This is a genomic window from Kosakonia sp. SMBL-WEM22, assembly GCF_014490785.1.
GTDB lineage: Bacteria > Pseudomonadota > Gammaproteobacteria > Enterobacterales > Enterobacteriaceae > Kosakonia.
This window is the reverse complement of the sequence record NZ_CP051488.1, coordinates 4,876,976-4,992,318: the sequence shown is the minus strand read 5'-3', so window position 1 is coordinate 4,992,318 and position 115,343 is coordinate 4,876,976. Positions and strand designations below refer to the sequence as shown.

At 55.8% G+C, this 115,343-nt stretch carries 100 protein-coding genes, 5 tRNA genes, 6 rRNA genes and 1 riboswitch (2 of these 112 running past the window's edge); of the genes, 56 read left to right on the top strand and 55 right to left on the bottom strand.

Annotated features, from left to right (window positions below):
• The 3 genes from rbsB to rbsR all read left to right on the top strand — a co-directional run.
• Positions 1 to 144, top strand: the final stretch of a protein-coding gene (gene rbsB / locus HF650_RS24075) for a ribose ABC transporter substrate-binding protein RbsB (RefSeq protein WP_187800651.1). It extends 747 nt beyond the left edge of the window; only the last 144 of its 891 coding nucleotides appear in the window; its start codon lies off the left edge, out of view; its stop codon occupies positions 142 to 144.
• 111 nt (positions 145 to 255) lie between these two features.
• Positions 256 to 1,185, top strand: a complete 930-nt coding sequence (rbsK, locus tag HF650_RS24070) for a ribokinase (protein WP_187802806.1) — start codon at positions 256 to 258, stop codon at positions 1,183 to 1,185.
• Between the two features lie 3 nt (positions 1,186 to 1,188).
• Positions 1,189 to 2,181 carry a ribose operon transcriptional repressor RbsR gene (gene rbsR, locus HF650_RS24065; RefSeq protein WP_187800650.1) on the top strand — a complete coding sequence of 331 codons (993 nt, stop codon included), beginning with the start codon at positions 1,189 to 1,191 and terminating at the stop codon, positions 2,179 to 2,181.
• Here the strand turns inward: rbsR and mdtD are convergent.
• Both mdtD and HF650_RS24055 read right to left on the bottom strand, forming a co-directional pair.
• Positions 2,173 to 3,576, bottom strand: coding sequence for a multidrug transporter subunit MdtD (gene mdtD, locus HF650_RS24060; RefSeq protein ID WP_187800649.1), 1,404 nt, complete (start codon positions 3,574 to 3,576; stop codon positions 2,173 to 2,175). The two genes, rbsR and mdtD, sit on opposite strands and share 9 nt — an antisense overlap.
• A gap of 10 nt (positions 3,577 to 3,586) precedes the next feature.
• Entirely contained in the window at positions 3,587 to 4,276 is a 690-nt protein-coding gene (locus tag HF650_RS24055) for a FadR/GntR family transcriptional regulator (protein WP_187800648.1), read from the bottom strand.
• Between the two features lie 454 nt (positions 4,277 to 4,730).
• Between HF650_RS24055 and HF650_RS24050 the strand changes: the two genes are divergently transcribed.
• The 4 genes from HF650_RS24050 (at position 4,731) to rrf (HF650_RS24035) (ending at position 9,855) form a co-directional block, all read left to right on the top strand.
• Positions 4,731 to 6,272, top strand: a 16S ribosomal RNA gene (locus HF650_RS24050).
• A gap of 84 nt (positions 6,273 to 6,356) precedes the next feature.
• Positions 6,357 to 6,432 (top strand) — tRNA-Glu (locus HF650_RS24045).
• 200 nt (positions 6,433 to 6,632) lie between these two features.
• A 23S ribosomal RNA gene (locus HF650_RS24040) occupies positions 6,633 to 9,538 on the top strand.
• A gap of 201 nt (positions 9,539 to 9,739) precedes the next feature.
• A 5S ribosomal RNA gene (gene rrf / locus HF650_RS24035) occupies positions 9,740 to 9,855 on the top strand.
• The 16S, 23S and 5S rRNA genes sit together here with 1 tRNA gene alongside, the layout of an rRNA operon.
• Positions 9,856 to 9,940: 85 nt before the next feature.
• On the opposite strand, the gene mobB is transcribed toward rrf (HF650_RS24035), so the two are convergent.
• A complete protein-coding gene (gene mobB / locus HF650_RS24030; protein ID WP_187800647.1) occupies positions 9,941 to 10,456 on the bottom strand; it encodes a molybdopterin-guanine dinucleotide biosynthesis protein MobB in 516 nt (171 codons plus the stop codon).
• Positions 10,453 to 11,040 (bottom strand): molybdenum cofactor guanylyltransferase MobA, encoded by a 588-nt coding sequence (gene mobA / locus HF650_RS24025; RefSeq protein ID WP_187800646.1) that lies wholly within the window; start codon positions 11,038 to 11,040, stop codon positions 10,453 to 10,455. Before mobA ends, mobB begins: the two co-directional genes overlap by 4 nt.
• Positions 11,041 to 11,106: 66 nt before the next feature.
• Between mobA and HF650_RS24020 the strand changes: the two genes are divergently transcribed.
• The 3 genes from HF650_RS24020 to dsbA all read left to right on the top strand — a co-directional run bounded on the left by HF650_RS24020 (position 11,107) and on the right by dsbA (position 13,078).
• On the top strand, positions 11,107 to 11,376 hold the full coding sequence (locus HF650_RS24020) for a YihD family protein (protein ID WP_187800645.1): 270 nt from the start codon (positions 11,107 to 11,109) through the stop codon (positions 11,374 to 11,376).
• A 75-nt stretch (positions 11,377 to 11,451) separates the two neighbouring features.
• Positions 11,452 to 12,438 (top strand): serine/threonine protein kinase, encoded by a 987-nt coding sequence (locus HF650_RS24015; protein ID WP_187800644.1) that lies wholly within the window; start codon positions 11,452 to 11,454, stop codon positions 12,436 to 12,438.
• Between the two features lie 16 nt (positions 12,439 to 12,454).
• Positions 12,455 to 13,078 carry a thiol:disulfide interchange protein DsbA gene (gene dsbA / locus HF650_RS24010; RefSeq protein ID WP_187800643.1) on the top strand — a complete coding sequence of 208 codons (624 nt, stop codon included), beginning with the start codon at positions 12,455 to 12,457 and terminating at the stop codon, positions 13,076 to 13,078.
• Between the two features lie 12 nt (positions 13,079 to 13,090).
• On the opposite strand, the gene HF650_RS24005 is transcribed toward dsbA, so the two are convergent.
• Positions 13,091 to 13,999, bottom strand: coding sequence for an acyltransferase (locus HF650_RS24005; protein WP_187800642.1), 909 nt, complete (start codon positions 13,997 to 13,999; stop codon positions 13,091 to 13,093).
• Between HF650_RS24005 and HF650_RS24000 the strand changes: the two genes are divergently transcribed.
• Positions 13,914 to 14,159: a hypothetical protein gene (locus tag HF650_RS24000; RefSeq protein WP_187802812.1), complete on the top strand. Its 246-nt coding sequence runs from the start codon at positions 13,914 to 13,916 to the stop codon at positions 14,157 to 14,159. The two genes, HF650_RS24005 and HF650_RS24000, sit on opposite strands and share 86 nt — an antisense overlap.
• A 262-nt stretch (positions 14,160 to 14,421) precedes the next feature.
• A complete protein-coding gene (gene polA, locus HF650_RS23995; protein ID WP_187800641.1) occupies positions 14,422 to 17,208 on the top strand; it encodes a DNA polymerase I in 2,787 nt (928 codons plus the stop codon).
• 302 nt (positions 17,209 to 17,510) lie between these two features.
• On the opposite strand, the gene yihA is transcribed toward polA, so the two are convergent.
• The gene (yihA, locus tag HF650_RS23990) at positions 17,511 to 18,140 is read right to left on the bottom strand and encodes a ribosome biogenesis GTP-binding protein YihA/YsxC (RefSeq protein WP_187802805.1); all 630 of its coding nucleotides are present in this window, start codon (positions 18,138 to 18,140) and stop codon (positions 17,511 to 17,513) included.
• Positions 18,141 to 18,711: 571 nt separating this feature from the next.
• On the opposite strand from yihA, the gene yihI reads away from it, so the two are divergent.
• Entirely contained in the window at positions 18,712 to 19,215 is a 504-nt protein-coding gene (gene yihI, locus HF650_RS23985) for a Der GTPase-activating protein YihI (protein WP_023479295.1), read from the top strand.
• 186 nt (positions 19,216 to 19,401) lie between these two features.
• Positions 19,402 to 20,775, top strand: a complete 1,374-nt coding sequence (gene hemN / locus HF650_RS23980; RefSeq protein ID WP_187800640.1) for an oxygen-independent coproporphyrinogen III oxidase — start codon at positions 19,402 to 19,404, stop codon at positions 20,773 to 20,775.
• A 33-nt stretch (positions 20,776 to 20,808) separates the two neighbouring features.
• On the opposite strand, the gene HF650_RS23975 is transcribed toward hemN, so the two are convergent.
• The 4 genes from HF650_RS23975 to glnA all read right to left on the bottom strand — a co-directional run bounded on the left by HF650_RS23975 (position 20,809) and on the right by glnA (position 25,094).
• Positions 20,809 to 20,919: a YshB family small membrane protein gene (locus tag HF650_RS23975; protein WP_094192975.1), complete on the bottom strand. Its 111-nt coding sequence runs from the start codon at positions 20,917 to 20,919 to the stop codon at positions 20,809 to 20,811.
• A gap of 96 nt (positions 20,920 to 21,015) precedes the next feature.
• Positions 21,016 to 22,425, bottom strand: a complete 1,410-nt coding sequence (gene glnG, locus HF650_RS23970; RefSeq protein ID WP_023479374.1) for a nitrogen regulation protein NR(I) — start codon at positions 22,423 to 22,425, stop codon at positions 21,016 to 21,018.
• Between the two features lie 8 nt (positions 22,426 to 22,433).
• The gene (gene glnL / locus HF650_RS23965; protein ID WP_187800639.1) at positions 22,434 to 23,483 is read right to left on the bottom strand and encodes a nitrogen regulation protein NR(II); all 1,050 of its coding nucleotides are present in this window, start codon (positions 23,481 to 23,483) and stop codon (positions 22,434 to 22,436) included.
• A 201-nt stretch (positions 23,484 to 23,684) separates the two neighbouring features.
• The gene (gene glnA, locus HF650_RS23960; RefSeq protein ID WP_187800638.1) at positions 23,685 to 25,094 is read right to left on the bottom strand and encodes a glutamate--ammonia ligase; all 1,410 of its coding nucleotides are present in this window, start codon (positions 25,092 to 25,094) and stop codon (positions 23,685 to 23,687) included.
• 380 nt (positions 25,095 to 25,474) lie between these two features.
• On the opposite strand from glnA, the gene typA reads away from it, so the two are divergent.
• The 5 genes from typA (at position 25,475) to fabY (ending at position 30,322) form a co-directional block, all read left to right on the top strand.
• On the top strand, positions 25,475 to 27,298 hold the full coding sequence (gene typA, locus HF650_RS23955; protein ID WP_187800637.1) for a ribosome-dependent GTPase TypA: 1,824 nt from the start codon (positions 25,475 to 25,477) through the stop codon (positions 27,296 to 27,298).
• A 141-nt stretch (positions 27,299 to 27,439) separates the two neighbouring features.
• On the top strand, positions 27,440 to 28,036 hold the full coding sequence (gene yihX, locus HF650_RS23950) for a glucose-1-phosphatase (RefSeq protein WP_187800636.1): 597 nt from the start codon (positions 27,440 to 27,442) through the stop codon (positions 28,034 to 28,036).
• Positions 28,033 to 28,905, top strand: coding sequence for a virulence factor BrkB family protein (locus HF650_RS23945; protein ID WP_187800635.1), 873 nt, complete (start codon positions 28,033 to 28,035; stop codon positions 28,903 to 28,905). Before yihX ends, HF650_RS23945 begins: the two co-directional genes overlap by 4 nt.
• Positions 28,902 to 29,336, top strand: coding sequence for a D-aminoacyl-tRNA deacylase (gene dtd, locus HF650_RS23940; protein WP_023479361.1), 435 nt, complete (start codon positions 28,902 to 28,904; stop codon positions 29,334 to 29,336). Before HF650_RS23945 ends, dtd begins: the two co-directional genes overlap by 4 nt.
• A gap of 44 nt (positions 29,337 to 29,380) precedes the next feature.
• Positions 29,381 to 30,322: a fatty acid biosynthesis protein FabY gene (gene fabY / locus HF650_RS23935; protein WP_023479318.1), complete on the top strand. Its 942-nt coding sequence runs from the start codon at positions 29,381 to 29,383 to the stop codon at positions 30,320 to 30,322.
• A 52-nt stretch (positions 30,323 to 30,374) separates the two neighbouring features.
• Here fabY and HF650_RS23930 read toward each other — a convergent pair whose 3' ends face one another.
• The 5 genes from HF650_RS23930 to fdnG form a co-directional block, all read right to left on the bottom strand.
• Positions 30,375 to 31,286: an alpha/beta hydrolase gene (locus tag HF650_RS23930; RefSeq protein WP_187800634.1), complete on the bottom strand. Its 912-nt coding sequence runs from the start codon at positions 31,284 to 31,286 to the stop codon at positions 30,375 to 30,377.
• 257 nt (positions 31,287 to 31,543) lie between these two features.
• Positions 31,544 to 32,473, bottom strand: coding sequence for a formate dehydrogenase accessory protein FdhE (gene fdhE / locus HF650_RS23925; protein WP_023479362.1), 930 nt, complete (start codon positions 32,471 to 32,473; stop codon positions 31,544 to 31,546).
• Positions 32,470 to 33,108 (bottom strand): formate dehydrogenase cytochrome b556 subunit, encoded by a 639-nt coding sequence (gene fdoI, locus HF650_RS23920; protein ID WP_023479367.1) that lies wholly within the window; start codon positions 33,106 to 33,108, stop codon positions 32,470 to 32,472. The genes fdhE and fdoI overlap by 4 nt, the downstream gene beginning before the upstream one ends.
• On the bottom strand, positions 33,105 to 34,007 hold the full coding sequence (gene fdxH / locus HF650_RS23915; protein WP_023479333.1) for a formate dehydrogenase subunit beta: 903 nt from the start codon (positions 34,005 to 34,007) through the stop codon (positions 33,105 to 33,107). The genes fdoI and fdxH overlap by 4 nt, the downstream gene beginning before the upstream one ends.
• A 12-nt stretch (positions 34,008 to 34,019) precedes the next feature.
• Positions 34,020 to 37,070 (bottom strand): formate dehydrogenase-N subunit alpha, encoded by a 3,051-nt coding sequence (gene fdnG, locus HF650_RS23910; RefSeq protein WP_187800633.1) that lies wholly within the window; start codon positions 37,068 to 37,070, stop codon positions 34,020 to 34,022.
• Positions 37,071 to 37,224: 154 nt separating this feature from the next.
• Between fdnG and fdhD the strand changes: the two genes are divergently transcribed.
• Complete coding sequence (gene fdhD, locus HF650_RS23905) at positions 37,225 to 38,064, top strand: formate dehydrogenase accessory sulfurtransferase FdhD (RefSeq protein WP_187800632.1); 840 nt, start codon at positions 37,225 to 37,227, stop codon at positions 38,062 to 38,064.
• Positions 38,065 to 38,188: 124 nt separating this feature from the next.
• Entirely contained in the window at positions 38,189 to 38,401 is a 213-nt protein-coding gene (locus HF650_RS23900; protein WP_187800631.1) for a DUF1471 domain-containing protein, read from the top strand.
• Between the two features lie 46 nt (positions 38,402 to 38,447).
• Here the strand turns inward: HF650_RS23900 and HF650_RS23895 are convergent, their stop codons facing one another.
• Both HF650_RS23895 and HF650_RS23890 read right to left on the bottom strand, forming a co-directional pair.
• Positions 38,448 to 38,771, bottom strand: a complete 324-nt coding sequence (locus HF650_RS23895; RefSeq protein ID WP_187800630.1) for an AzlD domain-containing protein — start codon at positions 38,769 to 38,771, stop codon at positions 38,448 to 38,450.
• Positions 38,771 to 39,433, bottom strand: coding sequence for an AzlC family ABC transporter permease (locus HF650_RS23890; protein WP_187800629.1), 663 nt, complete (start codon positions 39,431 to 39,433; stop codon positions 38,771 to 38,773). The genes HF650_RS23895 and HF650_RS23890 overlap by 1 nt, the downstream gene beginning before the upstream one ends.
• Before the next feature lie 101 nt (positions 39,434 to 39,534).
• Here HF650_RS23890 and HF650_RS23885 point away from each other — a divergent pair, with 101 nt between their 5' ends.
• Entirely contained in the window at positions 39,535 to 40,083 is a 549-nt protein-coding gene (locus HF650_RS23885; RefSeq protein WP_187800628.1) for an XRE family transcriptional regulator, read from the top strand.
• Between the two features lie 40 nt (positions 40,084 to 40,123).
• On the opposite strand, the gene rhaM is transcribed toward HF650_RS23885, so the two are convergent.
• From rhaM to rhaB, 9 genes are all read right to left on the bottom strand, one after another.
• Complete coding sequence (gene rhaM / locus HF650_RS23880; RefSeq protein WP_187800627.1) at positions 40,124 to 40,438, bottom strand: L-rhamnose mutarotase; 315 nt, start codon at positions 40,436 to 40,438, stop codon at positions 40,124 to 40,126.
• A complete protein-coding gene (gene fucO / locus HF650_RS23875; protein ID WP_187802804.1) occupies positions 40,435 to 41,583 on the bottom strand; it encodes a lactaldehyde reductase in 1,149 nt (382 codons plus the stop codon). The genes rhaM and fucO overlap by 4 nt, the downstream gene beginning before the upstream one ends.
• Before the next feature lie 117 nt (positions 41,584 to 41,700).
• Positions 41,701 to 42,705 (bottom strand): ABC transporter permease, encoded by a 1,005-nt coding sequence (locus tag HF650_RS23870; protein WP_187800626.1) that lies wholly within the window; start codon positions 42,703 to 42,705, stop codon positions 41,701 to 41,703.
• Complete coding sequence (locus HF650_RS23865; protein WP_187800625.1) at positions 42,702 to 43,706, bottom strand: ABC transporter permease; 1,005 nt, start codon at positions 43,704 to 43,706, stop codon at positions 42,702 to 42,704. Before HF650_RS23865 ends, HF650_RS23870 begins: the two co-directional genes overlap by 4 nt.
• The gene (locus HF650_RS23860; protein WP_187800624.1) at positions 43,703 to 45,214 is read right to left on the bottom strand and encodes a sugar ABC transporter ATP-binding protein; all 1,512 of its coding nucleotides are present in this window, start codon (positions 45,212 to 45,214) and stop codon (positions 43,703 to 43,705) included. Before HF650_RS23860 ends, HF650_RS23865 begins: the two co-directional genes overlap by 4 nt.
• Before the next feature lie 46 nt (positions 45,215 to 45,260).
• Positions 45,261 to 46,247: a rhamnose ABC transporter substrate-binding protein gene (gene rhaS / locus HF650_RS23855; protein ID WP_023479368.1), complete on the bottom strand. Its 987-nt coding sequence runs from the start codon at positions 46,245 to 46,247 to the stop codon at positions 45,261 to 45,263.
• Positions 46,248 to 46,363: 116 nt separating this feature from the next.
• Positions 46,364 to 47,194 carry a rhamnulose-1-phosphate aldolase gene (gene rhaD, locus HF650_RS23850; RefSeq protein WP_023479304.1) on the bottom strand — a complete coding sequence of 277 codons (831 nt, stop codon included), beginning with the start codon at positions 47,192 to 47,194 and terminating at the stop codon, positions 46,364 to 46,366.
• A 236-nt stretch (positions 47,195 to 47,430) separates the two neighbouring features.
• Positions 47,431 to 48,690: an L-rhamnose isomerase gene (locus tag HF650_RS23845; RefSeq protein ID WP_187800623.1), complete on the bottom strand. Its 1,260-nt coding sequence runs from the start codon at positions 48,688 to 48,690 to the stop codon at positions 47,431 to 47,433.
• Positions 48,687 to 50,156, bottom strand: a complete 1,470-nt coding sequence (gene rhaB, locus HF650_RS23840; protein ID WP_187800622.1) for a rhamnulokinase — start codon at positions 50,154 to 50,156, stop codon at positions 48,687 to 48,689. The genes HF650_RS23845 and rhaB overlap by 4 nt, the downstream gene beginning before the upstream one ends.
• A 301-nt stretch (positions 50,157 to 50,457) precedes the next feature.
• Here rhaB and rhaS (HF650_RS23835) point away from each other — a divergent pair, with 301 nt between their 5' ends.
• On the top strand, positions 50,458 to 51,294 hold the full coding sequence (rhaS, locus tag HF650_RS23835; RefSeq protein WP_139567504.1) for an HTH-type transcriptional activator RhaS: 837 nt from the start codon (positions 50,458 to 50,460) through the stop codon (positions 51,292 to 51,294).
• A 73-nt stretch (positions 51,295 to 51,367) separates the two neighbouring features.
• Positions 51,368 to 52,216, top strand: coding sequence for an HTH-type transcriptional activator RhaR (gene rhaR, locus HF650_RS23830; protein WP_187800621.1), 849 nt, complete (start codon positions 51,368 to 51,370; stop codon positions 52,214 to 52,216).
• On the opposite strand, the gene rhaT is transcribed toward rhaR, so the two are convergent.
• Positions 52,217 to 53,251: an L-rhamnose/proton symporter RhaT gene (gene rhaT, locus HF650_RS23825; RefSeq protein WP_187800620.1), complete on the bottom strand. Its 1,035-nt coding sequence runs from the start codon at positions 53,249 to 53,251 to the stop codon at positions 52,217 to 52,219.
• A 288-nt stretch (positions 53,252 to 53,539) separates the two neighbouring features.
• Here rhaT and sodA point away from each other — a divergent pair, with 288 nt between their 5' ends.
• Complete coding sequence (gene sodA, locus HF650_RS23820) at positions 53,540 to 54,160, top strand: superoxide dismutase [Mn] (RefSeq protein WP_023479369.1); 621 nt, start codon at positions 53,540 to 53,542, stop codon at positions 54,158 to 54,160.
• Between the two features lie 78 nt (positions 54,161 to 54,238).
• Here sodA and HF650_RS23815 read toward each other — a convergent pair whose 3' ends face one another.
• The gene (locus HF650_RS23815; RefSeq protein ID WP_249118879.1) at positions 54,239 to 55,090 is read right to left on the bottom strand and encodes a dihydrodipicolinate synthase family protein; all 852 of its coding nucleotides are present in this window, start codon (positions 55,088 to 55,090) and stop codon (positions 54,239 to 54,241) included.
• 213 nt (positions 55,091 to 55,303) lie between these two features.
• Here HF650_RS23815 and yiiM point away from each other — a divergent pair, with 213 nt between their 5' ends.
• Positions 55,304 to 55,975, top strand: coding sequence for a 6-hydroxyaminopurine reductase (gene yiiM / locus HF650_RS23810; RefSeq protein ID WP_187800618.1), 672 nt, complete (start codon positions 55,304 to 55,306; stop codon positions 55,973 to 55,975).
• 33 nt (positions 55,976 to 56,008) lie between these two features.
• Here the strand turns inward: yiiM and cpxA are convergent, their stop codons facing one another.
• Positions 56,009 to 57,382 (bottom strand): envelope stress sensor histidine kinase CpxA, encoded by a 1,374-nt coding sequence (cpxA, locus tag HF650_RS23805; protein WP_023479308.1) that lies wholly within the window; start codon positions 57,380 to 57,382, stop codon positions 56,009 to 56,011.
• Complete coding sequence (gene cpxR / locus HF650_RS23800; protein WP_034812606.1) at positions 57,379 to 58,077, bottom strand: envelope stress response regulator transcription factor CpxR; 699 nt, start codon at positions 58,075 to 58,077, stop codon at positions 57,379 to 57,381. The genes cpxA and cpxR overlap by 4 nt, the downstream gene beginning before the upstream one ends.
• A gap of 151 nt (positions 58,078 to 58,228) precedes the next feature.
• Here cpxR and cpxP point away from each other — a divergent pair, with 151 nt between their 5' ends.
• Positions 58,229 to 58,723, top strand: coding sequence for a cell-envelope stress modulator CpxP (gene cpxP, locus HF650_RS23795; protein WP_187802803.1), 495 nt, complete (start codon positions 58,229 to 58,231; stop codon positions 58,721 to 58,723).
• 167 nt (positions 58,724 to 58,890) lie between these two features.
• Here the strand turns inward: cpxP and HF650_RS23790 are convergent, their stop codons facing one another.
• Positions 58,891 to 59,292 carry a putative T6SS immunity periplasmic lipoprotein gene (locus HF650_RS23790; RefSeq protein ID WP_187800617.1) on the bottom strand — a complete coding sequence of 134 codons (402 nt, stop codon included), beginning with the start codon at positions 59,290 to 59,292 and terminating at the stop codon, positions 58,891 to 58,893.
• The gene (locus HF650_RS23785) at positions 59,289 to 59,831 is read right to left on the bottom strand and encodes a hypothetical protein (RefSeq protein WP_223284235.1); all 543 of its coding nucleotides are present in this window, start codon (positions 59,829 to 59,831) and stop codon (positions 59,289 to 59,291) included. The genes HF650_RS23790 and HF650_RS23785 overlap by 4 nt, the downstream gene beginning before the upstream one ends.
• A 216-nt stretch (positions 59,832 to 60,047) precedes the next feature.
• Between HF650_RS23785 and fieF the strand changes: the two genes are divergently transcribed.
• From fieF to HF650_RS23760, 5 genes are all read left to right on the top strand, one after another.
• A complete protein-coding gene (gene fieF / locus HF650_RS23780) occupies positions 60,048 to 60,932 on the top strand; it encodes a CDF family cation-efflux transporter FieF (RefSeq protein ID WP_187800616.1) in 885 nt (294 codons plus the stop codon).
• Between the two features lie 201 nt (positions 60,933 to 61,133).
• A complete protein-coding gene (gene pfkA / locus HF650_RS23775) occupies positions 61,134 to 62,096 on the top strand; it encodes a 6-phosphofructokinase (RefSeq protein WP_187800615.1) in 963 nt (320 codons plus the stop codon).
• Positions 62,097 to 62,242: 146 nt separating this feature from the next.
• The gene (locus HF650_RS23770) at positions 62,243 to 63,232 is read left to right on the top strand and encodes a sulfate ABC transporter substrate-binding protein (protein WP_124970974.1); all 990 of its coding nucleotides are present in this window, start codon (positions 62,243 to 62,245) and stop codon (positions 63,230 to 63,232) included.
• 112 nt (positions 63,233 to 63,344) lie between these two features.
• Positions 63,345 to 64,103 (top strand): CDP-diacylglycerol diphosphatase, encoded by a 759-nt coding sequence (locus HF650_RS23765; protein ID WP_187800614.1) that lies wholly within the window; start codon positions 63,345 to 63,347, stop codon positions 64,101 to 64,103.
• Between the two features lie 73 nt (positions 64,104 to 64,176).
• Positions 64,177 to 65,481 (top strand): SLC13 family permease, encoded by a 1,305-nt coding sequence (locus HF650_RS23760; protein ID WP_187800613.1) that lies wholly within the window; start codon positions 64,177 to 64,179, stop codon positions 65,479 to 65,481.
• A 39-nt stretch (positions 65,482 to 65,520) separates the two neighbouring features.
• Here HF650_RS23760 and tpiA read toward each other — a convergent pair whose 3' ends face one another.
• Together tpiA and HF650_RS23750 are read right to left on the bottom strand one after the other, a co-directional pair.
• Positions 65,521 to 66,288: a triose-phosphate isomerase gene (tpiA, locus tag HF650_RS23755; RefSeq protein ID WP_023479339.1), complete on the bottom strand. Its 768-nt coding sequence runs from the start codon at positions 66,286 to 66,288 to the stop codon at positions 65,521 to 65,523.
• Positions 66,289 to 66,395: 107 nt separating this feature from the next.
• On the bottom strand, positions 66,396 to 66,995 hold the full coding sequence (locus tag HF650_RS23750) for a DUF1454 family protein (protein WP_187800612.1): 600 nt from the start codon (positions 66,993 to 66,995) through the stop codon (positions 66,396 to 66,398).
• A gap of 113 nt (positions 66,996 to 67,108) precedes the next feature.
• Between HF650_RS23750 and HF650_RS23745 the strand changes: the two genes are divergently transcribed.
• Entirely contained in the window at positions 67,109 to 67,528 is a 420-nt protein-coding gene (locus HF650_RS23745; RefSeq protein WP_187800611.1) for a DUF805 domain-containing protein, read from the top strand.
• Here the strand turns inward: HF650_RS23745 and fpr are convergent, their stop codons facing one another.
• From fpr to HF650_RS23725, 4 genes are all read right to left on the bottom strand, one after another.
• Positions 67,529 to 68,275 (bottom strand): ferredoxin--NADP(+) reductase, encoded by a 747-nt coding sequence (fpr, locus tag HF650_RS23740; protein WP_187800610.1) that lies wholly within the window; start codon positions 68,273 to 68,275, stop codon positions 67,529 to 67,531.
• Positions 68,276 to 68,371: 96 nt separating this feature from the next.
• Positions 68,372 to 69,382, bottom strand: coding sequence for a class II fructose-bisphosphatase (glpX, locus tag HF650_RS23735; RefSeq protein ID WP_042717041.1), 1,011 nt, complete (start codon positions 69,380 to 69,382; stop codon positions 68,372 to 68,374).
• 108 nt (positions 69,383 to 69,490) lie between these two features.
• Positions 69,491 to 70,999: a glycerol kinase GlpK gene (glpK, locus tag HF650_RS23730; RefSeq protein WP_187800609.1), complete on the bottom strand. Its 1,509-nt coding sequence runs from the start codon at positions 70,997 to 70,999 to the stop codon at positions 69,491 to 69,493.
• A 21-nt stretch (positions 71,000 to 71,020) separates the two neighbouring features.
• Complete coding sequence (locus HF650_RS23725) at positions 71,021 to 71,872, bottom strand: MIP/aquaporin family protein (RefSeq protein WP_023479322.1); 852 nt, start codon at positions 71,870 to 71,872, stop codon at positions 71,021 to 71,023.
• Positions 71,873 to 72,364: 492 nt separating this feature from the next.
• Here HF650_RS23725 and zapB point away from each other — a divergent pair, with 492 nt between their 5' ends.
• Positions 72,365 to 72,610, top strand: coding sequence for a septal ring assembly protein ZapB (gene zapB, locus HF650_RS23720; protein WP_023479321.1), 246 nt, complete (start codon positions 72,365 to 72,367; stop codon positions 72,608 to 72,610).
• An 81-nt stretch (positions 72,611 to 72,691) separates the two neighbouring features.
• Here zapB and rraA read toward each other — a convergent pair whose 3' ends face one another.
• From rraA to priA, 7 genes are all read right to left on the bottom strand, one after another.
• Entirely contained in the window at positions 72,692 to 73,177 is a 486-nt protein-coding gene (rraA, locus tag HF650_RS23715; protein ID WP_187800608.1) for a ribonuclease E activity regulator RraA, read from the bottom strand.
• 92 nt (positions 73,178 to 73,269) lie between these two features.
• A complete protein-coding gene (gene menA / locus HF650_RS23710) occupies positions 73,270 to 74,199 on the bottom strand; it encodes a 1,4-dihydroxy-2-naphthoate polyprenyltransferase (RefSeq protein WP_187800607.1) in 930 nt (309 codons plus the stop codon).
• A gap of 66 nt (positions 74,200 to 74,265) precedes the next feature.
• Positions 74,266 to 75,600, bottom strand: coding sequence for an HslU--HslV peptidase ATPase subunit (gene hslU, locus HF650_RS23705; protein WP_187800606.1), 1,335 nt, complete (start codon positions 75,598 to 75,600; stop codon positions 74,266 to 74,268).
• Between the two features lie 9 nt (positions 75,601 to 75,609).
• On the bottom strand, positions 75,610 to 76,140 hold the full coding sequence (hslV, locus tag HF650_RS23700; protein WP_023479345.1) for an ATP-dependent protease subunit HslV: 531 nt from the start codon (positions 76,138 to 76,140) through the stop codon (positions 75,610 to 75,612).
• 91 nt (positions 76,141 to 76,231) lie between these two features.
• Entirely contained in the window at positions 76,232 to 77,218 is a 987-nt protein-coding gene (gene ftsN / locus HF650_RS23695) for a cell division protein FtsN (protein WP_187800605.1), read from the bottom strand.
• Positions 77,219 to 77,313: 95 nt separating this feature from the next.
• On the bottom strand, positions 77,314 to 78,339 hold the full coding sequence (gene cytR / locus HF650_RS23690) for a DNA-binding transcriptional regulator CytR (protein ID WP_187800604.1): 1,026 nt from the start codon (positions 78,337 to 78,339) through the stop codon (positions 77,314 to 77,316).
• A 123-nt stretch (positions 78,340 to 78,462) separates the two neighbouring features.
• A complete protein-coding gene (gene priA / locus HF650_RS23685; RefSeq protein WP_187800603.1) occupies positions 78,463 to 80,655 on the bottom strand; it encodes a primosomal protein N' in 2,193 nt (730 codons plus the stop codon).
• Between the two features lie 206 nt (positions 80,656 to 80,861).
• Here priA and rpmE point away from each other — a divergent pair, with 206 nt between their 5' ends.
• Complete coding sequence (gene rpmE, locus HF650_RS23680; protein WP_023479344.1) at positions 80,862 to 81,074, top strand: 50S ribosomal protein L31; 213 nt, start codon at positions 80,862 to 80,864, stop codon at positions 81,072 to 81,074.
• A gap of 307 nt (positions 81,075 to 81,381) precedes the next feature.
• Here rpmE and metJ read toward each other — a convergent pair whose 3' ends face one another.
• A complete protein-coding gene (metJ, locus tag HF650_RS23675; protein ID WP_023479337.1) occupies positions 81,382 to 81,699 on the bottom strand; it encodes a met regulon transcriptional regulator MetJ in 318 nt (105 codons plus the stop codon).
• A 262-nt stretch (positions 81,700 to 81,961) separates the two neighbouring features.
• Between metJ and metB the strand changes: the two genes are divergently transcribed.
• The 3 genes from metB (at position 81,962) to metF (ending at position 86,665) form a co-directional block, all read left to right on the top strand.
• Complete coding sequence (gene metB / locus HF650_RS23670; RefSeq protein ID WP_187800602.1) at positions 81,962 to 83,122, top strand: cystathionine gamma-synthase; 1,161 nt, start codon at positions 81,962 to 81,964, stop codon at positions 83,120 to 83,122.
• Between the two features lie 2 nt (positions 83,123 to 83,124).
• Entirely contained in the window at positions 83,125 to 85,557 is a 2,433-nt protein-coding gene (locus HF650_RS23665) for a bifunctional aspartate kinase/homoserine dehydrogenase II (protein ID WP_187800601.1), read from the top strand.
• Between the two features lie 205 nt (positions 85,558 to 85,762).
• Positions 85,763 to 86,665 carry a methylenetetrahydrofolate reductase gene (metF, locus tag HF650_RS23660; RefSeq protein ID WP_187800600.1) on the top strand — a complete coding sequence of 301 codons (903 nt, stop codon included), beginning with the start codon at positions 85,763 to 85,765 and terminating at the stop codon, positions 86,663 to 86,665.
• An 11-nt stretch (positions 86,666 to 86,676) separates the two neighbouring features.
• Here the strand turns inward: metF and fsa are convergent, their stop codons facing one another.
• The 5 genes from fsa to argE form a co-directional block, all read right to left on the bottom strand.
• Complete coding sequence (gene fsa, locus HF650_RS23655) at positions 86,677 to 87,339, bottom strand: fructose-6-phosphate aldolase (RefSeq protein WP_187800599.1); 663 nt, start codon at positions 87,337 to 87,339, stop codon at positions 86,677 to 86,679.
• Positions 87,340 to 87,553: 214 nt separating this feature from the next.
• Entirely contained in the window at positions 87,554 to 88,399 is an 846-nt protein-coding gene (locus tag HF650_RS23650; protein ID WP_187800598.1) for an AraC family transcriptional regulator, read from the bottom strand.
• Positions 88,400 to 88,481: 82 nt separating this feature from the next.
• On the bottom strand, positions 88,482 to 90,215 hold the full coding sequence (locus HF650_RS23645; RefSeq protein WP_187800597.1) for a phosphoethanolamine transferase CptA: 1,734 nt from the start codon (positions 90,213 to 90,215) through the stop codon (positions 88,482 to 88,484).
• A 226-nt stretch (positions 90,216 to 90,441) separates the two neighbouring features.
• Positions 90,442 to 93,093: a phosphoenolpyruvate carboxylase gene (gene ppc / locus HF650_RS23640; protein ID WP_187800596.1), complete on the bottom strand. Its 2,652-nt coding sequence runs from the start codon at positions 93,091 to 93,093 to the stop codon at positions 90,442 to 90,444.
• Positions 93,094 to 93,346: 253 nt separating this feature from the next.
• Positions 93,347 to 94,498, bottom strand: coding sequence for an acetylornithine deacetylase (argE, locus tag HF650_RS23635; protein ID WP_187800595.1), 1,152 nt, complete (start codon positions 94,496 to 94,498; stop codon positions 93,347 to 93,349).
• Positions 94,499 to 94,668: 170 nt separating this feature from the next.
• Between argE and argC the strand changes: the two genes are divergently transcribed.
• The 4 genes from argC (at position 94,669) to oxyR (ending at position 99,091) form a co-directional block, all read left to right on the top strand.
• On the top strand, positions 94,669 to 95,673 hold the full coding sequence (argC, locus tag HF650_RS23630) for an N-acetyl-gamma-glutamyl-phosphate reductase (RefSeq protein WP_187800594.1): 1,005 nt from the start codon (positions 94,669 to 94,671) through the stop codon (positions 95,671 to 95,673).
• A gap of 13 nt (positions 95,674 to 95,686) precedes the next feature.
• Positions 95,687 to 96,463 (top strand): acetylglutamate kinase, encoded by a 777-nt coding sequence (gene argB, locus HF650_RS23625; RefSeq protein ID WP_187800593.1) that lies wholly within the window; start codon positions 95,687 to 95,689, stop codon positions 96,461 to 96,463.
• 75 nt (positions 96,464 to 96,538) lie between these two features.
• Positions 96,539 to 97,912, top strand: a complete 1,374-nt coding sequence (gene argH / locus HF650_RS23620; protein ID WP_187800592.1) for an argininosuccinate lyase — start codon at positions 96,539 to 96,541, stop codon at positions 97,910 to 97,912.
• Between the two features lie 261 nt (positions 97,913 to 98,173).
• The gene (oxyR, locus tag HF650_RS23615) at positions 98,174 to 99,091 is read left to right on the top strand and encodes a DNA-binding transcriptional regulator OxyR (RefSeq protein WP_187800591.1); all 918 of its coding nucleotides are present in this window, start codon (positions 98,174 to 98,176) and stop codon (positions 99,089 to 99,091) included.
• Here the strand turns inward: oxyR and sthA are convergent.
• Positions 99,074 to 100,474: a Si-specific NAD(P)(+) transhydrogenase gene (sthA, locus tag HF650_RS23610; protein WP_187800590.1), complete on the bottom strand. Its 1,401-nt coding sequence runs from the start codon at positions 100,472 to 100,474 to the stop codon at positions 99,074 to 99,076. The two genes, oxyR and sthA, sit on opposite strands and share 18 nt — an antisense overlap.
• Before the next feature lie 196 nt (positions 100,475 to 100,670).
• On the opposite strand from sthA, the gene fabR reads away from it, so the two are divergent.
• Both fabR and HF650_RS23600 read left to right on the top strand, forming a co-directional pair.
• Positions 100,671 to 101,315, top strand: a complete 645-nt coding sequence (gene fabR / locus HF650_RS23605) for an HTH-type transcriptional repressor FabR (protein WP_034812619.1) — start codon at positions 100,671 to 100,673, stop codon at positions 101,313 to 101,315.
• A gap of 3 nt (positions 101,316 to 101,318) precedes the next feature.
• A complete protein-coding gene (locus tag HF650_RS23600; protein WP_187802801.1) occupies positions 101,319 to 101,690 on the top strand; it encodes a YijD family membrane protein in 372 nt (123 codons plus the stop codon).
• A 41-nt stretch (positions 101,691 to 101,731) separates the two neighbouring features.
• Here the strand turns inward: HF650_RS23600 and trmA are convergent, their stop codons facing one another.
• Complete coding sequence (trmA, locus tag HF650_RS23595) at positions 101,732 to 102,832, bottom strand: tRNA (uridine(54)-C5)-methyltransferase TrmA (RefSeq protein ID WP_187800589.1); 1,101 nt, start codon at positions 102,830 to 102,832, stop codon at positions 101,732 to 101,734.
• Between the two features lie 116 nt (positions 102,833 to 102,948).
• A riboswitch (cobalamin riboswitch) is annotated at positions 102,949 to 103,119 on the top strand.
• 65 nt (positions 103,120 to 103,184) lie between these two features.
• Here trmA and btuB point away from each other — a divergent pair.
• The 9 genes from btuB (at position 103,185) to HF650_RS23550 (ending at position 111,556) form a co-directional block, all read left to right on the top strand.
• Positions 103,185 to 105,023: a TonB-dependent vitamin B12 receptor BtuB gene (btuB, locus tag HF650_RS23590; protein ID WP_187800588.1), complete on the top strand. Its 1,839-nt coding sequence runs from the start codon at positions 103,185 to 103,187 to the stop codon at positions 105,021 to 105,023.
• On the top strand, positions 104,968 to 105,819 hold the full coding sequence (gene murI / locus HF650_RS23585) for a glutamate racemase (RefSeq protein WP_187800587.1): 852 nt from the start codon (positions 104,968 to 104,970) through the stop codon (positions 105,817 to 105,819). The genes btuB and murI overlap by 56 nt, the downstream gene beginning before the upstream one ends.
• 355 nt (positions 105,820 to 106,174) lie before the next feature.
• Positions 106,175 to 107,716 (top strand): 16S ribosomal RNA (locus tag HF650_RS23580).
• A gap of 73 nt (positions 107,717 to 107,789) precedes the next feature.
• Positions 107,790 to 107,866, top strand: a tRNA-Ile gene (locus HF650_RS23575).
• A 108-nt stretch (positions 107,867 to 107,974) separates the two neighbouring features.
• Positions 107,975 to 108,050: transfer RNA gene (locus tag HF650_RS23570), tRNA-Ala, on the top strand.
• 177 nt (positions 108,051 to 108,227) lie between these two features.
• Positions 108,228 to 111,133: ribosomal RNA gene (locus tag HF650_RS23565) — 23S ribosomal RNA — on the top strand.
• A 91-nt stretch (positions 111,134 to 111,224) separates the two neighbouring features.
• Positions 111,225 to 111,340, top strand: a 5S ribosomal RNA gene (gene rrf / locus HF650_RS23560).
• Positions 111,341 to 111,395: 55 nt separating this feature from the next.
• Positions 111,396 to 111,472 (top strand) — tRNA-Asp (locus tag HF650_RS23555).
• An 8-nt stretch (positions 111,473 to 111,480) separates the two neighbouring features.
• Positions 111,481 to 111,556, top strand: a tRNA-Trp gene (locus tag HF650_RS23550).
• A 123-nt stretch (positions 111,557 to 111,679) separates the two neighbouring features.
• Here HF650_RS23550 and hdfR read toward each other — a convergent pair.
• Positions 111,680 to 112,501 carry an HTH-type transcriptional regulator HdfR gene (hdfR, locus tag HF650_RS23545; protein ID WP_187800586.1) on the bottom strand — a complete coding sequence of 274 codons (822 nt, stop codon included), beginning with the start codon at positions 112,499 to 112,501 and terminating at the stop codon, positions 111,680 to 111,682.
• Between the two features lie 118 nt (positions 112,502 to 112,619).
• On the opposite strand from hdfR, the gene HF650_RS23540 reads away from it, so the two are divergent.
• Positions 112,620 to 112,958: a DUF413 domain-containing protein gene (locus HF650_RS23540; RefSeq protein WP_187800585.1), complete on the top strand. Its 339-nt coding sequence runs from the start codon at positions 112,620 to 112,622 to the stop codon at positions 112,956 to 112,958.
• Positions 112,959 to 112,984: 26 nt separating this feature from the next.
• On the opposite strand, the gene HF650_RS23535 is transcribed toward HF650_RS23540, so the two are convergent.
• Positions 112,985 to 114,505: a YifB family Mg chelatase-like AAA ATPase gene (locus tag HF650_RS23535; RefSeq protein ID WP_187800584.1), complete on the bottom strand. Its 1,521-nt coding sequence runs from the start codon at positions 114,503 to 114,505 to the stop codon at positions 112,985 to 112,987.
• Positions 114,506 to 114,824: 319 nt separating this feature from the next.
• On the opposite strand from HF650_RS23535, the gene ilvL reads away from it, so the two are divergent.
• Together ilvL and ilvG are read left to right on the top strand one after the other, a co-directional pair.
• Positions 114,825 to 114,923, top strand: a complete 99-nt coding sequence (gene ilvL, locus HF650_RS23530; protein ID WP_187800583.1) for an ilv operon leader peptide — start codon at positions 114,825 to 114,827, stop codon at positions 114,921 to 114,923.
• 138 nt (positions 114,924 to 115,061) lie between these two features.
• Positions 115,062 to 115,343, top strand: the start of a protein-coding gene (gene ilvG, locus HF650_RS23525) for an acetolactate synthase 2 catalytic subunit (protein WP_187800582.1). It continues 1,365 nt past the right edge of the window; the window shows 282 of its 1,647 coding nt (coding positions 1-282); the start codon lies at positions 115,062 to 115,064; its stop codon lies beyond the right edge, outside the window.

The window sequence follows — 115,343 nt, the reverse complement described above, 5'->3', positions numbered from 1 at the left end:
AACGACGGCAAACTGGCCGCTACTGTTGCCCAGTTGCCGGAGCAGATTGGCGCGAAAGGCGTTGATACCGCAGACAAAGTGTTGAAAGGCGAAAAAGTTTACGCTAAAAATCCGGTTGACCTGAAACTGGTCATCAAGCAGTAACAGAACGTTCAGGCTCGATGTACGTTCTGTCAGCCTGAGGGACAAGGTAATAAAAGAAAAGCATGGCACGCGCCACCGTTCGCGGTGGCGCACTTTATGGACACGCTCATCATGAAAACCGCAGGCAAACTCGTCGTTCTTGGCAGTATCAATGCCGATCACATTCTTAACCTTGAATCTTTCCCGACTCCCGGCGAAACCGTAACCGGCAATCACTACCAGGTGGCATTCGGCGGCAAAGGGGCCAATCAGGCCGTCGCGGCCGGACGCAGCGGCGCGGATATCGCGTTTATTGCCTGCACCGGCGATGACGATACCGGTGCGCGTGTGCGTAAGCAGCTCGCCAGCGACAATATTGATGTGGCGCCTGTGAGCGTGGTTGCGGGTGAGTCGACCGGCGTAGCGCTGATTTTCGTTAACGGCGAAGGGGAGAATGTCATCGGTATTCATGCCGGTGCGAATGCGGCGCTCACCACCGAACGCGTGGCTGAACAGCAGACGTTAATTGCCGAGGCGTCGGCGCTGTTAATGCAGCTGGAGTCACCGGTTGAGAGCGTGCTGTCGGCCGCCCGTATTGCACAGCAAAACCAGACTACGGTCGCGCTAAACCCTGCTCCGGCACGGCAACTCTCTGATGAGCTACTGGCGCTGGTGGACATCATTACCCCTAATGAGACCGAAGCGGAAAAACTCACCGGCATCGCGGTTTCCAGTGATGAAGATGCGGCGCGTGCCGCACGGGTCCTGCATGATAAAGGCATCCGGACGGTCATCATTACTCTCGGCAGCCGCGGTGTATGGGCCAGTGTAAACGGCGAAGGCAAGCGGGTACCGGGTTTCAAGGTAAAAGCCATTGATACTATCGCTGCGGGCGACACCTTTAACGGTGCGCTGATGACCGCGCTGCTGGAAGAGAAGCCGCTGGATGAGGCGATCCGCTTTGCCCATGCGGCGGCGGCTATCGCCGTGACGCGCAAAGGCGCGCAGCCTTCGGTTCCTTGGCGTAATGAGATTGATGATTTTCTCGCTCAGCAGGGGTGACGCGTGGCCACCATGAAGGATGTTGCCCGCCTGGCGGGCGTTTCTACCTCTACCGTCTCCCACGTCATTAATAATGATCGTTTTGTCAGTGACGCAATTCGCGAGAAGGTGGATGCTGCGATCGCCTCACTGAACTATGCGCCTTCCGCGGTGGCACGCAGCCTGAAGCTTAAGCAGACACGCACGATCGGGATGCTGATCACTGCCAGTACCAACCCTTTTTACTCTGAGCTGGTGCGCGGGGTAGAGCGCAGCTGCTTTGAGCGGGGTTATAGCCTGGTGTTATGCAACACCGAAGGCGACGAACAGCGGATGAACCGCAATCTGGAAACGCTGATGCAAAAGCGCGTCGACGGCCTGCTTCTGCTCTGTACCGAAACGCATCAGCCTTCGCAAGTCATCATGAGCCGTTACCCTTCGATTCCCACCGTGATGATGGATTGGGCACCGTTCGATGGCGACAGCGATCTGATCCAAGATAACTCGCTGTTGGGCGGCATGATGGCGACGGAGTATCTCATCCATAAAGGGATGACGCGTATCGCCTGTATTACCGGCCCGCTGGATAAAACGCCTTCCCGGCTGCGGCTGGAGGGGTATCGTGAGGCGATGGCGCGCGCCGGGTTAACGATTCGCGACGGCGACGAGATCGAGAGTGATTTCGAGTTTGGCGGTGGCCTGACGGCGATGCAGCGTCTGCTGGCGATGGATGAGCGCCCGCAGGCGGTATTTATCGGCAATGATGCGATGGCGGTCGGCGCTTATCAGGCGCTCTACCAGGCGGGGCTGTCGATCCCGCAGGATATGGCGATTGTCGGATACGACGATATTGAGCTGGCGCGCTATATGACGCCGCCGCTCACCACTATCCATCAGCCAAAGGATGAACTGGGTGAGCTGGCGATTGATGTGCTGATCCACCGTATTGCCGACCCGAGCCTGCAGCAACAGCGCCTACAGCTGACGCCTGTCTTAATGGAGCGCGGTTCAGCCTGATTTTTTGTGGCGCTCCTTGATCAGGTTGCGGCCATCTTTCGCCTTCAACAGCATAAAGGTTAACGCGGAGACTACCGTTACTGCGCCCATCGTCATAAAGGTGTAGTGGAACTGTTCAACGGTATTGGTGCCATCGAACCCTTCATAAAAACGCAGCACCGCTGCGCTCACCGCCACACCGAGGCTTATCGACAGCTGCTGCGTTACCGCAAGCACGCTATTGCCGCTGCTGGCGTTTTCATCCGTTAAGTCGGCAAGGGAGATGGTATTCATGGCGGTAAACTGCGTCGACATCGCCATCCCTAATATGAACAGCGGCAGCACCAGCATCCAGATTGCCATCGCCTGGGTTTGCAGGGCGAACTGCGCAATCATCACACCAATAAAGAGCGTGACGCCAACCAGTGTTTTGCGATAGCCAAACCAGCGCAGGATCTGCGTGACGGTCGATTTCGCCAGAATGGAGCCCAGAGCCGTGGGGGCCATCATGCAACCAGCGATCAGCGCCGGATAGCCAAAGCCAACCTGCAACATCAGTGGCATTAAGAAAGGAACGCAGCCGGTGCCGAGGCGCGAAGCGATATTCCCGGCGATGCCGACGGAGAAGGTGCGCGTCTTGAAGAGATTGAGCGAGATAAGCGGCGTCGGGTGGCGGCGGGCGTGGCGAATATAGAGCAGCAATAGGGCAATGCCGCTGAAGATAATGCTTAGGGCAAGCCAGGTTTCAACCACTTTCTCGCCGAACAGTTCCATGCCGCTTGAGAAGAGCACCAGGCTTAAGCCGAACAGCAGGAAGCCCCACATATCAAAACTGCGGCGCGGCGTGGTGAAGTTCGGCATATATTTACGCGCATAGAGCAACCCGGCGACACCAATGGGAATATTAATTAGAAAGATCCAGTGCCAGCTTGCCCAGGTAACCAGCACGCCGCCCATCACCGGCCCAAGAATCGGCCCGACCAGCCCCGGCATGGTGACAAAGTTAAGTACCGGCAGCAATTCACTGCGCGGATAGGCGCGCAGCAGGGCAAGGCGCGCCACCGGCATCATCATCGCCCCGCCAATCCCCTGAATCACGCGGAAGACAACCAGCATGGCCAGAGAGTTGGAGAGGGCGCAGGCCAGCGAGCCGAGGGTGAAAAGGCTGACGGCTAACATAAAGATGCGTCGCGTGCCGAAGCGGTCGGCCAGCCAGCCGCTGACCGGAATAAGCATAGCAACGGTCAGGGTGTAACTGATAATGGCGGACTGCATCGCCAGCGGTGAACGGTTAAGACTTTGCGCAATGGCGGGTAGGGCGGTGTTAAGGATGGTGGCGTCGAGCGCCTGCATAAAAAAGGCCATCGCGGCGATCCACGGCAGCCCGGCCATACTGCGCCCTTTCTTCTTTGTCATACTCATTCCTTTAATTAGGCGAATTCAACAATCTCTGGCACGCCTGACACGCACTCTCACCGTCGCTTTCCTGAATCGCGTCGACGATAGCCTGGTGAAGATCCAGCTTAATCACTTCGTTCTCAGTAATAGAGGTGAAGTAAGTATGGTAAACCGAGTGGAAAAGTGTGGCGAAAGAGATAAGGAAAGGATTACCGCTCATGGTGTAGATATGCTCATGCCACGCCATGTCCACCTCTATCCAGCGTTCACGGTTGAACGTCTTTTTCAGGCACACCATCTCTTCCATTAATGTATTGAGATAAGCCTTTTGCTCGGCGCTTGCCAGTGTGGCGGCCAGGAGACAGGCCTGCGGCTCGAGGCTGGCGCGCATAACGAGAAAGTGTTGGATCACTTCCTGGAAGTTGTCTTCGCTCATCCACCATGAGAGAAGCTCGGTATCAAGGAAGTTCCAGTTCCCCTTCGGCATCACGCGTGTGCCGATGCGCGGGCGGGGTAAGACCATGCCCTTCGCGGTTAATGTCTTTATTGCCTCTCTCACTGCGGTACGGCTTACGCCAAACTTCTCGCCGAGCTCCATCTCGCCGGGCAAGATGGTTCCCGGCACATACTCTCCTCTGAGGATCTGCTGCGCCAGTTTCTCGGCTAAGACCCAGGAGATGTTTTTCTGTGCGGCAAGCTGCTGTGCGTTTAAAGGCATTTCTCACTTCCTTCTTCTTTATTTCATTCGGTAGTATGCCATTCGATATCTACAAGTGGTGGTAAAAACAGCAAAACCCGCTATTTATGCCGCTTTTAACCGCACTTTGTTGAAAAAAAACACGGTTGAAAAGTTTTTTCAAATTAGGGGTTGTCAGCAGGAATTAACTGCCTATAATGCGCCTCCACTGACACGGCACAACGGCAAACACACCGGTCTGTCAGGTGAAGAAATCTGAAAATAATCAGTTGACTTCACAGCGGGAAAGCGTAATATGCACACCCCGCGCCGCAGCGAAAAGCGAAGCGGCACTGCTCTTTAACAATTTATCAGACAATCTGTGTGGGCACTCAGGTGACATGGATTCTTAATGTCCTCGGACACTAAATGAATACCAAGTCTCACGGGTGAACACGTAATTCATTACGGTTTAATTCGATGAGCATCAAACTTTAAATTGAAGAGTTTGATCATGGCTCAGATTGAACGCTGGCGGCAGGCCTAACACATGCAAGTCGAACGGTAACAGGAAGCAGCTTGCTGCTTTGCTGACGAGTGGCGGACGGGTGAGTAATGTCTGGGAAACTGCCTGATGGAGGGGGATAACTACTGGAAACGGTAGCTAATACCGCATAACGTCGCAAGACCAAAGAGGGGGACCTTCGGGCCTCTTGCCATCAGATGTGCCCAGATGGGATTAGCTAGTAGGTGGGGTAACGGCTCACCTAGGCGACGATCCCTAGCTGGTCTGAGAGGATGACCAGCCACACTGGAACTGAGACACGGTCCAGACTCCTACGGGAGGCAGCAGTGGGGAATATTGCACAATGGGCGCAAGCCTGATGCAGCCATGCCGCGTGTATGAAGAAGGCCTTCGGGTTGTAAAGTACTTTCAGCGGGGAGGAAGGCGATGCGGTTAATAACCGCGTCGATTGACGTTACCCGCAGAAGAAGCACCGGCTAACTCCGTGCCAGCAGCCGCGGTAATACGGAGGGTGCAAGCGTTAATCGGAATTACTGGGCGTAAAGCGCACGCAGGCGGTCTGTCAAGTCGGATGTGAAATCCCCGGGCTCAACCTGGGAACTGCATCCGAAACTGGCAGGCTTGAGTCTCGTAGAGGGGGGTAGAATTCCAGGTGTAGCGGTGAAATGCGTAGAGATCTGGAGGAATACCGGTGGCGAAGGCGGCCCCCTGGACGAAGACTGACGCTCAGGTGCGAAAGCGTGGGGAGCAAACAGGATTAGATACCCTGGTAGTCCACGCCGTAAACGATGTCGACTTGGAGGTTGTGCCCTTGAGGCGTGGCTTCCGGAGCTAACGCGTTAAGTCGACCGCCTGGGGAGTACGGCCGCAAGGTTAAAACTCAAATGAATTGACGGGGGCCCGCACAAGCGGTGGAGCATGTGGTTTAATTCGATGCAACGCGAAGAACCTTACCTGGTCTTGACATCCACAGAACTTTCCAGAGATGGATTGGTGCCTTCGGGAACTGTGAGACAGGTGCTGCATGGCTGTCGTCAGCTCGTGTTGTGAAATGTTGGGTTAAGTCCCGCAACGAGCGCAACCCTTATCCTTTGTTGCCAGCGGTTAGGCCGGGAACTCAAAGGAGACTGCCAGTGATAAACTGGAGGAAGGTGGGGATGACGTCAAGTCATCATGGCCCTTACGACCAGGGCTACACACGTGCTACAATGGCGCATACAAAGAGAAGCGACCTCGCGAGAGCAAGCGGACCTCATAAAGTGCGTCGTAGTCCGGATTGGAGTCTGCAACTCGACTCCATGAAGTCGGAATCGCTAGTAATCGTGAATCAGAATGTCACGGTGAATACGTTCCCGGGCCTTGTACACACCGCCCGTCACACCATGGGAGTGGGTTGCAAAAGAAGTAGGTAGCTTAACCTTCGGGAGGGCGCTTACCACTTTGTGATTCATGACTGGGGTGAAGTCGTAACAAGGTAACCGTAGGGGAACCTGCGGTTGGATCACCTCCTTACCTTAAAGAACCTTTCCCTGTAGTGCTCACACAGATTGTCTGATGAAAAGTAAATAGCAAGGCGTCTTGCGAGTGAGACTTTGTGTCCCCTTCGTCTAGAGGCCCAGGACACCGCCCTTTCACGGCGGTAACAGGGGTTCGAATCCCCTAGGGGACGCCACTTGCTGGTCTGTGAGTGAAAGTCACCTGCCGATGTATCTCAAACCTGATTCCTGTGTGAACAGCGAGTCATGTCTGAGATATTTGCTCTTTAAAAATCTGGATCAAGCTGAAAATTGAAACACTGAACAATGCGAATTGTTCGTGAGTCTCTCAAATTTTCGCAACTTAAGGTGTTCTCGAAACATCTTCGGGTTGTGAGGTTAAGCGACTAAGCGTACACGGTGGATGCCCTGGCAGTCAGAGGCGATGAAGGACGTGCTAATCTGCGAAAAGCGCCGGTAAGGTGATATGAACCGTTACAGCCGGCGATGTCCGAATGGGGAAACCCAGTGCAATCCGTTGCACTATCGTTAACTGAATACATAGGTTAACGAGGCGAACCGGGGGAACTGAAACATCTAAGTACCCCGAGGAAAAGAAATCAACCGAGATTCCCCCAGTAGCGGCGAGCGAACGGGGAACAGCCCAGAGCCTGAATCAGCCTGAGTGTTAGTGGAAGCGTCTGGAAAGTCGCGCGATACAGGGTGACAGCCCCGTACACAAAAGCACTCTGGCTGTGAGCTCGATGAGTAGGGCGGGACACGTGGTATCCTGTCTGAATATGGGGGGACCATCCTCCAAGGCTAAATACTCCTGACTGACCGATAGTGAACCAGTACCGTGAGGGAAAGGCGAAAAGAACCCCGGCGAGGGGAGTGAAAAAGAACCTGAAACCGTGTACGTACAAGCAGTGGGAGCCTCTTTATGGGGTGACTGCGTACCTTTTGTATAATGGGTCAGCGACTTATATTCTGTAGCAAGGTTAACCGTATAGGGGAGCCGAAGGGAAACCGAGTCTTAACTGGGCGTTAAGTTGCAGGGTATAGACCCGAAACCCGGTGATCTAGCCATGGGCAGGTTGAAGGTTGGGTAACACTAACTGGAGGACCGAACCGACTAATGTTGAAAAATTAGCGGATGACCTGTGGCTGGGGGTGAAAGGCCAATCAAACCGGGAGATAGCTGGTTCTCCCCGAAAGCTATTTAGGTAGCGCCTCGTGAATTCATCTCCGGGGGTAGAGCACTGTTTCGGCTAGGGGGCCATCCCGGCTTACCAACCCGATGCAAACTACGAATACCGGAGAATGTTATCACGGGAGACACACGGCGGGTGCTAACGTCCGTCGTGAAGAGGGAAACAACCCAGACCGCCAGCTAAGGTCCCAAAGTCATGGTTAAGTGGGAAACGATGTGGGAAGGCCCAGACAGCCAGGATGTTGGCTTAGAAGCAGCCATCATTTAAAGAAAGCGTAATAGCTCACTGGTCGAGTCGGCCTGCGCGGAAGATGTAACGGGGCTAAACCATGCACCGAAGCTGCGGCAGCGACACTATGTGTTGTTGGGTAGGGGAGCGTTCTGTAAGCCTGCGAAGGTGTGCTGTGAGGCATGCTGGAGGTATCAGAAGTGCGAATGCTGACATAAGTAACGATAAAGCGGGTGAAAAGCCCGCTCGCCGGAAGACCAAGGGTTCCTGTCCAACGTTAATCGGGGCAGGGTGAGTCGACCCCTAAGGCGAGGCCGAAAGGCGTAGTCGATGGGAAACAGGTTAATATTCCTGTACTTGGTGTTACTGCGAAGGGGGGACGGAGAAGGCTATGTCGGCCGGGCGACGGTTGTCCCGGTTTAAGCGTGTAGGTGTGTGTTCCAGGTAAATCCGGTTCACTCTAACACTGAGGCGTGATGACGAGGCACTACGGTGCTGAAGTGACAAATGCCCTGCTTCCAGGAAAAGCCTCTAAGCATCAGGTAACACGAAATCGTACCCCAAACCGACACAGGTGGTCAGGTAGAGAATACCAAGGCGCTTGAGAGAACTCGGGTGAAGGAACTAGGCAAAATGGTGCCGTAACTTCGGGAGAAGGCACGCTGGTGCGTAGGTGAAGTGACTTGCTCACGGAGCTGAAACCAGTCGAAGATACCAGCTGGCTGCAACTGTTTATTAAAAACACAGCACTGTGCAAACACGAAAGTGGACGTATACGGTGTGACGCCTGCCCGGTGCCGGAAGGTTAATTGATGGGGTCAACCGCAAGGTGAAGCTCTTGATCGAAGCCCCGGTAAACGGCGGCCGTAACTATAACGGTCCTAAGGTAGCGAAATTCCTTGTCGGGTAAGTTCCGACCTGCACGAATGGCGTAATGATGGCCAGGCTGTCTCCACCCGAGACTCAGTGAAATTGAACTCGCTGTGAAGATGCAGTGTACCCGCGGCAAGACGGAAAGACCCCGTGAACCTTTACTATAGCTTGACACTGAACATTGAGCCTTGATGTGTAGGATAGGTGGGAGGCTTTGAAGCGTGGACGCCAGTCTGCGTGGAGCCAACCTTGAAATACCACCCTTTAATGTTTGATGTTCTAACGTGGACCCGTGATCCGGGTTGCGGACAGTGTCTGGTGGGTAGTTTGACTGGGGCGGTCTCCTCCTAAAGCGTAACGGAGGAGCACGAAGGTCAGCTAATCCTGGTCGGACATCAGGAGGTTAGTGCAATGGCATAAGCTGGCTTGACTGCGAGCGTGACGGCGCGAGCAGGTGCGAAAGCAGGTCATAGTGATCCGGTGGTTCTGAATGGAAGGGCCATCGCTCAACGGATAAAAGGTACTCCGGGGATAACAGGCTGATACCGCCCAAGAGTTCATATCGACGGCGGTGTTTGGCACCTCGATGTCGGCTCATCACATCCTGGGGCTGAAGTAGGTCCCAAGGGTATGGCTGTTCGCCATTTAAAGTGGTACGCGAGCTGGGTTTAGAACGTCGTGAGACAGTTCGGTCCCTATCTGCCGTGGGCGCTGGAGAATTGAGGGGGGCTGCTCCTAGTACGAGAGGACCGGAGTGGACGCATCACTGGTGTTCGGGTTGTCATGCCAATGGCACTGCCCGGTAGCTAAATGCGGAAGAGATAAGTGCTGAAAGCATCTAAGCACGAAACTTGCCCCGAGATGAGTTCTCCCTGAGACTTTAAGTCTCCTGAAGGAACGTTGAAGACGACGACGTTGATAGGCCGGGTGTGTAAGCGCAGCGATGCGTTGAGCTAACCGGTACTAATGAACCGTGAGGCTTAACCTTACAACGCCGAAGATGTTTTGGCGTGAGAGAAGATTTTCAGCTGATACCAGATTAGATGTTAAGTCCGAAGGATTTTACGCAGCAGCAAGGCGGCAACTGAGACGAGACAACAGGAGCATACTGAAGTATGTGACTGTTGCGAGCGAAGGCAGCCAACGCAGAAGCGGCGTAAAAGACACAGGACGGAGCACAAAGAATTTGCCTGGCGGCAACAGCGCGGTGGTCCCACCTGACCCCATGCCGAACTCAGAAGTGAAACGCCGTAGCGCCGATGGTAGTGTGGGGTCTCCCCATGCGAGAGTAGGGAACTGCCAGGCATCAAATAAGAAGAACCCCAGCCTCACGGCTGGGGTTTTTTGCTTTTTGCGCCAAAGAGCGGCAAATAAAATAGCCGTAGAGCACTCAAACAGCCTCTTTCTGCGCTAACCAGTGCAGAACAAACTCTGCCACTCCCTCAATATCATTAAGATCCAACACCGGTATCTTCAGCGTTAAAGCAACGTCGCTCGCTACCGCGATGACATGTTCATCTATCGTTAATTCAGTAACGTCGTGTCCGCAATCTTCGCGCCAGAGCAGGATCTTCGGCACTGGTTCATGTTTAAAGCCTTCGACTAACACCAGATCCAGCCTTGTCTCATCCATCCTACTAACCAGCCAGCCAAGATCTAGCTCCGTTTCATCAGGCGTTTCCGTCATTAATGCCCAGCGCTGGCTGCTGGCGACCAGCGTCTGCGCTGCGCCTGCCTTGCGTAGCTCATAACTATCCTTGCCCGGCGTATCAACATCCATATCATGATGGGTATGCTTGATTAAGCCTGGACGAACTCCTCGCGCGCAAAGAGCAGGAATCAGCTTTTTCAATAGCGTGGTCTTACCCGTTCCGCTCCAGGCCGCCACCGCAAGTAATGGGATCATGATTTCTCCTGCCAGCGTGCGAGATCCTCAGGCGTATTCACATTGGCGAATGTCGCGCGGCAATCACTGAAATCAACCGCATGCCCGCCTGCTTCATACATAAACTTCATCACCCTGCGTTCTCCCTGTGCCAGCCACGCTTCCAGTCGCGGTAAAAGGTCCCGATGAAGCAGAGCGATGACCGGATGATCGCGTTCGCCATCATGCACCCACACTGCCGGAGCCTGCCCGCGGCCTGCCACTAAACACGATAAGAGATCGCCTGGAATATAGGGCGTGTCACAGGGGCAAAAGAGAAACCATTCGCTTTCGCACTGTTGTAACGCAGCGAGCATACCCGCCAGCGGACCCGGGAAGTCACCTAGCGTATCCTCAATGACCGGCAGGCCACTAAGGCGATAGGCATCAAGGTTACGATTGGCGCTGATCACCACACTCTCTACCTGCGGCGCTAATCTTTCAGCGACATGTTGCCAGAGCGGTTTATCGTTAAGCACCAGTAAGCCTTTGTCTTTACCTGCCATGCGCGAGGCTTTGCCGCCAGCCAGCACGACGCCGATTACTGCACTGCTATCCTTCACCAATAACGCCTCTTTTAATGTGGGTTTGACCTTGATAACGTGTCGGAACACAAAATAAGGAGCAGATACATGAAATGTAAACGCCTCAACGAAGTTATCGAACTTCTTCAGCCAGCGTGGCAGAAAGAACCCGAACTCAATTTAATGCAATTTTTGCAGAAACTGGCGCAAGAGTCAGGTTACGAGGGCGGACTGGCAGATTTAAGTGATGACATCCTGATCTATCACCTGAAAATGCGCGACTCGGCAAAGGACGCAGCGATCCCGGGCATTCAAAAAGATTACGAAGAGGATTTCAAAACCGCGTTACTGCGCGCCCGCGGCGTGATTAAAGAGTAAAACCTTGTAAGAGGAGCCACCGAAAACGGCCCAAAATGATATCCTGAATCATTCGTCGTATTTTCGGATCCCAGGATGACCTGTAACGCTTTTACTTTCCAGACGCTTCACCCGGATACCATCATGGATGCGCTCTTCGCGCAGGGGATCCGGGTCGATTCCGGCCTCACTCCGCTTAATAGCTACGAAAACCGTGTTTATCAATTTCAGGACGAAGATCGCCGCCGCTATGTCGTGAAGTTCTACCGTCCGCAGCGCTGGTCAGCGGAACAGATACGTGAAGAGCATCAATTTGCGCTCGACTTGCAAGAGAATGATGTGCCGGTCGCCGCACCACTCGCGTTTAACCATCAAACATTGCTCACCCATGAGGATTTTCTCTTCGCCGTTTTCCCGAGCGTTGGCGGCCGCCAGTTCGAAGCGGATAATCTTGATCAAATGGAGTGGGTTGGCCGCTACCTCGGGCGCTTGCACCAAACCGGCCGTCAACAGCGCTTTACCCATCGTCCTGACATGGGCGTTAACGAATACTTGATCGAGCCGCGCCAGCTTTTTGAGACTACAGCGCTGATCCCCGCAAGCTTAAAAGAGGCGTTTCTGAGCGCAGTTGATAAGCTTATCGATGCTGTTATGGCGCAGTGGCATAATCGCGCCAATGTGCTGCGTCTGCATGGAGATTGCCATGCCGGGAATATTCTCTGGCGCGATGGCCCAATGTTTGTCGATTTAGACGATGCGCGTAATGGCCCGGCGGTGCAAGATTTATGGATGTTGCTGCACGGTGACAAAGCCGAGCAGCGCATGCAGCTGGAGATGATCGTTGAAGCCTACGAAGAGTTTTGTGAGTTTGATACCGCGGAGCTTGCCCTGATTGAACCGCTGCGCGCCATGCGTCTGGTCTACTATCTGGCGTGGCTTATCCGCCGCTGGGACGATCCTGCGTTTCCTAAAAATTTCCCCTGGTTGAACAGCGAAGATCATTGGCGCAATCAGACGCATATTTTTCTTGAACAGGTGAAGGTTCTGCAAGAACCCCCTTTAGCATTAACCCCCATGTATTAAACGGAGAGAGTTGACCATGAAGAAGATTTGGCTGGCGCTGGCAGGAATGATTCTGGCATTTAGCGCTTCGGCAGCAGACATTACCGAAGGTAAGCAGTACAACACGCTGGATAAACCGGTCGCCGGCGAACCGCAGGTGCTGGAATTCTTCTCATTCTACTGCCCGCACTGCTACGACTTTGAGCAGGTGTGGCACGTCTCTGAAGCAGTGAAGAAGAAGCTGCCTGAAGGGACAAAAATGACCAAATACCACGTCGAGTTCCTCGGGCCGCTGGGCAAAGAGATGACGCAGGCTTGGGCCGTAGCGATGGCGCTGGGCGTGGAAGATAAAATCAGCTCTCCGATGTTCGAAGCGGTACAAAAAACGCAGACTGTTCAAACCGTTGCTGACATTCGTAACGTATTCATCAAAGCTGGCGTTAAGGGCGAAGAGTATGACGCCGCCTGGAACAGTTTCGTAGTGAAATCTCTGGTTGCTCAGCAAGAGAAAGCCGCGGCCGATCTGCAGTTGCAGGGTGTACCGGCGATGTTCGTCAATGGTAAATACCAGATCGATCAACGCGGTATGGACGGCAGCAGCCTTGATGCGTTTGTGAAAAGCTACGCTGATACGGTGAAGTTCCTGGTTGAGAAGAAGTAAAGATAACGCCGGTCAGTGACCGGCGTTTTTACAGGTGGCTTTGATGGCGCTAATGCGTTCATCTTTCGCGAGCCACAACCCATTCAGCCACTGCTGAAAGCTGCGCTTAAAATTCTTGTCATTAATATAATCGCCGTGCAACCCTTCATGAACCGGCAGCAAATCAATGCGCACAACGATACGGGTCAATTTGCCGCTGAGCATGTCGAAAAAGGGAGTGCGATCGTTTTCCGGGTAGCACAGCGTCACATCCAATAACTTGTCGAACTGTTTACCCAGAACATTTAGTGCCATCGCGATACCCGCTGCTTTTGGCGGCAACAGATGCTTAAACGAAGAGCGTGTCTGGCGCCGTTTCTCCTCTGTAAAACGCGATCCTTCGACAAAATTCACCATCGTTGTCGGATGCAGGCGAAACTTCTCACACGAACGGCGCGTTGTCTCAACATCCTTACCCCGCTTTTCGGGATGGCGCAGGAGATAGCCTCTTGAGTAGCGGCGCATGAAAGGCATATCGAGCGCCCAGCATGCCAGGCCAATAAAGGGCACCCAGGCGAGTTGCTGTTTCAGGAAATATTTGTTCATCGGGATCTGTTTGCGAAACAGCACGCACAGCACCACGATATCCGCCCAGCTGTGATGGTTACAAATAAGCAGATACCAGTTTCTCTTATTCAATCCCTCCAGCCCCTGGATATCCCATTCCAGCTGGGGATTGAGGCGCAGCAGCCAGTAGAGGCCTTCGCACCAGCAAGACATCATAAAATTACAGAATGCTGAGATCGCTCGCCAAAAACGTGGGATCGGAATAAGCAGCTTTAGCAGGCCGGCGAAAATGATCGGCAAAGAGCAAACAATCGTAAGCAAAATGGTTAACAGAACGCTAAAAAAGAGCGTCGTAACCGCGGGTAGTCTCGACATGATTAAATATTTCAAAAAGTTAGCAGCAAAACGCTCGCTAAAAGGTGTGCAAGGCACTGATTTTATCAGAAAAGCGAGGGTAGCAAGGTGGAAACCTTATGCTGTGCCTTTGTTGGAAAACATCAAAGAAAGCAACTTCTTTTTTCTTCTATCCACATAGAGCAGATTATCGCCAAAAAGCAATAGAGATCCTTTTTATCTATTTAACCTTTTGTTTTTAAATAGCTTGTATAATTTTACGATCCTCGTAAAGCCACAAAAATCCAGCCAATTAAAAACTGTGCACAAACTTATCCACAGGATGTTTCTGCGAAGGATCCCGCCGATCGCGAAATCTTTTCCCTCATTTACCGCGAAAAATTCATGTTTTCACCCTGTCTGTGGCATCCTTTAGCGTAAATTTAAAAACAGGCATGGATATCATGGTTCAGATCCCCGAAAACCCACTCATTCTTGTTGACGGCTCCTCTTACCTCTATCGCGCGTATCATGCGTTTCCGCCTCTGACTAATAGCGTCGGGGAACCCACTGGCGCAATGTATGGCGTGTTGAATATGCTGCGCAGCCTGTTGCTACAGTATCAGCCGACGCATGTCGCCGTGGTGTTTGATGCGAAGGGTAAGACGTTCCGTGATGAGCTGTTCGAACATTATAAATCTCACCGCCCGCCAATGCCGGACGATCTGCGAGCGCAGATTGAGCCACTGCATGCGATGGTGAAAGCGATGGGTCTGCCGCTGCTGGCGGTATCGGGTGTTGAAGCGGATGACGTCATCGGCACGCTGGCATGTGAAGCGGACAAAAAAGGGCGTCCGGTGCTGATCAGTACTGGCGACAAAGATATGGCGCAGCTGGTGACACCGAATGTCACACTGATCAACACCATGTCCAACACCATTTTGGGGCCGGAAGAGGTCGTCACCAAATATGGCGTGCCGCCAGAGCTGATTATCGACTTCCTCGCGCTGATGGGCGACTCCTCCGATAACATCCCGGGCGTACCTGGCGTGGGCGAAAAAACCGCGCAGGCGCTGTTACAAGGGCTGGGCGGCCTGGATTCTCTGTACGCCGCGCCGGAGAAGATTGCCGAACTGAGCTTCCGTGGTGCGAAAACCATGGCGGCGAAGCTGGAGCAGAATAAAGAGGTGGCTTACCTCTCTTACCAACTGGCGACCATCAAAACCGACGTTCCGCTGGAGCTGACGAGCGAACAGCTTGAAGTTCAGCAGCCGGCCACCGAAGAGCTGGTGGAGCTCTTTAAGCGTTACGAATTCAAACGCTGGACTGCGGATGTCGAAGCCGGTAAATGGCTACAGGCGAGAGGCAGCAAGCCAGCCGCCAAGCCGCAGGAAACGATCGTAGTGGAAGCGGAGCCCGATATCCCGACCGCCACACTTTCGGCAGAAAACTACGTCACTATCCTTGATGAAGAGACGTTGCAGAGCTGGATCGGCAAACTGAAAAGCGCGGCGCTGTTTGCCTTCGATACGGAAACGGACAGCCTGGATAACATCAGCGCTAATCTGGTCGGCATCTCCTTTGCCATCGAACCGGGCGTAGCGGCCTATGTGCCGGTTGCCCATGACTACCTTGATGCACCGGAGCAGATCCCACGCGACCGCGCACTGGAGCTGCTGAAGCCGCTGCTGGAAGATGAAAAGCTTCTCAAAGTGGGTCAGAACCTGAAATACGATCGCGGCGTGCTGGAAAATTACGGCATCGAGCTGCGCGGCATCGCCTTTGATACCATGCTTGAGTCCTACGTGCTGAACAGCGTTGTTGGCCGTCACGATATGGATAGCCTCTCTCAACGCTGGTTGAAGCACAAAACCGTGACTTTCGAAGAGATCGCCGGAAAAGGCAAAAATCAGCTGACCTTCAACCAGATCGCGCTGGAAGAGGCCGGACATTACGCGGCAGAAGATGCCGATGTCACGCTGCAACTTCATCTGGCGATGTGGCCGGAGCTGCAACAGCACGCTGGCCCGCTGAATGTCTTGCAGAATATTGAAATGCCGCTGGTGCCGGTCATTTCGCGTATCGAACGTAACGGCGTCAATATCGATCCAGCAGTGCTGCACAAGCACTCTGAAGAGCTAACCCTGCGTCTGGCGGAGCTGGAGCAAAAAGCACATGAGATCGCGGGCGAAGCATTTAACCTCTCGTCGACCAAGCAGCTGCAAACCATTCTATTTGAAAAGCAGGGCATTAAACCGCTGAAGAAAACGCCGGGCGGCGCGCCGTCGACTTCAGAAGAGGTGCTGGAGGAGCTGGCGCTCGATTACCCGCTGCCGAAGGTGATCCTGCAATATCGCGGCCTGGCGAAGCTTAAATCGACCTATACCGATAAGCTGCCGCTGATGATCAATCCGAAAACCGGAAGAGTACATACCTCTTATCACCAGGCGGTGACCGCGACCGGGCGCTTGTCCTCTACCGATCCCAACCTGCAAAACATTCCTGTGCGTAATGAAGAGGGACGTCGTATTCGTCAGGCCTTTATCGCGCCGAAGGATTACGTCATCGTCTCTGCGGACTATTCGCAGATCGAGCTGCGCATCATGGCGCACCTCTCGCGGGATAAGGGCTTGTTGAAAGCGTTTGCTGAAGGTCAGGATATTCACCGCGCAACGGCGGCGGAGGTCTTTGGTCTGCCGCTGGAGAGCGTAAGCAATGAGCAGCGCCGCAGCGCGAAAGCGATCAACTTCGGTTTGATCTACGGCATGAGCGCCTTTGGTCTGTCGCGCCAGCTCAATATTCCGCGCAAAGAGTCGCAGAAGTATATGGATCTCTACTTCGAGCGCTACCCTGGCGTGCTGGAGTATATGGAGCGCACCCGGGCACAGGCGAAAGAGAGCGGGTACGTTGAAACACTTGATGGCCGCCGTCTCTATCTGCCGGACATCAAATCGAGCAACGCTGCCCGCCGTGCGGGTGCCGAGCGCGCGGCGATCAACGCCCCGATGCAGGGCACCGCGGCAGATATCATCAAACGCGCGATGATCGCCGTCGATGCGTGGTTACAGCAAGAGAAGCCGCGCGTGCGAATGATCATGCAGGTACACGATGAACTGGTGTTCGAAGTGCACAAAGAGGATATCGAGGCGGTCACGAAGAAGATCCATGAACTGATGGAGAGCAGTACCCAACTCGATGTGCCGCTGCTGGTGGAAGTGGGAAGCGGACCAAACTGGGATCAAGCGCACTAAGCTTGTGGCAGGAAAGGGACTTTTCTGTAACTAAGCAACATAACGCGGCGTTTTTGTGACAATCATTAGAATTCCGTATGTAAAAATTGAAAAGAAATTACAAAAAGTCCTTTTTCCAGATCCAAAAAGGGAGTAGAGTTATTCGCGTAGGGTACAGAGGTAAGATGTTCTATCTTTCAGACCTTTTACTTCACGTAATCGGATTTGGCTGAATATTTAGCCGCCCCAGTCAGTAATGACTGGGGCGTTTTTTATTGCGCGAAAGAAAGCAATAAAGCGCAGCGGACGCCGCGCCAGAAGGGTTATTCGCCCGCCTCTTCTGTTGCTGGCGCAATAGATGAGAACCAGCTATCCAGCTTCTCGCGCAGTTTATCCACGCCCTGTTTTTTCAGCGACGAAAACGCTTCTACCTGCACATCTCCGTTAAAGGCGATCGCCGCTTCCCGCACCATCGTAACCTGCGCTTTACGCGCGCCACTGGCGAGCTTGTCCGCTTTGGTCAACAACACCAGCACCGGGATCTCGCTTGCCACTGCCCAGTGGATCATCTGCTGATCGAGATCTTTTAACGGATGGCGGATATCCATCAGCACCACCAGTCCTTTCAGGCACTGACGCTTCTCGAGATATTCACCCAGCGCGCGCTGCCATTTGATCTTCATCTCTTCCGGCACTTCGGCATAACCGTAGCCGGGCAGATCGACAAGACGTTTACCCTCTGCGACCTGGAACAGGTTGATTAACTGCGTACGACCCGGCGTTTTAGAGGTGCGTGCCAGGCTTTTTTGATTGGTTAGCGTGTTGAGTGCGCTCGATTTTCCGGCGTTGGAGCGGCCAGCGAATGCCACTTCGATGCCGGTATCGGCGGGTAAGTGGCGAATATCAGGCGCACTGGTGACAAAGTGCGTCTGTTGGTAATTCAGGTTAGTCAAAACGGTCGTCTCCATCGTTAAAGCATGCGGGGATTATACCTGAACCCACGTAAAAGGCTGTTTTTCTCGCATCATTGCTGTTTGTGCGTGATTGCCGCGCGCTTTGTAGGATATCAGCCCTTTATTGGTTGCGAACTTTCGGAGTAATTGCAGGTTGAATAATAGTCAAAATTAGAAAAATCAATAGCTTATTTTTATGGAATTCTCTTAATTTACTGTTTGTAAGGGTATTCATACTTGTCTCTTTCTTTGAGACAGGTAAAGTAACGCCCTGTAGCAGGACGCTTTACAGGAAAGGATAACTCACGGAACGAGGGGGCGGGAGCGCCAGGAGGCGAAGACCAGAGGAACACGTCAGGAGACGTTTACAAGGAGAGGGACCGCAACACGGAGTGTTGATGCTAATGGAAAAACAGGGCACGTTGACAGCAAACAGGGAACGTAGAGCCCTTTATGGGGCAGGGTCAAGAAAAAAGGCGACAGTTTACACTGCCGCCTTTTTTCTTTGCTTGCTTTCTGCTAGATTCCGCCGCAATTCTATACTGATGAAAAACCACCTAAGACCCCTATGATGAAAAAACCGTCTACCCAACCGCGCGGCAAAGTGCGCCGTAAAACCCGTGAAGAGTTGAACCAGGAAGGCCGCGAACGTAAGCGTGAGAAACGGCATCGCGGCAACGCTTCAGGCAGCCGCGCGAACGGTGGCGATAACGCTTCAGGCTCCGGCAAGGGCAAAGCGCAAAAAGATCCGCGTATTGGCAGTAAAACACCGATTCCGCTGGGTGTTACCGACACGCCAGTCACTAAGCAGCACAAACCGAAGAGTGAGAAACCTATGCTTTCACCGCAGGCTGAATTAGAGATGCTGGAAACGGATGAGCGCCTGGATGCGCTACTTGAACGCCTTGAAGAGGGCGAAACCCTGAGCGCCGACGAGCAGAAATGGGTTGATGCCAAACTGGATCGTATTGATGAGCTGATGCAGAAGCTGGGCCTCTCTTACGATGATGACGAAGAAGAAGAGGAAGAGGAGCGTAAGGAAGATATGATGCGTCTGCTTAAGGGCGGCAACTAATCCTTTCTTATGGGGCTTCCCGTCCTGCTTATAACCCTTCCGGTTATATGTTATCTGGTGTGGTTATTCGTTAAACTACAGCGGTTGTCGCGGCGCAAACAGTGGCTGCGCAACCGGCTGATTACCCGAAACGGGATCGGCCCAGGCCGCCGGTATCGCCAGCGGCGTCATCGGAAGGAGTAAGCAATGTCTGAGCACGTCATCGACTGGGATCTGGCCCTGATCCAGAAATATAACTATTCCGGGCCGCGTTATACGTCCTATCCCACCGCGCTTGAGTTTTCTGACGCCTTCGGCGAAGCGGATTTTCACCGCGCCGTGGCGCGTTATCCTGAACGTCCGCTTTCGCTCTACGTTCATATCCCGTTTTGCCATAAGCTCTGCTACTTCTGCGGCTGCAATAAAATCGTTACCCGCCAGCAGCATAAAGCCGATCAGTATCTTGATGCGCTGGAGCAAGAGATTTTACACCGCGCGCCGCTGTTTAAAGGCCGCCACGTCAGCCAGCTGCACTGGGGCGGCGGTACACCAACCTATCTCAACAAGGCGCAAATTAGCCGCCTGATGGCGCTGCTGCGCGGCAACTTCGCCTTTGATAGCGATGCGGAGATCTCCATTGAGGTCGATCCGCGCGAAATCGAGCTGGATGTGATCGACCATCTGCGCGGGGAAGGGTTTAACCGCCTCAGCATGGGCGTGCAAGATTTTAATAAAGAGGTACAGCGGCTGGTTAACCGTGAACAGGATGAATCGTTTATCTTTGCTCTGCTTAACCACGCGCGCGACATCGGCTTTACTTCGACCAATATCGACCTGATTTACGGCCTGCCTAAACAGACGCCGGAGAGTTTCGCCTATACGCTGCAACGCGTCTCCGAGCTCAGCCCGGACCGCCTAAGTGTCTTCAACTATGCGCATCTGCCGACGCTCTTTGCTGCCCAACGTAAAATTAAAGATGCCGATCTGCCTTCGGCGCAGCAGAAGCTCGATATCCTGCAGCAGACCATCTCATCGCTGACCGCATCCGGGTATCAGTTTATCGGCATGGATCACTTTGCCCGCCCGGATGACGAGCTGGCGATTGCCCAGCGCAACGGCGTGCTGCACCGCAACTTCCAGGGGTACACCACCCAGGGCGACAGCGACCTGCTGGGCCTCGGCGTTTCCGCCATCAGCATGATTGGCGACAGCTACGCGCAAAACCAGAAAGAGCTCAAACACTACTATCAGCAGGTTGATGAGCAGGGAGATGCGCTGTGGCGCGGCATTGCATTAACGCGCGATGACTGCATTCGCCGGGATGTGATCAAAGGGCTTATTTGTAATTTCCGCCTGGCATTCAGCGATATTGAGCGCGCATGGGATCTCGATTTCCACGACTACTTTGCTGAAGATCTGCAGCTACTCGCGCCACTGATTAAAGATGGGCTGGTGGAGAGGGATGAACAGGGGCTTCAGGTAACGGCGAAAGGGCGTCTGTTGATTCGCAACATCTGCATGTGCTTCGATGTCTATCTGCGCCAGAAAGCGCGGCTGCAGCAGTTCTCGCGGGTGATTTAACAGGCCTGCAAAAGCACCAGGCCTGTTAAACCGCTAGCTAAACAGCCCAACCAGCGTTGCGCAAAGCAGCGCTGCGACAGCCGTTTGTGGCGTATGGCTGGCAGAGGCGCCAGCCGTAACCAGATGAATGAACGATTCCAGCATGATAACCCCCCCTGAACGCGCAAGATCATACTGCACTGCGACGAACAGTAAAGCACAAAATAGCAGCACTTTTCGCGGGCGGATCGCGCTTTACGTTTACTCCATTCCCAGCTCTTTTAACTTACGTGTAAGGGTGTTACGCCCCCAGCCGAGCAGGCGAGCTGCTTCCTGTTTATGCCCTTGAGTGTGGCGCAGCGCGGTGGTCAGTAGGGTGCGCTCCATCTCCGGTTGCGCTTCAGAGAGCAGATTTTGATGACCGGAACGCAGCGCGCGGTCGGCCCACTGCGCGAGCAGCGTCGCCCAGCTGTCCGGCAAACTCTGCGACGGGCTATCCGGCACTGTAGCTTCAAACAGCTCACTGGGCAGATCCTGAATCAGCACTTCCTGGCCTGCCGCCATCACCGTTAACCAGCGGCAGGTGTTCTCCAGCTGGCGCACGTTGCCCGGCCATGCCAGACGGGTCAATGCCGCCTCGGTTTCCGGATGCAGCAGCTTCGCTTCCACACCCAGTTCGCGGGCAGCGTCCTGTAAAAAGTGGCGCGCCAGACGCGGAATATCTTCCCGGCGTTCGCGCAGCGGCGGCAGATGCACACGGATAACATTCAGGCGGTGGAACAGATCCTCCCTGAATTTCCCCTCCTGCACGCGCAGCTCCAGGTTCTGGTGCGTCGCCGCAATAATACGCACATCAACTTTCACCGGCGCATAGCCGCCCACGCGGTAAAACTGTCCATCGGCGAGCACACGCAGCAAACGGGTCTGCACATCGAGCGGCATATCGCCAATCTCATCTAAGAAGAGCGTGCCGCCATCGGCCTGCTCAAAACGCCCCTGACGAATGGTGTTCGCGCCGGTAAAAGCCCCTTTCTCGTGACCAAATAGCTCCGATTCAATCAAATCTTTCGGGATTGCCGCCATATTGAGGGCGATAAACGGCGCTTTGACGCGCGGGCTGTGGCGATGCAGGGCATGGGCAACCAGCTCTTTCCCGGTGCCGGACTCGCCGTTAATCAATACGCTGATCGATGAGCGCGAGAGACGACCAATAATGCGAAACACATCCTGCATCGCTGGCGCTTCACCGATGATATCGGTGGTCGGGCCGAGGGCCTGCACATTACGCGGCTGCTGCTGCTCCTGGTAGTGGCTGATAGCGCGTTCAACCAGCGCCACCGCTTCATCAATATCGAACGGTTTAGGCAGGTAGTCGAATGCCCCCTGCTGATAAGCGCTTACCGCTGCATCCAGATCCGAGTGCGCAGTCATAATGATGACCGGAAGCATCGGATGGCGCTGCTTAATCTGTTTTAACAGTGCCAGCCCGTCCATACCGGGCATACGAATATCCGAAAGCAGAACATCCGGCGTTTTGGTGGTCAGCGCATCAAGCACTTCATTGGCACTTTCAAACGTTGTACAACTCAAGCCTGCCCCGGTGAGCGCGCGTTCAAGCACCCAACGAATGGAGCTATCGTCATCCACGATCCAGACTATCCCTCGTTGCATAAACACCTCTACTTCCGAATAGGCAGGAATACCGAGAACTCGGTATGGCCTGGCCAACTGGTAAATTCAATTTTGCCTGAGTGTTGATCAATCAGGCTGCGTGCGATCGATAAGCCAAGCCCGGTGCCACCTTCGCGGCCGCTGACCATCGGGTAAAACAGCGTGTCCTGCAGATGCTGCGGTATACCCGGGCCGTTATCCTGCACATCGATTCTGGCTGCCAGGCGATAACGCACGCCGTGCAGTGTTAACTGGAACGCGGTGCGCGTACGCAGAATAATTTCGCCGCCTTCCGGCCCTAACGCCTGAAGGGCATTACGCACGATATTCAGCAAAACCTGCTCGATTTGGTCAGGATCGTGCGCCAGCTCCGGCAAACTGGGATCGTAATCGCGGGTTAAAGTGACGTTAGCTGGCAGCTCCATCGACACCAGGTTCACCACGCGCTCGGCCACTTTATGGATACTTTCAGTAACGTGCATACCCGGCTGCTGCGGCCCTAACAGGCGATCGACCAGATTGCGCAAGCGGTCGGCCTGCTCAATGATCACTTTGGTATATTCCAGCAGTGAAGGATCGGGCAGCGCTTTGCTTAAAAGCTGTGCCGCGCCGCGCAGGCCGCCCAGCGGGTTTTTAATCTCATGAGCCAGGCCGCGCACCAGATCGCGCGCTGCCACCTGTTGAGCATGCTGAAGCTGCTCCTGGCTTAAACGGCGCTGGTTATCCATCGGCGCCATTTCCAGCAGCACCAAGCCGTCCGGCAGGCGTTGCGCCGTCAGGGAGAGAATATGTGAGCGCCCGTCGATGACCAGTGTCACTTCGTTATCGGTAAATCCCTGGCCTGCATGCAGACTTTCGCGCATCAGGTCGATATTGAGGGAGAAGTAGCTCAGCAGTTCCGGCAGCGGGGTGCCAAAGAGTTTGCGCGAGCTTTGCGCCAGCAGCTGTTGTGCTGCGGGGTTGGCGTAATGTACCGCCAGGTCGTCATCAACCAGCAGGATGCTGTTGATCAAAGAGTTGAGGATCTGCCCAGCATCGGGCAGCGCGCCGCTTGCCATGTAGCAGTCTCCCGGAGATATGCACCAATTTTGTGCAGTATAGCGTTATAGAAAGAAAAAGCGCGTGAGATCAGGTTGTTGTCGGCGAAAAAAGCCCATCGTGTGATGGGCCAAAGTTTCCACGGCAACTAAAAATTCTCTGGCCTTTTTCTCGCCATCAGCTGGCTGTGACGAGAAATCGGCCGAGTATTAATGACGTAATTAAACGCTGTAATAGAGTTCAAACTCTACCGGGTGCGGCGTCATGCGAACACGGTCGTTCTCTTCCATACGCAGCGCGATATAAGCATCGATAGCGTCGTCGGTGAATACGCCGCCGGCAGTCAGGAACTCGCGGTCAGCATCCAGCGCGTTAAGCGCTTCTTCCAGGGAGCCTGCAACCTGCGGGATCTCTTTCGCCTCTTCCGGCGGCAGATCGTACAGGTTTTTGTCCATTGCTTCGCCCGGGTGGATTTTGTTCTTAATACCATCCAGACCCGCCATCAGCAGCGCGGCGAAGCACAGGTACGGGTTTGCAGCCGGGTCCGGGAAGCGCACTTCAATACGACGCGCTTTCGGAGAAGCAACAACCGGAATACGGATTGATGCGGAACGGTTACGCGCAGAGTAAGCCAGCATAACCGGTGCTTCGTAACCCGGGACCAGACGCTTGTAGGAGTTGGTGGTCGGGTTAGAGAGGGCGTTGATCGCTTTAGCGTGTTTGATTACGCCGCCGATGTAGTACAGCGCCATTTCAGACAGGCCCGCGTATTTGTCGCCAGAGAACAGGTTGGTACCGTTCTTGGAGAGGGACATGTGGCAGTGCATACCGGAACCGTTATCACCGAACATCGGTTTCGGCATAAAGGTCGCGGTTTTACCGAAGCGGTGCGCAACGTTATGTACCACATATTTGTAAATCTGAATTTCGTCCGCTTTTTTGGTCATGGTGTTGAAGCGGGTTGCCACTTCGTTCTGACCCGCAGTCGCCACTTCGTGGTGATGCGCTTCAACCACCAGGCCCATCTCTTCCATCACCAGACACATGGTGGAGCGCAGATCCTGAGAGGAGTCTACCGGCGGAACCGGGAAGTAACCGCCTTTCACAGCCGGACGGTGACCTTTGTTACCACCTTCATATTTGGTGGTGGTGTTCCATGCGCCTTCGATATCGTCGATAGCAACGCTGGAACCGGAAATGGAGCTGCCGAAACGTACGTCGTCAAACAGGAAGAACTCCGGCTCTGGCCCGAACAGCACGGTGTCTGCCAAACCGGTGGAGCGCAGGTACTCTTCAGCGCGTTTGGCGATGGAGCGCGGATCGCGATCGTAGCCCTGCATGGTGCCTGGCTCGAGGATATCGCAGCGAATAATCAGCGTAGACTCTTCGTAGAACGGGTCAATGACAGCGGTAGTGGCGTCCGGCATCAGCACCATGTCGGATTCGTTGATGCCTTTCCAGCCGCCAATCGAAGAACCATCAAACATTTTGCCTTCTTCGAAGAAGTCAGCGTTGACCTGATGGGCTGGGATCGTGACGTGCTGTTCTTTACCTTTGGTATCTGTGAAGCGCAGATCGACAAACTTCACTTCGTGCTCATTCAGCATCGTCAAAACGTGTTCAGCGGACATACTTAAACTCTCCCGGGATTGTCATTGTCGTCGTGGTAACGAAGTCTTCTAATAACTACGTAAATCTGGCGTAGTTGCCGTACAATGGATAAGCGAAATCTATGCCAACTTTTAAATCCTCCTAAAAAGGCGTTATCATGCTCGGCATAGTGCAAAAGGGCTGCACCATGATGGTTACCTTGCACCAATATAGTGCTTTTATGGAAACATAGAGCACCATATTGGTGCAATTTTCGTTATTTGCCCCTTTTAACGCTCCGTGAAAGCGATCACAAAGCAACTCTGCAATACTTGTTTGCAGGGTATGTTTGTGATCCTGTTTAGTCCTTCGATTAATACGTGTACAATAACGCGCTATTTCTAATGCCTGAGGCAAAGTTGTGATCGAAAATCTGCGTAACATCGCCATCATTGCTCACGTTGACCATGGTAAAACGACCCTGGTTGACAAGCTGCTGCAGCAATCCGGTACGTTCGACGAACGTGCTGAAACTCAAGAGCGTGTGATGGACTCCAACGATTTGGAGAAAGAGCGTGGGATTACCATCCTCGCTAAAAACACCGCTATCAAATGGAATGATTATCGTATCAACATCGTTGATACCCCAGGGCACGCCGACTTCGGTGGTGAAGTTGAGCGTGTAATGTCCATGGTCGATTCCGTGCTGCTGGTGGTTGACGCATTTGACGGCCCGATGCCGCAAACGCGCTTCGTGACCAAAAAAGCATTTGCCCATGGTCTGAAACCTATTGTGGTAATCAACAAAGTTGACCGTCCTGGCGCGCGTCCGGACTGGGTTGTTGATCAGGTCTTCGACCTGTTCGTTAACCTCGACGCGACCGACGAGCAGCTGGACTTCCCGATCGTTTACGCTTCTGCGCTGAACGGTATCGCGGGTCTGGACCACGAAAACATGGCTGAAGACATGACCCCGCTGTACCAGGCGATTGTTGAACATGTACCGGCACCGAATGTCGATCTCGACGGCACGCTGCAGATGCAGGTTTCCCAGCTCGATTACAACAACTACGTTGGCGTAATCGGCATCGGCCGTATCAAGCGCGGTAAAGTGAAGCCGAACCAGCAGGTCACTATCATCGATAGCGAAGGCAAAACCCGTAACGGTAAAGTGGGCAAAGTGCTGACTCACCTGGGCCTGGAGCGTATTGAGAGCGACATCGCGGAAGCGGGCGACATCATTGCGATTACCGGTCTGGGCGAGCTGAACATCTCCGACACCATCTGCGATCCGCAGAATGTCGAAGCGCTGCCGGCGCTCTCCGTTGATGAGCCGACCGTAACCATGTTCTTCAACGTCAACACCTCTCCGTTCTGTGGCAAAGAGGGTAAATATGTTACCTCTCGTCAGATCCTTGACCGCCTGAACAAAGAGCTGGTGCACAACGTTGCGCTGCGCGTTGAAGAGACCGAAGACGCTGATGCATTCCGCGTATCCGGTCGTGGTGAGCTGCACCTCTCTGTTCTGATCGAAAACATGCGTCGTGAAGGTTTCGAAATGGCGGTTTCCCGTCCGAAAGTTATCTTCCGCGAAATCGACGGCCGTAAACAAGAGCCGTTCGAGAACGTAACGCTGGACGTTGAAGAGCAGCACCAGGGTTCTGTTATGCAGGCACTGGGCGAGCGTAAAGGCGATCTGAAAAACATGAATCCGGACGGCAAAGGCCGCGTACGTCTCGACTACGTGATCCCAAGCCGCGGTCTGATCGGCTTCCGTTCAGAGTTCATGACCATGACATCTGGTACCGGTCTGCTTTACTCCACCTTCAGCCACTACGACGATATTCGTCCGGGCGAAGTGGGCCAGCGTAATAACGGCGTACTGATCTCCAACGGTCAGGGTAAAGCGGTTGCGTTTGCGCTGTTCGGTCTGCAGGATCGCGGTAAGCTGTTCCTCGGTCACGGTGCGGAAGTGTATGAAGGCCAGATCATCGGTATTCACAGCCGCTCGAACGACCTGACGGTAAACTGCCTGACCGGTAAGAAACTGACCAACATGCGTGCGTCCGGTACGGATGAAGCAACGGTTCTGGTTCCGCCGATCAAGATGACCCTGGAGCAGGCGCTTGAGTTCATCGATGACGACGAACTGGTAGAGGTAACGCCTCAGTCCATTCGTATCCGTAAACGTCATCTGACTGAGAACGACCGTAAACGCGCAATGCGCGGTGCAAAAGAAGAGTAATTCTCCTCTTTTAGCCCAACAAAAGCCGCTGATGATCAGCGGCTTTTTTTTATCCCGCGATCGCGGGCGTGAAAGGGCCCGCTATTCAAGCGGAAACTTTCCCGCTACAGTTAACTCTCCATGGCAGGCAAGGAGAGGCAAATGCTCTATATCTTTGATTTAGGTAATGTGATTGTCGATATCGACTTCAACCGGGTGCTCGGAGCCTGGAGCGATTTCAGCCGCGTACCGCTGGCAACCCTGAAGCAGAACTTTGTCATGGGGGAGGCCTTCCACCGTCATGAACGCGGGGAGATCAGCGATGAGGAGTTCGCCAAAGCGCTGTGCGAAGAGATGGCGCTGCCGCTAAGCTATGAGCAATTCTCCACCGGCTGGCAGGCGGTCTTCGTCGCGCTACGCCCGGAAGTCATCGACATCATGCATAAGCTGCGCGAGCAGGGACACCGTGTGGTGGTGCTGTCGAACACCAACCGTCTGCACACAACATTCTGGCCGGAACAGTATCCGGAGATTCGCGCCGCTGCCGATCATATCTATCTCTCGCAAGAGATGGGCATGCGTAAGCCCGAAGCCGCAATTTACCAGCAAGTTCTTACGCAAGAGGGGTTTTCTGCCGACGATGCCGTCTTTTTCGACGACAATGCTGAAAATATCGCTGGCGCTGAACGCGTGGGGATTACCTCGATCCTGGTCACTGATAAGGCTATCATTCCGGACTATTTTTCAAAAACGCTATGAAAGATGCCGTAAAACAGCGCGCGAAGAGAAGTGCGCTGTCGCTGCAGGCCTGGTTCAAACTGCTGTGGCGACGTATCAACGATGACAATATGACGACGCTGGCGGGAAACCTCGCCTACGTCTCACTGCTCTCACTGGTGCCGCTGGTGGCGGTGGTCTTCGCGCTGTTCGCCGCTTTCCCGATGTTTTCTGACATCAGCATCCAGCTGCGTCACTTCATTTTTGCCAATTTCATTCCCACAACCGGCGACGTTATCCAGAACTATATTGAGCAGTTCGTCGCAAACTCGACGAAGATGACCGCAGTCGGGGCTTGTGGGCTGGTAGTGACCTCGCTGCTGCTGATGTACTCCATCGACAGCGCGCTGAATACCATTTGGCGCAGCACCCGCGTGCGTCCGCACGTCTACTCTTTTGCCGTCTACTGGATGATCCTGACTCTCGGCCCGCTGCTGGCCGGGGCGAGCCTGGCGATCAGCTCCTATCTGCTCTCGCTGCGTTGGGCGAGTGAGCTTAATAGCGTGATTGATGATGTGCTGCGTATTTTTCCGCTGATCCTCTCCTGGCTCTCGTTCTGGCTGCTCTACAGCATTGTTCCGACTACGCGCGTACCGAACCGCGATGCGGTGTTGGGCGCGTTTGTTGCGGCAGTGCTGTTTGAACTGGGTAAGAAAGGTTTTGGTTTATATATCACCATGTTCCCCTCCTACCAGCTGATTTATGGCGTGCTGGCTGTTATCCCGATCATGTTTCTTTGGGTTTACTGGACCTGGTGTATCGTCTTGCTTGGCGCTGAAATTACTGTCACTCTCGGGGAATACCGCGAACTTAAAAAAGCAGCACAACGAGAAGAAGCAGACCAACCATGATTGCATTAATTCAACGCGTTTCCCGTGCGAGCGTTAGCGTGGCGGGAGAGGTGACGGGTGAAATCGGCCCGGGTCTTCTGGTATTACTGGGCGTCGAGAGAGAGGACGACGAGCAGAAAGCCAATCGCCTGTGTGAACGGGTGTTGGGATACCGCATTTTTAGCGATGCCGACGGGAAAATGAATCTCAATGTTCAGCAGGCTGGCGGCAGCGTGCTGGTGGTATCGCAGTTCACGCTGGCGGCCGATACGGAGCGCGGCATGCGTCCTGGCTTTTCGCGCGGTGCCGCGCCGGAAAAAGCCGAGGCGCTCTACAACCACTTTGTTGCACACTGCGGTCAGCAAATCGCCACGCAAACCGGGCGTTTCGCGGCCGATATGCAGGTGTCGCTGGTCAATGACGGTCCCGTCACATTCTGGCTACAGATATGAGCCAGCTTGCGGCGTGGCCCCGGGTCACAAGAGAGAATGCAGCTATGTATCATCTTCGCGTACCGCAAACTGAAGAAGAGTTAGAACGTTACTACCAGTTCCGCTGGGAAATGCTACGCAAGCCGTTGCACCAGCCGCAGGGCTCCGAGCGCGATGCCTGGGACGCTATGGCGCATCACCAGATGGTGGTTGATGAAGAGGGCAATATCGTCGCTTCCGGGCGGCTCTATATCAATGCCGATAACGAAGGCTCGATCCGCTTTATGGCGGTGCACCCCTCGGTGCAGGATAAGGGCCTCGGCACGCTGATGGCGATGACCCTGGAGTCCGTCGCCCGCCAGGAGGGCGTAAAGCGCGTAACCTGTAGCGCCCGCGAAGATGCGGTACCCTTTTTCGCCAAGCTTGGGTTTATCAACGAGGGTGAAATCACCGCGCCGCAAACCACCCCCATCCGCCATTTCTTGATGATCAAGCCCATCGCCTCGCTGGATGATATTCTTCATCGCGGCGACTGGTGCGGTCAGCTGCAACAAGCCTGGTACCAGCATATTCCGCTCAGCGAAAAGATGGGCGTGCGTATCCAGCAGTACACCGGGCAGAAATTTATCACCACCATGCCGGAGATCGGCAATCAAAATCCGCACCATACGCTGTTTGCCGGCAGCCTTTTCTCGCTGGCAACGCTCACCGGCTGGGGCCTTATCTGGCTGATGCTGCGTGAGCGCCACCTTGGCGGCACAATTATTCTCGCCGACGCCCATATCCGCTACAGCTCGCCTATCAGCGGGAAACCGAGCGCCATTGCCGATCTCGGCTCGTTAAGCGGCGATCTCGACCGCCTGGCACGCGGGAAAAAAGCGCGCGTACAGATGCAGGTAGAGCTGTTCGGCGATGATAAGCAGGGCGCGATTTTCGAAGGCATCTACATCGTCCTGCCCGCAAAACCGTTCGGCTCGTTCGAAGAGGGTGGCAACGAAGAGGAGTAGGTGCTGGGCCTGCCGATGGCGCGTGCGATGCCACCCTTTCCCGTGCAGCCCGTTACACTCTGGCGATGCGCGCCGCCACATCGTAAATCACATCCACTGCCGTGCGGCTGATGCCGGCAAGCTGGAAGAATCCGTGTATCACACCGAGATAACGCGAACAGGAGCATGCCACGCCCTGTTCGGTCATTCGCTGATAGAGCGACTCCCCTTCATCGCACAGCGGGTCAAACTCAGCGGTGACGATATGCGTCGGCGGCAGGCCGTTGAAATCATCGCGCCACAGCGGGCTGACATCCGGCAGCAGGCGATCGGTCTCGCCAAGATAGTGTGTATAGCCGGAGAGCAGCGCCTCGCGGGTGATCACATAATCCGAGCCGTTAAGGGTATAGCTGTCGAACCAGGCGGTTGCATCAAGCATCGGATAAATAAGGATCAACAGAGCAGGCTGCCACTCGCCTGCGGCTTTTAAGCGCAATGCCGTCACCAGCGCCAGATGCCCGCCCGCGCTATCGCCCGCCAGCGTGATGCGCTGAGGATCGATGCCAAGCTGCTGCGCGTGTTCCCGGATCAGTTCAGCGCCCCTCAGTGCATCATCATGGGCCGCTGGCCAGCGGTGCTCTGGCGCAAGCCGGTACTGCACGGCAATGACCCGACAGCCGCTGTAAAAGGCGAGCTGGCGCAGTTGTTTATCGTGGGTATCGAAGCTGCCGCTAACAAAACAGCCCCCGTGATAGTAGATAAGCGCGGGCAGATTACCGTTGGCATCTTGCGGTGAGTAGCAGCGAAAGCGAATGCTCTCCAGCGTGAACTCATTTACCTCAACACGGTGTTCCGTCTCGCCTGCCAGCGCTGTGCTGGCGAGATACCCTGCGCGCCGGTCATCAATACTCTGCTCGCCGGCGGAAGGCCGTCCTGCAGCAATAAAGTCGCTTACCAGCTGGCTAATACCCTGTTCCAGTGCCATTTCGCATTCCTTTGTCTGTATAAATACCCAGGATTTATAGCCTGTTTTTTGCGAAATGAAAACGGGGGTTTTGGGCTGAAAATGAAAAGTGGAACCCAGCTCGAAAGAACGTTTTTTTCTTTCAGGAATGCATCGGAAGGGAGGCTGACGCCTTATTAGACGGGGGGAAGCGATAATAAACTTGAAAAAGGAGGGGGTGAGTGTGTCACCCCGTATCAGTAACAGGCCGGGCAAAAAGTTACCGCGACCTGCTGATTTTACTCCCCTTCGCCGGGGAATAAGAACGGGTTGATGGAGCTACGGGCGAACCCTTCCTGCTCCATGCGGGCATCGAGGATCAGCGACGCCAGATCGTCGGCCACTGCTTCGACATTCTGGTCTTTTTCCTGATAAAGAATTTTCAGGTAAGTGCCGCAGTCGCCGCAGCTCTCCGCTTTGATTGCCGCCTGCTCGTTATCCAGCGACCAGTAGTGCAGATCGCGGGTTTGCTCGCAGTTGCTGCACTTGACGCGCACCACGTGCCACTCTGTTTCGCACAGGTTGCAGTGCAGGTAGCGCAGCCCCTGGCTGCTGCCAATGTGCACCGTACTGGAAACCGGCATCGATCCGCACACCGGGCAGAACTGGCGCTGTTCGCCATATTCCGCGCGGGCTTTCCCCGGAATGAGGCTTGCCATCTGCGCCCAGTAGAGCGACAGTGCGGCCCAGATAAAGGGCGCTTTATCGCTGCTGACAGAGGCGAAGTCGGCGGCAAAGAGCGCGCTAGCCATCGCTTCCAGCTCCTGTGCGGAGGCCTTTTCCAGGTTCTCGATTACCGCCAGCGCCGGGCCGCTCATCTCCGGCTTCAGCTCGGCAATCAGCGAATGCAGCAGCTTGTGCCAGTGCGTATCGCGCGGCAGGACATGAATATCAAGCGGCGGCTTGCCCTGCGCGGCAGCTTCTTTAAGACGCGCCGTCAGATCGAGTTGTAACGGGTGGTCATACAGCACCACCTCCTGGGCATGGGCGATCAGCGCGGCAAAACGCAGATAATCACCCAGCGGATTACTCTCTGCCAGCGTGCGCAGACGTTCCGCACGGCGGTTATAGAGGTTTTTGAGTCTGGGGAATAACAACGGCGGAATCACTTCCGCCGTGCGTTTTTCGCTCTTCTCCAGCTCATCTTGCGGGATTATGCGAATACTCATTCAGTTGGTTTTTCCGTTGTCTTGCTGCGAACTTCCCGGTACCAGCGCGGGTGATGTTTCTTCGCCCAAGTGCTGGTAACCCAGCCTTCCACCATTGCGGTTATGGTGCCTTTAACCCACAAGGCGGCATAAATGTGCACCATGATAACCACAATCAACGCGACTGCTGCAAATGAATGCACCATCAGCGCTAAGCGGATCACCGGGATGGGAAACGCGGGTGCAAAGTAAGGGCGCCAGATAACCACGCCGCTTGCCAGTAGCAACACCAGGAAGATAATCGCCGCCCAGAACACACACTTCTGACCGAAATTATAGCGCCCGGTGTCACCCACTTCCTCATTGACGACGATCTTACGAATATTCTTCGCCCAAAAGATATCATCCCTATTGATGAGGTTATGGTGCCAATAGCGGAAAAACATGATTATAAACGAGGCAAACATCACCACGCCGACAAACGGATGAAGAATACGCGCCAGCTGCGGCGTCCCAAGAATGTTCATCAACCAGTTGAAGGAGGGGAAGAAAAACCCCAGCCCGCTCACCGACGCCAGCACGAAGCAGAAGGCGGTGATCCAGTGGTTGATGCGCTCGGGTGCCGAATAGCGCACGATGGTGTCACGTTTTCTCATTTGCGCACCTCGTCTTTCTCTTCATGCAGGTTGTCCTCTTCCTCTTCTGCGCGGTTCGGACCGACACCGACATAGTGGAAGATGCTGGCCGCGAAGGTGGCAGCAAAGCCGACCGCCGCAAGTGGTTTCCAGATCCCTTTCCAGAACTTCACGGTTGCGCTGATTTCCGGGTTCTCCGGCAGGCCATGGTAGAGATTCGGGTTATTGGCATGGTGCAGCACATACATCACGTGCGTACCGCCAACACCGGCCGGATCGTACAGACCTGCGTTATCGTAACCGCGAGTTTTCAGCTCTGCCACGCGCTCGCCGGCGAGGTTTTTCATATCCTCTTTGGAGCCAAAGTGGATAGCGCCGGTCGGGCAGGTTTTCACGCAAGCCGGTTCCTGGCCTACCGTCACACGGTCAACACACAGCGTACATTTGTAGACGCGGTTGTCTTCCGGGTTCAGGCGCGGCACATCGAACGGGCAGCCAGCGATGCAGTAACCGCAGCCAATGCACTGCTCAGACTGGAAGTCGACAATGCCGTTAGCATACTGAATGATAGCCCCTTCTGACGGACATGCTTTCAGACAGCCAGGATCGGCGCAGTGCATGCAGCCATCTTTACGAATCAGCCACTCCAGTTTGTCGTTCTGCTCCACTTCCGAGAAACGCATCACCGTCCATGATTTGGCGGTCAGATCCGCCGGGTTGTCATACACCCCGACGTTGTGCCCCACCTCATCACGCAGGTCGTTCCATTCGGAACACGCCACCTGGCAGGCTTTACAGCCGATACAGGTGGTGACGTCGATAAGCTTCGCCACTTCCTGCTGGTGATCCCGCGCCTGAGGCGCGGGCGTGAAACCGTTAGTCGCGGAACGACGGATGATGTCTTGCGATTGATAAGCCATAAGTCGTCTCCGTTACACCTTTTCCACATTCACCAGGAACGCCTTGAACTCCGGCGTTTGGGTATTCGCATCACCGACAAACGGCGTCAGCGTGTTGGCGATAAAGCCTTTCTTCGCCACGCCCTCGTAACCCCAGTGAATCGGAATACCGATGGTGTCGATATCTTTGCCGTCCACTTTCAGAGTACGAATACGCTTAGTCACCACCGCTTTGGCTTTGATATAGCCACGGTTAGAGGAGACGCGCACGGTATCGCCCTGCGAAATGCCCAGCTTGCCCGCCAGTTTCTCGCCAATCTCCACAAACTGTTCCGGCTGCGCGATGGAGTTCAACAGCGCATGCTTGGTCCAGTAGTGGAAGTGCTCGGTCAGGCGGTAAGTAGTCCCGACATATGGGAACTTATCGGCTTTACCCATCGCAGCGAGATCGCCTTTAAAGACGCGCGCAGCAGGGTTCGAGACGACATTCGGGTGCAGCGGGTTAGTACCCAACGGCGTTTCGAACGGCTCGTAGTGTTCCGGGAACGGCCCTTCCATCATCTTATCGAGCGCGAAGAGACGGCCCAGCCCTTCCGGCTGCATGATAAACGGCCCGACTTCACTGCCAGGTGCGGCGGTGCTGTAGTCCGGAATATCCGCACCCACCCACTTGCCGTTGGCGTAGCTGAGCAGCTTGCGCTTCGGATCCCACGGGTTACCCTGCGGGTCTGCGGAGGCACGGTTATAGAGAATACGGCGGTTGAGCGGCCACGCCCATGCCCAGCCCAGCGTATTGCCAAGGCCTGACGGATCGGCGTTGTCGCGGCGCGCCATCTGGTTGCCATCCGGCGTCCAGCTCCCGGCGAAAATCCAACAGCCGCTTGAAGTGGTGCCGTCATCGCGCAGGTGCGCAAAGCTGCCAAGCTGGTTGCCTTTCTTCGCCAGCACGTCGCCGCTTACCGGATCGATAATATCGACCAGCGCTTTGCCGTTGCTCTCCATCGCCACTTCTTCCGCAGACGGATTCTCCGGCGTCGAGTAGTTCCAGGTCATGTTCAGAACCTGTTCCGGATTCGCGCCACCCTCTGCGGCATACATCTTACGCAGGCGTAAGAAGATACCGGCCAGGATCTCACCATCGTTCAGCGCTTCGCCCGGGGCATCGGCACCTTTCCAGTGCCACTGCAACCAGCGGCCGGAGTTAACGATGGATCCGTTCTCTTCAGCAAAGCAGGTCGACGGCAGGCGGAACACTTCGGTCTGGATGGTCGACGGATCGACATCATTAGACTCGCCGTGGTTCTGCCAGAAGGTCGAGGTTTCCGTATTCAGCGGATCGATGGTCACCAGGAACTTCAGTTTCGACAGGGATGCTACTACCTTGTGCTTGTTCGGGAACGAAGCGACCGGGTTAAAGCCCTGGCAAATATAGCCGTTGACCTTGCCCTGGCTCATCATTTCGAAGTACTGCAGAACGTCGTAGCCTTTGTCCCACTTCGGCAGCCAGTCAAAGCCCCAGCTGTTCTCCGCCGTCGCTTTGTCGCCAAAGAAGGCTTTCATCATCGAAACGAAGAATTTCGGGTAGTTGCTCCAGTAGTTAACCTGGCCTTCCAGCAGCGGTTTCGGCGTGTTGACGGTCAGGTAGGTCTGGAGATCTTTCTGCTTCTCGTTCGGCAGCGTCATGTAGCCCGGCAGGCTCTGCGACAGCAGGCCAAGATCGGTCAGACCCTGAATATTGGAGTGGCCGCGCAGGGCGTTCACGCCGCCACCTGCCATCCCCATATTGCCCAGCAGCAGCTGAATCATCGCCATCGTACGGATGTTCTGCGCGCCGACGGAGTGTTGCGTCCAGCCCAGGGCATAGAGGAACGAGGCGGTTTTGTCGTGCACGCTGGTTTCCGCAATGTACTCGCACACCTTCAGGAAGTCCGCTTTTGGCGTTCCGCAGATGTTTTCAACCACTTCTGGCGTATAGCGGGAAACGTGCTGTTTCAGCAGGTTCCACACGCAGCGCGGGTGAGTCAGCGTTTTATCGCGCTTAGCGAAACCCTTCTCATCCAGCTCGTAGTTCCAGGTGGTTTTGTCGTACTTGCGTGTTTCCGCGTCATAGCCGGTGAACAGGCCATCTTCAAAGCCAAAATCTTCACGCACGATCAGGCTGGCGTTGGTATAGGCTTCGGTATATTCGCGGTTATATTTTTCGTTGTTCAACAGGTACAGCAATACGCCTGACAAGAAAGCGATGTCAGTACCGGAACGAATCGGCGTATAAAAATCCGCAACCGAGGCGGTTCGCGTAAAGCGTGGATCGATAACAATCAGCTTCGCGCCATTATGGATCTTGGCTTCCATCGCCCAGCGGAATCCCACCGGATGCGCTTCTGCCGCGTTCCCTCCCATCACCACGATGAGATTGGCGTTCTTCATGTCAACCCAGTGGTTGGTCATCGCACCGCGACCAAATGTTGGAGCAAGACTTGCTACCGTTGGTCCGTGTCAGACACGCGCCTGGTTATCGACGGCTAACATGCCGAGGGCGCGGGTAAATTTCTGGGTTAAATAGCCGGTTTCGTTACTGGAAGCGGATGCGCACAGCATCCCGGTGCTCAGCCAGCGGTTCACGGTGGTGCCTTCGGCGTTCTGCGCAACATAGTTGGCGTCGCGGTCGGCTTTCATCAGTTTGGCGATGCGCTCAAAGGCATCTTCCCAGGTGATGCGTTGCCACTTATCGGAACCTGGAGCACGGTATTCCGGGTATTTCAGGCGGCTTTCAGAGTGGATGAAATCCACCAGACCTGCCCCTTTCGGGCAGAGCGCGCCGCGGTTTACCGGATGGTCCGGATCCCCTTCGATATGGAAAATTGACGCTTTGGCGTTTTTTGCACCGTCGCCGAGGCTATACATCAATAGCCCGCAGCCCACGGAACAATATGTGCAAGTATTACGGGTTTCGCGGGTGCGCAACAGCTTATATTGCCGTGTCTCCGCGAGTGCAATGTTGGGGGCAAAGCCCAGTGCTGCAGCCGTTGTACCTGCCATACCGCCAGCGCAGATCTTAAAGAACTGCCTTCTGCTGACCTGCATGGGTTACTCCTGGGTTGACATTACTCTTATCGTTTTTTTCTTTGCGGTGAATTTCACAAAGGTTCAGAATTGCCGCATATCCCTCTGCTTAAGAAGGATATGCGCGGAGAATACCACAATGTCGGTACGCTTGTTCGAGGGTAGTTAATACAAAGTGAACATTTTGCATACTAAAAAGCACAAAAATGCAACATCAGTCACAGGCGTACGCGAAGTCGTGCTCTGGAAGCGTGACAATCTGCAGCAGGCCCAGCCAGACATGCTGGCGGAAGAGGTTCCTGTTGCGCTGGTCTACAACGGCATCTCTCACGTAGTGATGATGGCATCGCCAAAAGATCTGGAGGAGTTCGCCATCGGCTTCTCCTTATCCGAAGGGATTATTGCAACCCCCGCCGATATTTACGGTATGGAGGTTGTGCCGTCCTGTAACGGGCTGGAGGTGCAGATCGACCTCTCCAGCCGCCGCTTTATGGGGCTGAAGGAGCGCCGCCGCGCGCTGGCCGGGCGCACCGGCTGCGGCGTCTGCGGCGTTGAGCAGCTCAATGATATCGGCAAGCCCCTCGCCCCGCTGCCATTCACTCAGACTTTTGATTTAGCCGCGCTGGATAACGCGCTCGCGCACTTAACCGACGTGCAGCCGATTGGGCAACTGAGCGGCTGCACGCACGCCGCCGCGTGGCTGTTGCCTTCCGGCGAGCTGGCGGGCGGGCATGAAGATGTGGGTCGCCATGTGGCGCTGGATAAGCTTCTCGGGCACCGGGCGTGCGTCGGTGAAACGTGGGCCGCTGGTGCGGTGCTGGTCTCCAGCCGCGCCAGCTATGAGATGGTGCAAAAGTCGGCGATGTGCGGCGTCGAAATCCTCTTTGCCGTCTCCGCAGCGACCACCCTGGCAGTCGAAGTGGCAGAGCGTTGTAACCTGACGCTGGTCGGTTTTTGCAAGCCGGGCAGGGCGACAATTTATACCCATCCGCAGCGGCTGGTGGGTGTTAAATAAACGTCAAAAAAACTGAAAGAGATTAACAAATCCTTCCGCTTTTTGTTTTGAGGGTAGAGGTCTATCATTACTTTCATCGAGGCACGGCGCCTCAATAAAACAAAACAACGTAAGGGTTTATCTCATGAAAAGCATCAAAACTTTTGTCGCAGTTATCGCTCTCGCTTCCTCTTTCGGTACTTTTGCTGCGCAAACTGTGACCGCGACCGACACCACCCTCAGCGGTGCTGAAGCGAAAATTGCCGCCCTGGCACAGCAGGCTGGCGCTTCTTCTTACCAGATCACCGAAGCGTATAACGGCAACCAGGTTCACATGACCGCTGAACTGACAAAATAAGTTAAGCACCATCGTCGAAAGAGCGCCTCCGGGCGCTTTTTTCGTTTTAGTGCAGACCCGCCAGACGCAGCAGAGCGGTGACCACCGCCGCCGACAGAATCACCACAATGAGCGGCATCTTGCGCCAGGCGAGAAACAGCGCAAACAGCACGCCGCAAACCCGCGCCATCCCGGCAAAGTGATCCCCTTCATAGAGCATGGCGGCCAGCGCCACAGCGAACAACAGCGTGGTTGCTGCATCCGAAAGCAGCCCCTGTGCGCGTTCCGACAGCGCCAGACGCCCGCCCAGTTTTGCGCCGCCGAGCCGCATCAGATAGGTGCCAGCCGAGAGAATGGCGATACCGCCAAGAGTCAGTGCAACGCTTGCCATTATCGCTTCCTCGTCAGTAAACCAAGCAGTGAGAGCAACACCGGTAACCCCACCGGTGCGAAGGGGACTGTCGCCAGCGAGAGTGCCGCGCCGCTACAGGCACGTATCAGCGTGGTGCGCTTTTTCAGCGCTGGCAGCACTAACGCCAGCAAAATCGCCGGGAAGACCGCGTCCAGACCGATGGTTTCTGGCGCGGGCAAAAACGTGCCGACCGATGCGCCAATCAGCACGCCAATCGGCCACAGCAGCGCCACGCCCAGCCCGCAGAGCCAGTAAGCCGCTTTGCGCTGTTCCGGCGTTGATTGTGAAAGCCCAAACACCACGCTCTCATCATTCATAATATGGCAGCCCAATAACCCGGCGGCCCGTTGACCCACCAGTTCGCGCACCGTCACGCCGAAGGGAATATGGCGCGCATTGACCAGCAGCCCGGCAACCGCTGCCGCCAGCGGGCTACCGCCGCTTGCCACTATACCGATAAACATAAACTCCGAGGCACCGGCCAGCACCAGCGTTGAGAGCATCAGCGGCACCCAGAGCGGGAAGCCGTAGGCCATCGCCAGCGAACCATAGGAGACGCCGACAACGCCGACCGCCAGGCAGACCAGCCCAATCGCTCTAATCGTGTCGCGTGTAAGGGAAGAAAAGTGTCGTGTGAACATCGCTTTTTAGCCATATCGAACGTGTATCCATTATAATGAACACCCTGAGACCGTTTTTCAAGACGAACATAACGTTCGATTAAATGAACATTAAGGCCGGTATGACACCACCCATCGCTATTATCGCCAAAAGCCTGGCGCGTGAGCGGCAGCGGACCGGGCTCTCGCTGGCGGAGATCGCCCGCCGCGCCGGGATTGCGAAATCGACGCTCTCGCAGCTGGAAGCGGGCAACGGTAATCCGAGCCTCGAAACTCTGTGGGCACTCTGCGTGGCGCTGGATATTCCTTTCGCCCGTCTGCTGGAGCCGCAAAACCCACAGACGCAGGTTATTCGCCGCGGTGAAGGCACCAAAGTGGTTGCCGAGCAGGCGCACTACCAGGCGATATTGCTGGCAACCTGCCCGCCCGGCGCGCGGCGCGATATCTATCTGCTGCTGACGCAGCCCGGCGCGGATCGCATCTCCCATCCGCATCCCACCGGTTCCGTTGAGCACATTATTGTGACGCAGGGACGGGCGCTGGTCGGGCTGACCGAAGCGCCTGAAGAGTTAAACGAAGGGGATTACATCTGTTACCCGGCGGATCGCGAGCATATCTTTAAAGCATTAGAGCCGGATACGCAGGCGATCCTCGTTGCCGAGCAGAATTGAGCCTTCATCCCCTGCATACATTGAGGGGATGAAAGGAGGCTTACGCCAGATAGAACACCTCTTCCAGCTCGGTGCTTACCGGGCTGTTATCGGCATTGGCAGGCATCACGTCGCGCATATGCTTCCACCAGCGCTGGCACACCTCCGTGCGGGCAACCGCCTCCCAGCGCGCTTCTGATTCAATCTCCACCGTGGCGAAGAGCAGGTTGCGCGCTTTATCAAGATAGATGGCGTAATGGTGCGCGCCCGCCTCTTTCAGCACCGCTTCCAGCTCCGGCCAGATCGGATTATGGCGACGCGCGTACTCCTCATGCGCATCGGGGTTGACCTGCATAACAAACGCTTTGCGGATCATAAAGCCTCCAGATAAAGTTCGCGCACCTCATCGCGGCTGGCGCTGCGCGGGTTGCAGGGCGCACACGGATCGGCCAGCGCCTTATCCAGCCACCCTTCGATATCGGCTTCGCGCACCCCCAGCGCACTAAAGCCGGAGGGAATACCGACTTTGGCGCTCAACGCGCGAATGGCAGCAATCGCCTGCTGGCTTGCCACCTCCTCGCTCATCTCCCGGGTGTCGAAGCCCATCGCCTGCGAGATGCGGGCGAAACGCGCCACCGCATGAGGGCGGTTAAAGTTTTCGATGATCGGCAGCAGGATGGCGTTGCAGACGCCGTGCGGCAGATTATGGGTCGCGCCCGGCTGGTGGGCCAGCGCATGAACCAGCCCGAGACCGGCGCTGTTAAAGGCCATCCCGGCCAGATACTGCCCGTAAGCCATCTGTTCGCGCGCCTCAAGGTTATCGCCCTCGGCAACGGCGGTCGGCAGCCACAGGTTGATGAGGCGAATCGCCTCCAGCGCGTTGGCATCCGTTAACGGATGCGCGCCCACGGAAACATAGGCTTCGACCGCGTGGGTGAGGGCATCCATACCGGTTGCGGCAGTGACTGCGGCGGGGATCGCCAGCATCACGCTGGCATCGTCGACGGCGATATCGGGGATCAGGTTGGCATCAATAATCACCTCCTTCACCTGTCGCTCGCTGTCGATAATCACTGCGTTGCTGGTCATCTCCGCCGCCGTACCGGCGGTGGTGTTGATTGCCACCAGCGGTACTCCGGCGTGTTTCACTTTGCCAACGCCGGAGTAAGCGGTCGACGGCCCGGGGTTCGCGGTGAGGATTTTTATCGCTTTCGCGGTATCAATCGGGCTGCCGCCGCCGAAGGCGATCAGGTAGTCACAGCCTGCCTGCTGATAGGCGGCAAACCCCTCCTGCACCAGCGCTTCGGTCGGGTTAGGGAAGACGCTATCAAACAGCTGATAGGGCATCCCGTGCGCCTTTAGGGCGGTAAAGAGGCTGTCGAGCAGACCGAGTTTCACCAGCTGTCCGTCGGTGACAATCAGCGCCTTACCCCACTCTTTCTCTGCCACCAGTTTCACCATATCGCCAATGGCGCCCGCGCCGTGCAGGCTGATTTTCGGCAGTGCCAACATAAAGCTCATCATGTTTCTCCTTGATTTGATTGAATCCTGACCGACGGCAATGCTCCCTGTCGCCGGATAAAAATTTCTCCCGCTGGCGCTTTGAGGTAAGCCGCCATCCGGCAAGCCATGCCTGCACTACAGCCGCCTGCGCTGCAACAGGCGGCGGGTGAGGATCGGCAGTGAAATCACCACGATCAGCATCGCGCCGACAATAATCGACATCACGATCCCCGGCACGTTGAGCAGGCTCAGGCCAAAGGTCACCAACCCCATCAAAAAGGCGGCGATAATCACGCCGACCATGCTGCCGGAGCCGCCGAGAATATTGACGCCGCCGAGCACCGCCATCGTCACCACAGAAAGCTCCCAGCCCAGCGCGATGGTCGGGCGCGTGCTGCCGAGGCGCGAAGTGAGCAGCACCGACGCCAGCCCCGCCATTAACCCCACCAGCGCGAAGAGGATCAGGTTGTGGCGCTTAACATTGATCCCGGCATACCACGCGGCGGTTGGGTTATTGCCGATGGCGTACGTGCGGCGGCCAAAGTTGGTTTTATGCAGCAGAAAGGCAAACAGCAGCCCGAGCACAATAAAGAGCGCAAACTCGAACGACAGTGCGCCCCAGACGTAACCCTGGCCGAGCCACGCGAAGCTCTCCGGCCAGCTGTTTAGCGCCTGATCGCCCAGCAGGATGTAGGAGATACCGCGATACAAGCTCATGGTGCCGATGGTGATAACAATCGACGAGAGGTTGAAGCGGGTCACCAGAAAGCCGTTGAACAACCCGCACAGCAGCCCGACACCTAACCCCACGCAGACCAGCAGCGGCGTATCGACGCCCGCCTGCGCGCAAAAGCCCATTGCCGTTGAGCTGAGCGCGATGGTGGCGGCCACCGAGAGATCGATCTTTCTGGCGATAATCAGCATCGCCATTGGCAAGACGATGATCGCCTTCTCGGTGAAGTTGAAGGTGGCATCTGACAGGTTCCAGATATTAAGGAAGTAAGGCGAGGCGAGGGCGTTGACGACAAATACCGCCAGCGTTACTGCCAGTAAAAAGCCCTCCCAGCAGAGCAGACGGCGCAAGAGTGGCGTCGGCGCAGCCGGGCTATTTACCGCTTCAGAAGTGAGAGTTTTGCTCATGATTTCACCGCCTGTTTCTGCCGGGCCAGCGCCGCATCGCGCAGAATCAACCGGCCTTTACGCTTATTGCCACGCTCGTTGAGCAGCACCGCAATCACGATCACCGTGCCGGAGATCGCCATCTGCCAGAAGGGCGAGACGCCAATCACCGGCAGGGCATTGTTGATAACGCCGAGGAACAGCGCGCCAAACAGACAGCCGAGCACGCGCCCGCTGCCGCCCATGGTGCTGATGCCGCCAATCACGCAGGCGGCTACCACCTGTAGCTCAAAGCCGTTGGCGACATCGACATAGGCAACGGCGAAGCGCGAGATCCACAAGTAGCCGCAGAACCCGGCCAGCGCGCCGGAGAGGCAGAAGCTGACAAACTGCATCTTGCCGGCGTTGATGCCGGTGTAGTACGCCGCCGTGGCGTTACCGCCTGCGGTATAGAGCGCCCGGCCGCTGCGGCTGTAGCGCAGGAAGTAGCCGACCAGCAGCAGCGCGGCAATGGCGCACCAGCTCAGCACCGGTAGCCCAAACAGCCCGCTGCGCGGCACGGCAAGGAAATCAGCGCTCATCTGGTTGGCATTCACCCAGCCGCCGCCGGAGAGAAGAAAGATAATGCCGCGATAGATGCTCATGGTGCCGAGCGTCACCACAATTGCCGGAATACCCAGTTTCCACACCAGCAGACCGTTGATAATCCCCATCACCAGCCCGAGCGCAGTGGCCAGCAGCAGCAACGCCCACACCGGTACATCCGGGTGATGGAAATTAATCAACGCGACAATCATGCCGGTGAGCGCCAGGTTTGCCGCCATCGATAGGTCGATCCCTTTGGTCAGCAGCACCATCATCTGCCCGAGAGCGAGAATGATCAGGATGGCAGTATCGTTGAACATCTCCACCAGGTTGCCGGGGCTGATAAAGGCGGGCACGCGGCTGCCGATTGCCAGCATTAGCAGCACAATCACCCCGCCAAGTAGCGCTTCACGATGTTTAAGCAGTGCGTTCATCATGCGGCCTCCTGTCCGGCACCGCTGGCGGCGCTAACAATGGTCTCCGCCGACGCCTCCCCGGCCCGGTAGTGCGCGACCATCAATCCCTCATGCATGACGATCACCCGATCCGCCATGCCCATCACTTCCGGCAGTTCGGAGGAGACCATAATCACCGCCAGCCCCTGCGCCACCAGCTCGGACATAAACTGGTGCACCGCCGCTTTTGAGCCGATATCAATCCCTTTGGTTGGCTCATCGAGAATAATCACCTGCGGCTGGGTGGCGAGCCACTTACCGATCACCACTTTCTGCTGATTGCCGCCGGAGAGCGTTTCAACCGCCTGCTTCCAGCTAAAAGCTTTCACCTGCAAACGGCGGGCGTACTCCTCCGCCAGCGCCCACTCTTTGGCGTCATTCAACACCCCGTTGGCATTAAGCGTGCTCAACTGCGGCAGGCTGATGTTCTGAGCAATCGACAAGGCGGTGATCGCTCCCTGCTGCTGTCGCTCTTCCGGCACGCAGACAATCCCGGCCTGAATCGCATCCGCCGGCTGGCGGAACTGCACCGCTTTGCCATTGAGGATAATGTCGCCCGAGGCGGGACGCGTTACGCCGCAGAGCGCCTGCATCAGCTCGGTGCGCCCGGCACCGACCAGGCCATAAAAGCCGAGGATCTCCCCTTTGCGCAGGCTAAAGCTGATATGGGCGAACTCGGTGGCATGGCAGAGATCGTTTACCTCCAGTACCACCTCGCCCGGCTCGCAGGCGATTTTCGGCCAGCTCTGGCTAATCGCGCGCCCGACCATCAGCGTCACCATCCGCGCTTCGGTAATCTCCTTGATGGCACCGGATTCGATAAAGACGCCGTCGCGCAAAATGGTGTAGTGATCCGCCAGCTCGAAAATTTCATCGAACTTGTGGGAGATAAAGAGGATCGCTTTGCCCTCCTGCTTCAGGCGCTCAACGATGTGGTAGAACTCCAGAATCTCATGCTGCGAGAGAGCGGCGGTCGGCTCGTCGAGGATCACCACCTGCGCATCAAAGGCGAGCGCGCGGGCAATTGCCACCATATGACGCTGGGCAATGCTGAGGGTTTTAAGCGTCGCACGCGGATCGATCTGCACCTCCAGCCGGGCGAGGATTGCGCGTGCCTGCTGGTGCATGGCGGGCCAGTCGAGCTTTTTCAGCAGCCCTTTATAGAGATAGTGACCAACAAAAATGTTTTCGGTGACCGACAGCTCGTCGAACAGCACCGTCTCCTGGTGAATGGCGGTAATGCCGACTCTGTGCGCCGCATCCGGCGTCGGCAGAGAGATGGGGATCGCTTTATAGAGGATCTCGCCCTCATCGGGCTGATAAATGCCGGTCATCACTTTGACCAGCGTCGATTTGCCCGCGCCGTTCTCGCCAATCAGGGCGGTTACGTGGCCAGGCCAGAGATCAAGCTGTACGTTCTCAAGTGCGCGCACGCCGGGAAAGCGCTTGCTGATGCCCTTAAGCGACAGCAGTGGGGTGGATGCCGTCATGATAACTCTCCGGTTTTTACCCCCTCCCGTCAGAGAGGGGAAAGGGTCAGAACATCTTCGAGAACTTATCAATGTTGCTGGCATCGTAGACGAAGGGTTGCGCCATCGCGCCATTGCCGTCGGCATCCAGCGTCACTTTCCCTAAGCGGCCCATGCTGGCTTCCGTTTTCGTCGCCGTCCCTTTCACCAGATCGTTCGCTAAATAGGTGGCGGCATAGCCGAGATCGATCGGGTTCCAGATGGCGAAACTTTTACTGGCACCGGATTTGATGGCACCTGCCATTTCAGAGGGCAAGCCGAGACCGGTAACGTAGACTTTGCCGATTTTGCCCTGGTCCTTCACCGCCTGCGCGGCGGCGACAATGCCGACGGAGGAGGGGGAGACGATCACTTTCAGATCCGGGTAAGACTTCAGCAAACCCACCGCTTCGCGGTAGCTTTTATCGGAGAGATCGTCGCCATACGCGACGGTGACCAGATTGACGGAGGGGTACTTCGGCAGCACCTTTTTCATCTCCGCAATCCAGATATTCTGGTTGGTGGAGGTTGGCGTGGCGCTCAGAATGGCGACGTCCCCTTTCTCAACGTTGAGCGCTTTCAGCGCATCGGCAGCAAGCTTGACGTTGGTTTCGCCAATCAGCGCGTTGTTGGAGGGGTTGAGGTGGATCTGCCTCCCGGCTTTCGCCACGCCGGAGTCCCAGGACACCACTTTGATACCGCGCTGCATCGCTTTTTTCAGCACCGGTACTACGGCGTCGGGATCGTTGGCGGAGATGGCGATCGCATCTACCCCCTGGGCGATCAAGCCGTTCAGCACTTCGATCTGCGCTTCTGCCGTGGTGGTGGTCGGCCCGGTGTAGATCACTTTAACGTCGCCTAACTCTTTTGCTGCCTCCTGCGCGCCGGTGTTGGCGGCTTCAAAAAAACCATTCCCTAACGATTTCGCCACCAGGGCGATTTTCACTTCGGCGATGGCGGAACCGGATAACGCCATCATGACAACGGTGAGGATCAAGCTTGCTTTTGTTTTCATTGCTCGTACTCCACGGATGACACTCCCGTCTGCTTTCGTATTGCCGAAATCACCAGGGAGTGGTTTTTTGCAGGTGAACAGAGTTCGCCCCGTCTGCGTGAGCGGGGCGCGTTTTTTTAGTGGTACAGGTCTAACGCCGATTGCAGCGGGTTGACGCCGAAGCGTTTGCCCAGTGCGATCAGTTCTTCACGGGTGATGGTCTGTTTCATACCGCCCATCGAATAGACTTTGACTAACACCTCGGCGGATTTTTCTGCGGTGTCGATCAGGCCAAAGGCCTCATCCAGCGTCGGGCCGCTGCCGAAAACGCCGTGGAACGGCCACAGCACCAGCGAATGTTTCTGCATGTCGTTGGCGGTGGCGCGGCCAATCTCATCGGTGCCCGGCACCATCCACGGCAGAATGCCGACGCCGTCCGGGAAGACCACCAGACACTCGGTGCTCCCTTCCCACAGCTTGCGGGTAATCAGATCCGAGCTGTTTTCCAGCACGTAGGTCAGGGCGATAAGGTTGGTGGCGTGGCAGTGCATGATCACCCGATCTTTGCCGCCGGTCGCCTGGATGCGCTCGCAGTGGGATAAGAAGTGCGCCGGCAACTCGGAGGTGGGCACCGCTTCGTTCGTCAGCCCCCACAGGATGTGGTAACCAGCACCATCGCTGTCGACTTTGACCACGCCGAGGTTGGCCGTTGGATCGAGCTGCACGTTGCGGAAAAATTTGCCGGAGCCGGTGACGATAAACGGCGTGTTGGCGAGCAGCGGCATCGGCTGGCTGAGGGGAATGTAGCGCGGCTGCGGGTGGAAATCTGCTTCATAGGGCGCAATATCCGCATCGTCGAGACGCAGGGTCAGATTGCCGCCGTTGCGTTCGTCCCAGCCCTTCAGCCAGGCGTCGGTTGTCGCTTTAATCATCCCCTGGACGAACCAGGCGTTAATAATGGTCTGCATGTATGGAGTTCCTGTTGGTTCTGTTGCCGGATGGCGCTGTGCTTATCCGGCCTACATAAATCGGTTGCTCGGTAGGCCGGATAAGGCGTAAGCCGCCATCCGGCACAGCATTGGTTAAGCGGTGCGCCCGTTTTGTAGGCCGGATAAGGCGCAAGCCGCCATCCGGCACAGCATTGGTTAAGCGGTGCGCCCGTTTTGTAGGCCGGATAAGGCGTAAGCCACCATCCGGCACAGCATTACTGGCGCTGGCGTAATACCGCTTGCTCATACGCCCGCACGCTCTCAAGCCACTGACTGCCGGCGGGGGTATCGTGGCGCTGACAATAGATCTCCCACACCGCCTGCCATGGCAGGGATTTCTGCTCTTCGAGCAGCGCGAGGCGCGCGGTGTAATCGCCGTCGGCTTCCAGCTGGCGCAGCTGTTCAACCGGCTCCAGCAGGGCGCGCAGCAGTGCTTTTTTCATATTGCGGGTGCCAATCACCCACGCGGCGATACGGTTGATAGAGGCGTCAAAGAAGTCGAGGCCGATATGCACACGGTCAAACAGCTGGTGGCGAATGATCTCGCTGGCGATGGCCTGGGTTTCATCATCCAGCAGCACCACGTGATCGCTGTCCCAGCGCACCGGGCGGCTGACATGCAGCAGCAGGCGCGGCACATAGAGCATGGCGGCGGAGATTTTGTCGGAGATCACCTCCGTTGGGTGGAAGTGGCCCGCATCCAGGCAGAGCGCGGTCTGGCGGCTGGTGGCGTACCCCATATAGAACTCATTCGAGCCGACGGTGTAGCTCTCGGCACCGATGCCGAACAACTTGCTCTCCACGGCGTCGATATGGTGCGCCGGATCCAGTTTCTCGCTCATTGCTTCGTCCAGCGCAGCAAGCAGACGCTGGCGCGGGGCCAGGCGATCGACGGTCACATCCTTCATGCCATCCGGCACCCAGATATTCATCACTGACGGCGTACCGAGCTGCTCACCGAAGGAGGCAGAGACGCGGCGGCTGGCCTTCACATGCTCAATCCAGAACTGGCGCACCTCATCATTGGCATGAGAGAGGGTAAAGCCGTCGGCGCTAAGCGGGTGAGAGAAGCAGGAGGGGTTAAAATCGAGCCCCAGCTTGTTGGCTTTCGCCCACGCAACCCAGTTTTTAAAGTGCTCCGGTTTGATCTCGTTGCGCGCCACTGGCCCATCGGCTTCATGATAAATGGCGTGCAGATTAAGGCGTTTAGGGCCGGGGATCAGGCTCAGTGCCTGCTCCAGATCGGCGCGTAATTCGGCGGCGTTGCGCGCTTTCCCCGGATAGTTACCGGTGGCCTGAATACCGCCAGTCAGGCTGCCTTCCGGGTTTTCGAACCCGGCCACATCGTCGCCCTGCCAGCAGTGCATTGAGACCGGCAGGCGATCGAGCTGACGCAGCGCCTCCTCGGCGTCGATGCCGACCGCGGCAAAACGTTCCCTGGCAATCTCCCAGGCCTGTTCAAGTTGAGTGGTCATGCGCAAAGCTCCTTTGTCTGTCGTTTTTGCTGAAAACGCGCGACATAGCGGGCGATTTCATTATCAGAATCGGGGGTAAAGGTGAGCAGGGGGTGATTAGCCGCCACCACCTGACGGAACTCATCGACGTTGGTCAGTTCATCGAGCGTCATCAGCTGTACGCCAATATTGCCGAGCGTTGAGGCTTCAACCGGCCCGGCGACCACCGGCAATCCGCAGGCGTCGGCGCAAAGCTGGTTCAGCAACTGGTTCTGGCAGCCGCCGCCGACAATGTGCAGGCGGGTAAAGGGCTTGCCGCGCAGGGTCGCCAGCTCGCTCAGCACATCGGCATAGAGCAGGGCGAGGCTGTCGAAAATGCAGCGCGCCAGTTCGGCGGCGCTCTGTGGCACGGGCTGATCCGCATCGCGGCAGGCGGCCTGGATCTCGGCGCTCATGTTTGCCGGGTTGATGAAGCGCTCATCGTTGGGGTTGATGATGAAGCGGCCGACCGCGATCTGTTCGGTGAGGGCGATAAGCGCGGGCAGGTCGCTGATGTTCTGCTCTTTCAGCACCCGCTGTAACAGCCACAAGCCCATGATGTTTTTCAGCACGCGGTAGCGCCCCTCGGCACCGCCTTCATTGGTGATATTGGCAGCGAGCGCGGCGTCGCTGGTGTAGGGCGTTTTGCTCTCAAAACCCATCAATGACCAGGTGCCGGAAGAGAGATATGCCGCATCGTTATCGGCCAGCGGTGAGGCGATCACTGCGCTGGCGGTATCGTGGCTGGCTACGGCGACCACCGGAATAGCGTTGCCCTGCGGGCAGATCCAGTCGCCAATCACATTTCCCGGATGGGTCGGTGTACCAAACCAGCTTGCGGGCACGCCAGCCCAGTCGAGCAGCGTGGCGTCCCAGGTGTCGGTGTTGATATTGACCAGTTGCGTAGTGGTGGCGTTGGTGTACTCCCAGTTGCGCTGCCCGGTCAGGCGGAAGCTGAAGTAGTCCGGGATCAGCAGGGCGTGCTCCACCTGCTCTACGGTGTGCGGCTGCTGTTCCGCCAGCGCGCGTAACTGGTAGAGCGTGTTGAAGGGGAGAAACTGGATGCCGCTGCGGCGATAGATATCGGCTTTGCCCGGCTGCTGGAAAGCGCGCTGCATAATGCCGTCGGTGCGGCTGTCGCGGTAGGCAATGGGCAGGCCGACGCGTTCGCCTGCGCGGTTAATCAACACATAATCGACGCCCCAGGTATCAATGCCGATGCTGTCAGGCTGCACGCCGGATTCGCACACCTTTTGCAGCCCGGTGCGGATCTCGACTTCCAGGCGGTCGATATCCCAGCAGTCGAAGCCGTCGACGCTCTGTAAGCAGTTAACAAAGCGGTGAATTTCCTGAAGCGTCAGCGCCCGGCTCCGGCAATCGTAACGCGCCAGCATTACCCGTCCGCTGGAGGCACCTAAATCAACCGCGACGCAGTGGCGAAAAGTCATGATGAGGTCCTTCATAGAGTCATTGCGGACAGTCTAAAAAAGGGGGCGTGGGGTCTACCTTCTTGCTACTGACAGCGGCGAAGGGGCGCTGGCAAGAAAGCAAAGATGAACGTGAGAGAGTTCACAAATTCCAGTGATGACGGAGTCTTACGCCATTGTGACTCTCGCCACATTTCCCGATCTTTCCGGGCGTTTCTTAAAAAACGGGCAGCTTATGCGCGAAATGGCGTCGAAAATTAAAGGTGAGGTTGGCCGCCCTTAATTACTATTTTGAGACTGTTTCTCATGTGCTGGGGCGATCATGACCATACTGCATAGCGTCGATTTCTTTCCGCCAGGTAAATCACCGGTTGCCATTGAGCCGCGGCTGCCGCAGGCGGCTTTCCCTGAGCATCATCATGATTTTCATGAAATTGTGATTGTTGAGCATGGCTCCGGCATTCATGTCTTTAACGGCCAGCCTTACACCATCAGCGGTGGCACGGTCTGCTTTGTGCGCGATCATGACCGCCATCTCTATGAGCACACCGATAATCTCTGCCTGACCAATGTGCTCTACCGCTCGCCGGATGCTTTCCAGTTCCTTGCTGGGTTAAACCAGCTGTTACCGCAGGAGCAGGAGGGGCACTACCCGTCGCACTGGCGGGTGAGCCAGCAGACGCTGGGGCAGGTGCGCGGCATTATCAGCCAGATGGAGGCGCAGGGCGCGGAACTGGAAACCCACGATATTGCCAACCGCGAAATGCTCTTTATGCAGCTGCTGGTGCTGCTGCGTCGTAGCAGCCAGCAGGCGGAGATGGGCAACAGCGACGCGCGGCTTAACCAGCTGCTGCTGTGGCTGGAGGATCACTTCGCGGAGGATGTTTGCTGGGCGTCGCTTGCCGAGCGCTTCACGCTCTCTTTGCGCACGCTGCATCGCCAGCTTAAACAGACCACCGGCATGACGCCGCAGCGCTATCTGAACCGCCTGCGGCTAATCAAAGCGCGCCATATGCTGCGCCACAGCGATGAGAGCGTAACGGATATCGCTTTTCGTTGCGGGTTTGGCGACAGTAACCACTTTTCGACCCTGTTTCGCCGCGAGTTTAGCTGGTCACCGCGTGAAATTCGCCAGGGGCGCGATACCCTGCTTCAGTAACGAGAAGAGAATCACCGATTTTTGGCTGCGCTTTGGCTAATAATGTCAGGTTAGTGCATGCAGAGGTGATGATGTGACAGGCCAGCTTATTCTTCGTCGGGACGACTTTTTTCCGCGCGCCGGTCAGGCGGTGGGGGTGGCGGACCGCTACCCGCAACATGTGTTTGCCGAACATACCCACGAGTTTAATGAGCTGGTGATGGTATGGCGCGGCAATGGCCTGCATGTGCTTAACAACCGCCCCTACCGCATTACGCGCGGCGATCTCTTCTATATTCGCGCCGAGGATTGCCACTCTTACGCCTCGGTTAACGATCTGGTGTTGCAGAACATCATCTACTGCCCCGAGCGGCTTACGCTCAATCTCGACTGGGGGGGGCTGATCCCCGGCTTTAGCGGCGGAGCGTGGAGCCCGCACTGGCGCATCGGCAGCAGCGGCATGACCCAGGCCCGCCAGGTAATTGCCCAACTGGAGCATGAGAGTAACAAGAGCGACCCACTGGCGAATATGATGGCGGAAACGCTCTTTGCCCAGCTGGTGATGACCTTAAAACGCCACCGTTTCGCCGCCGATAACCTTGCCGCCACCCACAGCGAAGCGCTGCTGGATAAGCTGATCACTGCCCTTTCCGGCAGCCTGAACCGCAGCTTTGCGCTTGAGCAGTTTTGTGAGCAGGAGCAGTGCAGCGAGCGCGCCCTGCGCCAGCAGTTTCGCTCCCAGACCGGCATGACCATCAACCACTATCTGCGCCAGCTGCGCATCTGCCACGCGCAATATCTGCTCCAGCACTCGGAGCAGATGATTGGCGAAATCGCCATGCAGTGCGGGTTTGAGGACAGTAACTACTTTTCGGTGGTCTTTAGCCGCGAAGTGGGGATGACGCCAGGACAGTGGCGTCATCGCAGTCGCGCCGCCGCCTGATTAGCTCGCCATACCGAGGCCGACAATATTGGCCGCGATAATGATCACCACGCAGCCGAGGCTCAGTACGCTGACCGGCTGACGTCCGGCGTTCTTCCACTCCTTTAGCACCAGCCCGACAATGCCGCCGCACAGCACGTAGAAACTCATGTGCAGCATCCAGCTGATATAGTCATACTGTGCCGGAATACGGGCATGGCCCCAGGCGTAGAAGAAGAATTGCAGGTACCACATTAACCCGCCGAGAGCGGAGAGCAGGAGATTGCTGATAATCAGCGGCGTTGCCAGTGAGAAATCTGCTTTTATCGACAAATTCTTCACTTTTGCCAGCCGGATGATGCAGAAGCCAAGGTTGACCAGTGCGCCACCGCCCATGATCACCACATAGCTCGGCAGCGCGGTATAGAGCGGGTCGATGCCCAACGCGGCGGCGGCATCGTGCATCGGTTTAGCGGCGTTCATCGCAAAGGACATTCCTGCCGAGAAGATGCCGCACATCACCGCCAGCGCCAGCCCTTTTTTCAGGTTGAACTCTTCAGCTTTAATGCCCATTTTGCGCTCTTTCAGCTGGCCTGCGCGCGTTACAATGCCGACGCCAATCAGGGCGACCAGCACGCCAAGCAGCGTCATACGGCCCCCTTCGGTATGGATCAGCACGCCGAAATTGCCGTTGAGCACCGGCGTCATCAGGGTGCCGACAATCAGCGTAATGCCAATGGCGATACCAATGCCCATCGACATGCCGAGATAGCGCATCGTTAAACCGTAATTGATATTGCCGACGCCCCACATCGCGCCGAAGAGAAAGACTGGCAGCAGGGTGGAAGCATTGAACGAGCTGAAATAGGCCCAGAAATCGGGCAGTAACAGCGCGCTGATGCTCCACGGGAGAACTATCCAGGAGACGAGGCCGCCTATCGACCACATCGTCTCCCATGACCACTGTTTGACCTTTTTGAACGGGGCATAGAAACAGGCTGCACTGGCCGCGCCTATCAAATGCCACAAAATACCCATCGTAATCGCGTTACTCATTGTTCACTCCTTTTGTTTTTATGGCCGGGACAGAGGACACCGACTGGCAGAGTGTAAAAATCAGTAAACGATTTAACCTTGAGACAGTTGCCGCGCTGCCCATGGCGCTGGCAATCAGGGCATGATGGGGGTGAGCAGCTTCACAATTTCAAGAACATAACTAAAATAGATAACCTTATAGAAACTACGGCATTGATAAACATTTTCAATATCACGTAATTAACTATAATGATCCAACTGCTTACGCGGCGTTAACAAACCCGCCGCCAGACTAAAATGGAGATGAAAATGAGCTATACACTGCCCGCTCTGCCGTATGCGTATGATGCCCTTGAGCCTCATTTCGACAAGCAGACGATGGAAATCCATCACACTAAACATCACCAGACCTACGTTAACAACGCTAACGCCGCGCTGGAAAACCTGCCGGAGTTCGCCAGCCTGCCGGTTGAAGAGCTGATCACGAAGCTCGACCAGCTGCCGACCGACAAGAAAACCGTACTGCGCAACAACGCAGGCGGCCACGCTAACCACAGCCTGTTCTGGAAAGGCCTGAAAGTCGGCACTACCCTGCAGGGCGATCTGAAAGCGGCTATCGAGCGCGATTTCGGTTCCGTGGACAACTTCAAAGCTGAATTTGAAAAAGCAGCTGCAACCCGCTTCGGTTCCGGCTGGGCATGGCTGGTGCTGAAAGGCGATAAACTGGCTGTGGTCTCCACCGCAAACCAGGACTCCCCGCTGATGGGCGAAGCGATCTCTGGCGCATCCGGCTTCCCGATCATCGGCCTGGATGTGTGGGAACACGCTTACTACCTGAAGTTCCAGAACCGCCGTCCGGACTACATCAAAGAGTTCTGGAACGTGGTGAACTGGGACGAAGCAGCAGCGCGTTTCGCCGCTAAAAAATAAGTTCGTTTTCTCCCCCACGCTTGCGTGAGGTCAACCCCCGTCGGGCTTCGCCGTCGGGGGTTTTTTATTGCCTGTGGCTTATCGCCGCGATGCGATATTAAACACCTGGTCGACGATGGCGAACTGCGCGTCGCTGAGCGTGCCGCCGGCGTTGCGCGAGACGGGCGTTGAGTAGCCAAATTTGCGTGACACCACGGTTTTGATGGTGGTGACGAAATCATCCCCGATGGCGTAGATCGCCATAAACTTGCCGATCTCCTGCTGCGCTTTACTCAACCCGTCGAGATCGCCGGTGCGCCAGGCTTCTCTCGCCTGCACAAACAGCTCCGGCATAACGTTATTCAACCCGGAGATCACCCCTGCGCCGCCTGCCAGCAAGTTCGGGATGTAATACTCGTCGTAGCCGCTCAACACCGCAAAATCGCTGCGTACCGCCTGGGTGGCGAGGATCATACTCCGCGTGTGCGACTGGCAATCGACCGTATCTTTGATGCCGGCGAAATCAGCAAACTCGGCGGCAAGGGTAGCGACCAGCTCTGGCGTTAAGTCGCAGCCGGTGCGCGCCGGGAAGTTGTAGGCGAACCACTTGCCCTCAAGCGCCTGCCCGATGGCGCGGAAGTAGTGCAATAACTGCCCGCTGGTCTGCCCGTAGTAATAGGGCGGCAGCACCATGACTGCGTCATACCCGACGCGACGCGCCTCCTGCGCCATGCGCAGCACATCGGAAAAGCAGGTGGAGGAGACGTTTGCCACCAGCGTGCCCGGCGTCATCTCCCGCGCTTCGCGGATAAGCATTAAGCGCTCCTCAAGGGAGAACGAGGCAAACTCCCCGATGCTGCCCATCAGCAGTACAACATCGACTTTCGCCGCGTTCAGGCGGGCAATATGGTGTGCTAAGCCTGCCAGATCGATACTCCCTTCGCGATCCATCGGCGTGATGGAAGGGCACCAGACGCCGGAAAATGGAACTGTAGTGACCACGTCGCTCTCTCCTCGTTTAATGAAATTGCGTTTCAAAACTCAAGGTAAGTGATAACACGGCATGGCCTCAGACACGCGCATGAATGTCTCATTTTCGCCGCTTCGGGTGAGAAAAAAGTGTGCTCTAATAACGCGACCAACAACGGACTTCCGGGAGGGAAGATGCGCCATCAGGTAAATGTTTTCAGGGGCAAGATAAGGGATTATGCGGGCAGCCGACCGAGCGCCATCGCCAAATTGCAGGTGCAGGGCGAGCTGACCCTGACGGAGCTGGGCATTGCTGGCGATGAGCAGGCAGAGAAGAGCTACCACGGCGGGGCGGATCGCGCGCTCTGCCACTATCCGCGTGAACACTACGCGCACTGGGTACAAGCCTTCCCACAACAGGCCGCGCTCTTTTGCGCGCCCGCCTTCGGCGAAAATCTCTCTACCGTCGGGCTGACGGAGCAGAATGTCTTTATCGGCGATATCTTTCGTTGGGGCGAGACGCTGATTCAGGTGACGCAGCCACGCTCCCCCTGCTTTAAGCTCAACTACCACTTCGGCATTGAGGATATGGCCACGCAGATGCAGGCGAGCGGTCGCGTGGGCTGGCTCTACCGGGTAATTGCCGCAGGCAAAGTCGCCGCTGACGCGCCGTTAGAGCTTGTCTCACGAGTCAGCGATGTCAGCGTTCATGAGGCCGCGGCGATCGCCTGGTATCAACCGTTTGATGATGAGCAGTACCAGCGCTTGCTGGCGGCGGCGGGGCTATCAGCGAGCTGGACGCGCACGATGCAGAAGCGGCGCCTGAGCGGCAAGGTTGAAGATAATGCCCGGCGGCTGCGCGGATAAAAAAACGCCCCTCCGGCAGGAGAGGGCGCATTATCAGGCGCGTCTGTAGAGCGGCAGCCAGAGGGTTAAGCGTAGACCGCCTAACGGGCTGTCGTCCGCTTTCACCCAGCCGCGATGCTGCTGAATCGCCGTTTCGACAATCGCCAGCCCGAGGCCGGTGCCGCCCGATTCGCGGTCGCGCGCTTCGTCGGTGCGGTAGAAGGGGCGGAAAATCTGCTCGCGATCTTCTGCGCTGACGCCTGGGCCGTCGTCATCAACGTTGATGGTGATGCCCTCTTTATCCACCGCAAAGCTCACTTCGATTTTGGTGTGGGAGTAGCGCAGCGCGTTGCGGACAATGTTCTCCAGCGCGCTCTCCAGCGCGTTGGGGTTGCCATACAGCGGCCAGGGCCCGGGCGGGAAGGTGACCGTCAGGGATTTGCCCATCTGCTCGGCTTCGAACGCGGCGTTATCCAGCACCTCATGCCACAGCTGATTGGCTTTGACCGTTTCGCTGACCAGCGCGTTTTTCTGCTGGTTGCGCGACATCACCAGCAGATCGTTGATCATGCTGTCCAGCCGCTGCGCTTCGGTTTCAATGCGCTCCAGCTCTTTGCTCTCTCCGCTCCGGCGGCGCAGCAGCGCAGTGCCAAGCTGCAAGCGCGTCAGCGGCGTGCGCAGCTCGTGGGAGATATCCGACAACAGACGCTGCTGCGCGGTCATCATGCGCTCCAGCGCGCTCACCATCTGGTTAAAACTGGCCCCGGCGGCGAGGAACTCCTGCGGCCCGGCTTCCAGCTCCGGATGCTGACGCAGGTTGCCTTGCGCCACCTCATCCGCCGCGTTTTTCAATTTCCGCGCCGGTTTTGCCAGGCTCCACGCCAGCCACAGCAGCAGCGGTGAACTGATCAGCATAGTGACGATCAGCAGCAGTAGCGGGCGGTCAAACAGCAGGTTGATAAAGTCGGATTGCGAGTTGCTGGCAGGACGAATCAGATAGAGCTGGTAGTTATCTTCCCCGTCGCGAATGGAGAAGGGACCCACCATTTCAACGCGGCCATACTTTTTCTTCTGCGGATGATCGGAGTTATCGGCCTGGCCGATAAAGTTGCGGATGATCTGCATTTCGCTGCGCTCCGCGCCGATCACGCGCCCTTCGCTGGTGACCAGCAGCAGACGTTGACCGGGCGGCGCCCATTTGTCGATAGCGCGAAACAGCCTGCGCCACCACATCAGATCGTTCGGCGGGTCGTTAGCCAGCTCCGCTTCCACATGCTGTTCAATCATCAGACCCTGGCGCTGCTCACTGTCGAGCAGCTCCGTCATCTGGCGGGAGTCCAGCTTGGGCACCATCAATACCAGCATCAACACCAGCGCCAGGGTTAACCAGAAGATGGCGAAGATGCGGGCGGTCAAACTTCCTATCATGAAGCGGAGACCATCAGATAACCGCGACCGCGCAGGGTTTTAAACCATGGATGCCCATCTTTACGCTCCGGCAGTTTGCGGCGCAGGTTGGAGATATGCATGTCGATGGCCCGATCGAACGGCGTCAGGCGTTTACCCAGCACTTCCTGGCTCAGGTGTTCACGCGACACCACCTGGCCTAAATGCTGAGCCAGCAGGTAGAGCAGAGTAAATTCGGTGCCGGTAAGCTCCAGCGACTGACCGTCAAAGCTCGCTTCCTGGCGGCCAGGATTGAGGCTGAGCGCGTCCACTTCCAGCGTCGGCGAACCGCTGTCGCTGTTCTGCTGCTGTTCGCTCCAGTGGGAGCGGCGCAAAATCGCGCGGATACGCGCCACGAGTTCACGATCGTTGAAGGGTTTCGGGAGATAGTCATCCGCGCCCAGCTCAAGGCCGAGAACGCGATCCAGCTCGCTGCCTCGGGCAGTAAGCATGATTACCGGTGTCTGGTGTGTCTGTCGTAGCTCTTTAAGGGTATCAATGCCGTTTTTCTTAGGCATCATCACGTCGAGCAAAAGCAAATCGATGCTGTCATCAAGGAGGTCGAGCGCCTGTTCACCATCATGGGCAACGAGCACGTTAAAACCTTCCATGTCGAGAAGTTCCTTTAACAAGGAAGTGAGCTCTCGGTCATCATCTACTAAAAGGATTTTATTCATTGTTTAAATACCTCCGAGGCAGAAATTACGTCATCAAGCGTCGCTAATCCATGACTTTACGTTGTTTTACACCCCCTGACGCATGTTTGCAGCCTGAATCGTAGACTGATTTTCGTTCACTCGTGAGACAAATAGGTTACTGGAGTAAATGATGCGCATCGTTACCGCTGCCGTCATGGCCTCAACGCTGACATTAAGCGCTGTTAGCCAGGCTGCTGAAGCCGTAACAGGCGATAACTGGCACCCCACCGAGGGAATTGCACAGCGCAGTGTTCAGAGCCATATGTTCGACGGTATTAATCTGACCGAACATCAGCGCCAGCAGATGCGGGATCTGATGACACAGGCGCGGCACGACCAGCCACCTGTTAATGTTAGCGAAATGGAGACAATGCACAGCCTTGTCACCGCAGATAAATTTGATGAAACCGCTGTACGCGCTCAGGCAGAAAAAATGGCGCAGGAGCAGGTCGCTCGCCAGGTTGAGATGGCGAAAGTCCGTAACCAGATGTACCACCTGCTAACACCGGAGCAGCAAGCGGTTTTAAACCAGAAGCACCAACAACGGATGGCAAAGCTGCGTAACGTTGCGCAGATGCAAAAAAGCTCCCCGTTGGCGGTAATGAGTAGTAGCAGTACCAGGTAACAACCCCTGTTTTTCCTTGCCATAGACACCATCCCTGTCTTCCCCCACATGATGTGGGGGTTTTTTTTGCCCGAATTAACGACCTATATCGTAAGAAAGTAGTGTCATGTCAGTTGCCGTGAGGGCGTCTCAAAGATGAGCGTAAAAAATGCGCTCAAATTTTGTCATCATTTTTTGTTGGCTGGTTTTTCGAGAGTGAATGACGTCGACCAGATTCGTTTAGTTTCAACTTCACGGGCTGAAAAAGCAGTAATGACATTCACGCTGTACTCTTTACCCTTTTCAAATCGAAAGTGAACAGGCAGACACTTTCCGGGCTGCACAATAAATGTCGGATTTTTCATATCGTCACGTTGCCACACCAGGTGCATCTGCTTATCCGCAAAGCGTTCTGAAACTCGAAGAACAAGTAAGCGGGACTTCCTGTCTTTTGTCATTGAATCGGCAGGTACCGCCACGCAGGGTTGTCCATCTTTAGCCAAAGAGACTTCAGCCAAACGATAAGGTGAGTTATGTAACGTGCATCCACCCATAGCAAGAGCCAATAAAGACAGAACGTATTTTTTCATTTCCACAGGCACCGTTTATCTGAAGGAGAGGCCAGGAAAAAACGCAGGGTATTCTCATATTTATCTTTAAGATCGGGACCGATTAATCCTTTGAACGTAGATTGTTGCAGGAATATGTTAATGCCATATTTTGTAAGAACGTAATAATCAGCAATGATAGATGCCTGTTGCTCAAGGCTGTAATCAGCCAAATCCTTTTCGCGTGGCAAAGAATACTCATAACTTGAAGCCAGGCTAAATAGCCCTCTTGATCTCACATTCACACCCATCTGATGCTGCCATACGTGACCCATCTCATGAACAAAGATAGCTTTATCAATTAGATCAGCAGATGAAAAATCTTCTCTGAATAAACCTTCCGGAAAATAGATGTTCCCATTGGGAGCCATTACATAATCATCAAGTTGAAACCCGAAGGGTAAGTATTCACCGTTGAAAATGTTTACGTCGCCGTAATTGATAGAATCTTTATATAGTGGTTCTATCATCTCTCTTTCGCCGGCAGTGATCGGTCTGGACTTGTTTTCTTCCGTGGCCATTTTCTTCCCTTTATAGTTAATCCCCTTTAAAAATGTGGTTTCTATGCTTTGGTAAATATCCTGTCAACAAGGCCTTGTTAGTTTTGTGGGTATGGTTTCATGGTGCCTTAATGATTAATCCACTACTAACGTTTGATACGCAATTCCTGCCCCTATTTTCTCCATTGCTGCTTTTGCTATCCGTTATAATTCCGCCAACGACAAGCAGGAGCGTGTATGAAAGCATCTTATGGACGGCTGGTCACACGGGCGGCAATGGCGGCAACCATCATGGCGTCGCTACTGCTGGTGATTAAAATTTTCGCCTGGTGGCATACCGGTTCGGTCAGTATTCTGGCGGCGCTGGTCGACTCGCTGGTGGATATCGCCGCGTCGCTCACCAACCTGCTGGTGGTGCGCTATTCGCTGCAACCGGCGGATGAGGAGCATACGTTCGGACATGGCAAAGCGGAGTCGCTGGCCGCGCTGGCACAGAGCATGTTTATCTCCGGCTCCGCGCTGTTTCTCTTTTTAACCGGTATTCAGCAACTTGTGCAGCCGGAGCCCTTGCAGGCCGCGGGAATTGGCGTTGCTGTCACGCTGGTGGCGCTGATAAGCACAGTGATTCTTGTTACTTTCCAACGCTGGGTTGTGCGCAAAACACACAGCCAGGCGGTGCGCGCGGATATGCTTCATTATCAGTCTGATGTTATGATGAACGGCGCTATTCTCATCGCGCTTGGGCTGGCGTGGTATGGCTGGCACCGGGCGGATGCGCTGTTTGCGCTGGGTATCGGCGGCTATATCTTGTACAGTGCGTTGCGTATGGGATATGAGGCGGTGCAGGCACTGTTAGATCGCGCGCTACCCGATGGAGAGCGCCAGGAGATTGTTAATATTGTCACTTCCTGGCCGGGCGTCAAAGGCGCGCACGATCTTCGCACGCGGCAGTCAGGGCCGACCCGCTTTATTCAAATACATCTGGAAATGGACGATCACCTGCCGCTGGTTGAGGCGCATCTTGTCGCTGAACAGGTCGAGCAGGCAATTTTGCGCCGTTTCCCCGGCTCCGATGTGATTATTCATCAGGATCCGTGCTCGGTTGTTCCTCAAGGACGATAAGCCCGCAGAGGCTTTCGTAACGCGTTTTTTAAGTGTGGGTCAGGCAGTGAGGTTGTGTATAAAATACCCCCATTTCGCCTGACCTGAATCAATTCAGCAGTAGGGGATTGAGATACTATTTGCAGCATTGTTGTTCGCTCCCCGTGGGAGTTGCTTCGGGCCACAGAATTTTATTTTGCATTCCTAAGTTCAGAGGTAGTCATGATTAAAAAAATCGGTGTGTTGACAAGCGGCGGTGATGCGCCAGGCATGAATGCCGCCATCCGCGGCGTTGTCCGTGCAGCATTAACAGAAGGTCTGGAAGTTGCAGGTATCTACGACGGCTACCTGGGCCTGTATGAAGACCGGATGATCCAGCTCGACCGCTACAGCGTGTCTGACATGATCAACCGCGGCGGTACCTTCCTCGGCTCTGCCCGCTTCCCGGAGTTCCGCGAAGAGCATATCCGTGCCGTGGCTATCGAAAACATGAAAAAGCGCGGCATTGACGCGCTGGTCGTCATCGGCGGCGACGGCTCCTATATGGGTGCGAAACGCCTGACCGAAATGGGCTTCCCGTGCATCGGTCTGCCGGGCACCATCGATAACGACGTCGCCGGTACCGACTACACCATCGGCTACTTTACTGCGCTGCAAACTGTGGTTGAAGCGATTGACCGCCTGCGTGACACCTCCTCTTCGCACCAGCGTATTTCCATCGTTGAAGTGATGGGCCGTTACTGCGGCGATCTGACCCTGGCGGCAGCCATTGCCGGCGGGTGTGAGTTTATCGTTCTGCCGGAAGTGGAGTTCAACCGCGAAGACCTGGTGGCCGAGATCAAAGCCGGTATTGCCAAAGGTAAGAAACACGCGATTGTGGCCATCACTGAGCACATCTGCGATATCGACGAACTGGCGAAGTACATTGAGAGCGAAACGCAGCGTGAAACCCGCGCGACCGTGCTGGGTCACATCCAGCGTGGCGGTTCGCCGGTGCCTTACGACCGCATTCTCGCCTCCCGCATGGGCGCGTACGCTATCGATCTGCTGCTGCAGGGCTACGGCGGCCGCTGCGTCGGTATCCAGAACGAAAAAATGGTGCATCACGACATTATCGACGCGATTGAAAACATGAAGCGTCCGTTCAAAGGCGACTGGCTGGACTGCGCGAAAAAGCTCTACTAATCTGCATAACGCCCTCTCTGCTGAGGGCGTTTTTTTATCGCAAGATATTCCCCAAAGTTATAGCCAATCTTTTTTTATTCTTTAATCATCGGATCCCTTTCTGGCAGGCTGGTGTCATCAAAATTGACAACCGAAGAGAGCGGGCGATGAATAAATGGGGCGTAGGCTTAACGCTGCTGCTGGCTTCCAGCAGCGTACTGGCAAAAGATATTCAACTGTTAAACGTGTCTTACGATCCGACGCGTGAACTTTATGAGCAGTACAACAAAGCGTTTAGCGCGCACTGGAAACAGGAGACCGGTGACAATGTGGTGATCCGCCAGTCGCACGGCGGCTCCGGCAAACAGGCAACCTCGGTAATCAACGGTATCGACGCTGATGTAGTGACGCTGGCGCTGGCCTATGACGTTGACGCGATCGCTGAGCGTGGCCGTATCGACAAAAACTGGATCAAACGCCTGCCTGATAACTCTGCGCCCTATACCTCGACCATTGTCTTCCTGGTGCGCAAAGGCAACCCAAAACAGATCCACGACTGGAACGATCTGGTAAAACCGGGCGTCTCCGTTATCACGCCAAACCCGAAAAGCTCCGGCGGCGCACGCTGGAACTACCTGGCAGCCTGGGGTTATGCCCTGCACCAGAACGGCGGCGATCAGGCTAAAGCGCAGGAGTTTGTCAAAGCGCTGTACAAAAATGTCGAAGTGCTCGACTCCGGCGCGCGTGGCGCGACTAACACCTTCGTGGAACGCGGGATTGGCGATGTGCTGATTGCGTGGGAAAACGAAGCGCTGCTGGCGACCAAAGAGCTGGGCAAAGATAAGTTTGAGATCGTCACCCCGAGTGAATCTATCCTCGCCGAACCGACTGTGTCGGTGGTTGATAAAGTCGCGGATAAAAAGGGCACCCAAAAAGTGGCGGAAGCCTATCTGAAATATCTCTACTCGCCAGAAGGGCAGGAGATTGCCGCGAAGAACTTCTACCGTCCGCGCGATGCACAGGTTGCGGCGAAGTACGCCAGCGAATTCCCGAAACTGAAATTGTTCACCATTGATGATGTGTTCGGCGGCTGGAGCAAGGCGCAGAAAGAGCACTTTGCCAACGGCGGCACCTTTGATCAGATCAGCAAACGGTAATTTTTATTGTTAAACCAGCCGGATGGCGTAAGTGCTATCCGGCTAATTCGAGTTGTCACTTCGTTTAATTTTTGCGCTATTATGCCGTTTCTTTCAGCAAAGGAAGCGGAAAATGAAAACTGTTAAACATCTTATGATTGTCCTGCTGGTCCTGATTGTCGTTGCAGCCGCAGGTGTATGGATTTGGATGAAGTTCACCAGCAACCCGGACGCGTTGCGCCAAATCGTCTTTCAGCAGTGCCTGCCCAATATGCGTAATCACAACAATCCCGCACCCTGTGAGCAGGTGAATCTCAAAAACGGCTATGTGTTAATGAAGGACCGCAACGGCCCGTTGCAGTATTTGTTAATGCCCACTTATCAGATCAATGGCACCGAAAGCCCAATATTGCTTAAGACTGCAACGCCGAACTTCTTCTGGCAGTCCTGGCAATCACGCGATGTAATGAGCACCCGGCGCGGTAGCCCGATCCCGGATGAGGTGGTCTCGCTAGCCATCAACTCCCGCCTTGGTCGCACCCAGAACCATTTCCACATTCATATCTCCTGCCTGCGGACCGACGTGCGCGAAAAGCTCAATGAGAATGCCGGGCGCATCAGCAGCCAGTGGCTGGCGTTCCCCGGCGGGCTGCTTGGGCATGAGTATTTAGCCCGACGCGTAACGGCAGCGGAACTGGCGCAGCGCAGCCCCTTCCTGATGCTGGCGGAAGAGGTGCCGGACGCGAAAGCGCATATGGGACGCTTTGCGCTGGCGCTGGCACAGCAGTCGGACGGCTCGTTTGTGCTGCTGGCGACAGAGCGAAACCTGCTGGCGTTAAACCGCGCATCGGCGGAAGAGATTCAGGATCATCAGTGCGAGATCCTCAAATAACCCCACCATAATTCGCATTTACTCACTCTGCCTGTCGCCGTAGACTTGCTGGAAAAATCTACAGGAGACAGGCATGTCATTCTGGCTTTCACACCCTCTGTTCCTTCCCTCTGTTATTGTCGGTATCACCATTATTCTCTGGGCGACGTCGCTGCTGCCGGAGTTCATCACCGCGCTGCTCTTTTTCACCGCCGCGATGATCGCGAAAATCGCGCCGCCGGAGGTGATTTTTGGCGGCTTTGCCTCGTCCGCTTTCTGGCTGGTGTTTAGCGGCTTTGTGCTTGGTATCGCCATTCGCAAAACCGGGCTGGCGGATCGGGCGGCGCGAGCGCTATCGGCGAAGATGACCGGCTCGTGGCCGCAGATGGTGGCAAGCGTAGTGCTGCTCAGCTATGCGCTGGCGTTTGTTATGCCCTCCAATATGGGGCGCATTGCGCTGTTAATGCCGATTGTCGCGGCGATGGCCGCGCGCGCCGGTATCAATGAGGGCACGCGCGCGTGGTATGGCCTCGCGCTTGCAGTCGGCTTTGGCACTTTCCAGCTCTCGGCGACGATTCTGCCCGCTAATGTCCCCAACCTGGTGATGAGCGGCGCAGCAGAAGGCTCCTACGGTATCCATCTCAACTACCTGCCTTATCTGCTGCTGCACACGCCGGTGCTGGGGATCCTGAAAGGCGCGATCCTGATTGGCTTAATTTGCTGGCTCTTTCCCGGTAAACCGCAGGCGATGCGTGAAGCGCTGCCCTCTACGCCGATGAGCAGGGATGAGAGGCGTCTCGCGTGGCTGCTGGCAGTGGTGCTGACGCTGTGGGTGACGGAGAGCTGGCACGGCATTGGTCCGGCGTGGACCGGGCTGGCAGCCGCCTTCGTTACGCTGCTACCGCGCATCGGATTTATCTCCGGGGATGAGTTCTCCAGCGGGGTAAATATTCGCACCTGCATCTATGTCGCCGGGATTCTGGGGCTGGCGATCACCGTGACGCAAACGGGTATCGGTAGCGCGGTGGGCGAGGCGCTATTGCATGTGATGCCACTTGATGCCGAACGCCCGTTCACCAGTTTTCTCGCGCTCACCGGCATTACCACCGCGCTCAATTTTATTATGACCGCCAACGGCGTTCCGGCGCTGTTTACCACGCTGGCGCAGAGCTTTTCCGACGCCACCAGTTTCCCGCTGCTGTCGGTGATTATGATTCAGGTGCTGGGCTATTCGACGCCGCTGCTGCCCTATCAGGCTTCGCCGATTGTAGTGGCGATGGCGCTTGGTAAAGTGCCTGCGCGCGCGGGGATGCTGCTCTGTCTGGCGCTGGCGCTGGTGAGTTATCTGCTGTTGCTGCCGCTTGATTACGCGTGGTTTAAGGTACTGGGGAAATTGTAGAAGAGACCCTCTCCCGGGCGGGAGAGGGTAACAGCAGCATTACGCCTGTTTAGCGGCTTCAGCAGCTTTAACGATCACCGCGAAAGCGTCGGCTTTCAGGGAAGCACCGCCAACCAGCGCGCCGTCGATATCCGGCTGGGCAAAGAGTTCTGCCGCGTTGCTGGCATTAACAGAGCCGCCGTACTGGATGATCACTTGCTCAGCCACTTTCGCGTCGGCTTTCGCAATGTGGTCACGGATAAATTTGTGCACGGCCTGAGCCTGCGCCGGGGTAGCAGATTTGCCGGTACCGATCGCCCAAACGGGTTCGTACGCGATAACCACGCCTTCGAACGCGCTCGCGCCCTGCGTTTTCAGCACTGCGTCGATCTGGCGAGCGCACACTTCTTCGGTTTTACCCGCTTCGTTTTCCGCTTCGGTTTCACCAATACACAGCACCGGAACCAGACCCTGCTCTTTCAGCACGGCGAATTTTTTCGCGATCAGCTCATCGGATTCCGCGTGGTAAGTACGACGCTCGGAGTGACCAATGATGATGTATTTTGCGCCGATATCTTTCAGCATTTCAGCGGAGGTTTCGCCGGTGAACGCGCCAGAGAGGTTGGTATCAACGTTCTGCGCGCCAAGGATGATGTGGCTACCGTCAGCGGCGTGTTTTGCCAGGTCCAGGTAGAGGTTCGGCGGCGCAATCGCCACGCCGCAGCCTGAAACGCCCGCCAGTTCGGTACGCAGGTTGGCAATCAGTTCGTTTACCATGTGGCGGCTGCCGTTCAACTTCCAGTTACCCATCACTAAAGGATGTCGCATTTTTACTCTCCACGCGCTTGGCGAATTAATGAAAATGGCCGCCCATCAGGGCAGCATGGTCTGAGAAACAGTATAGAGATCCCTCCCCTGAAAGGCTTTGCTTTTTGTCATTTATTGTTCCCTTCCAGAGGTTCAGATAGCGTCAGCTTAATCGGTTCAACCGCGAAGGTTAGCCCCTTTTCGCCGTTGTCTGCCACTACATAGCGCACAGCGCCTTCCGTCTCAGCGTAGTAGGCCTTGTTTTTGCCGTTGGTCAGCAGCTTTTGCAGTTTTTGCATGCTTTGCGCGGCGGTCATGGTCGGAGAGAAGGCGCGGATAAAGGCGCTCATATACTCCTGCGCCGTCGCTTTCGTCGCTTTCTGCTCTGGCCCCTGCACCGGCAGCCAGGTGATCTGCATCGATTTGATCTTTAACGTGCCGCGCTCCAGCGCCGTGGAGGCATAGAGATAATCATTGATGCGCGTAGCCGCGCGCGTCAGGTTGGCGCGATCGCTGCGGCTATCGACAGCGCGGAACTCGTTCAGCGCAAGCGTGGGATTGTCGGTATTGAACTTCTCCCGGAACTGGCTGATAGATTCATCAAAGGTAGGCGCACCTGGCAATAAGTAGGGCGCGGTGACGGCGGCTGGCGCCTCTTCTGCCCAACCCGGCACGCAAAACGCCAGCGCGGAAAAGAGCAGCCAAAAGTGGTAACGCCGTGCTTTCATTCACATCGCCTTCTGTAGAGTGTGCTGACGATTAAAACGAGATTGGGCGGCCTTGTCAAAAACTCCCGCCGCCAGGGTACACTAGCCGCTATTACGATAATAAGGAACCTTACATGGGCATACAGCAGTGGTTGTTTTCGTTTAAGGGGCGCATCGGACGCCGCGATTTCTGGATCTGGATGGTGCTGTGGGTCGTGAGTATGACCCTGCTGTTTGTGCTGGCGAATGGCGGCATGCTCGATTTCCAGACGGCGGCATTTATCCTCGTCTGCCTGATCTGGCCGACCGCCTGCGTGGTGGTCAAACGGCTGCACGATCGCGGTCGCCACGGCGCCTGGGCGCTGCTGATGGTGCTGGCATGGATGCTGCTGTCAGGCAACTGGGAAATTCTTAACGGCACGCTGGCGTGGGCGGTGGGACGCCTGATCCCGGTGGCGATTATCGTGGTAATGATGATCGACCTGGGCGCGATGATCGGCACCCAGGGCAAAAATCGTTTTGGCAGCGAGACGCTTGAAGTGAAGTTTCGCTGATTACCAGTAGTGTTCAGCGGTGATATGCCCCGGACGGCGGCGCAGGTGTTTGGCCATCTGTCGGGTATCTTTCAGCAATTGAGTCGTGTCGCGCACCATCTGCGGGTTGCCGCACAGCATCACATGGCTGGTCTCGGCAGTCATCGGCAGACCGACCGCTTCCTCAAGGGCACCGCTCTCAATCAGCGCCGGTACGCGCCCGGTTAAAGAGCCGGAGAGCGTCTCGCGGCTGACCACCGTCTGAATGCGCAGCTTCCCTTCATAGCGCTTTTGCAGCTCCAGCATTAGTGGCAGGTAGCTCAAGTCCGCGCCGTAACGCACCGCATGCAGCAGAACGATATTTTTGAACCGCTCAAGATCTTTCCCCTCCTGCAGCATCGACAGATAAGGCCCGATGGCCGTGCCGGTTGCCAGCATCCAGAGCGTTTCGCACTCCGGTACCTCTTCCAGCACGAAAAAGCCGGCGGCTTCGCTGACAATTAACAGTTCATCGCCCGGTTGCAGGGCGGCCAGGCGCGGGCTCAGTTTGCCTTCCGGAACGGTGACGAGATAGAACTCGAGATCGGGATTGCTCGGCGCATTGACGTAGGAGTAAGCGCGCTGCACGCGCTCGCCGTCAATCTCCAGCCCAAGCTTGGCGAACTGTCCAGCAGTGAAGGGTTGAACGGGGGCATGTACGGTGAGGCTGAAGAGTGCATCGGTCCAGAATTCCACCTTTGTGACTTTTCCTGTTACCCAATCCGCCATGGTTCTCTCCTGTTCTGTAACGTTGCCTTATCCTGGTGGTTGTCGCCTGAGATTTCCAGCCCGCGCGGGCCGGAAAGCTCAATTGAACAAATAGACTTACAGTATATGTCGTTGTACGTCCGGGTCTTTACGATCCAGATAATGGATCGATTGAATCCGGCGAATGGTGCGCGATTTACCGCGGATGAGCAGCGTCTCGGTGGTCGCCATATTGCCTTTGCGCGTAATGCCGTCCAGCAGATCGCCTTTGGTGATGCCGGTGGCGGAGAAGATGACATTATCGCTGCGCGCCATCTCATCGAGGCGCAGCACATTGCCCGCCTCAATCCCCATACCGCGGCAGCGTTTCAACTCCTGCTCGCCGATACGGCGGTTCTCTTCGCTGTCGCCTTTCACCTGGTGACGCGCCAGCAGCCGGCCCTGCATATCGCCATCGAGCGCGCGAATTACCGCCGCCGACACCACGCCTTCCGGCGCACCGCCAATCCCGTAGAGCACATCCACTTCGCTGTCGGGCATGCAGGTGAGGATCGAGGCGGCGACATCGCCATCGGGAATGGCAAACACGCGCACGCCCAGCGCCTGTAATTCGGCGATAGTCGCATCATGGCGCGGCTTGGCAAGAATGGTGACCGTCAGTTCGCTGAGCGGTTTACCGAGCGCGGCGGCGATATTGCGCAGGTTATCGGCCAGGGGCAGGTTGAGATCGATAGCGCCTCTGGCACCGGGACCGACGATCAGCTTCTCCATATACATGTCCGGCGCGTTGAGGAAGCAGCCTTTGTCGCCGACCGCCAGCACCGCCAGCGCGTTGGCCTGGCCCATCGCCGTCATACGTGTTCCTTCAATCGGATCGACGGCAATATCAACCGCATCGCCTTTGCCAGTGCCCACTTTCTCACCGATAAAGAGCATCGGCGCTTCGTCGATCTCCCCTTCGCCGATGACAATTGTGCCGTCAATGTTGACCTGGTTGAGCATAATGCGCATAGCGTGTACCGCTGCGCCGTCCGCCGTGTTTTTATCGCCGCGCCCCAGCCACTTATAGCCAGCCAGCGCCGCAGCTTCGGTAACACGGGAGAATTCGATGGCAAGTTCTCGTTTCATCACACACTCAGTTTTGAAAGAAATTGCGCGAAGTTTAACACAGTGAAAAGCGGAGGGGGGTAAGGCAGATGCCCTCTCCCGGGCGGGAGAGGGCATAAGTGGAGCGGATTACTCTTCGTGTTCTTCCCACGCCATTGCGCGTTTCACGGCTTTTTTCCAGCCGGTGTAGCGGAAGTTACGCTCGGTGGTTTCGATGCCCGGTCGGAATTCGCGCTCGATCACCGCTTTCTCCTGCAGCTCATCCAGGTTCTGCCAGAAACCGACCGCCAGACCTGCCAGGTAAGCGGCGCCCAGCGCGGTGACTTCGCGCACTTCCGGACGCTCAACGCGCGTGCCGAGAATGTCGGACTGGAACTGCATCAGGAAGTTATTCGCTACCGCACCGCCATCCACACGCAGTGCGTGCAGGCGAATGCCGGAGTCAGCCTGCATCGCTTCCAGCACGTCGCGGGTCTGGAAGGCAATCGACTCCAGCGTCGCACGGATGATGTGGTTCGCGTTAACGCCGCGGGTCAGGCCGAAGATGGAGCCGCGTGCATAGGGGTCCCAGTAGGGCGCGCCCAGGCCGGTGAAGGCCGGAACAACGTAGACGCCATTGGTGTCCTTCACTTTGGTGGCGAAGTACTCGGAGTCGAACGCGTCGTTAATCAGCTTCATCTCATCGCGCAGCCACTGAATGGAAGCACCCGCCATAAACACCGCGCCTTCCAGCGCATAGTTCACTTCACCTTTCGGGCCGCAGGCGATGGTGGTCAGCAGGCCATGATCGGATTTCACTGCCTGCTCGCCGGTGTTCATCAGCATAAAGCAGCCGGTGCCGTAAGTGTTTTTCGCCATCCCCTCTTTCACGCAGAGCTGACCAAACAGCGCAGCCTGCTGGTCGCCCGCAATACCGGCGATAGGAATACGCGTGCCGCCTTTACCACCGATGTTGGTCTGACCATACACTTCGGAGGATTTACGCACCTGCGGCAACATTGCGCGCGGGATATCCAGCACTTCCAGCATTTTGTCGTCCCACTCCAGCGTGTGGATGTTGAACAACATGGTACGTGAGGCGTTGGTATAGTCGGTGACGTGTACGCGCCCCTGGGTCATTTTCCAGATAAGCCAGGTATCGACGGTACCGAACAGCAGTTCGCCGCGTTTAGCACGCTCGCGCGAACCTTCAACGTGGTCGAGGATCCACTTGACCTTGGTGCCAGAGAAGTAGGGGTCGATCACAAGCCCGGTGGTGCTGCGGATGTAATCTTCCATACCGTCGCGTTTGAGCTTTTCGCAGATCTCAGAGGTGCGGCGACACTGCCAGACAATAGCGTTATGAATCGGTTTGCCGGTTTCGCGCTCCCAGACAATCGCGGTTTCGCGCTGGTTAGTAATACCGATGGCGGCAATCTCGTCGGAGCTGATATCCGCTTTCGCCAGCACTTCGACCAGCGTGGAGCTTTGCGACGCCCAAATTTCCATCGGGTCGTGCTCAACCCAGCCTGGCTTCGGATAAATTTGTTCAAATTCGCGCTGTGAAACGCTAATGATGTTGGCATCGTGGTCCATCACAACGGCGCGGGAGCTGGTAGTGCCCTGGTCGAGCGCAACGATATATTTTTTGTCAGTCATAGTTATGATCCCGTAGTCACATTACAGCGAAGCTTTTTGTTGAGCCGTGGTGGAGGCGGTGCCTTTCTCTTTTGCAGCCTCACTGGTTCCAGACGGCAGATGGCGGGCGATCAGTTTGCGATAGCTGAACGCGCCAAGCGCCGCGCCTACGATCGGCCCAAACAGCGGCACGAGGAAGTAGGGAATATCTTTGCCGCCGGTAAAGGCGACATTACCCCAGCCGGCGAGCCAGGCGAAGGTCTTCGGTCCAAGGTCACGCGCTGGGTTCATGGCGAAGCCGGTGAGCGGTCCCATGGAGGCACCGATGACCGCGATCAGCAGACCGATCAGCAGCGGAGCCATTGGGCCGCGCGGCACGCCGTTGCCATCATCGCCGAGCGCCATAATCACGCCCATCAGAATAGCGGTAATGACCATCTCAACAGCGAAGGCCTGCACAAAATTGATGTGCGGGTTGGGGTAGGTTGAAAATATACCAGCCAGATCAAGACTTTCGACGCTGCCGCGTACCATATTGTGCGTCTGTTCGAAGTCGAGGAAAAGATTGTAGTAAAGCCCGTAAACAAGTGCAGCCGCGCAAAACGCGCCGGCAAATTGAGAAAAAATAAAAGGAACAACTTTGCGTCCGTCAAAGCTCGCGAAGAGCCAAAGTGCAATGGTTACAGCCGGATTAAGATGCGCGCCGGAAACCCCTGCGGTCAGGTAGATGGCCATCGCCACGCCTAAGCCCCAGATGATACTGATCTCCCACTGGCCAAAGGTGGCACCCGCCACTTTTAACGCTGCAACACATCCCACGCCGAAGAAAATCAACAACCCGGTACCGAGAAACTCGGCAATGCACTGGCCTTTTACGGTTGGTGTCTGACTCATAATCGGATCCTGCAGAAGTTTAATGGTTATTGTAGGCATGAGGTAAACAGCATCCCCATGATGTCGTGTAGACATAGTGTTAATTTATCGTTAACGAGCAAAAACGAGAAATATCGAACTCAAAATGTGTGTACTGCGTCAATAAAATGAGCGTTTACGAGCGGTGGCGCGCGTTTTTGCACCAATACGAAATGAGAGCTGAATCATTTTTGTAACCCGGGCATTAACAATTACGGGGTAGCGAAGCGGATTGCACCAGGACGAGGACGAAAAGTGTTGCAAAGCGCAAACAGCGCCGCTCCACGCTGGACAGGGGCTGGCGCGATTCATACAATCGGTAACAAGCGAAATCCGCTCATTGTATTAAGGCGTCGCCGCTCTGCGGGACGAGGACGCTTAAAGACACGCATAATTTAGCGGGCAGAGGGTTACCTATTTGTCTGGCGAATAATGAAGTGTAAGTCCATCAACGCCTTGCCACTCAGGAGAAGTATGACTATGTCATTAGAAGTGTTTGAGAAACTGGAAGCAAAAGTACAGCAGGCGATTGATACTATCACGCTGCTGCAGATGGAAATTGAAGAACTGAAAGAGAAGAACAACAGCCTGTCGCAGGACGTTCACTCTGCACACCAGAGCCGTGAAGAGCTGGAGCGCGAAAACCAACAGCTGCGCGAGCAGCAGCATGGCTGGCAGGAGCGTCTTCAGGCGCTGCTGGGCCGCATGGAAGAAGTGTAACTACGCTTTATCTTTCGTGTCGTAGCGGCGTTGGCTACGTGCCGATACCGACAAAAAGGGCACCCTCAGGTGCCCTTTCGTTTATTCGATATCGAGAGGATCTTCGGCGAGAATAATGCCGGTGTTATCGGCATAAAGATGGTCGCCGGAGAAGAAGGTGACGCCGCCGAAGTTGACGCGAATGTCGCTTTCGCCAATGCCTTCGCCCGCTGCGCCAACCGGGATCGCGGCCATCGCCTGGATGCCGATATCCAGCTCTTCCAGATCGTCCACCTGGCGCACCGCGCCGTAGACCACCATCCCTTCCCACTCGTTGTGCGCCGCCAGACGCGCGAGATCGGCGTCAACCAACGCCCGGCGTACAGAACCGCCGCCGTCAACTACCAGCACGCGACCACGGCCATTCTGTTCGAGCAGATCGTAAAGCAACCCGTTATCCTCGAAACATTTCACCGTGATGATTTGCCCGCCGAAAGAGGAGCGACCGCCAAAGTTGGAGAACAGCGGTTCGACGACGTTGACCTCTTCCTGGTAGATGTCACAAAGCTCAGAAGTATCGTATTTCATAGGATTTACGTTCAGTTGCTGCGAGAGCCGTAAGTATATCGCGCATCGCGCGCTGTTGGCAAAAGCATCAATTTTTAATTGCTCTGTGGCACTCAGGCGAGCGTCTTGCTCATAATAATCCCCAGTACAAACAGGAGATTAGTCAGCAACGCACCTTTCACGGTGCGTTCGAGCATCGGCGGCATCGCGCGCGGATCGCCCTCGCGCAGCACATAACGCGCCTGCTTAAACAGCAGCGGTGCGGCAAGCAAAAACAGCCAGCCCCAGAGGCTGTGGAGCGAAATGAGGTTGAAGAGCGCAAAGCAGAGCAGCGCGCCCGCCAGCAAACCGGCGTGATAACGGCGGGCATTCACCGGGCCTAAGCGCACCACCAGCGTATGTTTGCCGTTCTCGCGATCGCTATCGATATCGCGCAGATTATTGATATTCAGCACCGCTGTCGCCAGCAAGCCGCAGGCAGTCGCAGGCAGAAAGATCGCTGCAATCAGCGTATGCGCCTGCAGATACCAGCTTCCCATCACGCTTATCCAGCCGAAGAAGGTGAGCACCGAAATATCGCCCAGCCCCTGATAACCATATGGCCGCTTGCCAACGGTGTAGGTGATGGCAGCGATAATCGACAGTCCGCCAAGTGCAAGGAAGCCGATAAAATCGGCCATTGTCTGGGTCGCTGCGCTAACCAGCCCGAGCCCGGAAACACAGCTCAGCACAATCACGACAACCAGCGCGCGCTTCATCTGCCCAAGAGAGATGGCCCCCTTTTGCATTCCGCGCAGCGGCCCGATGCGATCCGGCTTATCGCTGCCTTTAATGGCATCGCCGTAATCATTCGCGAGGTTAGAGAGGATTTGCAGCAAACCGGCGGTGATTAGCGCCAGTGCTGCGACCAGCGGATCGAAGTAGCCCTGCCACCAGGCAAGCACGGTTCCCACCACAATAGCGGCAAAGGCCAGCGGCAATGTTTTCGGTCGCAGGCTTTCCAGCCATGCCTGGGTAAGGCTCAGAGAGTGCGTATCGTTCATAAGTCCGGCCAATAAAAATGGGGGCATAAGCCCCCATCGAGTGTGATGAAAAGAGTATGGCCGCGATTATAAGATAAAACGGCTCAGATCTTCATCCGCCACTAAAGCATCAAGATGTTTACTCACATAGTCTGCATCAATGGTAATGGTTTCGCCGCCCAGATCGCTGGCGTCATAGGAGATATCCTCCATCAGACGCTCCAGCACGGTATGCAAACGGCGCGCACCGATGTTTTCGGTGCTTTCGTTCACCTGCCATGCGGCCTGCGCGATACGCTTGATGCCGTCGTCGGTAAATTCGATATTTACCCCTTCGGTCGCCATCAGCGCTTTGTACTGCACGGTGACGGAGGCGTTCGGCTCGGTGAGGATGCGCTCAAAGTCTTCCGCGGTCAGCGCCTGCAATTCAACGCGGATTGGCAGACGACCCTGCAGTTCCGGGATCAGATCGGACGGGCTGGCCACCTGGAACGCGCCGGAAGCGATAAACAGGATATGGTCGGTTTTCACCATCCCATGTTTGGTCGACACGGTGCAGCCCTCAACCAGCGGCAGCAGGTCGCGCTGTACGCCTTCGCGGGAGACATCCGGGCCGGAGGTGTTACCGCCGCGCTTACAGATTTTGTCGATCTCATCGATAAAGACGATACCGTGCTGCTCAACGGCTTCGATCGCTTCCTCTTTCAGCTCTTCCGGGTTAACCAGCTTCGCCGCTTCTTCTTCGATCAGCAGCTTCATCGCGTCTTTGATTTTCAACTTACGCGGCTTCTGCTTCTGCCCGCCGAGGTTCTGGAACATGGACTGCAGCTGGTTGGTCATCTCTTCCATGCCCGGAGGGGCCATGATTTCGACGCCCATTGGCGCAGCGGCAAGATCGATCTCAATCTCTTTATCGTCCAGCTGGCCTTCGCGCAGTTTTTTACGGAAAGATTGGCGTGCCGCAGAGGGTTCAGCGGACTGTTCCGGCTGGCCCCAGTTGTTTTTCGCCGGCGGGATCAGCACATCGAGGATGCGCTCTTCCGCCATCTCTTCGGCGCGGTAGCGGTTTCTGTCAATCGACTGGCTGCGCACCATTTTCACGGCGGCATCGGTCAGATCGCGGATAATCGAATCCACCTCTTTCCCGACATAGCCCACTTCGGTGAACTTGGTCGCTTCCACTTTGATAAACGGCGCGTTGGCGAGCTTCGCCAGACGACGGGCGATTTCGGTTTTACCGACGCCGGTCGGGCCGATCATCAGAATATTTTTCGGTGTCACTTCGTGACGCAGCTCTTCATCGAGCTGCATACGGCGCCAGCGGTTACGCAGAGCAATCGCCACAGAGCGCTTTGCCGCGTCCTGGCCGATGATGTGTTTATTCAGTTCGCTGACGATTTCGCGTGGGGTCATTTCAGACATGGGAGATCCTTACGCTTGAGCGGGTAATTCTTCGATGGTATGGAAGTGGTTGGTGTAGATGCAGATATCGCCTGCGATCCCCAACGCCTTCTCAGCAATGTCGCGCGCGCCAAGCTCGGTGTTCTCCAGCAGTGCGCGGGCTGCGGCCTGGGCGTATGGTCCGCCGGAGCCGATGGCAATCAGGTCGTTTTCCGGCTGAATCACATCGCCGTTACCGGTGATGATCAGCGACGCGGTTTCGTCGGCGACCGCTAACAGCGCTTCCAGCTTGCGCAGCATGCGATCGGTACGCCAGTCCTTTGCCAGCTCGACGGCGGCTTTCACCAGATGACCCTGGTGCATTTCCAGTTTGCGTTCAAACAGCTCAAACAGCGTGAAGGCATCCGCTGTGCCGCCCGCAAAGCCTGCAATGACTTTGTCGTTATAGAGACGGCGAACTTTTTTAACGTTGCCCTTCATCACGGTGTTGCCCAGTGTGGCCTGGCCATCACCGGCGATAACGACATGGCCGTTACGGCGTACGCTTACGATTGTTGTCACGAGCAGACCCCTTGGTTACAAAAGCACATACAGCGCCCCGCACAGCGTACGGGGCAGAATGCATTTATAAATGGGGGGGATTTCGGGGGTTTCAACCCCCGGCGGAAAGTCGAATGCAGTTTGCGTGGCCGGCCAGTTTCAGCTTGCCGAGGGTGGCTTCGGCGCTCTCTTTGCCTTTCAGCGGGCCCATCACAACGCGATTCCAGCCATTATTGCTGGTGATGCGTGAGTCAAAGCCCTCAAACGCCAGCTGCGCGCGGACGGTTTCCGCCTGCTCCTGGCCTTTGAATGAGCCGCACTGGATCAGCCAGCGGCGCTCATCTTTTTTCTCCGTCGGCTGCGCCTTCGCCGCTTCCGCTTCGCGCGTTACCGGTGCGGCCTGCTGCGTTTTCGGCTGCGCGGCGTTGCTGTGCGGCGGCGTCTGCAGCAGATCCTGATAGGGCTGCGAATTAGTGGCCGGTTTCTGCTGCGCTTGCTGTGTCTGGCGCGGCGGCGTGGCGGCGCGCGCAGGCTGTTGTTCCACCGTGCGCGGCTGCGTACGCGGTTGCTGAACCGGCTGGCTTTGCGACCATTGGGATTGCTGCTGTTGCTGCATCTGCTGAACCTGGCGCTGACGCTGTAAGGTTTGCTGGCGCTGCTCCGGCGTCTGCTCGTTCCACGGCACTTCGTTAAGCTGCGTCGGCATCTGGCGCATATCTGCCTGCATCTGGGCTAACAGCTGGCGCTGCTCATCGGTTAACTGCTCCGGTTTTTGCACTTCGCCCCCGGCCGTCGGCTCGGTCGGTGCCCGGACGCCTGGCTGGCGGCTCTCCAGCTCTTTAATATAGCGCCAGCGCTCTTCCGGCTTCGGCGGCAGGCCGTTACCGGTCACTTTCTGGTTCTGCAGGGATTCCGACTCTTCTTTCTTATGATGCGTAATAAAGTACAAACCACCGATAAAGGCGACCAGCACCGCGGCCGCTATCGCGACCATTGCTGGAGAGACCGCAGGCGCGCTGCGCTGCTTTTTCTTTGAGGTGCTCTTCTTTCGCCGCGCAGGAGTCGACTGGCTGCGGCGTACATAATCTCGTTGTGCCACTATCGTTTCGCTGTATTCATATTCGTTTAACAGCCCGCCATGTTACTTAAGCGACGGGGTTTTGACCAGAAGAGGGCGTCCGAAAGCCCCTGGCTTTACGTTAGCGCGCGCGTTGAGCCACGCAGGATTAATTCACAATCTAATAGTCGCGAGCCGCTGCTTACCGTGTGGCCTTGCAACTGCTCCAGCAGAAGCAGCATCGCTTCGCGCCCAATGTCGTAGCGCGGCTGCGCAACGGTGGTGAGCGGCGGGTCGCAATACTCTGCCAGCGAGATGTTATCAAAGCCGATAATCGACAGATCCTCCGGCACCTTCAGGCCCCGGCGTTTCGCCTGCGACAGCGCGCCAAGCGCCATCACATCGCTGTGGCAGAAGAGGGCCGTCGGCGGTTTCGGCAGGCTGAGAAGCTGCTCCAGCGCCTGCGCCCCGGCTTCGAAGGTAAAATCGCCACGGGTAATATAGTTTTTATCTACCGTCGCACCGGCGCGGCGCAGCGCCTGCACGTAGCCCTGTAAGCGGTAGTGACAGAGCGGCATCTCTTCAGGGCCGGCGATGCAGCCAATCAGCTGGTGCCCCTGCTCCTGCAGATAAGTGACGGCATTGAAGGCCGCGGTCAGGTTATCAATATGCACCGTCGGCAGCTCCAACTCCGGCGCAAATTCGTTGGCCATCACCATTGGCGGTAGATTGCGCTGCTCTTCAATGCTGGCGTCAAATGGCAGGCGTGAGCCGAGCAGCAGCATGCCATCAATTTGCTTGGTGATGATCAGATCGATAAAGGTCTTTTCCTGCTGGTTTTGGTGGGCACAGTCGCCAATCAGCACCAGGTAGCCATGCTCGGCGGCAGTTACTTCGATGCCGCGGATAATCTCACTAAAGAAGGGATCGCAAATATCCGGCACAATCACCAGCAGGGTACGGGACTCATTGCGCTTTACATTGCGCCCCATCGACTGCGGCAGGTAGCCCACTTCCATAGCCGCCTGCTCAACCCGGTTGCGGGTCGCCTGTGACACTTTTTCCGGGTTCATTAATGCACGAGAGACGGTTGCCGTAGAAACTTTGGCTTTCATGGCAACGTCTTTCATGGTTGCTGCCGCAACCTGATTTTTCGGTTTCACCTTGTTCTCCTCGCATGCACGGGCAGGCGTCGACTCATTTTTATCAGATAGTTAAGGGCACCGGTTACAGAAATTTCACAAAAAATGTGATGAATGTTGAATTTTACGCGCTGGCTCGCAGCATTAGCTTTCAATGGGGTCGACATCCAGTACCCATTTTACCCGCCGCGCATCGGGCAGGGTGTTAATCAGCGCCAGCGCGCCATGCACAATATGTTGCAGGCGAATGCGGGAGGGGTGCTGCAGCAGGATTTGCCAGCGGTAGCGCCCGGCGCGCTTGGCCGCCAGCGCCGGAACCGGCCCGAGGATCCAGAGCTGGTTATCCGCCAGCGGGCTCGCCTGCAGCAGGTTTTTCAGCTGTTGCAGGAAGAGCGGGGCATGCTGGTTGTTCTGATCTTCGGCGCGGATCAGCACATGGCTGGTCCACGGGGGCAGTTGCAGCGTCTGGCGTTCGGCCAGCGCCTGCTCGGCAAAGGTGTCATAGCCTTTATGCAGCAGCGTTTGCAGCAGCGGATGTTCCGGATGGTGCGTTTGCAGCACCACTTCGCCCTGCTTGCCGGCGCGTCCGGCGCGGCCTGAAACCTGCGTATAAAGCTGGGCAAAGCGCTCTGCGGCGCGGAAGTCAGCGGAAAAGAGCGCGCCGTCGACATCGAGGAGTGCCACCAGCGTGACATCCGGAAAGTGATGCCCTTTGGCGAGCATCTGGGTGCCAATCAGAATGCGCGCGCCGCCGCGGTGTACTTCAGCAAGATGTTGCTCCAGCGCGCCCTTGCGGCTGGTGGTGTCGCGGTCGATGCGCGAAATCGGTACGCCGGGAAAGAGCGGGGCTAGCGCCTGCTCCAACTGCTCGGTACCCAGCCCCACAGGCAGCAGGTGCGTGGAGCCACACGACGGACACTGGCGCGGCACCGGGCGCTGGCTGTCGCAGTGGTGGCAACGCAGATGCTGCTGCGCCTGGTGGAAGGTGTAGTAGTGATCGCAGCGCGCGCACTCGGCGATCCAGCCGCAATCATGGCAGAGCAGCGCCGGAGCGAAGCCGCGCCGGTTGAGAAAGAGGATCGCCTGGTTACCCGCTTGCAGATGCTGGCGCAGGCGGTTAATTAAAGCCGGTGCCAGCCCCGCCTGCAGCGGCTGGGCTTTCATATCCAGCACGTGCTGCATCGCCGGGCGTGCATGACCTGCGCGGCGGGTCAGGCGCAGAATGTGGTATTTCCGCGCCCGCACATTGTGCAGCGTCTCCAGCGCTGGCGTCGCCGAGCCGAGGATTATTGGGATCTGTTCACTGTGCGCGCGGTAAACAGCCAGATCGCGCGCATGGTAGCGCCACCCCTCCTGCTGTTTATAGGAGCTGTCGTGCTCCTCATCAATAACAATCACGCCAAGATTTTTAAAGGGGGTGAAAAGCGAGGAGCGTGTGCCAATCACAATGGCTGCTTCACCGCTTTTCGCTTTCTGCCAGGTGGTCAGGCGTTCGCTGTCGTTAAGGCCAGAGTGCAGCACCTCAACGGGGGCATTAAACCGCTCGCGAAAACGGGCGATGGTTTGCGGTGTGAGGCCAATTTCCGGCACCATCACCAGCGCCTGTTTGCCCTGTTCGAGCACATTTTCCAGCACGCTCAGGTAGACTTCCGTTTTGCCGGAGCCGGTAACGCCCGCCAGTAACCAGGCGGAGAAGCGATCCGCCGCGCTGTGGATCGCGCCAACGGCGGTGGCCTGTTCGGTATTGAGCCGCAGGCGATCGCCGCTAACGGCAAAGGTGCTGCGCCAGTCCGTAAACGTCGGCGCTTCGCTGTTCATCTCCACCAGCCCTTTTGCGCGCAGCGCTTGCAGGGTGACGCTTTTCAGATCCAACGCCGCTAACTGATGTTGCCACACTTTGCCTTTGCGCAGCGCTGATAACGCCTGCTGCTGTTTCGGCGACTTGATGCGGTTAATGTCGGTGGCCAGGCCCTGTTCGGTGGCGAACCAGTAGCCCTGAAACTCGGCGCTGGCCGGTTTGGTCTGGCGCAGCAGCACGGGCAGGGCGTTGAATAACACATCGCCAATGGGGTGATGATAATAGTCGGCCGCCCACAGCAGCATTCGCCAGACGGGCATTGAAAACGCGGGCTCGCTGTCGAGCACCTCTTCAACGCTTTTCAGCTCCGCCAGTGGCAGCTCGCTTTTGTCGCTGACCGCCACCACAATTCCGACGCGGGTCTGATTACCAAACGGCACGCGCACGCGAAAACCGGCGCTGGCGGGAGTTCCCTCCGGCAGCAGGTAATCGAAAGTGCGGGGCAGCGGTACAGAGAGCGCAACGTGGGCGACGGGCATTTCATCATCCTGGCTTGAAAAGTGGCGGGTTAGTATACACATTGTTAAGACGGTCGAGCGGATCAGTTTGCATACGCTGGTTAATTTCTGTATGATTCGCCGCCTTTGATGCTCATTGCGGCGTCGAAGATTCACTTACATATCAACTCGCGTGGTGTCTGGCGTTAGGGCTGGAAGAGCGACGCGGCCTTAAACTGAGGTTTCCCATGAAAAAAGGTATTCACCCGAATTACGTAGCGATTACTGCAACCTGTTCTTGCGGTAACGTGATCGAAACCCACTCTACTCTGGGTCACGATCTGAACCTGGACGTGTGTGGTAAATGCCACCCGTTCTTCACCGGTAAGCAGCGTGATGTTGCAACTGGTGGCCGTGTTGACCGTTTCAACAAACGCTTCAGCATCCCGGGCAGCAAGTAAGTTGCCAAAGAAAAAAGCGCCGAAAGGCGCTTTTTTTGTCTCTGCGGTTTGCCTCAGGGGTAATGTTTTTGTGATGAGCCTCACAAAAATATTGCTCTGGTCAAAAAACAGGCATATTCTGTCGGCATACATCTCCTCACACTACTTGAGCGTTAAAGGATCATTTGTATGCTGACAGCAATGAAAAACGTATTTATGTCTTACCTGCTCTCACTGGCAGAAGTGCATCCGGAAGTGACGCGTTTCTGATAAGCAGGTGCGATAAATTAAAAAGGGCGGAATGTGATTTCCGCCCTTTTTATTGCGATCAGTATTCCCACGTATCCGGGTCGATACCCATTTCACGCATAATCACTTTCGCCTCTTCCGGGATCTCATCGCTGCGCTCTTTGCGCAGGTCTTCATCATTCGGCAAAGGCTGCCCGGTGAACGCATGTAAAAACGCCTCGCACAGCAGTTCGCTGTTGGTGGCGTGGCGCAGGTTATTCACCTGACGACGGGTACGTTCATCGGTGAGGATTTTCAACACCTTAAGAGGAATGGACACCGTAATTTTTTTTACTTGCTCACTCTTCTTGCCGTGCTCAGCGTATGGGCTGATATATTCGCCGCTCCATTCAGCCATGAGATACCTTTAATCCTCTCAGTCATTGATCTATACCCGGTCGCGCCGGGCCGTAATTGCGCGTAGTTTACCGTAGAGTCATCGGGGTGACACCGTGTATCGCTCTGCAATATCGTACGAAAGCATATAATTTTAACGGCTATTATGCGATTGCTCAATCTATACGCAAAGAAGTTTAGATGTCCAGATGTATTGACGTCCATTATTCCAGTGTTTACTCTGTGACCTGACTTTTCATCCATTAAGCCAGGAAGCCTCCACCATGACGCGTAAACAGGCCACCATCGCAGTGCGTAGCGGATTGAACGATGACGAGCAGTACGGTTGCGTTGTCCCCCCGATTCACCTCTCCAGTACCTATAACTTCACCGGTTTTAACGAACCTCGCGCCCATGACTACTCGCGTCGCGGTAATCCTACGCGTGATGTGGTGCAGCGCGCGCTGGCGGAGCTGGAGGGCGGTGCGGGCGCGGTGATGACCAATACCGGCATGTCGGCAATTCATCTGGTGACCACGGTTTTCCTCAAGCCTGGCGATCTGCTGGTGGCACCGCACGACTGTTACGGTGGCAGCTATCGTCTGTTTGATAGCCTGGCGAAGCGCGGCTGCTACCGCGTGAAATTTGTCGATCAGGGCGATGAGCAGGCGCTGAAAGCGGCGCTGGCGGAAAAACCGAAGCTGGTGCTGGTAGAAACTCCCAGTAACCCATTGTTGCGCGTCGTAGATATTGCGAAAATCTGTGGGCTTGCGCGGGAAGCCGGTGCGGTGAGCGTGGTGGATAACACCTTCCTGAGCCCTGCGTTGCAAAACCCGCTGGCGCTGGGGGCGGATCTGGTGCAGCACTCCTGTACCAAATACCTCAACGGCCACTCCGACGTGGTAGCTGGCGTGGTGATTGCAAGGGATGAGGCAACCGTCACCGAACTGGCATGGTGGGCGAATAATATTGGCGTCACCGGCAGCGCCTTCGACAGCTATTTGCTGCTGCGCGGGCTGCGCACCCTGTCGCCACGCATGGAAGTGGCGCAGCGCAATGCGCAGGCGATTGTCGACTTTTTGCAGACCCAGCCGCTGGTGAAAAAGCTGTACCACCCCTCTCTGCCTGATAATCAGGGCCATGAGATTGCGGCGCGTCAGCAAAAGGGTTTTGGTGCGATGTTGAGTTTTGAACTGGATGGCGATGAGCAGACGCTGCGTCGTTTCCTGAGCGGGTTGACGCTGTTCACGCTGGCGGAATCGTTAGGCGGGGTTGAGAGTTTAATCTCCCACGCCGCGACCATGACCCACGCGGGCATGGCACCGGAAGCACGCGCCGCCGCCGGGATTGGTGAGACGCTGCTGCGCATCTCTACCGGTATTGAAGATAGTGAAGATTTGATTGCCGATCTGGAAAATGGCTTCCGGATCGCCGCTGAGGGGTAAACATGAGTGTGATTGCGCAGGCAGGGACGAAGGCTCGTCAGCTGCACAAATTTGGTGGCAGTAGTCTGGCGGATGTGAAGTGTTATCTGCGCGTAGCAGGGATCATGGCGGAGTACTCGCAGCCGGGCGACATGATGGTGGTCTCGGCCGCTGGCAGCACCACCAACCAGTTGATCAGTTGGCTTAAACTGAGCCAGACCGATCGCCTCTCTGCGCATCAGGTGCAGCAATCACTGCGCCGCTATCAGCTCGAATTAATTAACGGCCTGTTGCCTGCCGATGTCGCCGATGGCCTGACCAGCGCCTTTATTCACGACCTGGAACATCTCGCCGTACTGCTCGACAGCGGCATTACCGATGCCGTTTATGCCGAAGTCGTGGGTCACGGTGAAATCTGGTCCGCGCGCTTGATGGCAGCCGTGCTGAACCAGCAGGAACTTGATGCCACCTGGCTTGATGCCCGCGACTTCCTGCGCGCCGAGCGTAGCGCGCAGCCGCAGGTCAATGAAGGCGCCTCTTACCCTTTACTCCAGCAGCAGCTGGCGCAGCATCCGGGTAAACGAATTGTGGTGACCGGCTTTATCAGCCGCAACGACGCGGGCGAAACCGTGCTGCTGGGCCGTAACGGTTCCGACTACTCGGCAACGCAGATCGGCGCACTGGGCGATGTTTCGCGCGTGACCATCTGGAGCGACGTTGCCGGGGTCTACAGCGCCGATCCGCGCAAAGTGAAAGATGCCTGTCTGCTGCCGCTGTTGCGTCTGGATGAAGCAAGCGAGCTGGCGCGCCTGGCCGCGCCGGTACTCCATGCCCGCACGCTACAGCCGGTTTCCGGCAGCAATATCGATCTGCAATTGCGTTGCAGCTACAACCCCGAGCAGGGTTCAACGCGCATTGAGCGCGTGCTCGCTTCCGGTACCGGAGCGCGCATTGTGACTAGCCATGATGATGTCTGCCTGATTGAGTTCCTCGTGCCGTCAGGCCAGGATTTCAAGCTGGCGCACAGAGAGATCGACATTATTCTTAAACGCGCGCAGGTGCGTCCGCTAGCAGTCGGTGTTCACGCTGACCGCAATCTGCTGCAACTTTGCTACACCTCCGAAGTGGTCGACAGCGTCTTTAAACTGCTTGATGAAGCCGGTCTGCCGGGCGAGCTGCGTCTGCGCCAGGGTCTGGCGCTGGTGGCGATGGTCGGCGCAGGCGTATGTCGCAATCCGCTGCACAGCCACCGCTTCTGGCAGCAGTTAAAAGGGCAGCCGGTCGAGTTTATCTGGCAGTCGGATGAAGGAATCAGCCTGGTGGCGGTGCTACGCGGCGGCCCAACCGAGAGCCTGATCCAGGGCCTACACCAGTCGCTGTTCCGCGCGGAAAAACGCATTGGCCTGGTGCTGTTCGGCAAAGGTAATATCGGCTCGCGCTGGCTTGAGCTCTTCTCCCGCGAGCAGAGTGCGCTCTCGGCGCGCACCGGATTTGAGTTTGTGCTGGCAGGCGTGGTTGATAGCCGCCGCAGCCTGCTGAGCTACGACGGGTTGGATGCCAGCCGCGCGCTCGCCTTCTTCAATGATGAAGCTGTAGAGCAGGATGAGGAGTCGCTGTTCCTGTGGATGCGTGCCCATCCCTATGATGATTTAGTGGTGCTGGATGTCACCGCCAGCGAGCAGCTTGCGGAGCAGTATCTCGATTTCGCCAGCCACGGTTTCCACGTGATCAGCGCTAACAAGCTGGCGGGCGCGAGCAAAAGCGATCGCTTCCGCCAGATCCATGACGCTTTTGAAAAAACTGGCCGCCACTGGCTCTATAACGCCACCGTTGGTGCGGGTCTGCCGGTAAACCACACCGTGCGCGATCTGCGCGACAGCGGCGATTCGATTCTGGCGATCAGCGGTATCTTCTCCGGTACTCTCTCCTGGCTGTTCCTGCAGTTTGATGGCAGCGTGCCTTTCACCGAGCTGGTGGATCAGGCGTGGCAGCAGGGGCTGACCGAGCCGGACCCGCGCGTCGATCTCTCCGGTAAAGATGTGATGCGCAAGCTGGTGATCCTTGCCCGCGAAGCGGGGTATGACATCGAGCCGGATCAGGTGCGCGTCGAGTCGCTGGTGCCGCCGGGCTGCGAAGCGGAGTCTGTCGATCACTTCTTTGAGAATGGCGAGGCGTTAAATGAGCAGATGCTCCAGCGTCTTGAAGCTGCCCGCGAGCTGGGGCTGGTGCTGCGTTACGTCGCCCGTTTCGATGCCAATGGCAAAGCGCGCGTTGGCGTTGAAGCGGTGCGTCCGGAGCATCCGCTGGCCGCGCTGCTGCCGTGCGATAACGTCTTTGCCATCGAGAGCCGCTGGTATCGCGATAACCCGATGGTGATCCGCGGGCCGGGCGCAGGCCGCGATGTTACCGCGGGCGCTATTCAGTCCGATATTAACCGTCTCGCACAGCTGCTGTAGCCTTCGCTTCAACTCCTCTCCCGCACCGGGAGGGGAGCTTTCCCCGCCTCATGAATCTTTTTCATCTTCGCTGAAAACTCCTCACACACAATCGAGATATTTCTGTTGACGCTTTGTACGATTTCCGTCATTTTTACATCTGGACGTCTAAACGTATAGAAGTTCGCTCACCCTGAATAACGACTTGTGATTGATGAGGTAAGGTATGAGCTTTTTTCACGCCAATCAGCGGGAAGCCCTGAATCAGAGCCTGGCGGAAGTTCACGGCCAGATTAACGTCTCTTTTGAGTTTTTCCCGCCGCGCACCAGTGAAATGGAACAGACCTTATGGAGCTCCATCGATCGCTTAAGCAGCCTGAAGCCGAAATTCGTTTCGGTCACCTACGGCGCGAACTCCGGCGAGCGCGACCGCACGCACAGCATTATTAAAGGGATTAAAGATCGCACCGGGCTGGAAGCGGTGCCGCATCTGACCTGCATCGACGCCACCCGCGATGAACTGCGCACTATTGCGCAGGATTACTGGAACAACGGCATTCGTCATATCGTTGCCCTGCGTGGCGATTTGCCGCCGGGCGGCGGAAAACCGGAGATGTATGCCACCGATCTGGTGAGTCTGTTAAAAGAGGTGGCGGATTTTGATATCTCCGTTGCCGCTTACCCGGAAGTGCATCCGGAAGCGAAAAGCGCGCAGGCCGATTTGCTCAACCTGAAGCGTAAAGTTGAAGCAGGCGCCAGCCGCGCCATCACACAGTTTTTCTTCGATGTTGAGAGCTACCTGCGCTTTCGCGACCGCTGCGCCTCAACCGGTATCGATGTCGAGATCGTTCCCGGCATTCTGCCGGTCTCCAACTTTAAGCAGGCGAAAAAGTTCGCCGACATGACTAACGTGCGTATCCCGGCGTGGATGACACAAATGTTCGCCGGACTGGATGATGATGCGGAAACCCGCAAGCTGGTCGGCGCGAATATCGCGATGGATATGGTGAAGATCCTCAGCCGCGAAGGGGTAAAAGATTTCCACTTCTATACCCTGAATCGCGCCGAAATGAGCTATGCCATCTGCCACACCCTCGGCGTGCGTCCGGCGTGTAACGTCGCCGTCTAGTATGGGGAAAATTACAGGCTCAGGCTGCCAAAAGCGCCTTGCCAGTCTTGCTCGAACTTCTCGACGGCGGATTCAACGGCGGGCGTATTGAGCATCTGTTTCGCCACATCAACCGGTAGGGTAATCGCCTCGCACCCGGCGAGCAGACAGTCGAGCGCCTGGCGCGGCGTTTTAAAGCTCGCCGCCAGCACTTTGCTCTCCGGTGCATGGAGGTTTAGCAGCGTTTGTAGCTCCTGCACCATGCGCACACCATCGCCGCCCTGCGCATCGACGCGATTAACATAAGGCGCGACATATTTGGCTCCAGCCAGCGCCGCCAGTAAACCCTGCGCCGCGCTATAGACCGCGGTGCCAAGCGTAACGATTCCCTCTTTTTTCAACCGTTTAATTGCCGCCAGCCCTTCGTCCGTCACCGGGATTTTAACCACGGTCCCCGGTAGCGCGTGATAAAGCTTTTTCGCCTCGCTCACCATGTCTTCTGCGTCGCGGCTCATCACCTGGGCGAAGAGTGTCCCGTTCGCGCCAATCGCCTGGTGCAAGCGCGGCAATACCTCCCAGATCGGGGTTTTACCGGCGGCGATAATGCTCGGGTTAGTAGTAACGCCTGCCAGCGGATAGATGCGCGCAAGGCGCTCCACCTCCGCGATATCGGCCGTATCCAGATAGAGCTCCATCCTGCTTCCTCATCAATATGGTCTGGCGAAAGCATACGGTCTGCGGCACGGCGGCGGCTATATAACAATTCTGCCAAACACTGGACAAATGTACGTATGCCGGTGAAGTGTGATAGCGCTCACAGAATGCAGTGTGGTCCGATGAAAAGCGGTTGCTGGTGCGAGGTGCAGGTAAGACGCGGAGACAAAAGCGTACAAAAATCCAGTATTGGCATTATTTGTCGCGTAGTTGGCTGTGGTAGTGCTGGCGATACTCCGAGGGAGAGCGTTCGGTGTTTTTACGGAACAGGCGACAGAAGTAGTTACTGTCGATAAACCCGCAGCTGTGCGCCACCTCTTTGATTTTCAGGTCATAGCCTTTAAGCAGCGTTTTCGCATGCTCCAGCCGGGTGTGATTCAGGTATTCACTAAAGCCGACAGCCCCGGTCTTCTGAAACAGGTGAGAGAGGTAATTAGGCGAAATATAGAACACCTGCGCGACCGACTCGCGAGTGAGGGGCATGGCGTAATGTTCGTCGATATAGTCGCGAATGGCTTCAAACAACGCCTGGCTGCGCGACGCGGTATGGATCTGGCTGCCAAGCAGGTCGTGGCAGTGGCTCAACAAGCTGGTAACAATCAGCCGCGCCGTATGTTGCTCATCTGGCTGCATCTGCATCTCGTGCAGCGTTTGCAGCAGGAAGGAGCCGACGCGCGGGCCGCGCCGGGCTACGTGCTGGCGGGCCAGCGTATGGAGCGTTGTGCCATCCCACTGCGTAAGGCTAAAGCACAACTGCTGTTTGCCAAACAGCACGCTTAAGCTCTTCGCCGGGGCCAGCCAACGCGGGCAGTTCCAGCCGCCAGCGGGAACGTAGAGCACGTCATGCTGCATCATTAACACCGCCTCACCAGCGATCGCCGCATCGGTCAGCGCGCCTTCCAGCACAATCTCCAGCCGCGGGAAATCAAGCTGGCAGGCCAGTGCAGGCGCGGTTGCGTTCACCGCCGCAAAGCGGATCTGCCCAAGCGTTACCGGGCTGTGGATCAGGCGGGAGAGGAGAGGCGCAATATCGTGGCTCATGGTATTCCTGCGTCGAAAAAAACAGGCTCACCATAGCGCCAGGCTAAAAAAAAAGCCATCCCGATGGGATGGCTTTATACGCTTACTGGTTGGCGGGGAGATCGCCATACGGCAGTGTGTCGTAGTCCCGTAGCGCGTTTTTCTTGTACGGGTTACCGATCCAGCGCGTCACTTCAACGAACTGCGGGCTCACCACCGAGCGCGTAGCGTCGTAGCCGTCATAACGCAGGCCAGCCAAATCAGACCAGGTGTGGATCAGCTGCGAGCTGCTGTATTTGCGGTTGAGATCGGCGGAGAAATCGCGCGGATGCGCCGCTTGCCACTTATCCGAAGTCCAGAGGATAAAGGGAATAGTGTACATATGGCGCGTCGGCTCCGCTTCGTTACGCCCCTGAATGTTATGCGGCGGTGTGTCGTACACCTCTTCGCCATGATCGGAGAAGTAGAGCAGGAAGCCGTTCGGGTCGGTCGCTTTGTAGTCATTAATCAGCGAGGAGACAACATGATCGTTAAAGCGGTTAGCATCGTCATAGTTGTTGTAGGTCTCGGATTGATCGGCATCCAGCCCCGGCGGTTGATGGTCGTGCTTATCGGTAAACTTGCCCCAGCCTTGCGGGTAGCGGAAGTCGTAACGAATATGCGTACCGAGTAGATGCACAATGATGAACTTCTTCGGCGCAGGATCGGCGAGCACGGTTTTAAACGGCTTCAGCACGTTAGTGTCATATTCGCGGGCGCTCTGCGTACGCTGCTGGTTCATATAGAACTGCACATCCGTCTGTTTTGAAAAGACGGTCAGCATGGTGTTGCGCTCGGTCATCGTCTGCTGGTTAGTGATCCAGAAGGTTTTGTACCCGGCCTGCTTCATCATGTTCATCAGCGAGGGCTGCGTCAGATAGAGATCGGGATGCTGCTCATCGGCGAATGTCAGCGCCTGTTGCAGGATCTCGATAGTGTAGGGGCGCGAAGTCACGACGTTAGTAAAGAGACTCATCCGCGGATCGCTCTTATGCAGCGCATCCAGTTCCGGCGTGGTTTCGCGCGGGTAGCCATACAGACTCATGCGGCCACGCTGCGTCGATTCACCAATCACCAGCACCAGGGTGCGCGGCGCGTCGCCCGACTCATCTTTCAGATTTGCCAGCGGTGGGAGAGCATGGTTGCTGTCGAGCAAGCTATTAAGACTATTCAACTGATTACGGTACTGCACATAACCCATTACTAGCTGCCACGGCGCTGCGGGTTCCAGCTTGGAGGCTAATCCTGAGGCGGCCTTAGCGAGATTCTGCTTATATTTCAGCATGTTTATCGCAATCGGGTTAAGGATCAGCCCATACAGCAGGGCGAACGAGACGACCCAGCGCCACGGGTTAGGAATGTAAACCGGACGCAGACGAGTCCACAGGATGATGGCGCCTGCGGTGTAGGCCAGCGCAATCAGCACCAGTTTCAGGCTGAAGTATTGACCTAAAAATTCGCTCGCTTCATGGGTGTTGGTTTCAAACATCACAAACAACACGCTCTGCGAGAACTCCTGCCCATAGATGACGTAATAAGAGAGCATCGACAGCGAGGTGGCCCACAGCACCACGCCAATGGCCGCCGCGATGGCGCGCGTATAGCGTGGGAAGAGGAAGACCGGGATTAGCCACAGGGAGCTGAAGAGAATGGAGTCGCGAAAACCATTTGTGCCGCTATATCCGCTAACCAGGATAGCGACCTGCAGAACCGTGGAGAAGTACCAAAAATAGAGCAGAGCCCATCCAAGGGCTTTCATACTAAACGATTGTTTAGTATGAGTTTGTGTGGAGCGCATACGAAGTGCCTGTGCGAATAAATAGCGCTAAAACATAGCGGCTAAAGCTTAAGCAAACCTGAATGTCACTATTCAGGCGGGTTTATTTTGGTGAAGACTCACCAGGATGTGAGAATTTCGCGAGGAATATAAGGAATGTGAAGGATAGATGACAACCAAAATTTGCAGCATTTTTACCCAAAAGATAAAAATGCTGCAATCGGTTAACAAAAGCGGGGCGACAGAATTAGCCGGTGTTACGCATCCCGGCAGCGACGCCAGCGATAGTGACCATCAGCGCCTGCTCGACACGGCTATCAGGCTCTTGTTGCTGCTCTTCTGCCAGACGCGAGCGTTGCAGCAGCTCGGCCTGCAGCACGTTGAGTGGGTCAGTGTAGATATTGCGTAACTGGATAGATTCAGCAATCCATGGCAGATCGGCCATCAGATGGGAGTCGTTGGCGATATCCAGCACTACCTTAATATCGGCCGCCAGCAGCTTACGCAGCTCTTTGCCCAATGGCCACAGCTCCTGTTTCACCAGCCGCTGATCGTAATACTCCGCCAGCCACAGATCCGCTTTCGAGAAGACCATCTCCAGCATGCCAAGACGCGTGGAGAAGAATGGCCAGTCGCGGCACATCGCTTCCAGCTCGCTCTGTTTGCCATCTTCCACCACTTTTTGCAGCGCCGCGCCCGCGCCGAGCCAGGCTGGCAGCATCAGGCGGTTCTGCGTCCAGGCGAAGATCCACGGAATGGCGCGCAGCGACTCGACGCCGCCGGTCGGGCGACGTTTTGCCGGACGCGAACCCAGCGGCAGCTTGCCCAGCTCTTGCTCCGGCGTCGCCGAGCGGAAGTAGGGCACAAAGTCTTTGTTTTCGCGCACATAGCCGCGGTACATCTCGCAGGAGATGGCCGACAGCTCATCCATAATGTGACGCCATTCGGTTTTTGGCTCCGGCGGCGGCAGGAGGTTGGCTTCCATAATCGCGCTGGTGTACAGCGAGAGGCTGCTGATGGTCACTTCCGGCAGGCCATATTTAAAGCGGATCATCTCGCCCTGCTCGGTGACGCGCAGGCCCCCTTTCAGGCTGCCAGGCGGTTGTGAGAGCAGCGCTGCGTGGGCCGGTGCGCCACCGCGGCCGATAGAGCCACCGCGACCGTGGAACAGCGTCAGCTCAATGCCCGCTTTCTCGCAGGTTTTGATCAGCGCGTCCTGCGCCTGGTACTGCGCCCAGCTTGCGGCCATCACGCCCGCATCTTTCGCGGAGTCGGAGTAGCCAATCATCACCATCTGTTTGCCCTGAATAAAGCCGCGATACCAGTCGATATTGAGCAGCTGGCTCATCACGTCATTGGCGTTGTTCAGGTCGTCGAGGGTTTCAAACAGCGGGGCAACCGGCAGCGCGAAGCCGATACCGGCCTCTTTCAACAGCAGATGCACAGCCAGCACGTCGGAGGGCGTTTTCGCCATTGAGATCACATACGCGGCAATCGATCCGCGCGGCGCTTCGGCAATCACCCGGCAGGTGTCGAGCACTTCGCGGGTCTCTTCGCTCGGCTCCCACTGGCGCGGCAGCAGCGGACGTTTGGAGTTAAGCTCGCGGATCAGGAAGGCCTGTTTATCGGCTTCCGACCAGCTTTCGTAATCGCCAATACCAAGGTAACGGGTCAGCTCGCCCAGCGCTTCGGTGTGGCGGGTGCTCTCCTGGCGAATATCGATACGCACCAGCGGCACGCCGAAACTCTTCACGCGGCGCAGAGTATCAAGCAGTTCACCGTTGGCGATAATGCCCATGCCGCAGGCCTGCAGGGATTTATAACAGGCGTAGAGCGGCTCCCACAGCTGCTCATTTTGCGTCAGCAGCCCGGCCGGCTTCGGCAGCTTCTGCCCTTTCAGGCGCGCTTCCAGCCAGCTCTGCGTGGCGATCAGATCGCTGCGCAGCTTTTTCATTAGGTAGCGATAGGGTTCGCGGGCACCTTCGGCACCGGCCAGCTCGCGCAGCTCCTCGGTACACTCGACCATCGATAGCTCGGAAATCAGCAGCTGGATATCTTTCAGGAAGAGATCGGTCGCTTTCCAGCGGCTAAGTAGCAGAACGTGGCGGGTGATATCGGCGGTAACATTCGGGTTGCCGTCACGGTCGCCGCCCATCCACGAGGTAAAACGCACCGGAACAAAATCGACCGGCAGCTTATAATTGAGGTTCTCCTCCAACTGTTCGTTCAGCTCGCGCAGGTAGCTCGGCACCCCTTCCCACAGGCTGTTTTCCACCACTGCGAAGCCCCACTTCGCTTCATCGACCGGGCTTGGGCGATTGCGGCGGATCTCATCGGTGTGCCAGGACTGGGCGATCAGCTGGCGCAGACGGCGCATCAACCGGTGACGCTCGTAATCAGCGATATCGCTATTATCGAGCTGTTTTAAACAGGCGTTCACTTCCACCATCTTGTGGATCAAGGTCCGGCGTGTAATCTCCGTCGGATGGGCGGTCAGTACCAGCTCCAGCGACAGAGATTCAATCGCATTGATAATGGTGGATTCATTGAGATGAGGTTGGTCTTTCAGCTTTCTGATGGTGCGGGCAATTACTTCCGGGTTACTGGCCGCTTCGCCTTTCGCTGAAATGCTGTGGTACTGCTCGGCGGTGTTCGCCAGATTCAGAAACTGGCTGAATGCGCGAGCCACCGGCAGCAGCTCATCATTAGAGAGATTCTGCAAGGTGGTGAGCAGTGCCTGGCGGTCGGTTTCGTTGCCGGCGCGAGAAGATTTGGACAGCTTACGGATTGTTTCGACGCGGTCGAGAATGTTCTCGCCCAGTGCATCCTTGATGGTATCTCCCAGCAGTTTGCCGAGCATACTGACATTACTACGCAACGCGGAATATTGTTCGTTCATGTTACCCCAGACACCCCATCTCATTTTGTTTTGTTATACCCGCCGTTGAGCAGATATAAGACACCGTCCTTTATAAAGCCACGTAAAACTCACTACGTCAATTGCGGCGAAATCGGTTCAGCAAACGAATAAATTACGGGAATTTATGAAAGTTAACACCCTTCACGGCAGATAAGTTTCGCTTATGAAATGCACTATTTTGGCGCATAAAAATCCCCTCAGCAGAGGGGAATATTCATCTGTTTTGTCGCGCTTAATGCCAACAGAAATGATGCACAACCTGGGTAATAAGCTCGCGCGTTGGCTTAATAAAGCGCGTCTCCAGGTATTCATCCGGTTGGTGCGCCTGGTTGATTGAGCCAGGGCCCAGTACCAGCGTCGGGCAGAGAGTTTGAATAAACGGCGCTTCGGTGCAGTAGTTCACCACCTCCGTTTCAACGCCGAGCAGTTTTTCCACCACTTCAACCAGCTGATGATCGGGCGGGCATTCGTAACCGGGGATCGGCGGGTGGAGTTCAAAGACATTCAGGCGCCCCGGCCAGCGGGAACTGACCGGCTCCAGCGCTTCATTCAGCAGGCCGTTGAGATCGTCAAGCGTCATCCCCGGCAACGGGCGAATATCCATATGTAATTCACAGCAGGCGCAGATACGGTTTGCCGCATCACCACCATGAATATGACCCAGGTTAAGCGTCGGATAGGGAACGGTGAACGCTTCGTAGTGATAACGCTCTTTCAGGTTGTCGCGCAGGGTCAGGATATGGCCGATAGCATCGTGCATCAGCTCAATGGCGTTGACGCCGCGCGCCGGATCGCTGGAGTGGCCGGACTGGCCGAGAATGCGAATGGCGTTGGAGATATGGCCTTTATGGGCACGTACTGGTTGCAGTGAGGTTGGCTCACCGATAATCGCGCAATCCGGGCGCAGCTGCGTATTCTCAGAGAAGTAGCGCGCACCCGCCATGCTGGTCTCTTCATCGGCGGTGGCGAGGATGTAGAGCGGCTTGCTCAGTCTTGTCACATCGACGTCACGCAGGGCATCAAGAATAAAGGCGAAGAAGCCCTTCATGTCAGCCGTGCCGAGGCCGTAGAGCTTGTTGTCGTGCTCGGTCAGGGTGAAGGGATCGCGTGTCCAGCGCCCGTCGTCAAACGGCACGGTGTCCGTATGGCCGGTCAATAACAGCCCGCCCGCGCCGCTGCCGACGCTGGCAAGCATATTGAATTTGTTACGTGTGCCGGGCACCGGCTGCACTTCAACAGTGAACCCAAGATCGCCAAACCATCCTGCCAGCAGATTGATTAAAGACGCATTACTCTGATCGAGCGCTTCTTCCGTTGCGCTGATCGACGGCGTGGCAATCAGGGCGCGGTAGATCTCGATAAATGGCGGCAAATTCATTTTCATTGTTGACATACCTGAGTTCGTGATAGTATCAATATTCATGCAGTAAATGTGCATAAAAATACAATAATGTTGAGCGTATGGGAACCCGTAAGGCGACTTTGCTCAGCGACGCGGGAGGGAGAACGCACCCTTCCAGAGCCGAACATGACGTAAGAAGGTAGACCGCACCGATGTTGAACACATTAATTGTGGGTGCCAGCGGTTACGCCGGCGCAGAACTTGTGTCCTATGTAAATCGCCATCCTCATATGAACATAACCGCTTTGACGGTTTCTGCGCAAAGTAATGATGCAGGAAAATGTCTCTCCGATTTACATCCGCAGCTGAAGGGCATTGTCGATCTGCCGCTGCAGCCGATGGCCGATATCAAGGATTTTCTTACCGGTGTGGATGTGGTGTTTCTCGCAACCGCGCATGAAGTGAGCCACGATTTGGTACCGGATTGCCTGGCGGCCGGCTGCGTGGTGTTCGATCTCTCTGGCGCGTTCCGCGTCAACGATCCCGCGTTTTATGAAACCTTCTATGGCTTTACCCATCAGCATGCCGATCTGCTTGAAAAAGCGGTTTACGGCCTGGCGGAGTGGAACCATGACAAGATTAAAGAGGCGCAGTTGGTTGCCGTGCCGGGTTGCTACCCGACGGCGGCGCAGCTCTCCTTAAAACCGCTGATCGATGCGGGCCTGCTGGATCTCAATCAGTGGCCGGTGATCAATGCCACCAGCGGCGTTAGCGGTGCAGGGCGCAAAGCCGCGCTCTCTAACAGCTTCTGTGAAGTGAGCCTGCAGCCGTACGGCATCTTCAATCATCGCCACCATCCGGAAATCGCCACGCACCTCGGTACAGATGTGATCTTCACGCCGCACCTGGCAAGCTTCCCGCGCGGCATTCTGGAAACGATTACCTGCCGCTTAAAACCGGGCGTGACCCATGCGCAAATCGCCGCCGTGTTCAAACAGGCTTACGACGGTAAACCGCTGGTGCGTCTGTATGAAAAAGGCGTCCCGGCGCTGAAAAACGTGGTCGGCCTGCCATTCTGCGATATCGGCTTTGCCGTGCAGGGCGAGCACCTGATCGTGGTCGCGACGGAAGATAACCTGCTGAAAGGCGCGGCGGGGCAGGCGATGCAGTGTGCCAACATTCGTTTCGGCTATGCTGAAACCCAGTCTCTTATCTAATCGAACAGGCGTGATGATGAATCCATTAATTATTAAGCTCGGTGGCGTACTGCTGGATAGCGAAGAAGCGCTGGAGCGTTTGTTTACCGCCCTTGTGCAGTACCGCGAAGCCCATCAGCGCCCGCTGGTGATCGTTCACGGCGGCGGCTGCGTGGTGGATGAGTTAATGAAGCAGCTCAATCTGCCGGTGAAGAAGAAGAATGGCCTGCGGGTGACGCCTGCCGATCAGATTGACATTATTACCGGCGCGCTGGCGGGCACTGCCAACAAAACGCTGCTGGCGTGGGCGAAGAAACACCATATCGCCTCGGTTGGTCTGTTCCTCGGCGATGGCGACAGCGTCAGCGTGACTCAGTTAGATGAAGAGCTTGGTCATGTCGGTTTAGCGCAGCCGGGCTCGCCGAAGCTGATTAACACCTTACTGGAGGGCGGTTTCCTGCCGGTTGTCAGTTCCATCGGCGTGACCGATAAAGGCAAACTGATGAATGTTAACGCCGATCAGGCAGCAACGGCGCTGGCATCGACCCTTGGCGCGGATCTGATTCTGCTCTCCGACGTGAGCGGCATCCTTGATGGTAAAGGCCAGCGCATTGCCGAGATGACTGCGGCTAAAGCGGAGCAGCTGATTGCGCAGGGCATTATTACCGATGGCATGATCGTGAAAGTAAATGCGGCGCTGGATGCAGCGCGCACGCTGGGTCGTCCGGTAGATATCGCCTCCTGGCGTCACGCCGAGCAACTGCCGGCGCTGTTTAACGGCACGCCAATCGGCACGCGTATTCTGGCTTAATCACAGACACACTTATGCAGGCCGGATAAGCGCAGCGCCATCCGGCAAAATGAATAATAAAGAGGGAAGCATATTATGGCACTTTGGGGCGGGCGTTTTACTCAGGCAGCGGATCAACGGTTCAAACAGTTCAATGACTCTTTGCGCTTTGACTACCGCCTGGCGGAGCAGGATATCGTTGGCTCTGTGGCCTGGTCCAAAGCGTTAGTCACCGTTGGCGTGATGACCGACGCCGAGCAGCAGCAGTTGGAAGGGGCGCTCAACACCCTGCTGGAAGAGGTGCGCGCCAACCCGGAACAGATCCTGCAGAGCGACGCGGAAGATATTCATAGCTGGGTGGAAGGCAAGCTGATCGACAAAGTGGGTCAGCTTGGCAAGAAATTGCACACCGGGCGCAGCCGTAACGACCAGGTCGCCACCGATCTGAAACTGTGGTGCAAAGAGATGATCAGCGAACTGCTGCTGGCGAACCGCCAGTTGCAGAGCGCGCTGGTGGTCACCGCCGAGAACAATCAGGACGCCGTTATGCCGGGCTATACGCACCTGCAGCGCGCCCAGCCGGTCACCTTTGCGCACTGGTCTCTGGCCTACGTTGAGATGCTGGCCCGCGATGAGAGCCGTTTGCAGGATGCCCTGAAGCGTCTGGATGTCAGCCCGCTGGGTTGTGGCGCGCTGGCGGGCACCGCCTATGAGATCGATCGTGAACAGCTGGCGGGCTGGTTAGGTTTTGCATCGGCCACCCGTAACAGCCTGGACAGTGTCTCCGATCGCGATCACGTGCTTGAACTGCTCTCCAATGCGTCGATTGGCATGGTGCACCTGTCGCGTTTTGCCGAAGACCTGATCTTCTTCAACTCCGGCGAAGCGGGTTTTGTTGAGCTCTCCGATCGCGTTACTTCCGGCTCATCTCTGATGCCGCAGAAGAAAAACCCGGATGCGCTGGAGCTGATCCGCGGCAAATGCGGCCGTGTTCAGGGCGCGCTGACCGGCATGATGATGACGCTGAAAGGGCTGCCGTTGGCCTACAACAAAGATATGCAGGAAGATAAAGAGGGGCTGTTCGACGCGCTCGACACCTGGCTTGACTGCCTGCATATGGCGACGCTGGTGCTGGACGGTATTCAGGTGAAACGTCCACGTTGCCAGGAGGCGGCGCAGCAGGGTTACGCGAATGCAACCGAGTTAGCTGACTACCTGGTCGCCAAAGGCGTGCCGTTCCGTGAAGCACACCACATTGTGGGTGAGGCGGTCGTGGAAGCGATTCGCCAGGGCAAACCGCTGGAGGAGCTGCCGCTTAGCGACCTGCAACAGTTCAGTGCGGTGATTGGCGACGATGTGTACCCCATCCTTGCCCTACAGTCGTGCCTGGATAAACGCGCGGCGAAAGGGGGCGTTTCCCCGACGCAGGTTGCGCGGGCGATTGCTGAGGCGAAAGCGCGTCTGGTGTGAAATAAGCGTGGAAACGAAATTAGCCTGGCGTAACGCCGGGCTTTTTTATGCAAAAAAAAGCGGACACGGAGGTCCGCAAAACGTTCACGTTGGCTTTAGTTGTACAGAGAGAAACGGTAGTGAAGAGGGTGACTGGTTAGGGTAGAACACAGTCCCGCTACGTTTCCTGTAGCCAATTATTGTACAGAAGGCTTGATAGGGATAATCGTTCGTTGCTATGCTATCTATCGCCATGAACTATCGTGGCGACGGAGGATGAAGATGAATATTCGTGATCTTGAATACCTGGTGGCGTTAGCGGAGCACCGCCATTTTCGCCGTGCAGCCGACTCGTGCCACGTCAGCCAACCGACGCTGAGCGGGCAGATCCGCAAACTGGAAGATGAACTGGGCGTGATGCTGCTTGAGCGCACCAGCCGTAAAGTCCTCTTTACCCAGGCCGGATTGCTGCTGGTGGACCAGGCGCGCACGGTACTGCGCGAGGTCAAGGTGCTGAAAGAGATGGCAAGCCAGCAGGGTGAAACCATGTCCGGCCCGCTGCACATTGGGCTGATCCCGACCGTGGGCCCCTATTTGCTGCCGCATATTATTCCGCTGCTGCATCAAACCTTCCCGAAACTAGAGATGTATCTGCACGAGGCGCAGACGCAGCAACTGCTGGCGCAGCTTGATAGCGGTAAGCTCGACTGCGCGATCCTTGCGCTGGTGAAAGAGAGCGAAGCGTTTATTGAAGTGCCGCTGTTTGACGAGCCGATGATGTTGGCCATTTACGAAGATCACGCCTGGGCGAATCGCGACTGCGTGCCGATGGCCGATCTGGCGGGTGAAAAGCTGCTGATGCTGGAAGATGGGCACTGCTTACGCGATCAGGCGATGGGCTTCTGCTTTGAAGCGGGCGCGGATGAGGATACCCATTTCCGTGCAACCAGCCTGGAGACGCTACGTAACATGGTCGCAGCCGGGAGCGGCATCACGCTGCTGCCAGCGCTTGCTGTACCGCGCGAGCGTAAACGTGATGGCGTGGTCTACTTACCGTGCATTAAGCCGGAGCCGAAGCGTACCGTTGGGCTGGTTTATCGACCGGGCTCGCCGCTGCGCAGCCGCTATGAGCAACTGGCAGAGGCCATCCGCGGCGCGATGGATGGCCATTTCGACAAAGGCTTAAAACAGGCGGTTTAGGCCGTTCAGTGCGGCTACCCGATAGGCTTCCGCCATAGTTGGGTAGTTGAAGGTGGTGTTAACGAAGTACTCAATGGTGTTACCGCCACCTTTCTGCTCCATAATCGCCTGGCCGATATGAATAATCTCGGCCGCGCGCTCGCCAAAGCAGTGGATCCCCAAAATCTCTTTCGTTTCGCGGTGGAACAGAATTTTTAGCGTGCCGATGTTCATGCCGACAATTTGCGCCCGCGCGAGGTGTTTAAACTGCGCGCGACCCACTTCATAAGGCACTTTCATGGCGGTGAGCTGCTGTTCGGTTTTCCCGACGGAGCTGATCTCCGGAATGGTGTAGATCCCGGTTGGGATATCCTCAATCAGATGCGCACTGGCTTCACCTTTGATCATTGCCTGTGCAGCGATTCGCCCCTGGTCGTAAGCCGCTGATGCCAGGCTCGGATAACCAATCACATCGCCCACGGCATAGATATGTGGCAGCGCGGTCTGATACATGCTGTTGACCTTCAACTGACCACGGCTATCCGCTTCCAGCCCGATATTGGCAAGCTGAAGGCTGTCGGTGTTACCGGTGCGTCCGTTTGCGTAGAGCAGGCAATCCGCTTTCAACTTCTTACCCGATTTCAGATGCATGATGACGCCATCATCCAATGGCTCGATGCGCTCATACTCTTCGTTGTGGCGAATCACCACGCCGCTGTTCCAGAAGTGGTAGGAGAGGGAGTCGGACATCTCCTGATCGAGAAATGCCAGCAGACGATCGCGGGTATTAATCAGGTCGACCTTCACATTCATACCGCGGAAGATCGACGCATATTCACAGCCGATAACCCCTGCGCCGTAGATAATCACGTGGCGAGGTTCGTGGTGCATATCGAGAATCGAGTCGCTGTCGTAGACGCGCGGGTGGGCGAAGTCGACATCATCCGGGTGATAAGGGCGCGAACCGCAGGCGATGACAAACTTCTCTGCCGTCAGCGTTTCGACGGTGCCATCGTGGCACTCGAGCGCCAGCGTGTGGTCATCAATAAAGCGCGCGTTGCCTTCCAGAATGTCGCAGTGGTTACGCTCGTAAAAACCCTGACGCATACGCGTTTGCTGGTTAATCACGCTTTCGGCATGGTTCAGGATATCGGAGAAAGAGGAGCGAAGAAGGCGGGTATGGTCGCTGTAGAGCGGATTTTGGTTAAATTCGATAATACGGCTGACTGCGTGGCGGAGCGCTTTCGAGGGGATGGTGCCCCAGTGCGTACAGCCGCCGCCGACATTGTGGTAGCGCTCAATAACCGCTACCCGGGCTCCCTGTTTAACGAGGCCCATGGCTGCGCCTTCGCCGCCGGGACCGGAGCCTATCACTATTGCATCGTAATCGTAGGAATGTGGCATGGTAAGGCTTACCTGTTCTTATACATAAAAGCAACATAATACTAACATTAACCGCGGGATAACCCAATTATCACTGTGCTTTTTTCCGCTGAAAAAGAAGAATCTGCGCGTAAACAATCCGTCACAATCCAGTACAATCGGTTTGGATTTATTCTCTGGTATAGTGCCAGCGGGCCCCTGGAAGGATTCAAACATCGTGATGGGTGTAAGAGCGCAACAAAAAGAGAGAACGCGGCGGTCACTGGTTGAAGCCGCATTCAGCCAACTGAGCGCAGAGCGAAGTTTTACCAGCCTGAGTCTACGGGAAGTGGCTCGTGAAGCGGGTATCGCGCCAACGTCATTTTATCGGCATTTCCGCGACGTGGATGAACTCGGCCTGACAATGGTCGATGAGAGCGGCCTGATGCTGCGCCAGCTGATGCGCCAGGCGCGCCAGCGCATTGCCAAAGGCGGCAGCGTGATCCGCACGTCGGTCTCCACATTTATGGAATTTATTGGCAATAACCCGAACGCCTTTCGGCTACTTTTGCGTGAACGCTCTGGAACGTCTGCCGCGTTTCGTGCGGCGGTCGCGCGCGAGATCCAGCACTTCATTGCGGAACTTGCTGATTACCTGGAGCTCGAAAACCACATGCCGCGCGCCTTTACGGAAGCGCAGGCTGAAGCGATGGTCACCATCGTCTTTAACGCCGGCGCGGAAGCGCTGGACGTGAGCGCAGAGCAGCGCAAACAGCTGGAAGAGAGGCTGGTATTGCAGCTGCGTATGATTTCAAAGGGCGCATATTATTGGTATCGCCGCGAACAGGAAAAAATGGCGCAACAACCGACGAGTGAAGGATGAATGATGAAACAGTCAGGTCAAGATAAAGGTACGCTGCTGCTGGCGTTGATTGCCGGTTTGTCTGTTAACGGCACGTTTACCGCCGTGTTTAGCTCCCTCGTACCCTTCTCGCTCTTTCCAATTATCTCGCTGGTGCTGACGATCTACTGTCTGCATCAGCGCTACCAGAATCGCACCATGCCGGTGGGCTTACCGGGTCTTTCCGCCGCCTGCTTTATTCTCGGTGTGCTGCTTTACAGCGCCGTGGTGCGCGCAGAGTATCCGGATATGGGCTCCAACTTCCTGCCCGCGCTACTGGCGGTGATTCTGGTTTTCTGGATTGGCATTCGTCTGCGCAACCGTAGCCGGCAGTACGAAGCTTCTGATTCAGAGTAAGCGGTGAGCCGGAGGGGGTTTTGTCGCCTCCGGCATTGCAATCACTTGCGCGTCAGCAGGACGCCACACTCCATATGATGCGTGTAGGGGAACTGGTCAAATAGCGCCAGGCGTGAAACCGTGTGCGTCTGGCTTAAGGTTTCCAGGTTTTTGCACAATGTTTCCGGGTTGCAGGAGATATAGAGGATGTGCGGATAAGCCTGCACCATCTTCTCGGTTTCCGCATCCAGCCCGCTGCGCGGTGGATCGACGAAAATCGTTTCGCACTGGTAGCTCTGCAAATCAATACCCTGTAAGCGGTTAAAGGCGCGCACGCCGTTCATCGCCTGGGTAAACTCTTCTGCCGACATGCGGATAATCTGCACATTATCAATCTGGTTTGCCGCGATGTTGTACTGCGCCGCCGCAACCGAGGGTTTGGCAATTTCTGTGGCCAGCACGCGATCGAAATTACGCGCCAGCGCCAGCGAGAAGTTGCCGTTACCGCAGTAAAGCTCCAGCAGATCGCCTTTCGACCCACGCGTGACATCCAGCGCCCACTCCAGCATCTGAATATTCATCGCCGCATTCGGCTGGGTGAAGCTGTTCTCCACCTGGCGGTAGATCATCTCCTGGCCGCCAACCGGCAAACGTTCATCGACGAAATCCTGGTCCAGCTCGATTTTGGTTTTGGTGGCGCGGCCAATAATCTGCACATTCAGGTTCTGCGCGCGTAACGCGTCGCGCAGGCGCGTGGCCTCTTCCTGCCACTCGGCATCCAGCTTCTTATGATAGAGCAGCGTGACGATCGCCTGGTTGCTCAGTGTGCTCAGGTAATCAATCTGGAAGAGTTTATGGCGCAGCGTTTTGTTGTCGCGCACCGCGTCGATCATCACCGACATTAACTGGTTGATCAGCTCACTTGCCGCCGGAAAGCTGTCGACGCGGATTCGTGATTTGGTCTGCTGATCGAAAATGATGTGGTAGAGATCGTCCCCGTCGTGCCAGATACGAAACTCGGCGCGCATGCGGTAATGGCTGACGGGCGAGCGGAACACCTCCGGAAGCGGCGCGGAAAAGGGCGTCATCAACGATTGCAGACGTACAACTTTTTCGGCCAGCTGGGCTTCGTACTGTTCTGTCGGCAGGTGTTCTGGGGTCATGATGCTTCCTGAGAGATTATGAATAACGCGGGGATTGTAGGGATTGCTCACGGGATGTCCAGCCCGGGGCGCAATGAAATAGTCGCCTGGCAGTCTGGACATCTATATGTAACGGAATGTAGCATCCTTTTTCCGGTCCTGTGAGTTAAAAGGGAACCCAGTGCGAATCTGGGGCTGACGCGCAGCGGTAAGGATAAAGGTGAGAGGCCAGACACTGCCTGCGGGTGGGAAGTCGCCTTTCGTAGTACCTCCGAGCCCGAAGACCTGCCGGTATACGTCGCATCTGGTTGTCATCATCGCGAGCTATTGATGGAACCTGCGGCATCCTTCTTATTATGTGGATGCTTACATAATGATAAAAAAAGCTTCGCTGCTGACGGCGCTCTCCGTCACGGCGTTTTCCGGCTGGGCGCAGGATAGCGGTCAGCATCAGTTAGTGGTGACAGCAAACCGTTTTCAACAACCGCTTAAGACCGTGTTGGCGCCGACGGAAATTGTGACGCGTGAAGAGATCGATCGCTGGCAGTCGCGCTCGCTGATAGAGGTTATACGCCGTCTTCCGGGCGTCGATGTCTCGCAAAGTGGCGGTCTCGGGCAGATCTCTTCTGTCTATGTGCGGGGAACGGAATCCAAACACCTGATGCTGATGATAGACGGTGTGCCGGTGGCGCGTGGAGGGATTTCTAACGCGCCCGAACTGAACCAGATCCCGCTCTCGCTGGTGCAGCGCGTGGAGTACATCCGCGGGCCGCGCTCGACGGTGTACGGCTCTGGCGCGATTGGTGGCGTGGTAAACATCATTACCCTGGCGGGCGATGAGAAATCACAAATTAACGCTGGCATCGGTTCGAAGGGGTATCAAACCTACGACGGTACCGTACGCCAGCGTTTTGGTGACACGGTGGTGGCTGGGGCGGCTTCTTATACCGGCACGCGCGGGTTTAACGTTCAGCCTGGTTCAAGCTGGGATCATGACCAGGACCGCGACGGCTACCGGAACAAAACCTTCTGGGGCAGCGTGCAGCATACGTTTAACGACAATTTTGATGGTTTTTTCCGCGGATATGACTTCAGCAATAACGTGGACTATGACCTCGGCAGCCCGCCTTCTTCGCCAGAATACAGCGCCGATGAGCGTCAGCTCTACGCCCAGGACTGGGATACGGGGCTCAACTTCCGTCAGGGGATTTACTCTTCCCAACTGCTGGCGAACTATCAAAAAAGCAAAGACTACAACTACAGCAGCATCTATGGTCGTTATCATACGGGCACTACACTTGATGAGACGGAGCAACGTTATATTCAGTGGGCAAATAACGTTGATATCGGTAAAGGATCAATCGGTGCGGGCGTAGACTGGAAGCAGGAGCGCCTGGTGGCGTCTAATGAGGCCAGTCGCGATGCCTACGATCGCGATAACACCGGGCTCTATCTGACGGGAATGAAGCAGTTAGGCGATGTGACGCTTGAGGCCTCCGGGCGCGAAGATAAAGATGATACCTTTGGCTGGCACGGCACCTGGCAGACGGCGGCAGGGTGGGAGTTTGTACCGGACTATCGCCTGACCCTCTCTTACGGCACGGGTTTCCTTGCGCCGTCGCTGGGTCAACAGTTTGGCGCGAAGCGGTATGGCATTGCGTCGAATCCAAACCTGAAGCCGGAAGAGTCGAAACAGTGGGAAGCGGGTATTGAAGGACTTACCGGTCCGCTGGACTGGCGTCTCTCAGCGTACCGCTATGAGATAGAGAATCTCATTGGCTACAGAAATCAGGCTTATAGCAATGTTAAGTCAGCCACTATTAAAGGTGTTGAGTGGAGCGGCGATATTGATACGGGCATTTTCTCACACCGAGTCACTCTGCAATATATTGACCCGCGTGATGATGAAACCCATGACGTATTGCAACGCAGGGCGCAGCGCCAGGCGAAGTACCAGCTTGACTGGTCTATATATGATGTCGATATGGATCTTGCCTGGGAGTATTTCAGTAAGCGCTACGATGATACAACGGGCGAGAGACGTATTCTGCCAAGTTATAGCACTGTCGATTTTTCTGCCTCATATCCTGTAACCTCTCACCTGACAGTTCGTGGTAAAATCGCCAACCTGTTCGATAAAGAGTACGAGACAGCATATGGTTACCAAACTGCAGGACGGGAATACACCTTGTCTGGCAGCTACACCTTCTGACGCGCGGCCCACCGTGCTGGTGTTTGACTCCGGTGTCGGTGGGCTTTCCGTTTATGATGAGATCCGGCAACTCCTGCCGGATTTGCACTATATCTACACTTTCGACAACGTCGCATTTCCCTATGGTGAGAAGAGCGAAGAGTTTATCGTTGAGCGCGTTGTCGAAATTGTTTCCGCCGTTCAGGCACGCTACCCCCTCTCTCTGGCCATTATTGCCTGTAACTCGGCAAGCACCGTTTCGCTGCCCGCGCTGCGTGAGAAGTTCACCTTCCCGGTAGTTGGAGTTGTGCCGGCGATCAAACCCGCGGCGCGGTTAACGGCAAATGGCATTGTCGGTTTGCTGGCGACGCGCGGAACGGTGAAGCGTCCTTATACGCATGAGTTGATCGCGCGCTTCGCCAATGAGTGCCGGATCGAAATGCTGGGTTCCGCTGAGCTGGTGGAGCTGGCCGAGGGCAAACTGCACGGCGAGCCTGTGCCGCTTGAGGAGCTGCGCCGTATTCTGCGCCCGTGGCTGCGGATGAAGGAGCCACCGGATACCGTGGTGCTGGGCTGCACCCACTTCCCGCTATTACAAGAAGAGCTATTGCAGGTGCTGCCGGAAGGGACGCGGCTGATTGATTCTGGCTCGGCTATTGCGCGGCGTACCGCCTGGCTGCTGGAGCATGAAGCGCCGGAGGCTAAATCTTCTGACAGTAATATTGCCTACTGCATGGCATTGACGCCGGAAACAGTACAATTATTACCCGTTTTGCAGCGCTATGGCTTCGAAAGGCTCGAAAAACTGGCGGTTTAACGCTGTTTTGCGCAAAAAAGAGACGGTTGAAAAGTTTTTTGAAATTAGGGGTTGTCAGCAGGAATTAACTCCCTATAATGCGCCTCCACTGACACGGCACAACGGCAAACACACCGGCCTGTCAGGTGAAGAAATCTGAAAATAATCAGTTGACTTCACAGCGGGAAAGCGTAATATGCACACCCCGCGCCGCAGCGAAAAGCGAAGCGGCACTGCTCTTTAACAATTTATCAGACAATCTGTGTGGGCACTCAGGTGACATGGATTCTTAATGTCTTCGGACACTAAATGAATACCAAGTCTCACGGGTGAACACGTAATTCATTACGGTTTAATTCGATGAGCATCAAACTTTAAATTGAAGAGTTTGATCATGGCTCAGATTGAACGCTGGCGGCAGGCCTAACACATGCAAGTCGAACGGTAACAGGAAGCAGCTTGCTGCTTTGCTGACGAGTGGCGGACGGGTGAGTAATGTCTGGGAAACTGCCTGATGGAGGGGGATAACTACTGGAAACGGTAGCTAATACCGCATAACGTCGCAAGACCAAAGAGGGGGACCTTCGGGCCTCTTGCCATCAGATGTGCCCAGATGGGATTAGCTAGTAGGTGGGGTAACGGCTCACCTAGGCGACGATCCCTAGCTGGTCTGAGAGGATGACCAGCCACACTGGAACTGAGACACGGTCCAGACTCCTACGGGAGGCAGCAGTGGGGAATATTGCACAATGGGCGCAAGCCTGATGCAGCCATGCCGCGTGTATGAAGAAGGCCTTCGGGTTGTAAAGTACTTTCAGCGGGGAGGAAGGCGATGCGGTTAATAACCGCGTCGATTGACGTTACCCGCAGAAGAAGCACCGGCTAACTCCGTGCCAGCAGCCGCGGTAATACGGAGGGTGCAAGCGTTAATCGGAATTACTGGGCGTAAAGCGCACGCAGGCGGTCTGTCAAGTCGGATGTGAAATCCCCGGGCTCAACCTGGGAACTGCATCCGAAACTGGCAGGCTTGAGTCTCGTAGAGGGGGGTAGAATTCCAGGTGTAGCGGTGAAATGCGTAGAGATCTGGAGGAATACCGGTGGCGAAGGCGGCCCCCTGGACGAAGACTGACGCTCAGGTGCGAAAGCGTGGGGAGCAAACAGGATTAGATACCCTGGTAGTCCACGCCGTAAACGATGTCGACTTGGAGGTTGTGCCCTTGAGGCGTGGCTTCCGGAGCTAACGCGTTAAGTCGACCGCCTGGGGAGTACGGCCGCAAGGTTAAAACTCAAATGAATTGACGGGGGCCCGCACAAGCGGTGGAGCATGTGGTTTAATTCGATGCAACGCGAAGAACCTTACCTGGTCTTGACATCCACAGAACTTTCCAGAGATGGATTGGTGCCTTCGGGAACTGTGAGACAGGTGCTGCATGGCTGTCGTCAGCTCGTGTTGTGAAATGTTGGGTTAAGTCCCGCAACGAGCGCAACCCTTATCCTTTGTTGCCAGCGGTTAGGCCGGGAACTCAAAGGAGACTGCCAGTGATAAACTGGAGGAAGGTGGGGATGACGTCAAGTCATCATGGCCCTTACGACCAGGGCTACACACGTGCTACAATGGCGCATACAAAGAGAAGCGACCTCGCGAGAGCAAGCGGACCTCATAAAGTGCGTCGTAGTCCGGATTGGAGTCTGCAACTCGACTCCATGAAGTCGGAATCGCTAGTAATCGTGAATCAGAATGTCACGGTGAATACGTTCCCGGGCCTTGTACACACCGCCCGTCACACCATGGGAGTGGGTTGCAAAAGAAGTAGGTAGCTTAACCTTCGGGAGGGCGCTTACCACTTTGTGATTCATGACTGGGGTGAAGTCGTAACAAGGTAACCGTAGGGGAACCTGCGGTTGGATCACCTCCTTACCTTAAAGAACCTTTCCCTGTAGTGTCCACACAGATTGTCTGATGAAAAATAACGAGCAGTGAAAATCTCTGCAGGCTTGTAGCTCAGGTGGTTAGAGCGCACCCCTGATAAGGGTGAGGTCGGTGGTTCAAGTCCACTCAGGCCTACCAAATTTTCCCTGAATACAGCGTTGTGAAACGACTCGCATACTTCAGTATGCTTCGACCTTTCACGCCTTGTCTCAGGAAAAATTACGGGTAACAGAGTTTAACTACGATGGGGCTATAGCTCAGCTGGGAGAGCGCCTGCTTTGCACGCAGGAGGTCTGCGGTTCGATCCCGCATAGCTCCACCATCCTCACTGTTCGGTACAAGAAAACTTCAGAGTACACATTCTGTGTGTGCTGCGAAGTTTTGCTCTTTAAAAATCTGGATCAAGCTGAAAATTGAAACACTGAACAATGCGAATTGTTCTGTGAGTCTCTCAAATTTTCGCAACTTAAGGTGTTCTCGAAACATCTTCGGGTTGTGAGGTTAAGCGACTAAGCGTACACGGTGGATGCCCTGGCAGTCAGAGGCGATGAAGGACGTGCTAATCTGCGAAAAGCGCCGGTAAGGTGATATGAACCGTTACAGCCGGCGATGTCCGAATGGGGAAACCCAGTGCAATCCGTTGCACTATCGTTAACTGAATACATAGGTTAACGAGGCGAACCGGGGGAACTGAAACATCTAAGTACCCCGAGGAAAAGAAATCAACCGAGATTCCCCCAGTAGCGGCGAGCGAACGGGGAACAGCCCAGAGCCTGAATCAGCCTGAGTGTTAGTGGAAGCGTCTGGAAAGTCGCGCGATACAGGGTGACAGCCCCGTACACAAAAGCACTCTGGCTGTGAGCTCGATGAGTAGGGCGGGACACGTGGTATCCTGTCTGAATATGGGGGGACCATCCTCCAAGGCTAAATACTCCTGACTGACCGATAGTGAACCAGTACCGTGAGGGAAAGGCGAAAAGAACCCCGGCGAGGGGAGTGAAAAAGAACCTGAAACCGTGTACGTACAAGCAGTGGGAGCCTCTTTATGGGGTGACTGCGTACCTTTTGTATAATGGGTCAGCGACTTATATTCTGTAGCAAGGTTAACCGTATAGGGGAGCCGAAGGGAAACCGAGTCTTAACTGGGCGTTAAGTTGCAGGGTATAGACCCGAAACCCGGTGATCTAGCCATGGGCAGGTTGAAGGTTGGGTAACACTAACTGGAGGACCGAACCGACTAATGTTGAAAAATTAGCGGATGACCTGTGGCTGGGGGTGAAAGGCCAATCAAACCGGGAGATAGCTGGTTCTCCCCGAAAGCTATTTAGGTAGCGCCTCGTGAATTCATCTCCGGGGGTAGAGCACTGTTTCGGCTAGGGGGCCATCCCGGCTTACCAACCCGATGCAAACTACGAATACCGGAGAATGTTATCACGGGAGACACACGGCGGGTGCTAACGTCCGTCGTGAAGAGGGAAACAACCCAGACCGCCAGCTAAGGTCCCAAAGTCATGGTTAAGTGGGAAACGATGTGGGAAGGCCCAGACAGCCAGGATGTTGGCTTAGAAGCAGCCATCATTTAAAGAAAGCGTAATAGCTCACTGGTCGAGTCGGCCTGCGCGGAAGATGTAACGGGGCTAAACCATGCACCGAAGCTGCGGCAGCGACACTATGTGTTGTTGGGTAGGGGAGCGTTCTGTAAGCCTGCGAAGGTGTGCTGTGAGGCATGCTGGAGGTATCAGAAGTGCGAATGCTGACATAAGTAACGATAAAGCGGGTGAAAAGCCCGCTCGCCGGAAGACCAAGGGTTCCTGTCCAACGTTAATCGGGGCAGGGTGAGTCGACCCCTAAGGCGAGGCCGAAAGGCGTAGTCGATGGGAAACAGGTTAATATTCCTGTACTTGGTGTTACTGCGAAGGGGGGACGGAGAAGGCTATGTCGGCCGGGCGACGGTTGTCCCGGTTTAAGCGTGTAGGTGTGTGTTCCAGGTAAATCCGGTTCACTCTAACACTGAGGCGTGATGACGAGGCACTACGGTGCTGAAGTGACAAATGCCCTGCTTCCAGGAAAAGCCTCTAAGCATCAGGTAACACGAAATCGTACCCCAAACCGACACAGGTGGTCAGGTAGAGAATACCAAGGCGCTTGAGAGAACTCGGGTGAAGGAACTAGGCAAAATGGTGCCGTAACTTCGGGAGAAGGCACGCTGGTGCGTAGGTGAAGTGACTTGCTCACGGAGCTGAAACCAGTCGAAGATACCAGCTGGCTGCAACTGTTTATTAAAAACACAGCACTGTGCAAACACGAAAGTGGACGTATACGGTGTGACGCCTGCCCGGTGCCGGAAGGTTAATTGATGGGGTCAACCGCAAGGTGAAGCTCTTGATCGAAGCCCCGGTAAACGGCGGCCGTAACTATAACGGTCCTAAGGTAGCGAAATTCCTTGTCGGGTAAGTTCCGACCTGCACGAATGGCGTAATGATGGCCAGGCTGTCTCCACCCGAGACTCAGTGAAATTGAACTCGCTGTGAAGATGCAGTGTACCCGCGGCAAGACGGAAAGACCCCGTGAACCTTTACTATAGCTTGACACTGAACATTGAGCCTTGATGTGTAGGATAGGTGGGAGGCTTTGAAGCGTGGACGCCAGTCTGCGTGGAGCCAACCTTGAAATACCACCCTTTAATGTTTGATGTTCTAACGTGGACCCGTGATCCGGGTTGCGGACAGTGTCTGGTGGGTAGTTTGACTGGGGCGGTCTCCTCCTAAAGCGTAACGGAGGAGCACGAAGGTCAGCTAATCCTGGTCGGACATCAGGAGGTTAGTGCAATGGCATAAGCTGGCTTGACTGCGAGCGTGACGGCGCGAGCAGGTGCGAAAGCAGGTCATAGTGATCCGGTGGTTCTGAATGGAAGGGCCATCGCTCAACGGATAAAAGGTACTCCGGGGATAACAGGCTGATACCGCCCAAGAGTTCATATCGACGGCGGTGTTTGGCACCTCGATGTCGGCTCATCACATCCTGGGGCTGAAGTAGGTCCCAAGGGTATGGCTGTTCGCCATTTAAAGTGGTACGCGAGCTGGGTTTAGAACGTCGTGAGACAGTTCGGTCCCTATCTGCCGTGGGCGCTGGAGAATTGAGGGGGGCTGCTCCTAGTACGAGAGGACCGGAGTGGACGCATCACTGGTGTTCGGGTTGTCATGCCAATGGCACTGCCCGGTAGCTAAATGCGGAAGAGATAAGTGCTGAAAGCATCTAAGCACGAAACTTGCCCCGAGATGAGTTCTCCCTGAGACTTTAAGTCTCCTGAAGGAACGTTGAAGACGACGACGTTGATAGGCCGGGTGTGTAAGCGCAGCGATGCGTTGAGCTAACCGGTACTAATGAACCGTGAGGCTTAACCTTACAACGCCGAAGATGTTTTGGCGTGAGAGACAGATTTTCAGCTGATACCAGATTAGTTGTGCGGCGACATGCGGCATGACAACAGAATTTGCCTGGCGGCAACAGCGCGGTGGTCCCACCTGACCCCATGCCGAACTCAGAAGTGAAACGCCGTAGCGCCGATGGTAGTGTGGGGTCTCCCCATGCGAGAGTAGGGAACTGCCAGGCATCAAATTAAGCAGTAAACCGGAGCAACAAACCGGTGGTTGTAGAAAAAATCGGTGGAGCGGTAGTTCAGTCGGTTAGAATACCTGCCTGTCACGCAGGGGGTCGCGGGTTCGAGTCCCGTCCGTTCCGCCACCCTAATTAGGGGCGTAGTTCAATTGGTAGAGCACCGGTCTCCAAAACCGGGTGTTGGGGGTTCGAGTCCCTCCGCCCCTGCCAGAAATAATCCTTAGCATCCGCTAAGGATTTTTTTTTGCCTTTTTTCAGGCGATTTCCTTTCAATGCTACTCTTCATGCAATGTTTCAAAGGATCTGAAGAGCCTCCTTGCCCTTCAGAACGCCCTATTCGATAACGTTAACCTTCAAAAGATCCTTTATCTGGCTCTGTTTATCACTGTTTTGCAGCCAAATCGCATATAGCGGACGAGATAGAGTCTCTGCGTCGGTCACAGGGTATAAACCCTCTTTCGGCTCAGCCCATGAGACGGGTAACCAGGTACAACCATTCAGTTTTGGTAATTGCTGATGTGCAACTTCCGCTGAACTGGTTGTTAAAGTCGGCACGTCATCACTGGCAATCAATTCTGATTCATGTTGCTGAAAATCTGGGCCCCACTCCAGCCGCAAGTAATTGAGATCGCTTTTCTTTTTCTCTGGCGCGGAGCTATAGAGAGCAAGTGTAAAATGACCTAACAATTGACTACTGAACTCATCCATCTTTGGCGTCTCAGTAGTTATAAGCAGATCGAGTTGCCTCTCATGAAGTTGTTTTACCAGAGATTGCCGTTGCGCAATACGCGCTTCAAACTGAAGGTTTTCTTGCAAATGGTAAAGCCGGGAGAGCCAATCACTCAGCATACACTCCCAAAGCGATGCGCTGGCACCAATTGAAAACTGATGGTGCCGCGAGGTATGCGCCACCTCTTTGCGTGCAGCTTGCCAGGTGCTCATAAGCGTTTCTGCATAGGGTAGTAACTTCTCACCGGCTGCGGTCAGGCGGATATTATTACGATGACGGGTGAAGAGATTCACCCCCAGCTGGTTTTCCAGTTGGCGAATACGAAAGCTCACCGCGGATTGCGTCAAATAGAGTGCTTCCGCTGCGCGCCCGAAGTGACGAGTCCTGCTCACTTCAAGGAAAGTCTTTAACAATTCCGTATCCACTGTATTCTCCGCAAAATTTTTTGTCGTAATGATTTAAATGTTTTGTTTTACACTCTGTCAAGCGTAACTAATACTCCGCGCCATAAATAGCTCGGCCAAAGAATTAGGAGCGTGCAGGATGGCGGAAAGCTTTACGACGACTAATCGTTTTTTCGACAATAAAAATTATCCTCGCGGGTTCTCCCGCCACGGTGATTTCACCATCAAAGAGGCGCAACTGCTTGAACGTCATGGTTATGCTTTTAACGAGCTGGAACTCGGCAAGCGTGAACCGGTGACAGAAGAAGAGAACCAGTTTGTTGCCGTTTGCCGTGGTGAGCGTGAACCCAACACGGAAGCTGAACGTGTATGGCTCAAGTATATGGCACGTATTAAACGTCCGAAGCGTTTTCATACCCTCTCAGGTGGAAAACCACAGGTGGAAGGCGCGGAAGATTACACTGAATCCGAGGATTAAGAAAAAAGGGGCTGTTGCCCCTTTTTTTATGCCAACATATTTTGCAGATGAATGAGTAACCTGTCGATTGCCCGGTAACTTAACGCCTCCTGCAGATGTTCCCTGCGAATGGTTTCCTGCTTTTCAAGATCCGCGATAGTTCTGGCTACCTTCAGTAACCGCTGCCAGGCGCGTACGGATAAACCCAACCGTGTCAGCGCCTCTTCCAGCCATCTGCCATCTTCTTTCCTCAGCGCACAGAAGCGCCTGGTTTCACTGCTCTCCAACTGCGAGTTGAGCTTGTGCTGGCGTTGATGTTGTTGCGCCTGCGCCTCAATCACCCTCGCACGAACAACCTCACTGCTTTCCCCTCGTTGCTGCGGTTCACTCATTAACCCGTGAGCCAGTAACGGTATCTCCAGAGAGAGATCAAAGCGGTCGAGGAAAGGGCCGGATAATTTTCCCAGATAGCGTAACGTTTGCTCGGGCGAACAGCGGTTATGTTTCCCCTGATAATGCCCGGTTGGGCTTGGATTCATAGCTGCGATCAATTGAAACCGGGCGGGGAAAGTGACTTTCGCCCGCGTGCGTGAAATATGTATTTGCCCGGATTCAATCGGCTCACGCAATGCATCAAGAACACGACGTTCAAACTCGGGGAGCTCATCAAGAAAAAGTACGCCATTATGTGCCAAAGAGATCTCGCCCGGTGCAGGTATGGATCCTCCGCCAACCATGGCTGTTAATGAGGCGCTGTGATGGGGGGATCGAAAGGGCCTGTGCTTCCAGTGGCGGGTCAAGCTTGCGCTATTGATTAAACTCATCACTGCCGCGCTCTCCAGCGCTTCGGCATTAGAGAGTGGAGGGAGTAAACCGCTCATTCGACTGGCCAGCATAGTTTTTCCTGTGCCTGGTGGGCCAATCAGAAGCAAGTTATGACCTCCGGCCGCTGTAATTTCCAGCGCACGCTTCCCTTGCTCCTGACCGATAATGTCCCGTAAATCTTCTCTGCGCTCATCTTCCAGCGAAGCCAGAGGTTGAGGAGCCAACAAAGTCTGTTTACCTTCCAGAAAAGCACACACCTCCAACAAATGATTTGCCACCAGACATGCCTGCGTTTCAGCCAGACTCGCTTCTGATTCATTCTCTTTCGCAATAACAATTCGCCTGTCAGCCTTCACCGCCTCCATAACGCATGAGATGGCGCCGGGAACGCCGCGTAACGCGCCCGTAAGCGCTAACTCACCGACGAATTCATAATGGTCGAGTGATGCCGTATTCACTTGCTCAGAGGCTGCCAGGAGCGCGATAGCGATAGGTAAGTCATATCGCCCTCCCTCTTTAGGTAAATCCGCAGGTGCCAGGTTGATGGTGATCCGCTTTGCAGGAAAATCATAACCACTGTTAATGACAGCACTGCGCACCCGATCGCGAGCTTCCTTAACCGTTGTTTCGGGCAGCCCGACAATAGTTAGTCCTGGCAGCCCATTGCTGATGTGAACTTCGACGGTCACAAGCGGCGCGGCGACACCTAATATCGCCCTCGTATAAATTACAGACAACGCCATAAAGCCTCCTTGTCGCGAGCATTATCTTGCCAGCTTCCACTTTTTTCATCGGGGAGATATCGTTACTACGCGTTCGTTTCCAACATATCGCTGCAATTTCGTATGAGTTTCGCCACGATGGAGAGAAGTTCACAATTTGCTAAATGGCCTATTGCGCCTGAAATATTTTCAACTGATATTTTTTCTTTATAAAACAACCATTTTTTAGTTATTCCTCTGACCTTTCGAGACGGGCGTCATATTTTTTTCTTGTGCCTCATTGCAAATCTGTGTTACCTCTTTAGGCATTCCTTCGAACATGAAGCAAGAACGAGCAACTATGAAAGCCCTTCTACGAGTGATTAGCCTTATCGTGATTAGCGTGGTGGTGATTATTATCCCACCGTGCGGGGCTGCACTTGGACGAGGAAAGGCTTAAAAATCAAGCCTTAACGAACTAAGACCCCCGCACCGAAAGGTCCGGGGGTTTTTTTATCACCAAAAAACGCAAATCAGAAACAGAAGCAATTATCAGCATAAAATTCTGTTTCTCACGATATTCGACGGGGATGTAGCTATGAATGGAGCACAATGGGTGGTACATGCGTTGCGAGCGCAGCAAGTCGATACGGTTTTCGGCTATCCTGGCGGCGCAATCATGCCGGTTTACGATGCGCTATATGACGGCGGCGTGGAACACCTGTTGTGTCGACATGAGCAGGGCGCGGCAATGGCTGCCATCGGGTATGCTCGCGCAACAGGCAAAACCGGCGTCTGTATCGCCACTTCTGGCCCGGGTGCAACAAACTTAATCACCGGGCTTGCGGATGCGCTGCTTGATTCCGTTCCGGTGGTAGCG

Coding starts and splice junctions, on each gene's coding strand:
- cpxA (WP_023479308.1), bottom strand. CDS start 57,382: ATGATAGGAAGTTTGACCGCCCGCATCTTCGCCATCTTCTGGTTAACC.
- HF650_RS23600 (WP_187802801.1), top strand. CDS start 101,319: ATGAAACAGTCAGGTCAAGATAAAGGTACGCTGCTGCTGGCGTTGATT.
- rhaS (WP_139567504.1), top strand. CDS start 50,458: ATGACCATACTGCATAGCGTCGATTTCTTTCCGCCAGGTAAATCACCG.
- metB (WP_187800602.1), top strand. CDS start 81,962: ATGACGCGTAAACAGGCCACCATCGCAGTGCGTAGCGGATTGAACGAT.
- HF650_RS23770 (WP_124970974.1), top strand. CDS start 62,243: ATGAATAAATGGGGCGTAGGCTTAACGCTGCTGCTGGCTTCCAGCAGC.
- fdhE (WP_023479362.1), bottom strand. CDS start 32,473: ATGAGTATTCGCATAATCCCGCAAGATGAGCTGGAGAAGAGCGAAAAA.
- HF650_RS23535 (WP_187800584.1), bottom strand. CDS start 114,505: ATGGCGTTGTCTGTAATTTATACGAGGGCGATATTAGGTGTCGCCGCG.
- fucO (WP_187802804.1), bottom strand. CDS start 41,583: ATGAGCTTTATGTTGGCACTGCCGAAAATCAGCCTGCACGGCGCGGGC.
- HF650_RS23650 (WP_187800598.1), bottom strand. CDS start 88,399: ATGAGCCACGATATTGCGCCTCTCCTCTCCCGCCTGATCCACAGCCCG.
- mobB (WP_187800647.1), bottom strand. CDS start 10,456: ATGATCCCATTACTTGCGGTGGCGGCCTGGAGCGGAACGGGTAAGACC.
- rhaB (WP_187800622.1), bottom strand. CDS start 50,156: ATGACTTTTCGCCACTGCGTCGCGGTTGATTTAGGTGCCTCCAGCGGA.
- glnA (WP_187800638.1), bottom strand. CDS start 25,094: ATGTCCGCTGAACACGTTTTGACGATGCTGAATGAGCACGAAGTGAAG.
- rhaT (WP_187800620.1), bottom strand. CDS start 53,251: ATGAGTAACGCGATTACGATGGGTATTTTGTGGCATTTGATAGGCGCG.
- HF650_RS23790 (WP_187800617.1), bottom strand. CDS start 59,292: ATGAAAAAATACGTTCTGTCTTTATTGGCTCTTGCTATGGGTGGATGC.
- HF650_RS23785 (WP_223284235.1), bottom strand. CDS start 59,831: ATGGCCACGGAAGAAAACAAGTCCAGACCGATCACTGCCGGCGAAAGA.
- fdoI (WP_023479367.1), bottom strand. CDS start 33,108: ATGAGAAAACGTGACACCATCGTGCGCTATTCGGCACCCGAGCGCATC.
- sthA (WP_187800590.1), bottom strand. CDS start 100,474: ATGCCACATTCCTACGATTACGATGCAATAGTGATAGGCTCCGGTCCC.
- HF650_RS23860 (WP_187800624.1), bottom strand. CDS start 45,214: ATGACGGCATCCACCCCACTGCTGTCGCTTAAGGGCATCAGCAAGCGC.
- HF650_RS23845 (WP_187800623.1), bottom strand. CDS start 48,690: ATGACCACTCAACTTGAACAGGCCTGGGAGATTGCCAGGGAACGTTTT.
- fabY (WP_023479318.1), top strand. CDS start 29,381: ATGTATCATCTTCGCGTACCGCAAACTGAAGAAGAGTTAGAACGTTAC.
- HF650_RS23885 (WP_187800628.1), top strand. CDS start 39,535: ATGACACCACCCATCGCTATTATCGCCAAAAGCCTGGCGCGTGAGCGG.
- ilvL (WP_187800583.1), top strand. CDS start 114,825: ATGAAAGCCCTTCTACGAGTGATTAGCCTTATCGTGATTAGCGTGGTG.
- cpxR (WP_034812606.1), bottom strand. CDS start 58,077: ATGAATAAAATCCTTTTAGTAGATGATGACCGAGAGCTCACTTCCTTG.
- btuB (WP_187800588.1), top strand. CDS start 103,185: ATGATAAAAAAAGCTTCGCTGCTGACGGCGCTCTCCGTCACGGCGTTT.
- glpK (WP_187800609.1), bottom strand. CDS start 70,999: ATGACTGACAAAAAATATATCGTTGCGCTCGACCAGGGCACTACCAGC.
- HF650_RS23945 (WP_187800635.1), top strand. CDS start 28,033: ATGAAAGATGCCGTAAAACAGCGCGCGAAGAGAAGTGCGCTGTCGCTG.
- yihI (WP_023479295.1), top strand. CDS start 18,712: ATGAAAAAACCGTCTACCCAACCGCGCGGCAAAGTGCGCCGTAAAACC.
- glpX (WP_042717041.1), bottom strand. CDS start 69,382: ATGAAACGAGAACTTGCCATCGAATTCTCCCGTGTTACCGAAGCTGCG.
- rhaD (WP_023479304.1), bottom strand. CDS start 47,194: ATGCAGACCATTATTAACGCCTGGTTCGTCCAGGGGATGATTAAAGCG.
- rhaM (WP_187800627.1), bottom strand. CDS start 40,438: ATGATCCGCAAAGCGTTTGTTATGCAGGTCAACCCCGATGCGCATGAG.
- HF650_RS24005 (WP_187800642.1), bottom strand. CDS start 13,999: ATGTCGAGACTACCCGCGGTTACGACGCTCTTTTTTAGCGTTCTGTTA.
- mdtD (WP_187800649.1), bottom strand. CDS start 3,576: ATGACAAAGAAGAAAGGGCGCAGTATGGCCGGGCTGCCGTGGATCGCC.
- hslU (WP_187800606.1), bottom strand. CDS start 75,600: ATGTCTGAAATGACCCCACGCGAAATCGTCAGCGAACTGAATAAACAC.
- cpxP (WP_187802803.1), top strand. CDS start 58,229: ATGCGCATCGTTACCGCTGCCGTCATGGCCTCAACGCTGACATTAAGC.
- HF650_RS24055 (WP_187800648.1), bottom strand. CDS start 4,276: ATGCCTTTAAACGCACAGCAGCTTGCCGCACAGAAAAACATCTCCTGG.
- yiiM (WP_187800618.1), top strand. CDS start 55,304: ATGCGCCATCAGGTAAATGTTTTCAGGGGCAAGATAAGGGATTATGCG.
- dsbA (WP_187800643.1), top strand. CDS start 12,455: ATGAAGAAGATTTGGCTGGCGCTGGCAGGAATGATTCTGGCATTTAGC.
- trmA (WP_187800589.1), bottom strand. CDS start 102,832: ATGACCCCAGAACACCTGCCGACAGAACAGTACGAAGCCCAGCTGGCC.
- glnL (WP_187800639.1), bottom strand. CDS start 23,483: ATGGCAAGCGGCGCGCTGCCCGATGCTGGGCAGATCCTCAACTCTTTG.
- HF650_RS23815 (WP_249118879.1), bottom strand. CDS start 55,090: ATGGATCGCGAAGGGAGTATCGATCTGGCAGGCTTAGCACACCATATT.
- hemN (WP_187800640.1), top strand. CDS start 19,402: ATGTCTGAGCACGTCATCGACTGGGATCTGGCCCTGATCCAGAAATAT.
- HF650_RS23900 (WP_187800631.1), top strand. CDS start 38,189: ATGAAAAGCATCAAAACTTTTGTCGCAGTTATCGCTCTCGCTTCCTCT.
- argE (WP_187800595.1), bottom strand. CDS start 94,498: ATGAAAATGAATTTGCCGCCATTTATCGAGATCTACCGCGCCCTGATT.
- rpmE (WP_023479344.1), top strand. CDS start 80,862: ATGAAAAAAGGTATTCACCCGAATTACGTAGCGATTACTGCAACCTGT.
- HF650_RS23975 (WP_094192975.1), bottom strand. CDS start 20,919: ATGCTGGAATCGTTCATTCATCTGGTTACGGCTGGCGCCTCTGCCAGC.
- fsa (WP_187800599.1), bottom strand. CDS start 87,339: ATGGAGCTCTATCTGGATACGGCCGATATCGCGGAGGTGGAGCGCCTT.
- HF650_RS23645 (WP_187800597.1), bottom strand. CDS start 90,215: ATGCGCTCCACACAAACTCATACTAAACAATCGTTTAGTATGAAAGCC.
- menA (WP_187800607.1), bottom strand. CDS start 74,199: ATGAACGATACGCACTCTCTGAGCCTTACCCAGGCATGGCTGGAAAGC.
- zapB (WP_023479321.1), top strand. CDS start 72,365: ATGACTATGTCATTAGAAGTGTTTGAGAAACTGGAAGCAAAAGTACAG.
- glnG (WP_023479374.1), bottom strand. CDS start 22,425: ATGCAACGAGGGATAGTCTGGATCGTGGATGACGATAGCTCCATTCGT.
- HF650_RS24020 (WP_187800645.1), top strand. CDS start 11,107: ATGAAATGTAAACGCCTCAACGAAGTTATCGAACTTCTTCAGCCAGCG.
- pfkA (WP_187800615.1), top strand. CDS start 61,134: ATGATTAAAAAAATCGGTGTGTTGACAAGCGGCGGTGATGCGCCAGGC.
- HF650_RS23750 (WP_187800612.1), bottom strand. CDS start 66,995: ATGAAAGCACGGCGTTACCACTTTTGGCTGCTCTTTTCCGCGCTGGCG.
- polA (WP_187800641.1), top strand. CDS start 14,422: ATGGTTCAGATCCCCGAAAACCCACTCATTCTTGTTGACGGCTCCTCT.
- fdxH (WP_023479333.1), bottom strand. CDS start 34,007: ATGGCTTATCAATCGCAAGACATCATCCGTCGTTCCGCGACTAACGGT.
- dtd (WP_023479361.1), top strand. CDS start 28,902: ATGATTGCATTAATTCAACGCGTTTCCCGTGCGAGCGTTAGCGTGGCG.
- fpr (WP_187800610.1), bottom strand. CDS start 68,275: ATGGCGGATTGGGTAACAGGAAAAGTCACAAAGGTGGAATTCTGGACC.
- priA (WP_187800603.1), bottom strand. CDS start 80,655: ATGCCCGTCGCCCACGTTGCGCTCTCTGTACCGCTGCCCCGCACTTTC.
- HF650_RS23870 (WP_187800626.1), bottom strand. CDS start 42,705: ATGAGCAAAACTCTCACTTCTGAAGCGGTAAATAGCCCGGCTGCGCCG.
- HF650_RS23865 (WP_187800625.1), bottom strand. CDS start 43,706: ATGATGAACGCACTGCTTAAACATCGTGAAGCGCTACTTGGCGGGGTG.
- HF650_RS23760 (WP_187800613.1), top strand. CDS start 64,177: ATGTCATTCTGGCTTTCACACCCTCTGTTCCTTCCCTCTGTTATTGTC.
- HF650_RS23930 (WP_187800634.1), bottom strand. CDS start 31,286: ATGGCACTGGAACAGGGTATTAGCCAGCTGGTAAGCGACTTTATTGCT.
- argH (WP_187800592.1), top strand. CDS start 96,539: ATGGCACTTTGGGGCGGGCGTTTTACTCAGGCAGCGGATCAACGGTTC.
- argB (WP_187800593.1), top strand. CDS start 95,687: ATGATGAATCCATTAATTATTAAGCTCGGTGGCGTACTGCTGGATAGC.
- metJ (WP_023479337.1), bottom strand. CDS start 81,699: ATGGCTGAATGGAGCGGCGAATATATCAGCCCATACGCTGAGCACGGC.
- HF650_RS23725 (WP_023479322.1), bottom strand. CDS start 71,872: ATGAGTCAGACACCAACCGTAAAAGGCCAGTGCATTGCCGAGTTTCTC.
- HF650_RS23895 (WP_187800630.1), bottom strand. CDS start 38,771: ATGGCAAGCGTTGCACTGACTCTTGGCGGTATCGCCATTCTCTCGGCT.
- HF650_RS24000 (WP_187802812.1), top strand. CDS start 13,914: ATGATCGGCAAAGAGCAAACAATCGTAAGCAAAATGGTTAACAGAACG.
- ppc (WP_187800596.1), bottom strand. CDS start 93,093: ATGAACGAACAATATTCCGCGTTGCGTAGTAATGTCAGTATGCTCGGC.
- fieF (WP_187800616.1), top strand. CDS start 60,048: ATGAAAGCATCTTATGGACGGCTGGTCACACGGGCGGCAATGGCGGCA.
- rhaS (WP_023479368.1), bottom strand. CDS start 46,247: ATGAAAACAAAAGCAAGCTTGATCCTCACCGTTGTCATGATGGCGTTA.
- HF650_RS23745 (WP_187800611.1), top strand. CDS start 67,109: ATGGGCATACAGCAGTGGTTGTTTTCGTTTAAGGGGCGCATCGGACGC.
- yihX (WP_187800636.1), top strand. CDS start 27,440: ATGCTCTATATCTTTGATTTAGGTAATGTGATTGTCGATATCGACTTC.
- oxyR (WP_187800591.1), top strand. CDS start 98,174: ATGAATATTCGTGATCTTGAATACCTGGTGGCGTTAGCGGAGCACCGC.
- murI (WP_187800587.1), top strand. CDS start 104,968: ATGGTTACCAAACTGCAGGACGGGAATACACCTTGTCTGGCAGCTACA.
- sodA (WP_023479369.1), top strand. CDS start 53,540: ATGAGCTATACACTGCCCGCTCTGCCGTATGCGTATGATGCCCTTGAG.
- HF650_RS23890 (WP_187800629.1), bottom strand. CDS start 39,433: ATGTTCACACGACACTTTTCTTCCCTTACACGCGACACGATTAGAGCG.
- argC (WP_187800594.1), top strand. CDS start 94,669: ATGTTGAACACATTAATTGTGGGTGCCAGCGGTTACGCCGGCGCAGAA.
- HF650_RS24015 (WP_187800644.1), top strand. CDS start 11,452: ATGACCTGTAACGCTTTTACTTTCCAGACGCTTCACCCGGATACCATC.
- rraA (WP_187800608.1), bottom strand. CDS start 73,177: ATGAAATACGATACTTCTGAGCTTTGTGACATCTACCAGGAAGAGGTC.
- HF650_RS23540 (WP_187800585.1), top strand. CDS start 112,620: ATGGCGGAAAGCTTTACGACGACTAATCGTTTTTTCGACAATAAAAAT.
- tpiA (WP_023479339.1), bottom strand. CDS start 66,288: ATGCGACATCCTTTAGTGATGGGTAACTGGAAGTTGAACGGCAGCCGC.
- rbsK (WP_187802806.1), top strand. CDS start 256: ATGAAAACCGCAGGCAAACTCGTCGTTCTTGGCAGTATCAATGCCGAT.
- metF (WP_187800600.1), top strand. CDS start 85,763: ATGAGCTTTTTTCACGCCAATCAGCGGGAAGCCCTGAATCAGAGCCTG.
- HF650_RS23665 (WP_187800601.1), top strand. CDS start 83,125: ATGAGTGTGATTGCGCAGGCAGGGACGAAGGCTCGTCAGCTGCACAAA.
- HF650_RS23765 (WP_187800614.1), top strand. CDS start 63,345: ATGAAAACTGTTAAACATCTTATGATTGTCCTGCTGGTCCTGATTGTC.